Annotated in this window: 91 protein-coding genes, 1 tRNA gene and 5 pseudogenes (1 of these 97 running past the window's edge); 34 read left to right on the top strand and 63 right to left on the bottom strand. The window is 70.8% G+C overall.

Annotated features, from left to right (window positions below; genetic code table 11):
- The 4 genes from IE97_RS0112860 to IE97_RS0112845 form a co-directional block, all read right to left on the bottom strand.
- A protein-coding gene (locus tag IE97_RS0112860; RefSeq protein ID WP_030237104.1) for a cation acetate symporter crosses the window boundary here: on the bottom strand, positions 1 to 788 show its start. 1054 nt of this gene lie to the left of the window's left edge; the window shows 788 of its 1842 coding nt (coding positions 1–788); it begins with the start codon at positions 786 to 788; its stop codon lies beyond the left edge, outside the window.
- Between the two features lie 13 nt (positions 789 to 801).
- On the bottom strand, positions 802 to 1233 hold the full coding sequence (locus IE97_RS38435; RefSeq protein WP_051704939.1) for a hypothetical protein: 432 nt from the start codon (positions 1231 to 1233) through the stop codon (positions 802 to 804).
- Positions 1230 to 2177, bottom strand: a complete 948-nt coding sequence (locus IE97_RS0112850; protein ID WP_078603205.1) for a LytR/AlgR family response regulator transcription factor — start codon at positions 2175 to 2177, stop codon at positions 1230 to 1232. Before IE97_RS0112850 ends, IE97_RS38435 begins: the two co-directional genes overlap by 4 nt.
- Positions 2178 to 2257: 80 nt before the next feature.
- Positions 2258 to 3526: a sensor histidine kinase gene (locus IE97_RS0112845; protein ID WP_030237090.1), complete on the bottom strand. Its 1269-nt coding sequence runs from the start codon at positions 3524 to 3526 to the stop codon at positions 2258 to 2260.
- A gap of 384 nt (positions 3527 to 3910) precedes the next feature.
- Here IE97_RS0112845 and ettA point away from each other — a divergent pair, with 384 nt between their 5' ends.
- From ettA to IE97_RS0112830, 3 genes are read left to right on the top strand one after another with little or no spacing between them, the layout of a single operon-like run.
- Entirely contained in the window at positions 3911 to 5575 is a 1665-nt protein-coding gene (gene ettA / locus IE97_RS0112840) for an energy-dependent translational throttle protein EttA (RefSeq protein ID WP_030237088.1), read from the top strand.
- A gap of 2 nt (positions 5576 to 5577) precedes the next feature.
- Entirely contained in the window at positions 5578 to 5991 is a 414-nt protein-coding gene (locus tag IE97_RS0112835; protein WP_030237079.1) for an acyl-CoA thioesterase, read from the top strand.
- Positions 5988 to 6656 carry a hypothetical protein gene (locus IE97_RS0112830; protein ID WP_030237076.1) on the top strand — a complete coding sequence of 223 codons (669 nt, stop codon included), beginning with the start codon at positions 5988 to 5990 and terminating at the stop codon, positions 6654 to 6656. Before IE97_RS0112835 ends, IE97_RS0112830 begins: the two co-directional genes overlap by 4 nt.
- Positions 6657 to 6677: 21 nt before the next feature.
- Here IE97_RS0112830 and IE97_RS0112825 read toward each other — a convergent pair whose 3' ends face one another.
- Complete coding sequence (locus IE97_RS0112825) at positions 6678 to 7091, bottom strand: globin (RefSeq protein WP_030237074.1); 414 nt, start codon at positions 7089 to 7091, stop codon at positions 6678 to 6680.
- A gap of 67 nt (positions 7092 to 7158) precedes the next feature.
- Here IE97_RS0112825 and IE97_RS0112820 point away from each other — a divergent pair, with 67 nt between their 5' ends.
- Positions 7159 to 8142 carry a methyltransferase domain-containing protein gene (locus tag IE97_RS0112820; protein ID WP_030237071.1) on the top strand — a complete coding sequence of 328 codons (984 nt, stop codon included), beginning with the start codon at positions 7159 to 7161 and terminating at the stop codon, positions 8140 to 8142.
- A gap of 35 nt (positions 8143 to 8177) precedes the next feature.
- Here IE97_RS0112820 and IE97_RS40180 read toward each other — a convergent pair whose 3' ends face one another.
- From IE97_RS40180 to IE97_RS0112755, 12 genes are all read right to left on the bottom strand, one after another.
- Positions 8178 to 9824, bottom strand: coding sequence for an FHA domain-containing protein (locus tag IE97_RS40180; RefSeq protein WP_078603204.1), 1647 nt, complete (start codon positions 9822 to 9824; stop codon positions 8178 to 8180).
- A gap of 32 nt (positions 9825 to 9856) precedes the next feature.
- Positions 9857 to 11203, bottom strand: coding sequence for a vWA domain-containing protein (locus IE97_RS0112805; RefSeq protein ID WP_030237063.1), 1347 nt, complete (start codon positions 11201 to 11203; stop codon positions 9857 to 9859).
- A gap of 99 nt (positions 11204 to 11302) precedes the next feature.
- On the bottom strand, positions 11303 to 12634 hold the full coding sequence (locus IE97_RS0112800) for a PP2C family serine/threonine-protein phosphatase (RefSeq protein ID WP_234331807.1): 1332 nt from the start codon (positions 12632 to 12634) through the stop codon (positions 11303 to 11305).
- Positions 12635 to 12637: 3 nt separating this feature from the next.
- Positions 12638 to 15178, bottom strand: coding sequence for a serine/threonine-protein kinase (locus IE97_RS0112795; protein ID WP_051704946.1), 2541 nt, complete (start codon positions 15176 to 15178; stop codon positions 12638 to 12640).
- A gap of 17 nt (positions 15179 to 15195) precedes the next feature.
- Entirely contained in the window at positions 15196 to 16530 is a 1335-nt protein-coding gene (locus IE97_RS0112790; protein WP_030237050.1) for a hypothetical protein, read from the bottom strand.
- An 81-nt stretch (positions 16531 to 16611) separates the two neighbouring features.
- A complete protein-coding gene (locus tag IE97_RS0112785) occupies positions 16612 to 17649 on the bottom strand; it encodes a glutamate ABC transporter substrate-binding protein (RefSeq protein ID WP_030237047.1) in 1038 nt (345 codons plus the stop codon).
- A 29-nt stretch (positions 17650 to 17678) separates the two neighbouring features.
- Entirely contained in the window at positions 17679 to 19130 is a 1452-nt protein-coding gene (locus IE97_RS0112780) for a hypothetical protein (protein WP_051704945.1), read from the bottom strand.
- Between the two features lie 148 nt (positions 19131 to 19278).
- The gene (locus IE97_RS38430; RefSeq protein WP_234331806.1) at positions 19279 to 19566 is read right to left on the bottom strand and encodes a GNAT family N-acetyltransferase; all 288 of its coding nucleotides are present in this window, start codon (positions 19564 to 19566) and stop codon (positions 19279 to 19281) included.
- Positions 19567 to 19765: 199 nt separating this feature from the next.
- Positions 19766 to 21175 carry a Cys-Gln thioester bond-forming surface protein gene (locus IE97_RS0112770; RefSeq protein WP_199809809.1) on the bottom strand — a complete coding sequence of 470 codons (1410 nt, stop codon included), beginning with the start codon at positions 21173 to 21175 and terminating at the stop codon, positions 19766 to 19768.
- A 276-nt stretch (positions 21176 to 21451) separates the two neighbouring features.
- On the bottom strand, positions 21452 to 21928 hold the full coding sequence (locus tag IE97_RS0112765) for a single-stranded DNA-binding protein (RefSeq protein ID WP_030237036.1): 477 nt from the start codon (positions 21926 to 21928) through the stop codon (positions 21452 to 21454).
- A 395-nt stretch (positions 21929 to 22323) separates the two neighbouring features.
- Entirely contained in the window at positions 22324 to 24366 is a 2043-nt protein-coding gene (locus tag IE97_RS0112760; protein ID WP_030237031.1) for a YfjP family GTPase, read from the bottom strand.
- A gap of 3 nt (positions 24367 to 24369) precedes the next feature.
- Complete coding sequence (locus IE97_RS0112755; protein WP_030237028.1) at positions 24370 to 25977, bottom strand: dynamin family protein; 1608 nt, start codon at positions 25975 to 25977, stop codon at positions 24370 to 24372.
- Between the two features lie 329 nt (positions 25978 to 26306).
- Between IE97_RS0112755 and IE97_RS0112750 the strand changes: the two genes are divergently transcribed.
- Positions 26307 to 26382, top strand: a tRNA-Arg gene (locus tag IE97_RS0112750).
- Between the two features lie 87 nt (positions 26383 to 26469).
- Here the strand turns inward: IE97_RS0112750 and IE97_RS40175 are convergent.
- The 3 genes and pseudogenes from IE97_RS40175 to IE97_RS40170 all read right to left on the bottom strand — a co-directional run.
- Complete coding sequence (locus IE97_RS40175; RefSeq protein ID WP_420706080.1) at positions 26470 to 26664, bottom strand: tyrosine-type recombinase/integrase; 195 nt, start codon at positions 26662 to 26664, stop codon at positions 26470 to 26472.
- 36 nt (positions 26665 to 26700) lie between these two features.
- Positions 26701 to 27024, bottom strand: a complete 324-nt coding sequence (locus IE97_RS43740) for a hypothetical protein (protein ID WP_420706082.1) — start codon at positions 27022 to 27024, stop codon at positions 26701 to 26703.
- 32 nt (positions 27025 to 27056) lie between these two features.
- Positions 27057 to 27836 (bottom strand): annotated as a pseudogene (locus tag IE97_RS40170) (IS701 family transposase); the annotation flags it as partial.
- 501 nt (positions 27837 to 28337) lie between these two features.
- Here IE97_RS40170 and IE97_RS0112735 point away from each other — a divergent pair.
- Entirely contained in the window at positions 28338 to 29213 is an 876-nt protein-coding gene (locus IE97_RS0112735) for a hypothetical protein (protein WP_030237020.1), read from the top strand.
- Positions 29214 to 29525: 312 nt separating this feature from the next.
- On the opposite strand, the gene IE97_RS0112725 is transcribed toward IE97_RS0112735, so the two are convergent.
- From IE97_RS0112725 to IE97_RS0112700, 6 genes and pseudogenes are all read right to left on the bottom strand, one after another.
- Positions 29526 to 32006 (bottom strand): SpoIIE family protein phosphatase, encoded by a 2481-nt coding sequence (locus IE97_RS0112725; protein ID WP_234331805.1) that lies wholly within the window; start codon positions 32004 to 32006, stop codon positions 29526 to 29528.
- Between the two features lie 54 nt (positions 32007 to 32060).
- Entirely contained in the window at positions 32061 to 32660 is a 600-nt protein-coding gene (locus IE97_RS0112720; protein WP_051704936.1) for an HD domain-containing protein, read from the bottom strand.
- Between the two features lie 114 nt (positions 32661 to 32774).
- Positions 32775 to 34589 (bottom strand): PEP-utilizing enzyme, encoded by a 1815-nt coding sequence (locus tag IE97_RS0112715; RefSeq protein ID WP_030237007.1) that lies wholly within the window; start codon positions 34587 to 34589, stop codon positions 32775 to 32777.
- Between the two features lie 93 nt (positions 34590 to 34682).
- The gene (locus IE97_RS0112710; RefSeq protein ID WP_030237003.1) at positions 34683 to 35756 is read right to left on the bottom strand and encodes a PEP/pyruvate-binding domain-containing protein; all 1074 of its coding nucleotides are present in this window, start codon (positions 35754 to 35756) and stop codon (positions 34683 to 34685) included.
- A gap of 143 nt (positions 35757 to 35899) precedes the next feature.
- Positions 35900 to 36482: pseudogene (locus tag IE97_RS38420) on the bottom strand (cation:proton antiporter); the annotation flags it as partial.
- 73 nt (positions 36483 to 36555) lie between these two features.
- Positions 36556 to 37974, bottom strand: a complete 1419-nt coding sequence (locus IE97_RS0112700) for an ATP-binding protein (protein WP_030236995.1) — start codon at positions 37972 to 37974, stop codon at positions 36556 to 36558.
- A 551-nt stretch (positions 37975 to 38525) separates the two neighbouring features.
- Here IE97_RS0112700 and IE97_RS43735 point away from each other — a divergent pair.
- Positions 38526 to 38654, top strand: a pseudogene (locus IE97_RS43735) (IS701 family transposase); the annotation flags it as partial.
- A gap of 78 nt (positions 38655 to 38732) precedes the next feature.
- Here IE97_RS43735 and IE97_RS0112695 read toward each other — a convergent pair.
- On the bottom strand, positions 38733 to 39461 hold the full coding sequence (locus IE97_RS0112695) for an SDR family oxidoreductase (protein ID WP_030236990.1): 729 nt from the start codon (positions 39459 to 39461) through the stop codon (positions 38733 to 38735).
- 75 nt (positions 39462 to 39536) lie between these two features.
- Here IE97_RS0112695 and IE97_RS0112690 point away from each other — a divergent pair, with 75 nt between their 5' ends.
- Both IE97_RS0112690 and IE97_RS42055 read left to right on the top strand, forming a co-directional pair.
- Entirely contained in the window at positions 39537 to 39914 is a 378-nt protein-coding gene (locus IE97_RS0112690; protein WP_030236987.1) for a MerR family transcriptional regulator, read from the top strand.
- A 397-nt stretch (positions 39915 to 40311) separates the two neighbouring features.
- Entirely contained in the window at positions 40312 to 40788 is a 477-nt protein-coding gene (locus IE97_RS42055; protein WP_158708277.1) for a hypothetical protein, read from the top strand.
- Between the two features lie 3 nt (positions 40789 to 40791).
- Here the strand turns inward: IE97_RS42055 and IE97_RS40165 are convergent, their stop codons facing one another.
- Together IE97_RS40165 and IE97_RS43730 are read right to left on the bottom strand one after the other, a co-directional pair.
- Complete coding sequence (locus tag IE97_RS40165; RefSeq protein ID WP_078603200.1) at positions 40792 to 42474, bottom strand: amidohydrolase; 1683 nt, start codon at positions 42472 to 42474, stop codon at positions 40792 to 40794.
- A 663-nt stretch (positions 42475 to 43137) separates the two neighbouring features.
- Positions 43138 to 43274, bottom strand: a pseudogene (locus tag IE97_RS43730) (IS5/IS1182 family transposase); the annotation flags it as partial.
- Between the two features lie 233 nt (positions 43275 to 43507).
- On the opposite strand from IE97_RS43730, the gene IE97_RS0112675 reads away from it, so the two are divergent.
- Together IE97_RS0112675 and IE97_RS0112670 are read left to right on the top strand one after the other, a co-directional pair.
- Positions 43508 to 44944: an FG-GAP and VCBS repeat-containing protein gene (locus IE97_RS0112675; protein WP_030236979.1), complete on the top strand. Its 1437-nt coding sequence runs from the start codon at positions 43508 to 43510 to the stop codon at positions 44942 to 44944.
- Between the two features lie 107 nt (positions 44945 to 45051).
- Positions 45052 to 45606 (top strand): TetR/AcrR family transcriptional regulator, encoded by a 555-nt coding sequence (locus IE97_RS0112670; RefSeq protein ID WP_030236975.1) that lies wholly within the window; start codon positions 45052 to 45054, stop codon positions 45604 to 45606.
- 16 nt (positions 45607 to 45622) lie between these two features.
- On the opposite strand, the gene IE97_RS40160 is transcribed toward IE97_RS0112670, so the two are convergent.
- Positions 45623 to 46129, bottom strand: coding sequence for a cupin-like domain-containing protein (locus tag IE97_RS40160; protein WP_158708276.1), 507 nt, complete (start codon positions 46127 to 46129; stop codon positions 45623 to 45625).
- 189 nt (positions 46130 to 46318) lie between these two features.
- Here IE97_RS40160 and IE97_RS0112660 point away from each other — a divergent pair, with 189 nt between their 5' ends.
- On the top strand, positions 46319 to 47278 hold the full coding sequence (locus IE97_RS0112660) for a D-2-hydroxyacid dehydrogenase family protein (RefSeq protein WP_030236969.1): 960 nt from the start codon (positions 46319 to 46321) through the stop codon (positions 47276 to 47278).
- 28 nt (positions 47279 to 47306) lie between these two features.
- On the opposite strand, the gene IE97_RS0112655 is transcribed toward IE97_RS0112660, so the two are convergent.
- Positions 47307 to 48557 (bottom strand): glycosyltransferase, encoded by a 1251-nt coding sequence (locus tag IE97_RS0112655; protein ID WP_030236966.1) that lies wholly within the window; start codon positions 48555 to 48557, stop codon positions 47307 to 47309.
- Between the two features lie 202 nt (positions 48558 to 48759).
- Here IE97_RS0112655 and IE97_RS0112650 point away from each other — a divergent pair, with 202 nt between their 5' ends.
- Positions 48760 to 50622: a class I SAM-dependent methyltransferase gene (locus IE97_RS0112650; protein WP_051704935.1), complete on the top strand. Its 1863-nt coding sequence runs from the start codon at positions 48760 to 48762 to the stop codon at positions 50620 to 50622.
- Here IE97_RS0112650 and IE97_RS0112645 read toward each other — a convergent pair.
- Complete coding sequence (locus IE97_RS0112645; protein WP_158708275.1) at positions 50593 to 51408, bottom strand: alpha/beta hydrolase; 816 nt, start codon at positions 51406 to 51408, stop codon at positions 50593 to 50595. The genes IE97_RS0112650 and IE97_RS0112645 overlap by 30 nt on opposite strands.
- Positions 51409 to 51759: 351 nt before the next feature.
- On the opposite strand from IE97_RS0112645, the gene ccrA reads away from it, so the two are divergent.
- Positions 51760 to 53082 carry a crotonyl-CoA carboxylase/reductase gene (ccrA, locus tag IE97_RS0112640; protein WP_030236960.1) on the top strand — a complete coding sequence of 441 codons (1323 nt, stop codon included), beginning with the start codon at positions 51760 to 51762 and terminating at the stop codon, positions 53080 to 53082.
- A 21-nt stretch (positions 53083 to 53103) separates the two neighbouring features.
- Here the strand turns inward: ccrA and IE97_RS0112635 are convergent, their stop codons facing one another.
- From IE97_RS0112635 to IE97_RS0112605, 7 genes are all read right to left on the bottom strand, one after another.
- Positions 53104 to 59754, bottom strand: a complete 6651-nt coding sequence (locus IE97_RS0112635; RefSeq protein WP_030236958.1) for a type I polyketide synthase — start codon at positions 59752 to 59754, stop codon at positions 53104 to 53106.
- 29 nt (positions 59755 to 59783) lie between these two features.
- Entirely contained in the window at positions 59784 to 61544 is a 1761-nt protein-coding gene (locus IE97_RS0112630) for a fatty acyl-AMP ligase (protein WP_420706078.1), read from the bottom strand.
- A gap of 172 nt (positions 61545 to 61716) precedes the next feature.
- A complete protein-coding gene (locus IE97_RS0112625) occupies positions 61717 to 61995 on the bottom strand; it encodes a hypothetical protein (protein WP_030236952.1) in 279 nt (92 codons plus the stop codon).
- Between the two features lie 65 nt (positions 61996 to 62060).
- A complete protein-coding gene (locus IE97_RS0112620) occupies positions 62061 to 62333 on the bottom strand; it encodes a hypothetical protein (RefSeq protein ID WP_030236948.1) in 273 nt (90 codons plus the stop codon).
- Between the two features lie 265 nt (positions 62334 to 62598).
- The gene (locus IE97_RS0112615) at positions 62599 to 62865 is read right to left on the bottom strand and encodes a hypothetical protein (protein WP_030236944.1); all 267 of its coding nucleotides are present in this window, start codon (positions 62863 to 62865) and stop codon (positions 62599 to 62601) included.
- A 425-nt stretch (positions 62866 to 63290) separates the two neighbouring features.
- On the bottom strand, positions 63291 to 63563 hold the full coding sequence (locus IE97_RS0112610; protein WP_030236941.1) for a hypothetical protein: 273 nt from the start codon (positions 63561 to 63563) through the stop codon (positions 63291 to 63293).
- 221 nt (positions 63564 to 63784) lie between these two features.
- On the bottom strand, positions 63785 to 64054 hold the full coding sequence (locus IE97_RS0112605; protein ID WP_030236938.1) for a hypothetical protein: 270 nt from the start codon (positions 64052 to 64054) through the stop codon (positions 63785 to 63787).
- A gap of 319 nt (positions 64055 to 64373) precedes the next feature.
- On the opposite strand from IE97_RS0112605, the gene IE97_RS43605 reads away from it, so the two are divergent.
- Positions 64374 to 64880: a chaplin gene (locus tag IE97_RS43605; protein ID WP_063752194.1), complete on the top strand. Its 507-nt coding sequence runs from the start codon at positions 64374 to 64376 to the stop codon at positions 64878 to 64880.
- Positions 64881 to 64950: 70 nt separating this feature from the next.
- On the opposite strand, the gene IE97_RS0112595 is transcribed toward IE97_RS43605, so the two are convergent.
- The 4 genes from IE97_RS0112595 to IE97_RS0112580 form a co-directional block, all read right to left on the bottom strand.
- On the bottom strand, positions 64951 to 65817 hold the full coding sequence (locus tag IE97_RS0112595; RefSeq protein ID WP_030236931.1) for a tyrosinase family protein: 867 nt from the start codon (positions 65815 to 65817) through the stop codon (positions 64951 to 64953).
- A complete protein-coding gene (locus IE97_RS0112590) occupies positions 65801 to 66298 on the bottom strand; it encodes a tyrosinase family oxidase copper chaperone (protein ID WP_030236929.1) in 498 nt (165 codons plus the stop codon). Before IE97_RS0112590 ends, IE97_RS0112595 begins: the two co-directional genes overlap by 17 nt.
- 191 nt (positions 66299 to 66489) lie before the next feature.
- On the bottom strand, positions 66490 to 67059 hold the full coding sequence (locus IE97_RS42475; protein WP_199809812.1) for a hypothetical protein: 570 nt from the start codon (positions 67057 to 67059) through the stop codon (positions 66490 to 66492).
- Positions 67060 to 67308: 249 nt separating this feature from the next.
- Positions 67309 to 68046 carry a hypothetical protein gene (locus IE97_RS0112580; protein WP_030236926.1) on the bottom strand — a complete coding sequence of 246 codons (738 nt, stop codon included), beginning with the start codon at positions 68044 to 68046 and terminating at the stop codon, positions 67309 to 67311.
- Positions 68047 to 68450: 404 nt separating this feature from the next.
- On the opposite strand from IE97_RS0112580, the gene IE97_RS0112575 reads away from it, so the two are divergent.
- The 8 genes from IE97_RS0112575 to IE97_RS0112540 are packed head-to-tail and all read left to right on the top strand — an operon-like array spanning position 68451 to position 77861.
- Positions 68451 to 69542: a hypothetical protein gene (locus tag IE97_RS0112575; RefSeq protein WP_030236923.1), complete on the top strand. Its 1092-nt coding sequence runs from the start codon at positions 68451 to 68453 to the stop codon at positions 69540 to 69542.
- A gap of 50 nt (positions 69543 to 69592) precedes the next feature.
- Complete coding sequence (locus tag IE97_RS0112570) at positions 69593 to 70843, top strand: glycosyltransferase (protein WP_030236918.1); 1251 nt, start codon at positions 69593 to 69595, stop codon at positions 70841 to 70843.
- Positions 70840 to 72267 (top strand): exopolysaccharide biosynthesis polyprenyl glycosylphosphotransferase, encoded by a 1428-nt coding sequence (locus tag IE97_RS0112565; RefSeq protein ID WP_030236905.1) that lies wholly within the window; start codon positions 70840 to 70842, stop codon positions 72265 to 72267. The genes IE97_RS0112570 and IE97_RS0112565 overlap by 4 nt, the downstream gene beginning before the upstream one ends.
- 5 nt (positions 72268 to 72272) lie before the next feature.
- Positions 72273 to 73619 (top strand): O-antigen ligase family protein, encoded by a 1347-nt coding sequence (locus tag IE97_RS0112560; protein ID WP_030236900.1) that lies wholly within the window; start codon positions 72273 to 72275, stop codon positions 73617 to 73619.
- Complete coding sequence (locus IE97_RS0112555; RefSeq protein WP_030236895.1) at positions 73616 to 75310, top strand: lipid II flippase MurJ; 1695 nt, start codon at positions 73616 to 73618, stop codon at positions 75308 to 75310. The genes IE97_RS0112560 and IE97_RS0112555 overlap by 4 nt, the downstream gene beginning before the upstream one ends.
- Entirely contained in the window at positions 75294 to 76058 is a 765-nt protein-coding gene (locus tag IE97_RS0112550) for a polysaccharide deacetylase family protein (RefSeq protein ID WP_030236892.1), read from the top strand. The genes IE97_RS0112555 and IE97_RS0112550 overlap by 17 nt, the downstream gene beginning before the upstream one ends.
- Position 76059: 1 nt before the next feature.
- The gene (locus IE97_RS0112545) at positions 76060 to 77208 is read left to right on the top strand and encodes a glycosyltransferase (protein ID WP_030236887.1); all 1149 of its coding nucleotides are present in this window, start codon (positions 76060 to 76062) and stop codon (positions 77206 to 77208) included.
- Positions 77205 to 77861: a hypothetical protein gene (locus IE97_RS0112540; protein ID WP_030236883.1), complete on the top strand. Its 657-nt coding sequence runs from the start codon at positions 77205 to 77207 to the stop codon at positions 77859 to 77861. The genes IE97_RS0112545 and IE97_RS0112540 overlap by 4 nt, the downstream gene beginning before the upstream one ends.
- A 23-nt stretch (positions 77862 to 77884) precedes the next feature.
- On the opposite strand, the gene IE97_RS0112535 is transcribed toward IE97_RS0112540, so the two are convergent.
- Entirely contained in the window at positions 77885 to 79150 is a 1266-nt protein-coding gene (locus tag IE97_RS0112535) for a glycoside hydrolase family 26 protein (protein ID WP_030236879.1), read from the bottom strand.
- A 169-nt stretch (positions 79151 to 79319) separates the two neighbouring features.
- On the opposite strand from IE97_RS0112535, the gene IE97_RS0112530 reads away from it, so the two are divergent.
- Positions 79320 to 80588, top strand: coding sequence for a hypothetical protein (locus tag IE97_RS0112530; protein ID WP_030236875.1), 1269 nt, complete (start codon positions 79320 to 79322; stop codon positions 80586 to 80588).
- Complete coding sequence (locus IE97_RS0112525; RefSeq protein WP_030236871.1) at positions 80588 to 81856, top strand: NAD(P)-binding domain-containing protein; 1269 nt, start codon at positions 80588 to 80590, stop codon at positions 81854 to 81856. The genes IE97_RS0112530 and IE97_RS0112525 overlap by 1 nt, the downstream gene beginning before the upstream one ends.
- A gap of 387 nt (positions 81857 to 82243) precedes the next feature.
- On the opposite strand, the gene IE97_RS43600 is transcribed toward IE97_RS0112525, so the two are convergent.
- The 9 genes and pseudogenes from IE97_RS43600 to iolC all read right to left on the bottom strand — a co-directional run bounded on the left by IE97_RS43600 (position 82244) and on the right by iolC (position 94095).
- On the bottom strand, positions 82244 to 82972 hold the full coding sequence (locus tag IE97_RS43600) for a chaplin (RefSeq protein ID WP_030236867.1): 729 nt from the start codon (positions 82970 to 82972) through the stop codon (positions 82244 to 82246).
- A gap of 223 nt (positions 82973 to 83195) precedes the next feature.
- Complete coding sequence (locus IE97_RS0112515; RefSeq protein ID WP_030236863.1) at positions 83196 to 84719, bottom strand: vWA domain-containing protein; 1524 nt, start codon at positions 84717 to 84719, stop codon at positions 83196 to 83198.
- Between the two features lie 148 nt (positions 84720 to 84867).
- Complete coding sequence (locus tag IE97_RS0112510; protein ID WP_030236860.1) at positions 84868 to 85734, bottom strand: ABC transporter permease; 867 nt, start codon at positions 85732 to 85734, stop codon at positions 84868 to 84870.
- Positions 85731 to 88388 (bottom strand): CocE/NonD family hydrolase, encoded by a 2658-nt coding sequence (locus IE97_RS0112505; protein ID WP_030236857.1) that lies wholly within the window; start codon positions 88386 to 88388, stop codon positions 85731 to 85733. Before IE97_RS0112505 ends, IE97_RS0112510 begins: the two co-directional genes overlap by 4 nt.
- A 239-nt stretch (positions 88389 to 88627) precedes the next feature.
- Positions 88628 to 90130 carry a CoA-acylating methylmalonate-semialdehyde dehydrogenase gene (gene mmsA / locus IE97_RS0112500; protein ID WP_030236855.1) on the bottom strand — a complete coding sequence of 501 codons (1503 nt, stop codon included), beginning with the start codon at positions 90128 to 90130 and terminating at the stop codon, positions 88628 to 88630.
- 14 nt (positions 90131 to 90144) lie between these two features.
- Entirely contained in the window at positions 90145 to 92028 is a 1884-nt protein-coding gene (gene iolD, locus IE97_RS0112495) for a 3D-(3,5/4)-trihydroxycyclohexane-1,2-dione acylhydrolase (decyclizing) (RefSeq protein ID WP_030236853.1), read from the bottom strand.
- Positions 92029 to 92112: 84 nt separating this feature from the next.
- A pseudogene (locus tag IE97_RS42880) lies at positions 92113 to 92223 on the bottom strand (5-deoxy-glucuronate isomerase); the annotation flags it as partial.
- A 34-nt stretch (positions 92224 to 92257) separates the two neighbouring features.
- The gene (locus IE97_RS0112490; RefSeq protein WP_030236850.1) at positions 92258 to 93148 is read right to left on the bottom strand and encodes a Cgl0159 family (beta/alpha)8-fold protein; all 891 of its coding nucleotides are present in this window, start codon (positions 93146 to 93148) and stop codon (positions 92258 to 92260) included.
- Positions 93145 to 94095 (bottom strand): 5-dehydro-2-deoxygluconokinase, encoded by a 951-nt coding sequence (gene iolC / locus IE97_RS0112485; RefSeq protein ID WP_030236846.1) that lies wholly within the window; start codon positions 94093 to 94095, stop codon positions 93145 to 93147. Before iolC ends, IE97_RS0112490 begins: the two co-directional genes overlap by 4 nt.
- A gap of 497 nt (positions 94096 to 94592) precedes the next feature.
- Here iolC and IE97_RS0112480 point away from each other — a divergent pair, with 497 nt between their 5' ends.
- Complete coding sequence (locus tag IE97_RS0112480; protein ID WP_030236841.1) at positions 94593 to 94793, top strand: helix-turn-helix transcriptional regulator; 201 nt, start codon at positions 94593 to 94595, stop codon at positions 94791 to 94793.
- Positions 94794 to 94818: 25 nt separating this feature from the next.
- Here the strand turns inward: IE97_RS0112480 and IE97_RS0112475 are convergent, their stop codons facing one another.
- Positions 94819 to 95862 (bottom strand): zinc-dependent alcohol dehydrogenase family protein, encoded by a 1044-nt coding sequence (locus IE97_RS0112475; protein WP_030236837.1) that lies wholly within the window; start codon positions 95860 to 95862, stop codon positions 94819 to 94821.
- A gap of 93 nt (positions 95863 to 95955) precedes the next feature.
- Positions 95956 to 98163 carry an MMPL family transporter gene (locus IE97_RS0112470; protein ID WP_037844264.1) on the bottom strand — a complete coding sequence of 736 codons (2208 nt, stop codon included), beginning with the start codon at positions 98161 to 98163 and terminating at the stop codon, positions 95956 to 95958.
- Between the two features lie 161 nt (positions 98164 to 98324).
- Here IE97_RS0112470 and IE97_RS0112465 point away from each other — a divergent pair, with 161 nt between their 5' ends.
- From IE97_RS0112465 to IE97_RS0112455, 3 genes are all read left to right on the top strand, one after another.
- Positions 98325 to 98987, top strand: a complete 663-nt coding sequence (locus IE97_RS0112465; protein WP_030236831.1) for a TetR family transcriptional regulator — start codon at positions 98325 to 98327, stop codon at positions 98985 to 98987.
- 80 nt (positions 98988 to 99067) lie between these two features.
- A complete protein-coding gene (locus IE97_RS0112460; protein WP_030236828.1) occupies positions 99068 to 99307 on the top strand; it encodes a heavy-metal-associated domain-containing protein in 240 nt (79 codons plus the stop codon).
- Positions 99308 to 99450: 143 nt separating this feature from the next.
- The gene (locus tag IE97_RS0112455) at positions 99451 to 101703 is read left to right on the top strand and encodes a heavy metal translocating P-type ATPase (protein WP_030236826.1); all 2253 of its coding nucleotides are present in this window, start codon (positions 99451 to 99453) and stop codon (positions 101701 to 101703) included.
- 677 nt (positions 101704 to 102380) lie between these two features.
- On the opposite strand, the gene IE97_RS0112450 is transcribed toward IE97_RS0112455, so the two are convergent.
- The 4 genes from IE97_RS0112450 to IE97_RS0112435 all read right to left on the bottom strand — a co-directional run bounded on the left by IE97_RS0112450 (position 102381) and on the right by IE97_RS0112435 (position 107177).
- The gene (locus IE97_RS0112450) at positions 102381 to 103670 is read right to left on the bottom strand and encodes a citrate synthase (protein ID WP_030236823.1); all 1290 of its coding nucleotides are present in this window, start codon (positions 103668 to 103670) and stop codon (positions 102381 to 102383) included.
- A 178-nt stretch (positions 103671 to 103848) separates the two neighbouring features.
- On the bottom strand, positions 103849 to 106131 hold the full coding sequence (locus IE97_RS0112445; RefSeq protein ID WP_030236818.1) for an ATP-dependent RecD-like DNA helicase: 2283 nt from the start codon (positions 106129 to 106131) through the stop codon (positions 103849 to 103851).
- 34 nt (positions 106132 to 106165) lie between these two features.
- Positions 106166 to 106366: a DUF397 domain-containing protein gene (locus IE97_RS0112440; protein ID WP_030236814.1), complete on the bottom strand. Its 201-nt coding sequence runs from the start codon at positions 106364 to 106366 to the stop codon at positions 106166 to 106168.
- Positions 106353 to 107177 carry a helix-turn-helix domain-containing protein gene (locus IE97_RS0112435; RefSeq protein ID WP_030236809.1) on the bottom strand — a complete coding sequence of 275 codons (825 nt, stop codon included), beginning with the start codon at positions 107175 to 107177 and terminating at the stop codon, positions 106353 to 106355. Before IE97_RS0112435 ends, IE97_RS0112440 begins: the two co-directional genes overlap by 14 nt.
- 133 nt (positions 107178 to 107310) lie before the next feature.
- Between IE97_RS0112435 and IE97_RS42050 the strand changes: the two genes are divergently transcribed.
- Genes IE97_RS42050 through IE97_RS0112425 form a run of 3 tightly spaced genes read left to right on the top strand, consistent with a single transcriptional unit; the run spans position 107311 to position 108237 of the window.
- Positions 107311 to 107529: a hypothetical protein gene (locus IE97_RS42050; protein ID WP_158708274.1), complete on the top strand. Its 219-nt coding sequence runs from the start codon at positions 107311 to 107313 to the stop codon at positions 107527 to 107529.
- Positions 107526 to 107831, top strand: coding sequence for a hypothetical protein (locus IE97_RS0112430; RefSeq protein WP_030236805.1), 306 nt, complete (start codon positions 107526 to 107528; stop codon positions 107829 to 107831). Before IE97_RS42050 ends, IE97_RS0112430 begins: the two co-directional genes overlap by 4 nt.
- A gap of 37 nt (positions 107832 to 107868) precedes the next feature.
- A complete protein-coding gene (locus IE97_RS0112425) occupies positions 107869 to 108237 on the top strand; it encodes a DUF4345 domain-containing protein (protein ID WP_030236802.1) in 369 nt (122 codons plus the stop codon).
- An 18-nt stretch (positions 108238 to 108255) separates the two neighbouring features.
- Here the strand turns inward: IE97_RS0112425 and IE97_RS0112420 are convergent, their stop codons facing one another.
- Positions 108256 to 109128, bottom strand: coding sequence for an alpha/beta fold hydrolase (locus IE97_RS0112420; RefSeq protein ID WP_030236799.1), 873 nt, complete (start codon positions 109126 to 109128; stop codon positions 108256 to 108258).
- Positions 109129 to 109195: 67 nt separating this feature from the next.
- Between IE97_RS0112420 and IE97_RS0112415 the strand changes: the two genes are divergently transcribed.
- Positions 109196 to 109669: a MarR family winged helix-turn-helix transcriptional regulator gene (locus IE97_RS0112415; RefSeq protein WP_030236796.1), complete on the top strand. Its 474-nt coding sequence runs from the start codon at positions 109196 to 109198 to the stop codon at positions 109667 to 109669.
- A gap of 384 nt (positions 109670 to 110053) precedes the next feature.
- Here the strand turns inward: IE97_RS0112415 and IE97_RS0112410 are convergent, their stop codons facing one another.
- Both IE97_RS0112410 and IE97_RS38410 read right to left on the bottom strand, forming a co-directional pair.
- Positions 110054 to 111388: a glycoside hydrolase family 68 protein gene (locus IE97_RS0112410; RefSeq protein ID WP_051704934.1), complete on the bottom strand. Its 1335-nt coding sequence runs from the start codon at positions 111386 to 111388 to the stop codon at positions 110054 to 110056.
- Between the two features lie 180 nt (positions 111389 to 111568).
- A complete protein-coding gene (locus IE97_RS38410) occupies positions 111569 to 112585 on the bottom strand; it encodes a LacI family DNA-binding transcriptional regulator (protein WP_234331803.1) in 1017 nt (338 codons plus the stop codon).
- A gap of 251 nt (positions 112586 to 112836) precedes the next feature.
- Here IE97_RS38410 and IE97_RS0112400 point away from each other — a divergent pair, with 251 nt between their 5' ends.
- Entirely contained in the window at positions 112837 to 115008 is a 2172-nt protein-coding gene (locus IE97_RS0112400; protein ID WP_030236789.1) for a TerD family protein, read from the top strand.
- Between the two features lie 146 nt (positions 115009 to 115154).
- Here IE97_RS0112400 and IE97_RS38405 read toward each other — a convergent pair.
- Positions 115155 to 115343, bottom strand: a 189-nt coding sequence (locus IE97_RS38405) for a GH32 C-terminal domain-containing protein (protein WP_037844260.1), incomplete at its 5' end; no start/stop codon positions are given.

Genomic DNA, 115343 nt, shown 5'->3' with positions numbered 1-115343 from the left:
CGGTGCTCCCCTTCGGCGAGCCGTACCGTCGTGTCGTCGAGTTGACGCCCTTCGAGGCTGCCGCTCACCGTCACGGTCACGGGTTCGTCCACCTCCACGCGCACGGCCTGCTGCACGGACACGGTCGTCGTCTCCCGGAACCGCGGCGGAGTGTCGGCACTCGGCCACGGGGCTCCGTCGGCACGCCAGGCCAGCAGCAGGAAGATCACGGGGATGGCGAGCGCGGTGAGCTTGAGCCAGTACTGGAAGGCCTGCACGAAGGTGACGCTGCGCATCCCGCCCGACGCGACGGTGATCATCACCACGGTGGTCACGACCACCGGACCCACCCACAGCGGGGCGGAGGTGACGGTACGCAGTGTCAGTCCGGCTCCCTGCAGTTGCGGCAGCATGTAAAGCCACCCGGTGAGCACCACCAGCAGCGCCGTCAGGCGGCGCACCCGAACGGACTCCAGACGCGCCTCGGCGAAGTCGGGGACGGTGTAGGCGCCGGAACGGCGCAGCGGGGCGGCGACGAAGGCCAGGAGCACCAGATATCCGGCGGTGTACCCGACGCCGAACCACAGCATGTCCGCGCCGTAGGCCAGCACCAGCCCGGCGACGCCGAGGAAGGAGGCGGCGGAGAGGTACTCGCCACCGATCGCCGAGGCGTTACGGAAGGGCGAGACGGCCCGCGAGGCGACGTAGAAGTCGGATGTGGCCCGTCCCGGGCGCAGTCCGTACACGCTGAACAGGGCCGTGGCGACGGACACCAGAGCGACGGCCGCGATGGCCTGCACGCTGTTCACGGGGCCGGGCCCCTCATGAGCGGTCGATCAGGTCGACGAAGTCACGCTCGTTCCTGCGGGCCTGGCGGACACAGACCAGGGCGAGCGTGAGGATCACCGGGTACACGGCCACGCCGATGACCAGCCACGTCACGGGGATTCCGGCCAGGCTCCCGTCCCGCAGGACGGGCGTCATGAGGAAGAGGTAGGGAAGGGAACCGAGGACAAGGGCGAGGGTTCCCACGACGGCGAGTCCGAGCCGGAGCTGGCTGCGCATCAGGGAGCGGAGGTAGATGTCGCCCAGCGGGGTCTGGCGGCCGAGATCGTCGTGGACCGGCGCGTGCCCGGTGGCCAGCTCCCCCCTGCCGAGGGCCGCCAGGGTCCTGGGGTGGGCCACCGTGACGCGGCGCGGAGGTGGCTCGCCGGTGCCCGGATCGCCGCGGGAGCGGTCCTGCCCCGCCGTCATGTGACACCGTCGCGGTGGTGGAAGGGACGCTGGATGAGCGGTCTGACGGTGCCGGGCAGCCCGCCGCCGTGCGCCGGCGGACCGGTGGTGGGTGTCGGCGTGCCCGTGGCGGGCGTCGGCGGACCGGTGGCTTTCGCCTCGGGACGGCGGGCCAGCGCCTGGCGCACCAGGGCGTCCCTGACCTGCCGGACGTGACGTCGACTGACCGGCAGCACCTGGTCACCGAGCCGCACACAGGTCTTCCCGGCCTCGATCCGAATCTCGCTCACCGCGTCGACGGCGACCAGGAAGCCTCGGTGAATGCGGATGAATCCCGCGTCGCGCCAGCCTTCCTCCAAGGCGGTGAGCGACGTCCGCACCAGGTGGGTGCCCGATGAGGAGTGCAGGCGCGCGTAGTCGCCCTGGGCCTCGGCGTAGAGCACCTCGCTGCGGCGCAGGAAGCGCGTCACTCCGCCCAGTTCCACGCAGATGACCTCGTCGGCGGGCGGCGCGGCGGCCTGCGCGGCTTCCTGCCGCGCGGTGCCATCGCCCTGCTCGCCCTGCTCGCCCGACTCCCCCGGCTCGCTCGGCTTCTCGTCCGCGACCCGGCGCACCGCCTCGGCCAGGCGTTGCGGGTCGACCGGTTTGAGCACGTAGTCGGCGGCGTGCAAGGAGAACGCGTCCACCGCGTAGTCCTCGTGCGCGGTCACGAACACGACCCGCGGCGGCTCGGCGAAGCGGGAGATCAGGCGGGCGATGGACACGCCGTCCAGGTCGGGCATGCCTATGTCGAGGAAGACGGCGTCGAGCGGCCGTCCCGCACCCAGGGTCCGATCGATGTCGAGGAGCGCCTCGGTGCCGTCGTTGGCCGTTCGCACCTCCGCCACGTGCGGGTCGCGACGGAGCAGATAGGCCAGTTCCTCCAGCGCCGGCTCCTCGTCGTCAACCGCGAGAACATGGAGCACACTGTGAGCGTAACCAGCGCCGCGCGGAGAGCGGAACCCTGATCGGATGCCCGATACACGCCGGATGTGCATGATTGCGGTCAGCTGTCGTCCGGCCCCTCCTGAACGGCGTGCGGATGGAACTTCGGCACCCGCACCCGCACCTTCGTTCCGGCACCCGGTGCGGTCTCCACCACCAGCCCGTAGGCGTCGCCGTAGACATGCCGGAGCCGGACATCGACGTTCCGCAGTCCGATGCCCGGCTCGCGGCGTCTGTCGGAGCCCGAGGGCACGTCGGCGAACGGCTTGGTCTCGCCCCTGAGTGTGTCCGCCAGCCGCTCGGGATCCATGCCCACACCGTCGTCCTCCACGGTGATGCGCGCCTCGTTGCCCACGTCCTGGGCCGTGATCCTCAGATGCCCCGGACCGGCGCGGCACTCCAGGCCGTGCCGCACCGCGTTCTCGACCAGGGGCTGCAGACACAGGTAGGGGACCACCACGGAGAGGACCTCCGGCGCCACTTGCAAGGACAGCTGAAGACGACCGCCGAAGCGGGCGCGCTCCAGGAGCAGATAGCGGTCGACGCAGCGCAGCTCCTCGGCGAGTGACGTGAAGTCACCGTGCCGGCGGAAGGAGTAGCGGGTGAACTCGGCGAACTCCAGCAGCAGCTCCCTGGCCCGCTCCGGGTCGGTGCGGACGAACGAGGCGATGACCGACAGCGAGTTGTAGATGAAGTGAGGCGAGATCTGGGCGCGCAGCGCGCGGGTCTCCGCCTCGGCCACCGCCGTGCGTGAGCGGTCGAGCTCGGCCAGCTCCAGCTGTGTCGACACCCAGCGAGCGACTTCGGTCGTGGCCCGGACCAGACCGGTGGTGGCGGAGGCTCCATAGACCGCCAGGGCGCCCTCCGGGCGGCCCGCGACGACCAGTGGCACCACCACGCCCTGCCGCAGCAGACAGTCCACGTCGTCACACGGTATGTCGTCAGGTCCCACGACCTCCGTACGACCGCTGGCCAAAGCGCTCCGGGCGTGCCCGGACACCGCCTCTTCGTGATCGTGTCCTGCCGCGGGCGCGAAGCCGTCCCAGGCCAGCACGGTGCCGGACGTGTCCGCCAGCATCAGCGCGGGAACACCGAGCAGCGCACGCAGATGCCGTCCGGCCCGCCGCGCCCCGTCCGGGTCCAGACTGGCCCGCAGCGGCGGAGCGGCCAGCGAGGCCGTGTGCAGCGTCTCGTACGTCGCCCGCTCCTGCGTGGTTCCCAGGAACTGCCGCTTGCGCGCCGAACGCAGCAGCAGGATGGTGGCAGCGACGATGAGCACCAGCGCTCCCACCAGGAGCAGTACGGCCGCGACGGCGGAATACCACGGCATGTCTGGACGGTACCGCGCGATGGGCGGTGCGGGCACGGGCAGAGCGGCCGGTGGTGAGCCGGGGAGCCGGAGTTGGCGTGTGCCGTTCACCGTGGGCGGGTGCTCGGCGTCGTCACCCTCTTCGTGCGTCGCTCACTGAGCGAGGGCGCGCAGCGGGCCGCGGGAGAACCGCGTCTCGGCCCTGCGTGTCATCGGGCTCATCGCCAGTCGCCACCGGGTTCTTCTACGCGTGGGTGTCGCCGCACCGGCGACGGCTGACGGTCCACATCCGAGAAAGACCAGGTCAGCCGCACCCGGCCAGACGCGTTTCCACCCAGGGGTGGCGGTACGGCAAGATGGGGTGTATCTGCCCACTGCCAGATTCAAGCTGCCGGACGGTTTCTCTTGGCTGAGTTCATTTACACCATGCGCAAGGCGCGCAAAGCGCACGGCGACAAGGTGATCCTCGACGACGTGACGACCAGCTTCCTGCCGGGGGCGAAGATCGGCGTCGTCGGCCCGAACGGCGCCGGCAAGTCGACGATCCTGAAGATCATGGCCGGCATCGAGCAGCCGTCCAACGGTGACGCCTTCCTCACGCCCGGTTACACGGTCGGCATCCTGCTCCAGGAGCCCCCGCTGACCGAGGACAAGACCGTCCTGGAGAACGTCCAGGAGGGTGTCGCCGGGATCAAGGGCAAGCTCGACCGGTTCAACGAGATCGCCGAGCAGATGGCGACCGACTACTCCGACGAGCTCATGGACGAGATGGGCAAGCTCCAGGAGGACCTCGACCACGCCAACGCGTGGGACCTGGACGCCCAGCTGGAGCAGGCCATGGACGCCCTGGGCTGCCCGCCCGGCGACTGGCCCGTCACCAACCTGTCCGGTGGTGAGCGCCGCCGCGTCGCGCTGTGCAAGCTACTGCTGGAGCAGCCCGACCTGCTGCTGCTCGACGAGCCCACCAACCACCTCGACGCCGAGTCGGTGAACTGGCTGGAGCAGCACCTGGCCAAGTACCCGGGCACCGTCGTCGCGGTCACCCACGACCGGTACTTCCTCGACAACGTCGCCCAGTGGATCTGCGAGGTCGACCGCGGTCGCCTCTACCCCTACGAGGGCAACTACTCGAAGTACCTGGAGACAAAGGCCGCCCGCCTCAAGGTCGAGGGCCAGAAGGACGCCAAGCGGCAGAAGCGGCTCAAGGAAGAGCTGGAGTGGGTGCGGTCCAACGCCAAGGGGCGGCAGGCCAAGTCCAAGGCGCGTCTGGCCCGGTACGAGGAGATGGCCGCCGAGGCCGACAAGATGCGGAAACTGGACTTCGAGGAGATCCAGATCCCGCCGGGCCCGCGTCTGGGCAATGTCGTCGTCGAGGTCAGCAACCTCACCAAGGGCTTCGGCGAGAAGCTGCTCATCGACGACCTCAGCTTCACGCTGCCGCGCAACGGCATCGTCGGCATCATCGGCCCGAACGGTGCCGGCAAGACCACCCTGTTCAAGATGATCCAGGGCATCGAGGAGCCGGACTCCGGCGCCATCAAGGTCGGCGACACCGTCAAGATCTCCTACGTCGACCAGAGCCGCGAGAACATCGACCCGAAGAAGACGCTCTGGGCCGTTGTCTCCGACGAGCTGGACTACATCAACGTGGGCCAGGTCGAGATGCCGAGCCGTGCCTACGTCTCCGCGTTCGGGTTCAAGGGCCCGGACCAGCAGAAGCCGGCCGGCGTGCTCTCCGGTGGTGAGCGCAACCGCCTGAACCTCGCGCTCACCCTCAAGCAGGGCGGCAACCTGCTGCTCCTCGACGAGCCCACCAACGACCTCGACGTCGAGACCCTCTCCAGCCTGGAGAACGCGCTGCTGGAGTTCCCCGGCTGCGCCGTGGTGGTCTCCCACGACCGGTGGTTCCTGGACCGCGTGGCCACGCACATCCTCGCCTACGAGGGCGAGTCCAAGTGGTTCTGGTTCGAGGGCAACTTCGAGTCGTACGAGAAGAACAAGGTCGAGCGGCTCGGCCCGGACGCGGCCCGTCCGCACCGCGCCACCTACAAGAAGCTGACCCGGGGCTGATCTTGCGGCACATCTACCGCTGCCCGCTGCGCTGGGCGGACATGGACGCGTACGGCCACGTCAACAACGTGGTGTTCCTCCGCTATCTGGAGGAGGCCCGTATCGACTTCCTGTTCCGCCCGGAGAAGGACTTCCAGCAGGGGTCCGTGGTGGCACGCCATGAGATCGACTACAAGCGGCAGCTGGTCCACCGGCACACCCCGGTGGACATCGAGCTGTGGGTCACCGAGATCAGGGCGGCGTCCTTCACCCTCACGTACGAGGTGAAGGACGACGACCTGGTCTACGTGCGGGCCTCGACGGTGATAGTCCCGTTCGACTTCGAGGCACAGCGCCCGCGCCGGATCACCGCGGAGGAACGGGAGTTCCTCCAGGAGTACACGGACGACGACGAGGAGGAGGCCGTCGCCGCATGACGGTGCTCCACCTCGCCGACGAGGGGGAGGCGGCGGATCTCGCGGCCTTCCTCTCCCGGCTGCTCCACTACGACCGCGGGGCCGCGGTGCGCCTCCAGGCCGCCGGCACCGCACTGGCCGTCTTCGGGCGGCCGCCGTCCTTCGAGGTGCTGGCCGTGCGCGCGGTGCGGCTGGCGAAGCCGTACGAGAGGGGCCTTGACGTCACACTGGACATGACCGTGTCCGCCGGTGAGTTCCTGGAGTCCGTGGACGAGAAGGCGGGCACGGCCGTCGTTCCGCAGGCCGTGACCGGGCCGCCGTGGGCGGGTGTGCTGCCGCCGCGCGGTGGCTGGCGGCCCGAGCCGGGGCTGCCGGCGCCCGACGCGCTCCGGTCGCTCGTGGCCGCCGCGGTCGCCGAGTTCCGTTCCCGTACGCGGGACTTGCCGGACGAGCGGCGTACCAGGGCGGAGCTGGACCGGATCGGCCGGGACATCTGGTCCCGCACGGTCGGCGACACCCCGCTCCCGGTACGCGCCGTGCACGCGGCGCAGTCCCTGGGCTTCCTGCGGCCCGAGGTGCCGCCGGCGCTGTTCTCCTCGGGCGCGTGGCTCAGGCTGCGCACACCGTACGGGTCGGTCGCCGTACGCCGGGCGGGGCTCGGGGCGCTGGACGTCAGCGTCCGCTGACCGGCGCCCCGTCGGACGACGTCAGCCCGGGGTGTTCACCATCGAGGCCGCCGCGTACGTCAGGTAGTTCCACAGGGTGCGCTCGTGCTCCTCGGACAGCCCGAGCTCCTCGACGGCGACCCGCATGTGCTTCAGCCAGGCGTCGTGCGCCGCCCGGTCGACCGTGAAGGGCGCGTGCCGCATCCGCAGGCGCGGGTGGCCGCGGTTGTCGCTGTACGTCGTGGGCCCGCCCCAGTACTGGATGAGGAACAGCGTGAGGCGCTCCTCGGCCGGGCCCAGGTCCTCCTCCGGGTACATCGGCCGCAGCAGCGGGTCCTCGGCGACTCCCTCGTAGAAACGGTGGACGAGCCGACGGAAGGTCTCCTCCCCGCCGACCTGCTCGTAGAAGGTCTGCTCCTGAAGCGTGCCACGCCGGATCTCATTCACGCCCTCCATGCTCTCAGACGCGGGGACATAGGACTCAAGGCCTAGGACCAGCACCGGTTGCCCTTACTGTGGTGGTATGGGCGGTCATGCTCCCGACAGGGAATCGGACGGTCTCGCCGCCTCCGCGCGGGCGGGACTGGTGCGCCGGATCGACGCGAGCGGGGCCTGGGTCACCGACCCGGTGTGGCGGGAGGCGTTCGCGGCGGTACCGCGCCACCTCTTCGTGCCGTACTACTACGTCGGCGTCGCGGGCGGTTACGAACGCCGGTGGGGCGAGAGCCCCGACCCGCGGGCGCGTGAGCGGTGGATACGGGGCGCATACGAGGACACCCCGTTGGCGACCCGGCTGCGCGACGGCGAGCTGCTGTCGTCCAGCAGCCAGCCCTCCCTGATGGCGGACATGCTGGCCGCGCTGCGCGTCGAGGACGGGAACACGGTCCTGGAGATCGGCGCCGGCACGGGCTACAACGCCGCGTTGCTGGCACACCGGCTGGGCGACGACAAGGTCACCACCGTCGACCTCGATCCGGAGATCACCGAGTCGGCCCGCCGGCACCTGGCCGCCGCCGGGTACCGCCCGGTCGTCGTCACGGGGGACGGCGCCCGGGGCGTGCCCGAGCGCGCGCCGTTCGACCGGATCATCGCCACGTGCGCGCTGAGCACCGTGCCGCGCGCCTGGCTCGCCCAGTGCCGTCCCGGCGGCCGGATCCTCATGCCGCTCGCCACCGGCCTGGTCGCGCTCACGGTGCGCGACGCCGGGCACGCCGAAGGGCGCTTCCTGCACACGCCCGCCTACTTCGTGCCGCTGCGCGGTGTGAGCAGGCCCGGGGGCGAGCCGCTCCAGCTGGGCGGAGTGCCGCGCCGGGCCAGGGAGGACGATCTGTTCCGCTTCCTGCTGGCCCTGACCCGCGGCAGCCTGGATCCGCAGGAGGCGCACGCACTGTGGGAGCAGGAGCGCATGCCGCAGCGGGAGCGCTACGGCATCACGGTCAGCGGCGATCGGGAGTGGGCCTGGCTGGACGACCCGGAGGGGCCGTACGCCTGGCCCCTCCCGTCCTGACACCGGAAGGGCTCAGGGGTCTTGGAAAGGACCCCTCAGCCGCGGCGGATCGTGATCGTCGTCCAGGCGCCCACGTGCACCCGGTCGCCGTCCTGCAGCGGTACGGGGACGAACGGCTGGATCGGCTCGTCCGAGCCGTTGACCGTCGTGCCGTTCGTCGAGTTCTGGTCGACCACCGCCCAGCTGCCGTCCGGCTGCTGGACCAGCACCGCGTGCTGGTGCGAGACACCCGGGTCCTCCGGCGGCACCGACAGGTCGATGTCGGGGGTGTCGCCGGTGGAGTGCCGCCGGCGGCCGATGGTGAGCTGGTTGCCGGTGAGCGTGCGCTGCTGCTCGGGCGAGTACGCGGGCAGGTTCAGGCCCGCGGCCTCGGGTCCGGAGCGCTGCATCATCGCCATGAAGTAGTCGCGGTCCGGGCCGATGGTCGCCGTCCAGGTGGCCGGCCCCTGGGGTGCCTGGGGCTGCTGCGGGAAGCCGCCGGGGCCGGGGGGCGCCTGGGTCGCGCCGGGCTGGGGGTAGCCGTAGCCGCCACCCTGACCGCCGGGGCCACCAGGGCCGCCGGGGCCGCCGGGGCCGCCGGGGCCGGTGGACGAGGGCGGGGAGATCACCCAGTCGTCGTCACCGCCGCCGCCGAAGGGCGCACCGCCCTGGGGCGGCCGCTGGGTCTCCTGCGGGAATCCGGGCGGGGCCGACGGGGCGGACTGCTGGTAGCCCTGCGGAGCGCCACCGGGCGCGCCGGGCGCACCGGGTCCAGGCGGCGGGCCCTGCCGCGAGGGGGCGGCACCGAATCCGGGCGGGCCGCCGGGGCCGCCGGGGCCACCAGGACCGCCTGGCCCGGAAGGACCACCCGGACCACCGGGCCCGGAAGGACCACCGAAACCGCCGGGGCCGCCCGGGCCACCGGGACCGGGAGGACCACCGTGTCCACCGGGACCGCCCGGAGCGGAAGGACCACCAGGCCCCCCGGGACCACCCGGCCCGGAAGGACCACCGAAACTGCCGGGGCCACCGGGCCCACCAGGACCACCGGGCCCGGAAGGACCACCAGGACCACCCGGCCCGGAAGGACCACCGAAACCGCCGGGGCCGCCCGGGCCACCAGGACCGGGAGGACCACTGTGCCCACCGGGACCGCCCGGGCCCGGCCGGCCGGAGGGGTCGCCGAACGGCGGGATCGGCTCGGCCGGGCGGTTCACCTGCGACGGGCGGGAACTCTGGTACTCGAACGCGTCACCGCCGCCGTAGGAGGGACCCGACGGGCCGGAAGGACCGGGCCCGCCCGGTGGCTGGAAGCGCCCGCCCGGGCCGGGCGACGTCGGAGGCGGAGCGGCGGGCGTGTACGAGGTCGCCGTGTTCGTCAGGAAGTTCCACCGGCACTCCTCGCAGAACGGGGCGGCGCCCTCCCGCGGCGTACGGCACTGCGGGCAGAGCTCCGGCTCGGCGTTCGGCACGGCGGACAGGTGCGGAGGGCGCCCACCGGGCTGGCCACCGGGGCCGCCAGGGCCGCCGGGAGGGCCGCCTGGGCCACCGGGACCACCGGGTCCGCCGGGTGGCGGGAAGCCGTAGCCGCCGCCGGGCGGGGGCGGCGGTGGAGGCGGAGGCACGGCACCCGCCATGCGGTGACCGCAGACCTCGCACCAGTCGTCGGAACCCGACTGGTGTCCGTTCGGGCAGGTCGGCATGTCGGCGCGTCCCTCCTTCGATCTCTTCTAGGTCACTTCTTCACGCGGACGGTCTTGGTGGACCGGGTCTCGAGCGTCATCTCGTCGGCCTCCTCGACCTTCGCCTTCAGTCGCACAGTACCGGTCGCGGCATCGACCACGTCCACCACCTTCGCAAGCAGTTTCGCAGTATCGGCGTTCCCGGAGGCACTCGCGAGCTGAACGGCCCGGCCCAGTTTGGCCGTTGCTCCGTCCATATCTCCCGACTTGCGAAGGTCCAGCCCTTGTTGGATGGCTTGTGCCAGTTCGGCCTGCCCGGTGTAGTGGGCGACTTGGGGGTTGATCGACGTCGAGGCGACCATGTCGTCCGTCCACACGGCCCGCACCAGGCCCTGCGCGCCGAGGTTCTGAACGCTGCCGTCGGGCTGCGGAATGACCAGCGAGACGCGGGCCGCCAGCATCTCCTGGCCGATGTTCGCGGCCGGGACTTCCACGCAGAGGTGATAGTCACGGGACTCGTCTCCCCAGGAACCAAGGGGGTAGTCGCCCGCCCGGGGGCCCGCCTCGGTGCGCCGGCCGGTCAGGTCCTCGACCGTCGGCGCGACCCGCTTGACGAACTTCACGGTGGTGTCGACCGGGGTCCACAGCCGCAGGAAGACGTCCGCGACCTCCTTGCCCATCGCCGTTTCCATCATGTGCGTGAAGTCGGCGGCCAGCCCGGCCGGGTCGGCGACGATGTCGGCGGTGCCGAGCAGGGCGGAAGCGATCCCTGTGACTTCTTTCACTTCCCAGTCCGTGCCCACGCCGCGCGCGTCACAGGTGAAGCGCCCCGCGCACGCGTCCAGCGCGGCCTTCAGGTCCTGGGGCGACTCGTGCTCGTTGCGGCCGTCGGTGAGGAGGATGCCGTGCCGGATGGCGACGTCCGCGGACGACAGCAGTCGGTCGGCCAGTTTCAGCCAGGTGCCGATGGCCGTGCCGCCGCCCGCGCTGAGCGAGCGCAGCGCCTGCTTGGCCTGTGCGCGGGTGGTGGCGTCGGCGACCGCGAGGTTCCCGCCGCCCGGGTAGACCTCCTTGGCCACGTGCGTCCCGCCGATCACCGCGAAGTGCACGCCGTCGCGCAGGGTGTCGATGGCGGCGGCCGTCGCGTCCCGGGCGTTGCGCATCTTGGTCGGCGGGTAGTCCATCGACCCGGAGCAGTCGACCATGATCGCTACGGCTGCGGACGGGCCCTGCCCGGGTGAGTAGAGATGGGGCGCCGAGACCGCGCTGCCGACCGTGCCGCCACCGGTCGCCGTCACCGTGACGATGGCGTTGACCTCGCCGGCGCCTTCAGGCAGGTACTCGTTCTGGTACACGTCCACCGAGAACCGGGGCACGTTCGGTTTCGAGAAAATGGCCATGCCTGCTTCGATCCCCCTCCAAAGCCCCCGCCGAGGACGGGGTGATGACGGTAGGCGGAGCGGTCCCCTCCGGTCCGCCGAGGCGTCCGGTACACGGCCTCAGGCCGATCCTGCCCCCTGGAGGACCGCCGGGAACGGCACGAGGGCCACTGTTACGTTGTCGTGGCCCCCGCCGTCCAGGGCGTGGCCGACGAGCACCCGGGCGCTGTGCAGCGGATGGGTGGCGGCGTCGAGCGGGACGACCCGGGCCATCTCCTCGGCCGCCTCCGCGTAGTTCCACAGACCGTCCGTGCAGACCACGACGACGCCCGGCCGGTCCGGCTTGAACGCGGCGGTGTGCGGTTCCAGTTCGTAGGCGTCAGCGCCCAGCCAGCCTGTGATCGCGTGGGCGCGCTCGTCGGCGTAGGCCTCGGACTCGTTCATCAGGCCGGCGGCGACCATCTGCGCGGCCCAGGAGTCGTCCTCGGTGAGCCGGGCGGGAGGTGCGCTCCGGTCGACCGGGACCCAGTAGGCACGGCTGTCGCCGACCCAGCCGACGATCAGCAGGCCCGACGTCACCACGGCGCCGACGATGGTGCACGCCGGGGCGTTCTGGTGCGGGGCGTGCTCACGGGCCGTGGCGGGTTCCCCGGCGAGCGAGTTGACGGCGTGTGAGGCGGCGACGATCGCTTCGTGCATCGCCTGCTGCGGGTGCGTGCCGCGCGGCAGGGCGGCCAGCAGTGTCTCGCTCGCCGCCTTCGACGCCGCCATCGAGGCGGCGTCGGGGCGGGTCGCCGACGAGACGCCGTCGCAGACGATCGCCACGGAGGCGGGCGAGCCGTCGGGGAGCGCGGTCGTGCCGATGGCGAACGCGTCCTCGTTGCGGTGGTGGCGCAGGCCGCGGTCGCTGACCGCGGCCACCGGGCCGGACTCCTGCTCCATGTGGTCCCGTTCGCGCGGCTGGGCGTGGCCGCAGTTCTCGCAGTAGCCGTCGTCGTCCACGCGGCCGGCCCGGCAGGCCACGCAGACCTTGCCGCCGGCGCCCGCGGCCTGCGCCGGCGGGTCGGCGGACACCCGTGGGTCCGGTGCCTGGAGGAGGTACTCGTCGGGCTGCTGTCCCGGGTAGGTCCCGGGCCGGGCGGTGTCGCTCCCGGGTGGCGCGGGCTGCCCGTCCGGCCGCCGGTCGAACCGTACGCCGGTGGCCGGCGGGGCGCTCGGTGGCGGGGGCGCCGGCCAGGCCGTGCCGGCGGGCGGCGCCGACGGTGGCTCGGGATACTCACCGGCCGGAGCGCCCTGGGCGGGCACCGAGCCGTTCATGGTGATGGTCGGGTTGTCCTGAGGCCGTGCCGGCACGGCGGACAGGTCATATCCGCACGCGCCGCAGAAACGGTCACCCGAGTCGAGGGGTTCCTCGCAACTCGGGCAGGCGGACAACTGGGGCATCTGCGACATCAATTACACCCACGTCCGGGGGCGGTAACGGTTGGCACGTTCCACCAGGTCGATCCTCTCCTCGCCGCCCCGCGCCAGCCGGGCCAGCGTGCGGTACGAGCGTTCCAGTCCGAAACGCAGTCCCCGCTCGTCCAGGCCGCTGCCGAGCAGCGTCCGTCCCCCGGCGGCGGGAAGGGCGGAACCCTGGCCCCCGGAGAGTACCCAGTCCAGGGCGCAACCGAGGACTTCGGCCGACAACTGCTCACGCCGCGCCGGATCCAGACCGTACGCCTCCAGCGCCTCGACCTGCGCCGCGGCGGCCGTCAGGTCCTCCAGGAACGGTGCGTCGGAGGCGGTCGCCGTGCGCTGCCGCAGCCGCGCCCGGACGGCCGCCACCCGGGCCGCCGTGTAGTGGATGGAGGACTCCGGGACCGACTCCAGCGTCCGTACGGCGCCGCGCCGGTCGCCGGTCGCCAGCTGCACGCGGGCCAGCCCGAACGCGGCGCTCACATGGCTCGGGTCGGTCGACCACACCAGCCGGTAGTACTCGGCGGCGTTGTCCAGCTGGCCGAGCACCTCCGCGCACAGGCCCAGCGCCAGCTTGGGCGCGATCTCGCCGGGGAAGGCGTCGTAGATCGCGTCGAAGGCGAGCGCGGCGCCCTCGTCGTCGCCCGTGACCAGCGCGGCCACGCCCCGGTACCAGACCACCCGCCAGTCGTCGGGCCGCTCGCCCTCCAGGGTGACCAGCGCCCGCAGTGCGGCGGCCGGGTCGCCGGTCTCCAGCCAGGCCCGGATCTGCCGCAGCCGGGTCTCGGTCGACGGGGCCGGGGCGGCGGCGAGGGCGCCGAGCAGTTCGGCGGGCGCGGAGGTCATCAGGCCCGCGAGGAAACCGGCGTTGGGGTCGGACGGGTCGACCCGCGGGACGGGCAGGGCGAGGGCCGTGGTGGTGGTGTCGACGGCTTTGACGAGGCTGTGCGCGGTGGGCAGCGCGGCCGCGGTCGAGGGCGGGCGACGTGTCCGTACCGCCCGTGCCCCCAGCCGGGACACCTCGCCGGCCGGCTTCGGGAACAGCTCCGTGTCCGTGACCCGGAGTTCGGGCCCGAACAGCGTGGAGAGGGCGGGCCGGGCCCGGCCCGTCTGGAGGGACACCACCTCCCGCAGGACACCCGTGAGCTGCTCGGTCATCTCCTGCGCGGAGGCGAACCGGCGGGCCGGGTCCGGGTCCGTGGCGCGGACCAGGAGGCGGTAGAACGACTCGTACTGCCGGAAGACCTCGATGTTGTCCGGGTCGGGCAGCGAGTCGACGTAGACGTTCGTGTAGCCCTGGAAGTCGAAGGTCAGGACGGCGAGGGTGCGGGCGACGGTGTAGAGGTCGCTCGACACCGACGGGCCGGCCTCGGCGACCTCCGGCGCCTGGTATCCGACCGTGCCGTAGATGGCCGACTCCTCGTCGTCCATCCTGCGCACCGCGCCCATGTCGATCAGCTTGAGCTGGTCCTCGGTCTGGATCGCGTTGTCGACCTTGAAGTCGCAGTACAGGAGGTTGCGGCTGTGCAGGTGGCCGAGTGCCTCCAGGGCCTCGATGCCGTACGCGCAGGCCTGCTCCACGGGCAGCGGATCGCGCCTGCCGTGCGGTGTGCGGCGGTCGTTGGCGATCTCCTTCAGCGACTTGCCGCCGACGTACTCCATGACGATGTAGCCGTCGAGGGAGCCGGTGCGCTGGTCCAGGTGCTCCACGAAGTTGTAGATCCGCACGATGTTGGCGTGCTCGATCTCCGCCAGGAAGCGCCGCTCGGAGATCGCCGCGGCCATCGCGTCCTGGTCGCCCGTGTCCAGCAGGCCCTTGAGGACCACCCAGCGATCGGACACCGCCCGGTCGACCGCCAGGTAGATCCAGCCCAGGCCGCCGTGCGCGAGGCAGCCGACGACCTCGTACTGGCCGTGCACGACGTCCCCGGCCTTCAGCTTCGGTACGAACGAGTACGGGTGCCCGCACTTGGTGCAGAAGCCCTCCGTGCGCCCCGGCCGGTCACCGCGCGCACGGCCCACCGGGGCGCCGCAGTCGGAGCGTGAGCAGAACCGCTTCCGCTCGGGCACCTCCGGGTTGTCCAGGACCATCTCGCGCGGGTCGGGCCGCGGGATCGGCGGGACCTGGACCAGCCCGGCGCCCAGCCGGCCCCGCGTCGAGGAACCGGCGCCGGAACCGGAGCTGCGCACCGACAACGAACGGCTCGTGGGCTTGCCCGACAGGGAGCGCGAGAGCCGTCCCGACACCGAGCGGCGGGACTTCGACGACTGGGACGACGTACGCGAACTGCGGCCGCCGGAGCGGGAGCCGCCGCTGCGCCCCGAGCCGTGGGAGCCGCCCTTGCCGCCCGCGGTGATGCCGGTCGGGGGCGAACCGACCATGCCGTTCGGTGCGACGACCGGGGCGAGGCCGCAGGTGTCGCAGTACAGCTCGCCGCCGCCCACGTCCTCGTAGGTGCCCTCACAGGCGGGGCGCTGGCAGCTGCGCTGGGGCCCGTTCGCCGGCTCGGCTGGTGGTGGGTGCGGTGCCTGAGTCATGGACTCCCCCTTGTCGCTCATGCGCCGGGCCCCCTCCGGTCGTCCTCGGGCACGCCCTGGTCCGGGACCCGCGGGCCGCCGAGCAGTTCCGCGGCCGCCTGCTGGTAGCGCAGCACGGCCTGTTCGGCGGCGCGCAGGTCGCAGGGGGCGCTCCACAGCATGCGGCGCGCCTTCTCGTACCGCTCCACGAGCAGCGAGTCCTCGGCGAAGCCGTGCCGGGCGACCTTCGCCTTGTACGCGTCGAGACGGCCGCGCAGCTCGGCACGGACCGCCAGGGGCGCCGTGACCGCGGTCAGCGACTCGCGGGCGCGCAGCAGTTCGTCCTCCGCCTTCTGCTCCAGCGACTCCAGGAGCGGGGACAGCCGGTGCCACTGTGCCTGCCTGCGGAACTCCGCGGCCGTCGCCAGCTGCTCCTGCAGCACCGTCGGCGGTCCGCTGACCACCGGCACCTCCGTCGCCGCGATCTTCGCGAGGACCTCGCCGCGAGCGGTGCGCGCCTCGGCGAGCGTACGGTCCGCCCGGCTGAGGATGTCCCGGAGCTTGACGATCCGCTTCTCGGCGTCCTGGCGCACCGTCAGGACGGCGTCGATCTCCCGCCGTACGTCCTCCAGGGCGCGTGCCTCACGGTCGTACACCGTGGTGTCCGGCCTGCCGCCGCCCGGAGCCGAACTGCCCTCCGAGGCCTGCCAGAACGCCAGCGGGTCCGAGATCACCTGCTCGCGCAGCTTCGTCAGTATGCGGGTGATGCGCTCCAGGTCGTCGCCCGCGGGGTGCTCGCCGGGGCGCACGCCGACCGAGTGCGCGAGCCGGCGGGTGCGCTGGAGTTCGGCTGCCAGCAGATCGATCCGGGCCGGCAGGGCCGACCAGACCGCGTCGGCGGCGACGACCATGTCCAGGCTCGTCGCGTACAGCTCGTTCATCCGGTCGACGAGGGTGCCCAGTGAGTAGCGTTCGCTGAGTTTGTTCGCGGCGCCGTGCGGCGTCGGGGCGTTGGCCGTGGCGGTGGCGCTGCCCGCGACCGTGACCGACTCGCCGTTCAGCAGCTCCGTCAGCTCCACCAGGTCCTCACGGCTGGACCAGCGGCGGCGGGAGCGGATCTCCCGGGCGGTGCGCAGAGCGTCCGTGTACGCGTCGAAGTAGGTCCACAGCAGCGTGATCGACGCCTCCGTGGAGGTCCAGCGTTCCCGGGTGACGCCGGTGAGTTCGGCACCCTCCAGGAGTCTGCGGCCCGCGTGGTCCTGGAGGGCGAGGAGCGAGGTCTCGATCGCCTCGTGCTCCGCGCCGAGCCGCGCCAGCGCACGGTCCACCTCGTCCCGGTCCATCACCGGCCCGGTGGATCCCGTGACGCCCATCGATCACCTCTCGCTGCGGTTGTGCGGTTGGGGGGTCGGTCGCGTTGTCAGGTGGTGCGGTCTGTCGAGTGGTGCGGTTCGTCAGGTGGTTCGGAGGTACTGGGGTGCCGGTGGTTCCGACTTCTTCGCATCCTTGCCCAGTGTCGCCGACAGCCATTGCTCGTACGACGCCTGCCAGCCGTCGGCAGAGTCCTTGCGGTAGTCCACCAGGATCTGGTTGACCCGGCGTACCAGATCGTCCGCGTCCTTCTTCATCGCCACGCCGTAGTACTCGGCAGTGAACGCGTCGCCCTTGAGCTGGACCGTCGGATCCTGTGCCGCCTGGCTCGCCGCGAGCGCGCCGTCCGTGACGACGGCGTCGGCCTCGCCCAGCTGGAGCCTCACCAGGCAGTCGAGTTGGTTGGGGACGGTTCCGGAGATGTCGGTGCCGGCGGGGAGTTCGCCGTTCTTCCGGTCCTTCTCCAGCGTCGAGTACGCCGTGGAGCCCGCCGCCGTGCAGACCTTGCGGCCCGCGAGTGTGTCGTCGTAGCCCGTGACGGGTGAGGACTTGGGGGCCAGGACCTGCTGTCCCGTCTTGAAGTACGGCGCGGAGAAGGCGACGTCCTTGATGCGTTCACAGTTGATCGTCATCGTCCGGACGACCATGTCCACGCGGCCGTCCTGGATCGCCGGGATGCGCTGGTCGGTGGGGATCGCCTTGAACTGGACCGCGTCCGGGTCGCCCAGGATGTCCTCGGCGATGCGGTGGACCAGATCGATGTCGAAGCCCTCCAGCTCCGCGGTCTGGCCGCTGTTGGGGTCGCGGTAGCCCCAGCGGTAGCTGTTCTGGTCGACTCCGACGATCAGCTTGCGTTTCTCGCCCTCGCGGTTCTTGATCGCCCGGATGGTGTCGCCGTCCGCGGAGGAGGGGGGCAGGGTCTGCTTCTCGGGGGCCTCGCAGTCCTCTTCGGCCTGCACCGTCCTGGTCTGGGCGGCCCGGGTGACGGCCCGGCCGTCCACGATGCCCGGTCCGGCAGCGGGGAGGCAGAGTGCGAAGACGGCCACCAGGGCGCACACGGCCGCCATCGCGGCCACCCCGCCCCAGCCCTTCAGACTGGCCCGCAGACGTCGCGCTCGCATGGCCACGCCCCCTTTCGCCTCCGTCCCGTTCACCGGTACTCCGAGAGCCTGCGGCCGATGCCCAGTACCGCGCCCGCCGCGCCGAGCACGCCGAGTACCGCCGCACCCGCCGACAGGCCCGTCAGGGCGTCCCTGCCGTCACCGGCGGCGTGCTTGAACTCGGTCTCCTCGTGGGCGAGTGCCGTGCGCAGGTTCTCGTCGACGCTGTCGAAGCACTCGCCGGTCGCGTTCTTCGCTCCGATCACCATGTCCAGCGCACGCTGGTAGTTGCCGTTCTCGTCCTGCTCACGGGCCGCGGTGTGGCGCTTCTTCCACTCCGCCATGTTGCCGGTGGCGGCGGTGACGGGCCGCTCACCAGAGCTGTCGTCGGCGAGCTGCTCGGCGTCCGCCAGGTACTCGCCCAGGGCTTTCATCTCCGCCCGGAAGTCGTAGTCGTACGCGTCGTAGGTCTCGTCGCCGACCTTCTTCGTCTCGGCGCCCCGGGCCACCAGGGTGAGGTTCTCGTTGCCTCTCGCCTTGAGGGAGGCGATGCGGGCGTCGTGCAGGACGTTCAGGGAGCGGACGCCGTGGTCGTAGGAGTCGTTCAGGCCCGCGCGGGCGACGCTGTGGCCGACGACCAGCCAGAGGAGGACCACGGTCGCGGTGGCCGTGGCGGCGACCAGGCCGTGGTTCAGGACACGGTTCGTCCGCTGGTAGTTGCGGTGCTGGGCCCAGGCGAGGGCGGCGAGGGCGGCGACGCCGAGGGCGATGGCGGCCCAGGGGTAGGGCGTGGCGTCCGCGTAGTCCGCGCGCAGGCGCTGGTTCTCTTTCTTGTACAGGTCCTCGGCTGCCGGGAGCATCTGCTGTTGCATCTTCTCGTTGGCGTAGCGGAGGTAGGCGCCGCCGACCGGGAAGCCCTGGCGGTTGTAGGTGCGGGCGCGTTCGACCAGGCCCTTGTACTCGGGGAGGAGTCTGTTCAGCCTGGCGATGGTCGCGGCCGACGGGGAGTCGGGTTCCGAGTTGGCGGCGGCGTTGACGAGTTTCTCCGCGGCCGTGCGGATGTTCCTCTCGTACCGGTCGCGGGAGGTGGCCGTCTCCTGGCCGCCGGCGAGGAAGCCGCTGGAAGCGGCGGTGTTGGCGTCCGCGAGGGAGCGGTAGATGTCGGCCGCGTCCGAACTGAGGGGCTGGCTGCTGGTCAGGACGTCGTCGGCGGCGGCCGCGCGGTCGGTCATCTGCCAGGCGGTGACGGCGCCGAAGGCGACGACGAGTAGAGCGAGAACGGCGCCGATGATGCGGAGACGGCCGGGTTCGGTCGTGGCGGCGGCCCGGAGTTGATCGAAGCCCTCGGCGAAAGCCGTGCGGCGGGGCTGGGGCTCCGTACGACCGTGCGGCGCCTGCGGTGATTGTGCCGGTTGGGCCGGGACGGCCGGGAGTGTGGACAGGCCGGGGCTCGGTGGTGGCGGACTGCTCGTCGGCAGTTGTGTCACTGTGACCTCCCCCATGGTCATCCGTCGCCGCAAGTATCCCTTCCGGCACTGACATCCGCACCGGCCTTGCCTGGATCTTGATCTGATCGCAGCGTGAGGCACCACCCCTTGCCCAGGAACACGTCGGAGGGACCGGTTCGGTTCCCGTGGAGCGTGCGGGCGGTCACCCCACGTAGCGGCGGAACCCTTGCGCGAGGGCTTCGAAGCCGCACGCCCGGTAGAAGCTGTGGACGTACTCGTCGTCCGCTGCCAGCAGTTGCACCTTGTAGCAGCCCGCCGTCTCCCCCAGGCGCACGGCCGCCTCCATCAGCCGGCGTCCGACGCCCCGCCGCTGGAAGGAGCCGGCCACCACGACGTTCTCCACGAACAGGATGGCCCGGCCGCCGCGGGTGAGATTCGGCATGACGATGCAGTCCGCCGTGCCCGCCACCGCGCCGTCGGCGTCCGCCACCAGGACGGTCCCCCCCCCGCTGCCCGGATATCGCCGCCCAGACGGCATCCGCAGACGCCCGGGGCAACGGCGCGTCATCCGGGTTCAGTTCCTCGTAGAGGGCCAGCAGCGCCGACAGGTCCGCCTCGACCGCGGCCCGCACAGTGATCTTCATGGGCCGAGCGTAGAAGGAGCGCGACGGCCCGCTCTCACGGCCCGGTCAGTTCCCCGTGGGTGTGTCCCTGCGGCGGAGGACGACCAGGGTGACTCCGCCGATGACGACCAGGCCGATGGCTATGCCGGCGATGAGAGGTGTGACGCCGGATCCGCCGGTTTCCGCGAGGTTCGTGTCCGACGCCGCGCCGCCCACGGTGGCCGGGCTCGGTTCGCTCAGGGTCTGAGCGACCGTGCCCGTCTCGCTGCCCCGGGTCTGGCAGTCCAGCATGCCGGTGAAACGCTGGGTGAAACCGCCGGGCCCGTGGATCGTGAAGTCGTAGGCCTGGTCCTCCTGGAGGGGGACCGTGATGGTCCTGGTCTCGCCCGCGGCGATGGTGTGCTCGAGGCCCGCCAGTTCGAAGGTGAACGGCTCGTCGCCCTTGTTGGACGCGATGATGTCCACACCACCGTCGGCACAGTTCTTCGCCGCCGACAGCGCCGGGATCGCCCCCTTCTTCGCCCAGGTCGCGGCGGCCGTCGCCGACACGGTCGACTCGCTCGACCCGGCCAGGATCTGCGTCTGGCTCCGCGTCTCGGAGGCGAAGGCGCGGCCGACCGGCACCGTCGTCGAAGCGTGCACGGTCAGGTCCGCCGTGCCCGCCGCGGCGTCCTCGGGCACCTCGAAGAACACCTGCCCGCCGTCGGCCGCGGACGTGATCGCCCTGCCCTGCTTGTCGACGATCCGCACTCCGCTCGTGGCGGCGTCCGCCGGCGGCGACACCGTCACGCTGCTCGCGTTGGTGTGCACCGTCACCGGCCCGAGCCGCTCGCCCGGCCGGCCCGAGACCGCGGGCGGGTCGAGGGTGAGCGAGGCACGGGGCTCGGGCAGGTTCCGGGCGTTCTTCTCCAGGTAGTCCGCGAGCTGCTCGGCCTGCGGGTCGAGGGCGTCGACGGCCACGTCGTCCGAGTAGCGCCAGATCGCCACCTGTGTGCCGGACGCCGCGTCCTGCTCGGTCAGCACACCCCGGACACCCGCCTTCCGGGCGAGCGCCGCGAGGTCGTTCACCTGCGGGTAGGAGTTCTGCAGGATCCAGCGGATCCGCCCCGCGTCCCTGTTGGCGCCCAGGGACGTGCCGCTCCACGGCGTCTCGTGGTACCTGGCGTCCCGCTGCGTGGGGTTGTGCAGGTCGACGCAGTACGTCTGGAGCATGCCGCCGCCCTCGACGGACATCTCGAACAGGCCTGCCGACACCTGCTGGTCCCCGGTGTCGCCGTGGACCACGGCGGAGCCGTACGTCTTGAGCCCGGCTATCGTCGCGGTCGCTCCGCCCTGGCTCTGCGTGGTCTCGTCGGCGGCCGCCCGGCCGGCGCCGGCCATCACGCCCGCGGCGACCAGCCCGGACATCAGCGTCGCGGCGCCGAGGCCGGCCGCACCTCGCCTGCGTACGGACACCACAGAGAACGAAGCAAACACCAAATCCCCTTCGAGCAGGACCCGTCGACGTGGGGGGTACGGTCCCACCAGCAGAATCGCAAGCCTCGCAGGCCCCAAGAGCCGCGAAGCTTTCCCGGCATCCTAGGGACGCGACGGACGCCACTTGCCGGAGAGACGGTCGGACGAGTGATCCGACTCGGAATCGTTATCGCCAAGATCCTTTGTGAGCAGGGCTTATCGACAAATCCACCCCTGGCCTTTCGGTGCGCAGTTGCCGATAAGCCGCAGTTCAGGCGAGGGGCGGCGTGACTGACGTCACGTCAGTACTGCTTCGTCCGCACGCTGTTGTGCGGCTCCGTCCGCCTGACTCGCTGAACCATCCGGTGGTGTCTCCCAGTTGGGCTCGGGTTGCGTCGGTGCCACCGCCGTCTCCGGCCTGCCTCCGCGCCGGAACGCCGAGGTGCCCCAGGCGAGATCGTGACCGATGGCCACCGCGTCGATGTCCGCCGAGGTCCAGCTCTGTCCCTCGCGCACATCGGTGCGCACCTTGAGCCTGCCCTGCACGATCACGGGCTCCCCCACCGTCAGCGACGCCGCCGTGTTCGTGGCGAGCTGCCGGTTGGCCCAGACCGTGAAGAAGTTGGTGTGGCCGTCCGTCCACATGTTCTTCTCGCGGTCCCAGTAGCGCGCGGTCACCGCCAGCCGGAACCTCGCCGACGGGCCGGACGCCACCTCCCGGTACACCGGCTGCGTCGCCACCCTGCCGACCGCGCACACCATCGTCTCGTTCATAGCGAACCCCTCCCTCACCCGGGCTCCGGCCACGGGCTACCCGCGTACGGGTCCGTCCCGTACGGCTGCACTGCCAGACTGCCGCCGTCGGCCCGAGCCCGCTGAGCGCTGTGGACCGCTGCTCGCCTGTGGACAACGCAGTCACCCGAGCGGGTGACGCTCCGCGGGGCTCACGGGCGCGCCGAAGGGCGGCGCCCGGCCGGACGCCGCCCTTCGGCCTGCGCGCACGCGGTCCGTCACCACCGCCACGCCTCCGGAACCACGGCCCCGGCCTTGAAGAACCACGGGCCCGGCCCTTACCCACGGGGCCCGGCCCTTGAGGCACCGGGCCTGTCCTTGAGGCACCGGCCGGACACCGCCGTCACCGCCCTGGAAGCACGGCCCCGACGCCGCCGTCAGTGCCCCGCTCCCACCACCCTCCCGTACTGCTCCCGAACCTCCCGATACCGCAGCAGCTCCGCCGCCACCGGATCCAGCACCCGCGCTCTCCCGCACCCGGCCGCCGCCTCCCGCAACCGGCGTTCCGCCTCCAGGCCGTAACGCCGGGCCGGGCCACGGGCCGCCATCCGGCAGCTCCACTCGACGATCGGACCGCCGACGATGCCGATCACCATCAGCAGCACCGGCACGCCCAGGTTCGGCGACATGACTCCGATGATCTGGCCCAGCAGCCACAGGCCGCCCAGGAACTGAACGATCGTCATGGCCGCCTGGAACAGCACGGCCACCGGCCACCACCCGGGCCGCGGCGGCCGCCCCGCCGGCACTCCCGCGCGCACACTCAGCTCGTCCAGCGCCTCGGGCAGCCCCTGGGCACCCCGGATGGCCGCCTCGCGCACCGCCTGGGCCCACGGTGCGGGCAGCCCTGCCGAGGCCCGGTCGGCCACCGTCCGCACCGCCGTTTCGACTCGCTGCCGGGCGGTGGCCTCCTCGTCGGCCTGCGCACGTGAGGGCAGCCGGCCCGTGGCGGGCTCGCAGTGGTCCTGGTACCAACGCCACAGCCGCAGCCAGGGCGTTCCACAGGCCCGGTTGGCGTTGCGCAGCCACGCCCGTTCGGCCGCCTCTCCCGCCGCCGTCGCCCCCACCGCGTCCGCGAGCCGGTCGGAGAACTCCTCGCGGGCCTGTTCGCTGAGCCCGGTGCGCAGCTGGGTGGCGTAGACCGGCCACAGCCGTGCCGCCGCGATGTCCACGTCGGCCGAGATACGTCGGGCGGGCGCCGCGCGCTCCGCGACGAACTGGCCGAGCGCCTCACGCAGCTCGCCGACACCGTCCCCGGTGAGCGCGGACAGCGCGAGGACGGTCGCCCCCGGTTCGCCGTGCTCCCCGAGGGCGATGCCGTCCTCGTCGAGGAGCCTCCGCAGATCGTCGAGGACCTGCTCGGCGGCCTCCCCGGGCAGCCGGTCGATCTGGTTGAGGACGACGAACATCACCTCGGCGTGGGCCGCCATCGGCCGCAGATAACGCTCGTGGAGCACGGCGTCGGCGTACTTCTCCGGGTCGACGACCCAGATGACCGCGTCGACGAGCGCCAGGATGCGGTCGACGTGCTCGCGGTGCTGTACGGCCGCCGAGTCGTGGTCGGGCAAATCGATCAGCACGAGTCCGCGCAGCTGCGACTCCGCGTCCCCGCTCGGCAGCGGACGCCGGCGCAGCCGGGGCGGGATGCCGAGCCGCTCGATGAGGCTCGCCGCCCCGTCGCTCCAGCTGCAGGCGATGGGTGCCGCCGTGGTGGGGCGGCGCAGCCCGGTCTCCGAGATGGTCACCCCGGCGAGCGCGTTGAACAGCTGTGACTTGCCGCTGCCCGTGGCACCCGCGATGGCGACGACGGTGTGCTGCCCGGAGAGCCTGCGCCGCGCGGACGCCTCGTCGAGCACCCGCCCCGCCTGTGCCAGGGTCCGGCTGTCGAGCCGGGTGCGGGAGAGCCCCACCAGTTCGCGCAACGCCTCCAGCCGGGAGCGCAGCGCCGAGTCGTACACCAGGGGGACCATCGCCGAGGCGGCGGCACGGCTGTCCATGACGGCGTACTGGTGGTCGGCCATGGCGGTCTCGTTGACCCGTCGCGCGATGAGCCCGTCGTCCCAGGCGTCAGTGGAGTCCGGGGAGTCCGGGGAGCCCGAGCCCGTGGAGCCCGTGGAGTCCGTACGGCGTGCGGCATCCGCCCGGCCGGCGGCACCCGCACGACCCACGCCACCCGGGCCGCCCCTGGCATCCGAGCCGTCCCTGGCACCCGACCGGTTGGTGGAGTCCGATCTGTTCGTGGCACCCGTACGGGAGGAGGAGTCTCTGTCCCGCACACGCGCGTGGGTGCCGTCGGCGCTTCCGCCCGGAGCGGAGCGCCCAGGGGCCTTCGCCGACGGGTTCCCGGCGGATCCCGCCTTGTCCGCGTCGCCCGGCTGGTCGGCGTGCTCGGTGTGGTCCTGGTCAGTGACGGCGGCCACCGGTCACCTCTCCTTCTGCAGTACGGACAGCGCGGCAATGAGTTCGGCCTGGGGCTCCGGGTGGACGTCGAGCGCGTCGAGCGGGGCGAGCCGGCGCTCGCGTTCGGCGTACAGGACCCGGTCCACGTGCTCGACGAGCAGCCGTCCGGCCCGGTCGCGCAGCCGCAGCGCGCTGTGAGCGCCGATCCGCTCGGCGAGGCTCTCCCCGGCCATCCGCCCCCGGCGGCCGCCCAGCAGGGAGGTGCCGACGAGGGCGGCGACCAGCTCGGGGTCGGGTGCGAGGCTCCGGTCGAGCTCGCGCACCTCGTCCTCGGCGTACTCCTCGAGCTCCCGCCGCCATCGCCGTACGGCGATACCGATCCGCTGCTCGGCGCTCTCCGCGGCCGGTTCCCGGTCGGCGAGCCCGGGTGCGGCCGCCGCGGGTTCGCGCCTCCAGGCGTCGTCGATGCGCTCGTCGGCGGCGGTGACGGCGCACAGCAGCAGCGTGGCCAGGCTCTCCACGAGCGCGTCGAGCAGCTCACCGGCGGTGCAGTCCAGGGGGAAGGCCCGCCACCGCTTGAGGGCGTCCCCGGCGAGCACCGCCCCGGCCTGCAACCGTCCCCGCACGCGCGTGTGCTCGCTGTCGTACGCCCCGTCGACGGCGGTGGTGAGTCGCAGGGCGGCGGCGTGCTGCGCGGCGGCCGCGCCGGCCAGTTCGGGCAGGCGGGACTTGAGGGAGTCGAGGACGCCGCGCGCCGTGCGGACCATGACCTGCTGGCGGGCCGCCGGGTCCTGGGCCTGGTGGACGAGCCAGTTGCGCAGCTGGGCCACGGCGGTGGCGGGCAGCAGTCCGCCACCCCAGGCCGACTCGGGCAGCTCGGGCACCGTGAACCGCGGCACATGCCCGAGGCCGGCCTTGGTGAGCAGAGCCGCGTACTGTCGCGACACCTCGCCGATCACCTGGTGGGGAACCCGGTCGAGGACGGTGACGAGGCTCACGTCGTACTCCTTGGCGGTGCGCAGCATGTGCCAGGGCACGGCATCGGCGTAGCGGGCGGCCGTGGTGACCATGACCCAGATGTCGGCCGCGCAGATGAGCTCGGCGGCGAGGACGCGGTTGTCGGAGACCAGGGAGTCGATGTCGGGGGCGTCGAGGAGGGCGAGGCCGGGCGGCAGTGTCTCGGCGCTCTCGACGCGCAGCACGCGCGCGGGGTTCTCCCCCGGGAGCAGCAGGTCGTCCGTGAGCTCCCGCTGTGGCGCCCACACCCGCGTGAGGTCGGGCAGCACCCTCATGCCGCTGAACCAGTGCTGGTCCTCCGGATGGCAGACCAGTACAGGGGTCCGGGTCGTCGGCCGCAGCACGCCCGCCTCGCTGACGCGCCGCCCCACGAGCGAGTTCACCAGGGTGGACTTGCCGGCTCCGGTGGAGCCCCCGATGACGGCCAGAAGTGGCGCTTCGGGCTCTCTCAGCCGGGGCACCAAGTAGTCGTCGAGCTGTGCGAGCAGCTCGTCGCGGTTGGCACGCGCGCGTGGAGCCCCCGCCAGGGGCAGCGGGAAGCGTGCGGCGGCGACACGGTCGCGCAGGGCGGAGAGTGCGTCGAGCAGCTGAGGCCGTACGTCCAAGGTCACCACATGCGAAGAATGCCCAATTTTAGGGGATTTCTGAAGCATATGGGCATGTCTGCGCGCCGATAGAACACAAGGGACGGAAGGGATGACTGGGACACGGGCACACTCCAGGCATAACGAGTGCACAACACCCGATGCGTCAGGCGCCAAAAACGGTGCACGATTCGTACCCGCCTGCGATTATCAGGACCGCTTCACCGAACCTCCACATCGAGCCACATCGATCCCCGGAGGCGAAGCAACAGGGACAAGGACGCGGGAGCCCTATCCTTGTCCCCGGCACGTCACGGATCGGCCCACACCAGGGCACCACGACAGAGGCCACCACACCGGCCCCCGTAGCTCAGTGGATAGAGCAGGCGCCTTCTAAGCGCTTGGCCGCAGGTTCGAGTCCTGCCGGGGGCGCCACCTCCTACCAGCCAAAACGCCCCAGAGGGGATCTCCCCTCCAGGGCGTTTCATGTCTCTGACCGCAACGCTGACGGCAACAACCCCGTCACTCGTCGGACAGCAGGTCTCCCAGCTTGTCCAGAGCGGCCCGCTTCTCCGTCATGTCGGCGTGCGCGTAGATGTTCATCGTAACGTCCAGGGCGCTGTGCCCGACGATGTCGCGGACGATGTGCGGCGGGATCCCAAGACCCAGCAGCAGGGTCACGCAGGTGTGGCGGAGGTCATGGAAGCGGACGTCCAGGCCAAGCCGCTCACGGATCGGGTACGGTCAGTCGGATCAGGTCGCCTCGGTGTCCCCCTTTTCCCCGGTGGCAGCCCGGAGGGCGGTCAGATGGGCGGCGGCCGCCATGGCCAGGGTGATGTGCCGGTACCAGGCCGGATAGTGACGGACCTGGTAGTGGTCCAGGCCGGCCTCGTTCTTCGCCGCCTGAAAGGCTTCCTCGATCGCCCAGCGGGCCCCGGCGGCGCGGACGAGCTCCGCGAGCGGGGTGTCGGCGGGGGCGTGGGTGAGGTAGTAGGCGCGTTCGCCGTCGGCCAGGGACCGGCGGATGAGCAGACCGTCTTCGAAGCCATCTGTGCCCTGACCAGGCAACGAAACCATCGCCCAGGCGTATTCGCGCGGGCCGTGGGCGCCGTCGCCGGCGGAGCGGATCTCCCAGGCGTCCTCGGGCAGGATGGCCGAGACGGTGCGGGCGTTCTGCCCCCGGGGCCCGCACGGTGCTTGCAGCCGATCGCCAGCACGTAGCCGAGCCGCTGCTGGGCGAGCCAACTGCGCAGCACAGGGTCCTGGCCGTAGACCTCGTCCCCGGTCACCCACCGAAACGGCACACCGGCGTCCACCGCCCTCGCCAGCATCGCCCGGGCCAGGGCCGGCTTGGTGGCAAAGCCGACCTCGTCGCCGATCCGCGCGTCCACCCGGCGGACCGGATCCTCAATCCAGCAGGTCGGCAGGTACAGCTCCCGGTCGATCAGCGCCCGCCCCCGGTCGGAAGCGTAGGCGAGGAACACCCCCAGCTGACAGTTGTCGATCTTTCCGGAGGTTCCGGTGTACTGCCGCTGCACCCCGGCCGAGCGGACCCCTTTCTTGATGAACCCGGTCTCATCCACGATCAACACGCCGTCCTCGGCGCCGAGATGCTCCAGCACAAAGCCACGGACCTCGTCCCGCACCGCGTCGGCGTCCCAGTCAGCCTGGTTCAGCAGGCGCTGCATCCCGTCCGGGCACACCTCGCCAGCCTGCTCGGCCAGCGTCCAGCCGTTCTTCCGCTCCAACGGAGCGAGCAACCCGCGCAGATACTGCCTTGCCCGCTCGCGCGGCTCCGACCTGCGAAAATACCGGCCGATCCGGCCATGCAGCACATCCAGCCCAGCCGCCCAGCTATGCACCTCATCAACCGTGACACCCCCACCCATGACCAAGCACAACGAGCAACCGGATCACCGGTCACAACAACTGCGGCTGCAGTACTGAGCTGAGAGCCGGTCCCGCGCACCGGGTGAGTCAAACTGCGTGACAACGCCAGCGAACAACAGGGGACGCCCGCGAACGCCGGCGGACCGCCGCCGCAGGTGAGAGGCGCCGCGTCCAAAGGTCGAGTGCCCAGCCAAGTTGCTTCGGGACGAAGCGGTCTCGTCGCCAAGGTGGTGGGAGGGGACGGTGCGCCGACACGACTCGAATCCCGAGGCGAACCCGGGGGCCCCTCAATTCCCGCTGCCCTTGGCCGCCGTGCCCGTCAGTTGAGCAGTGTGCGGGCCTTCCGTAGGGGCGGCAGCTCCCGCAAAGAAGCCTGGGTCTCGGCGAGGCAGACGGCGTCCGCCGGCCGGTTCACGGTGACGGCCGCTTCCTGGGGGCGGATGCGTGGAATGCTTTGAGTGTTCGTGCCACCCCCTCCGGATTCAACGAGAGAGGTCCTGATGTCCCGTCGGTCCGAGCCGTCACCGCCTTTGTCGCCGCTGCCGTCGGTCACGCTGCGTGGGTATGGCGACGCCATGTGGCTGGAGGGCCAGGCCGTCGTGCTGGAGCAGAAGGGGCTGCGGCGGCGGATACCTATCGAGGCCGTGGAGGAGGCGCGGGTCGTGGGCCGGGGGCGGCGCTCGGTCGAGATCGCGCTGTGGGGTGTGGACGGCGCTCCGGGGCCTGTGTTCACCCTGGACGGCCGCGACGCCGCCCAAGCAGGCCGGCTCGTCGAGGTGGCCCACGGGGCACGGTCCAGGAGCGGTCCGCCGCAGGGCGGGGCGGCCCTGGTCGAGGAGCGGCCGGCGAGCGCCTCCGGCCGGAAGAAAGGGCTGGGGCTGACACGCCGTGAACGCGCCGTGGGGATCGTTCTCCTTCTCGTATACGTCGGCGGGTTCGCCCTGCTGGCGTGGGCCGGCGAAACGCAGCAGGCGGCGTTGTGGCTGCTCGGGGTGGCGCCCGCCCTCTTCGGTCTGTTGATCGTGGTGCCCTCGCTCCGGTGGGCGTGGAAGCTGTGGACCGTGCGCAGGCGGGGTGTCACGGTCGTCGCGGTGTTCGCCCGGCGAGAGCGTAAGCGGACGTTCTTCCGGTACACCGACCTGGAGGGCGGGACGCACGAGATCGAGTCCGACTACGCGGCCAGGGGCATCGGCGGCGACCCGACACGCATCGAAGTCGTCTACGACCGTCAGCAGCCCGGCAAGGCCGTCTGCTCACTGGCGGCCTCGACCCTGCTGTGGCGCACAGCGGGCGTGACGCTGGCCGGCGGACTGCTGCTGTCACTCGCGTTCCTCATGATGCCCCTGCAACTGATCCTCCTGGTGCTCTCCGGATGATCTGAATGACATCCAACGCTGACATCAACTGCTACGAACCGCCGCGGATGTCGGTGGTTGTTCGTGGCCCCAGTGCACGCAGGAAGGTCCCACCGTGCCGGGGATGGATCGAACTCCTAAAGCGGGTGTCGCAGGTTCGAATCCTGCCGGGGGCACAACGCGTCAAGCCGCCGGCCTGGGGCTTCTCCCCCAGGGAGGTGTTTTAGTCGGCCTCGGACTCCTCGTCCGGGGCCGTCTGCGTGAGCGGTGCGTCAGCGGATGGGGTGCCATGCCCCGACATCTACGTGTCGTCGCGCGCCGCGTACGGCGCGGTCATATGGCGGCAGTTCCCTCCAGGGAGAGGAGCGGGCCGCCGGCCGCGGCCAGGGTTTGCTCACACCAGATCGTCTTGCCGGCCGCCGTCTGCCGGGTGCCCCAGCGCTCCGTGAGCTGCGCGACCAGCAACAGCCCCCGACCGCCCTCGTCGAACACCCGGGCCCGCCGCAGATGCGGTGCGGTGCTGCTGGAGTCGGAGACCTCGCAGATCAGCCCGCGGTCGTGGATGAGCCGCAACTGGATCGGCGTGTCGCCGTACCTGATGGCGTTGGTGACCAGTTCACTGACCACCAGTTCGGTGACGAACGCGGCATCTTCCAGCCCCCACTCGGCCAGGGCACGGCCTGCGTTCGACCGTATCCGCGCCACCTCGGCGGGGTCGGCCTCCACGTCCCACACGGCGACCCTGCGCGCGTCCAGGGCCCGGGGCCGCACCAGGAGCAGGGCCGCATCGTCGGCGGGGCCCTCGGGCAGCAGCTTGTGTACGACGTGGTCGCACAGGGAGTCCAGCGTGCCCGTCGGCACGGCCAGCGCCTCCCGCAGGGCCTCAAGCCCGTCCCCGAGGTCGCGGTGGCCGGAATGGATCAAGCCGTCGGTGTAAAGGGCGAGCAGGCTGCCTTCCTGGAGGGTGACGTCCATCGATTCGAACGGCAGCCCGCCCAGTCCGAGTGGCGGTCCCACGGGGACGTCCAGGAACTCAGCGGTGCCGTCCGGACCGACGACGGCGGGCGGCGGGTGGCCGGCCAGCGCCATGGAGCAGCGCCTGGAGACCGGGTCGTACACCGCGTACAGGCAGGTGGCCCCGATGTCCCCGGCGGCCTCCGCCCCCGACGGCTCCGTGTCCGCCCCGGACTCCGCCGACAGCCGGAGAACCAGGTCGTCGAGGCGAGTGAGCAGTTCGTCGGGAGCGAGGTCGACATCGGCGAGGGTTTGCACGGCGGCGCGCAGCCGGCCCATCGTGGCGGCCGCGTGGATGCCGTGCCCGACCACGTCGCCGACCACCAGCGCGACCCTGGCTCCGGAGAGCGGGATCACGTCGAACCAGTCGCCGCCCACCCCGGAACGCTGTTCGGCGGGGAGGTAGCGGAAGGCGGCTTCCACCGCCGACTGCTCCGGCATCCGCTGCGGCAGCAAGCTCCGCTGCAGAGTGAGAGCCGCAGCGCGTTCGCGGGTGAAGCGCCGGGCGTTGTCCAGGCAGACCGCCGCCCTTGCCACCAGGTCCTCGGCGAGGGGAAGGTCGTCCTCGTCGAAGCTCTCCGGAGTCTCCCGCATGCGGGTGAACCACACCACGCCGAGGGTCGTGCCCCTGGCCTTCACCGGCACGATGATCCATGAGTGCGGGCCCATCCGCCGGACCCTCGCCCGCCGCTCGGGGGTCGCGTCGATCGCGTAGTAGGAGCGGATCGGCGGGGCGGTGTTGTCCCGGTACAGCGTCGGCCGGCCGCTGGCCAGGCACAGGGCGGCCGGCGAGTTCGCGAGGTAGACGTCCGCCTCGCCGACGGTGCGCTGTTCCGTGGTGACCCCCTCGCACAGGAACAGTTCCGCGATGCGCCGCAGCCGCACGGGGCCGGCCAGCGGCCCAGGAGCGGGTTCGTCGCCCTGGAGGATGACGTCCAGCAGGTCCACGCGGGCGAAGTCGGTGAACCTGGGTACGGCCACCTCGGTGAGCTCCCGTGCGGTCTGCACCATGTCGAGGGTGCTGCCGATGTGCAGGCTCGCGTCGTTCAGCAGAGAGAGCCGCTCGCGGGCACGGCGCCTCTCGGTCACATCACTCACGAGAGCGCAGACTCCGAGCGTACGGGCCTCCGCGTCCCGCAGCGGCGTCGCCGTGACACTGAAGACACGGGATCCGAGGCCGGTCAGGCCGGTGCCCTTGAGCTCGCTGACCTGCTCTTCGCCCGTGGCCATGGCCAGCCGCATCCGCTCCTCCCACTCCACCGCGTCGGGGCCGGCGAAGACCTCCGTCAGCCGGCGTTCGCATCGCTCCTCGTCCGGCAGGCCGCTGAGGCGGTGCATCGCGGCGCTCTGCCACACGCTGCGCAGCTCGGTGTCGTACACCGTCAGGGCCAGGGGCGAGTCCTGCAGAACCCAGCCGGACAGCGACTGCCGCAGGCGCTCCGCCGCCGACCCGGACTGCGGGGCGACAAGCAGGACGGTGCCGGGTCCTCCTCCGGTGCTGTCCACCCCCGGGGCGAAGCGGTAGCGGGAGACGGCCACGGCCAGCCGGCGCCCGTCCTTGTGGCGTACGCTCACGTCCGGATGCCGCTCACCGAGCCCGGCAGCCCCTTCACCTCGAGCAGGTTCCCCGCCCGCCAGCACGGGGGCGTCCAGCAGCTCCGCCACGGACCGGCCGCGGGCCTCGGCGCTCGTGTGACCGAGCAGGCGTTCCGCTCCGGGCGTCCACCCGACTACGAGGCCCTGCCGGTCGATCACGACCACTCCGAGTGGCGGATAGGCGTCCATGCAGTCAAGACTCACGCCGGAAATATCCATAAGCAACCGAAATAGGCCATTCATCGAGTGATGGCGGTTTCAGGCCGCTTCGCTGCACGCTGACATCGGTACGGGCCAGCACGCTGAGTGCGGCCGCGACGGCGCGGGCGGGGTCGGTAAGCAGCCGGTCGTAGGTACGTGCCGCCACGAACCGCAGTATCCGGTCGGATCGAGGGCGGAACACGCACCGACGGTGCGCAGGCCGTGCGGGGTCAACCGCCACAGCTTGTCGGCGCCCTTCACCACGGCGTCGTCCAGGTCGAGGGCATCCCTGCGGGTGTCGTGCCCGTCGATAATGGTGACGATCCGCTCGGTGTCCCGCGCCGGGTAGCCGACGTCGGCGAGGATGCGGGCGGCGCTGGCGGCGCCCTCGGACTCGTGCCTGCGTATCGTCTCCTGCCCGGCAGGTCCGGCCCGCCCGGCGATGGCGGGCAGGATGTCCGCAGGGTCGACCGGCTTCCAGCCGGTGTCGTGCAGGAGGACGGCGGGCAGCACGACGTCCGCCCGTGCCCCTGGCAGGACGTGCAGCAGCGCGGCCGCCAGCGCGAAGGCGTACAGCGAATGGGCGTCGTTGTCGCGCACGTCGAGGCAGGGAAGGGCGCGGTCCCATATCTCCCGCCGGACGCCGGTCAACGGCACGGGCGGAAGGGGGTCGCTCAGGGGAATCTCCGAGGCTGCCAGGGGGGGAGGGTCGACAGCGGCTCGCGGGCCGCCCGGTCGGACGTCATGACGTCTCCTGTCGTACGGGGCCGGTCAGTCGAGAAGGGTGACCGTGCCGGCCGTGCCGTCCACACGGATCCGACGGCCGGACTTGATGCGGGTGGACGCCGAGCCCGTCCCGGTGACGGCAGGCAGGGAATACTCACGGCAGACGATGGCGGCGTGGGACATGACTCCCCCGATGTCGGTGACGGTCGCGCGGACCTTCCCGAAGGCCGGCGTCCAGCTGGGCGCGGTGACCGGGGCGACCAGGATGTCGCCCTCCTGGAGGAGGTCCAGCTCGTCGGGGCTGCGGATCACCCGGGCCGTGCCTTCGGCGACGCCCGGCGAGGCGGCCATGCCGGTCAGGTCGCCCAGGTCGCCGGGGGCTGCCAGCCACGACCGGATCCGCTCGCCGGTGATGCCCCACAGCATGACGCTGAACGGCTCGGTGATGGCCCGCGGCGGCTCGTTCAGCGCCGGTTCCGGGTGCTGCCGTTCGAGCGCGGCCACGATCCGGCGCCGCCGTTCCACCTCCGCCGGCCAGTGACCGGGGCCGACCGGCTCGACGCCGATCGCCCAGCTGGACGCGTGGTCGAACAGCGCTGCGCGGACTTCGTCACGCGTGAGGTAGAACATGTCGTTCGCGCCGGGCCAGAACCCGGCCCGGTGCAGCAGGGCGGACAGCTCCCTGGCCTTGCGCCAGAAGACGCCCATCGTCCAGTGCTCGATGTAGAAGTTGTGGTTCTCCACATACGGGTAGACCTGGCGGGCGAGGCCCAGTTTCACCTCGAGGTCGGCCCGTGCCGGGGAGTCGAGCAGTGCGGCGTACTCGCCGGTGATCCGCTCGCGCTCGGCGGCGAGTTCGGCGAGGCGCCGGTCGATGGCCTCGCCCCGCCGCAGGCGCAGGATGTAGTCGCGGATGTACCCCAGGGGAAGCGAGGGGGTGTCCCTCCAGTACCGGTCGCTGCTGTAGAGGCCGTTGCCCGACGTGAAGTTGAACCAGGGATCACGGGCGGCGTTCCAGGCGTCGAGCCAGTCGCGGCCGCCCGGCTCGCGGCTGAGGGCAGTCAGAGTGTGCTCCCCGGGGTCGGGCACGGTCAGTGCCCTGTCGACGCCCAGTTCGACAGCGAGCCTTGCCAGTTTCCTGAGCTCGTCGTCCGGACGGAACAGCTCCATCTCCACTCCCGTGACCATCGCCGCGATGCCCTGGTCCGGGATGCCCGGGAACCGTTGCTTGCAGAACTGGAAGAAGTCCAGGTAGGCCGCGTAGCCGAGGTTCAGGAACTCGAAGTGGTACTGCAAGGCGCGCTGGCACAGGGCGAGGAGCCGGTCGTACCCGCCGATCAGGGCATCGGCGGCGCCCAGGCCGACCCCCGCTTCGATGTCCTCGTACGGCTGGACCTCCGGTAGCTCGCCGAAGCTGATGGACTCCAGTTCACGGATGATGCCGAGGACCTTGCCCTTCCAGTTCTCCAGCAGCCTGTCCCAGTTCGCGTAGTAGTACCCGGCGCGTTCCAGGAACTGCTGTGCTCGGGCAGGGATCCGGCTCTCCGGCGCGGCCACCGGACTCAGGTAGACGTAGCCCTGGTGGATGCGGAACGTGACGCCGTACGCGGGCGGTACGACGAAGTGCCGGGTGTTGAACTGGCCCTGGCCCTTGAACGCGAGCTCGGTGACGACCGTCTCGAACGGCTTCACCACAGTGGGCCAGTGCTGGCTGTCGCGGAACCAGAAGCGTTCCTCCTCGACCGAGCGCCGCCAGGGCTGGAAGAGCATGTAGTACGGGTACAACCCTTCCCACCCCTCCGCGGCCGCGGGGGAGGCCATCTCGTAGGGGCTCGGGAAGGCTGTGCGCGAGACTGTCATCTTGACGTGCTCCTTACAAGGCTCGCAGGCGGGCGATGCCGACTCGGCGTGGACGAGTCTTTCGACGGCGGCCGAGCCGAAGGGGCATATCGGCTACCTTCCAGGGCGAAGGAGGGTGTCGAGGATGCTGGAGACGCCCGCGCCGCGGCCGACCCGGGCAGGTGTCCTCGGCCGACGGCTCCAGACCGCCTCGGGCCGCGTCTGGAGCAGCATCGCGGTGGCGCCCGCGGAGGCGTGCCGCCGGCGGTCGATGGCCCACTCGATGTTCTGAGGGACGCCGTAGTACCGCTCGGCGGTCTTGGCCAGGCGGGCGATCTCGACGACCTCCGGCGGAGCCAGGCAGGGGACCCGCCGACGGCGCTCCTCGACCTCTCGCCGTATGAGCCCGTGCCCGTCGGGGGCGGGGACCAGTTCCTGGTGCTTCGGCGACACGGTCGTCCGTACCGTCGTGAGCAGTACCTTGTCCACCAGGTGGGCGTCCGGGGTCACCTCGCCGGACACCATGAGTTGCCCCATTCCCCAGATCGCCTCCACCACGATCTTCGAAGGGTCACCGTCGGCGGGGTTGACGGTCACGGCGGCGCCGGACGTACGGGCATCGACCATCTGCTGCACCCCGACCGCCATGCGCAGCCCTCTCTGCCGCAGCCCATGGGTCGCGCGGTAGATGATCGCGCGGTCGGTCCACAGGCTCGCCCAGCAGCGCCGAACGGCGTCGAGGACCGCATCCGCGCCCCGGATCCACAAGAACGTGTCGTGCTGCCCGGCGTAACTCGCGTCGGGCGAGTCCTCCCCCTCGGCGCTCGACCGGACGGCCACCGCGACATCCGGACAGCCGATGGCCCGGCAGAATTCCTTGTACGCCGCCGTCACCGCCGACGCGACCGGTGAGGGCATGAGCTGGTCAATCACCATGCAGCGGATCTCGGCGCCGCGCGCCGCCACAGCACCCGGATCGGCGACGAGCCCGGCAAGGGCGGCGTCGACGGCCCGGCACAACCCGCCGCGGTCGAGCAGCGCCTCGAAGGCATCCATGGTCACCACGAACCCGGGCGGCACCGGAGCACCGGCCCGGGTCATCGCGATGAGCGCGGCGCACTTGCCGCCGAGCCTGCTCGTCCCGGCCTCGGCGGAGCTGTCGAACGCGAGAGTGTACGGAGAGTGCACGGGCCCCTCACTCCACTGCCACGGACTTCACCGCATGGCCGCCAGGCCATTCCGGCCGTGCCTCGTTCCATGAAGGCACAAACAGCCCCCTGAGGGTCAGCGTATGACGCCCAGTGCCCTTCCGCACCTGGCGACCGCGCGGGTCATGGCGCCCGACGTATGCGGCGGGTGCTGCCGGTCCCGGGGAAGTCCCGACGACTGGTCCTGTGCTCTCCCGAACGGTGTCCTGCATCGCGGTGCGCCGTCCACGACGCGGTCTCGGAAGGCGCCTTCTCCGCACCACCGCTGTGTGCCACGGCCGGAGACACGGCGGTGGAGTTGTGACGCCGGCCGGTCAACCAGGTGGCGACCGGCTCGGTGTACCGGGCGGTGAGCGGACCCAGCACAACCAGGATCAGGACGTAAGCGGTGGCCAGGGGACCGAGGGAGTACTCGATGCCGACGGAGACGGCCAGACCGGCGATCACGATGGAGAACTCCCCGCGGGCGACCAGCGTGCCGCCGACCCGCCAGCGGCCTTTGCTGGAGATCCTGGCGCGCCGGGCGGCCCAGAGCCGGTGGCGATCTTCGTGGTGGTGACGGCGGCGAGGGCGAGCGCCGGGAGCAGGACCGGGGGATGCTGGCGGGGTCGGTGTTCAGGCCGAAGAAGATGAAGACGATCGCGGCGAACAGGTCCCTCAGTGGAGAGAACAGGGTGTGGGCGCCCTCCGCGACCTTACCCGCAGCGCCGCCCGCAGTTCCGACGCCGGCCGCCGCAGCAGGCCATGGACACCTGGCGCCCACACGGATTCCAGCATGCTCAGGAGGACCACGCCGCGAGGAGTTCCGCCGGGCCGTACGCAGCGTCGAGCCCCGCGCAGTCGGTCCCGCTGCGCGAGATGGCGATCACAGGCACGGGAGCAGGTGTGAGCGCGGCGCGGTGCCGGTGCAGCGCCGCCAGATCGTGCCGGTCGAAGGGGGAGTTCTCCAGCCACTTCACCGAGCCGACGAACAACAGCTCCTTGGCGATCGGCGCGCGATCCGCTCCCACGACGTCGATCTCCACATCGTTGGTACGGGTCCAGTAACCGCCGATGGCGGGGGCAGCCGGGAGGCTCGCATCGGGAAGCAGCCGTGCCAGAGCCTCGCGCACCAGAGGCTCAATGGCCCTGCCACGCCAGCTGGTCCAGTTTTCACGGATGCGCTGCAGTGTCAGGTCACCCCGGCCCCGCTCGATCTCCTCCATCGCCGGGCCCAGGAGCTTCAGCCAGAAGCGGAGGTAGGGATCCGCGACCCGGTAGCGACGATCCTTCGAAGGCCGCGTGGACACGGGAAGCTCCGCCGCGATCACCCGCTTGTCCGCGAGGATCCCCAGTGACCGCTGTAGCGGGGTCGCCCCGATGCCGCCGGCGGCGCGGGCGATATTGGAGAAAGTCCGCTCACCGCTGCCGATCGCCGAGAGGACGGTGCGGGCCTGGACCTGCTGAGGGAACTCCGCAGCAAGCGAGCGCTCCGCCGACACCAGCAAGGCCGAGACCGGATCGCTGAGCGCCACCTGCAGGAAATCCCACATCCCGGCGCCGTGCGTCCACTCCGCACAGATCAGAGGCAGTCCACCGGTGATCAAGGCCGCATCGAAGGCCGAGGCAGGATCGAGGCCGAGCATCTCGCCCACCTCCGCCGGGTTGAGCGGACCCAGCACCATCTCCCGTCCGCGCTGATGGAACGGGCGTCCATAGCTGTTCAGCGCCTCCATCATCGACAGGTCGGAACCGATGAGAACCAGCAGAACCGGCTTCTTCTCCAGCACTCGGTCCCAGGCCCGCTGGAGCATGCCCTCGAAGGCGCCCTCCGCATCCATCAAGTAGGGCACCTCGTCCATGACCACCACGCTCGCCCGGTCGTGCGGCAGTGCCGCCGCCAGTACGTCGAAGGCCGCGTCCCAACTCGCCGGGCGGGCCGCGGACAGCAGATTCGCCAGCGGAAGGCTGGACGACTGCGCATCCTGGCTGAGCCGCTCCAGGTCCGCCCCCGGCGACGCCCCTGTGGCGGCATAGAAGAGGAACGGCACACCGGACCTCTCGGCGAACCGCTCCACCAACCGCGACTTACCCACCCGGCGGCGCCCTCGAAGCATCACGCACCGCCCGGGCCGCTCCCCACCGGCCCCGGCCGTCACCTTGCCCAGCTCGCGATCCAGCGTCTCGAGCTCGTGCCGCCTGCCCACGAAATCTGCCATGCCGCCGCCTCCCCAGTGCCACGTACCCCGCAGATACTAACATCACAGTTAGCAACATTGGAGTTAGTTAAAGGCTTGGGGAGGTGCTTCCCCCAGTGCACCCACGGGAGACGATCAGCCTTCCGCGCCCCAGCATGGTTCGCCATTGGACACCCCCACGGTTGCCGTATGCGTGAGCGGCGCGTGAGCGGACTGCGCAACAGGAGCCGTCCTGACCTGGATGGGCCGGCCGTACCACGCGGCGCTGATCAGGCCGAATGGCACCACGCGGCACAACCGAGCACCACCCATCAGAGATTCGACCCCACTCCTAATGCGGTGGTCACAGGGCAGTGCCGCTGACGGCAGTGACGGCAGCGCTGACGGCAACGACGGCGGACGACAGCGACACTCAGCAGCTCCGCATGGTGCCGACATAGGCCGATCGGGTTGACCCACCAAGCCTTGCCCGCATCTTCTAAGCGCTTGGCCGCAGGTTCGAGTCCTGCCGGGGGCGCCACCTCCTACCAGCCAAAACGCCCCAGAGGGGATCTCCCCTCCAGGGCGTTTTGTTATTCGCTCCGCCCGCCGCATCCCCGAACGACCAACGCGACCATCGCCTGCACTGGTCCCTATGGCGTCGTCGACACCAGGCCCGCGTCCGCGACTGCCACTACCGCCGACGCGAGGCCACAGCATGAAGATCCACAACTGCGGATGGAGTATTAACTGACTGAGCTCGGAAGCAACCGACCGAAGTCAGTGCGTCCCGAGGGGCCTCATGCCGCCGTTAGCGCCGCCAGGGCGCGGTCCATCGCGGCGTTGAATTCTTCCGGCCTCAGCGGCAGCCGGGACTTGACGTCCCGACTCCACTGGTCGGCGAGGACCTCGGCGGAGCCCGCCTCGACACCGTCGAGCGCCGCGTCGGCCAGGTCCGACGGCGCGATCTTGGCCACGGGCCAGCCCGCGGCCATGTCGGTGTCGGCCAGGCCGAGGTGCACCGCTGTCACGAGTGTGCCCTGCTCGGCGAGTTCCAGGCGGACGCCGTTGGTCATGGCCCAGGCGGCTGCCTTGGTCAGGTGGTAGGCATTGGCGCCCTTGCCCCCGAACCACGACATGGCGGAGAGGACGTCGACGATCGCGCCCCCGCCGTTCCTGGCGAGCGCCGGCGCGAACTCCCTGATCATTCCCAAGTGGCCGAACATGTTGGTCTCCAGCTCGTGCCGTACCGCGTCCAGTGAACCGGTCACCAGGTCGGTCCCCGTCTGGATCCCCGCGTTGTTGATGAGCAGCGAGACATCCGGGGCGGCCTCGGCTGCGGCCCTCACGGATGCGGGATCGGCGATGTCGAGGGGCAGCACGTCGACCCCGGGCAGGTCCACGGTCTCGGGCCGGCGAGCCGTCGCGTAGACCTTGCGGGCGCCCCTTTCGAGCAGGCGCTGGGCGAAAGCGCGGCCCAGGCCGCGGTTGGCTCCGGTGACAAGGGCAACTGAGTTGGTGATGTCCATGCCCGGTACGCTAAAACCTGACGCTGACGTCAGAGGCAAGCGCTGGTCACCAAGGCCGGGGTGAGAGGAATCACCATGACCGTCACAGAGGCCGCGGGCGAGCGGCTGATCCGCATCGGCGAGGTGGCGCGGGGTGCCGGCGTCTCGGTACGCGCCGTGCGCTACTACGAGCAGCAGGGGCTGCTTATCGCGGAGCGCAGCCCATCCGGCCAGCGCCTCTACCGGCAGGACGCCGTAGCCCTGGTCCGTTTCTTCCAGCAGATGTTCGCCGCTGGCCTGACCAGCCGAAGGATCACGGAACTCCTTCCGTGCTGGGACTCCGGGCACACCGACGCCGAGCAACGAGCCATGCTGCGCGCCGAGCGGGACCGCATCCAGGCCAAGGTCGACGACTTGCAGGCTGCCCTGGACCGCCTCGACGAGGTCATCGCGATCACGGACACGCACCCGTAGGCGCGGTCGGTCGGAATCTTGACGACCCAGATCCAGCGGGGAACAACGGGGAGTCACGGTGAAAACTGGCGCGTTCAGCTCTGCGGTTAGCACCTCTTGCAGCCACCGACAGATGCCTGCCCGTGTCAGCGCCGCAGTCAGAGTTCCGGCGTGCGGGGCACCAGTGTGCAATACGTATACGACTGCGGACTCGGGTACCGAAACCTGTGTTCACGCTTGCGGCAGGAAGAGATTCAGGCAGCGTCACATCCAACGAGATGACTCAGTGGCCTCCGATTCTTCTGCATCGTTTGATGTAGCTGTGCATTCACCAACCCACGTCGATGGCCCAGGCGGGATTTGAAGTCAGCCGATCAGGGAAGGCTCATACGTGCATTTCGCGTCATGAGGGGGGATCTTGAGCACTCTGATCTTCGGCATTATAGCTTCCGCAGCCGCAGTGTTCTCGATTTTGTTTTCTGCCTGGCAAATTCGCCAACTAACGCAGCAAACAGCCATAACCAACGGAATCGCAGCCGCATCAGCCATCAACAATAGCGTTGAAAGACTCCACAACATCGGTACGCTCATCTTCCAGCATCCACAGCTCAATCAGTACTTCTTTCACGGTGCTGCCATGCCGGGCCCTGGGGAGGAGAGGGAACAGGTTTTGACTTTGGCACACATGTTTGCCGATGCTCTCGACTATGGCCTCATGATAAAATCACTGGCTCCGGGAACGAGTGAGTACGACTGCTGGGATCATTACGTAGCCGGAATGATCGCAACGTCTCCCGCTATTCGACAGGTTGTGCTCGATCACCCATCCTGGTGGCCAACACTGACACCGCATCTTCCGGAACCGTCGCCGCCAGCGACTGTGCCGCAGCGTTGATTATTAGCAGCTTTCGGCGTCGTAGACGACTGACCCGCCGGCCACTGTGAGTCGCACACGAGCATCTGCAATGGGTGCCGCATGGTCCGTGACGAACCCTGGGGCGAAAATGTCGGTGTCCAGCAGAACAAGATCGGCACGGCTCCCCACCGCAATACGGCCACCCTGATCGTCGTGGTTAACATACGCAGAACCAGCGGTGAATGCGTCCAGGGCATCATCCAGGCTAATGCGTTGTTCGGGGAGAAATGGGGGGTGGTCCCGGTCCTGGGGCGATGTTCTCGTGACAGCAACCTCAAGTTGCTCCAAGGGGTCCGCTGTGGTCACTGCCCAGTCGCTCCCCATGGCGAGGCGAGTTCCTGAGGCGAGCAACGCCGCGAACGGAAACTGCAGCCTAGCCCGATCCGCCCCAAGGAAGGGGATTGTTAGATCGTCTCTTTCGCTTGCACTCTGCGCCCAAAACGCCTGACAATTGGCGACAACACTCAATTCGCCGAATCGAACGACGTCGTCTGGCTGAACGACCTGCACGTGGGCTATATGGTGGCGTCGATCACTATCGCCGTTCAAGGAGCGGGCGCGGGAAACGGCATCGAGACTTTCTCGTACTGCCCGATCCCCAATCGCATGAAAGTGCACCTGGAATCCTTGAGCATCGAGTTCCGTGACGGCGGCAGCCAATAGATCTCGATCTAGATAAGTGACGCCGCGCTGGTCACTATGGCCACCACACCCGTCACAGTACGGCTCCAGCAGAGCTCCAGTAAAGTTCTCCAGCACACCGTCCGTCATGATTTTTACTGAGGTGGGCAGAAATCCCGAGCCCAAGTGTGCCGTGGGTGAGACAACAGCGAGCCCACGTTCCCTGCGCTCCAGTAATTCAGGGAGCTGTTCCATTCCCCGGTTCCTGTCCCACCAGAGTGCGCCAACAACTCGGGCTGTCAATCGACCTTGACGGGCGAGTGACTCATAGGCGGTTTGGGTGGCGGAGGTTACCCAGGCGTCCTGCCAGCCAGTAACACCAAGAGAATGCAGGTAATGCTGAGCCTCAAGAATTGCTGCTTCCCACTCCTCTTGCGCTGGCTGCGGAACAAAGTGGTCGTTGACCCAGTATGCCGCTCCTTCCTGCAAAGTCCCCGATGGGTCTCCGGTAATCGGATCACGTTCGATACGGCCGTCGACAGGGTCCGGGGTGTGCTTCGTGATACCAACTATCTCTAGTGCCCGGGAGTTGAGCCATGCTCCGTGCAGATCACCATTGAACAGGAACACCGGCCGGTCCGGTACGACACTGTCCAAGTCCTCCTTCCGTGGACAGCCATTGGTAAAGTACTCTGCCGCCCAACCACCACCAACAATCCACGCATTGGAACTATGTTGATGGGCGTAGGTGGCGATCGCCTCAAGGTAGGCTGATCGCCCCTTCACGTCATGAAGAGACAGGCGTCGTCTATCAAGGCCCGCGAAGGGCGCGTGTACGTGACTGTCTTGAAATCCTGGGACAACCAACGCTCCGGGTGACTCGATTACCCGTGTATGAGGTCCGATCAGATCGCGAACGCTGTAAAGGTCGTTCCCGACTGCGGAAATTCTTCCTCCGCTGACAGCTACAGTCCTGGCCCAGTGATCCCGACCGAGGCGGACCCGAGCTCCAGTCAGAACAAGATCTGCAGCCGACCTGCGCATGCATCCTCCAAGAGCGGCGGGTCTCATATCGTGGCGTGCACGAGACCAATCGGCACGCACGGCGAAGGCATGGCTCTCAACTTTGGTCGCAAGAAGCCTCTCACTCGCAGCAGATGTACGTCGATCGGCTGGCAACGTCAAATCAATTAACGAGATGGAGGGGCCGAAGGTACCAGTCGACTACGCCGGCCAGCAGGTACGGCTGCAGTTCAGAAGTCCAGCGGCAGCAGCTACACCACTGTCAAAACGCGGCTGGCAATCCGGACTGACCGCGGGGTGCGGCGCGTGCCCTGGAGCCGCTTCACACGCCACCTGCTAACCCGGCTCCCAGCGAAGCCCGGAGCTACGGACTCACATGCGCCCTCGCGGAGCGGACACATCCCCGGCGTGACTGACTGTCGCCGACTGAGTGCGTGCCACAGTCGTGCCGAACGCAGGAGCCAGCGACGGTCACTGGGGTGTCCCGCGGCGAGCTTCCAGCGGCCGTACCGGGTATCGAAGCCGCAGGTCGACGCGCAGCACGTCCCGCAATGCGCTCGTCAACTGGGCGGCGAGAAGGTTCAGCTCCTCCAGGTCTTCGGTGTCACCGCGTAAGCCGTGCCCACCGGCAGGCCCTTCATCGCCAGCGACAGCAGGTAGACGGCGGCGGCGAGGAGGAAGCAGGTCAGGAACTCCGCGTGAACCCAGCTCGCCGAGGATGAGGCGGTGCAGCTTCGCCCAGAGCCGGGCGGCGGTCCACTCGGTGAAGCGTCGGTGCGCGGGGAAGACCGGCGGCAACTCCGCCAGGTGCAGCCCGCCGAGCAGGTCAGAGGCGTGGTGGGTGCTCATGTAGTCACTCGGCTTTGGCGGCACGGACGAAGAGTGCTTCTGCCGCACCGCATCGGTGAACGGCATCGCGCGAGGGTCTGCGGCGACGGGGTGGCGAGGGCAAGGGTGCCGGGCGCGAAGCGGCGCGGAAATACGTACAACCGTTCCAGTACGGCAGGGGTCTCAGGGGCGTATTTCCGACCGAATTCCTAGGGGAAAAACGCACGTGCGACGCCACATCCGTCACGCCATCGCGATCGCCGCGGCCACTACGCTTGCCGGAGGCCTGCTGGCCTCCACCGGCACCCAGGCCGAGGCCGCCACCGCGGGTCCCGCGCCCAGCCGGTACTCCGACGACTTCAACGGCGACGGCTACCACGACCTGGCCATCGGCTCCCCGGACGCCAGCGTGATCGTCACCGGCACGGAGGGGGCCACCACGACGCTGGGGAGCGCGGGCTACGTCACCGTCTCGTACGGCGGCAAGTACGGCGCCCAGAAGAACGGCCTGAAGGCCGTCACCCAGAATCGCCCCGGAGTGCCGGGCGACCCGACACAGGGCGGGCGGTTCGGGCAGGTCCTCACCAGCGGCGACTTCAACGCCGACGGTTATGCGGACCTCGCCGTGGGCGCGCGGGGCGACCAGGTCAGTCTGCTCTGGGGGAGCCCCACCGGCCTCAAGGGCGGCACCCTGATGGCCGACCCCGCGAACAGGCCCGGCTTCGGTTCGGTCCTGAAGGCCGGTGACTTCACCGGCGACGGGAAGACCGACCTGGTCGTCGGCTACTCCACCTCGCTCCGCCTCTTCCGGGGCCCCTTCAAGGCGGACGGCTCGCCCTCCTCGACGCTGAAGGTGGACACCGGCCGCAACTACCCCGTCTACACGGGGGCGCAGGACCGGATCGCCGTGGGCCGCATCAACAAGGGGTCCGTCGACGACCTCGTCGTCCTCGGCGAGGACCGCATGCGGGGCCGGGTACTCCTCGGCGGGGCCTCCGGACTGCGCCTCACCCCGGTCACCGTTCGTGGCGGCAACAGCGTTGCCGTCGCGGACTTCGACAAGGACGGCTACGGCGACATAGCGGTCGGCGACGCGGAGTCCGTGCTCGACACCGAAGTCGCCGCGGGCGTGGTCCGGGTCAACTACGGCGCATCGGGCGGCGTGGACGAGAACCGCGCCATGCGGATGTTCACCGAGGACAGCGCCGGCGTCCCGGGCAGTGTGCAGCGGGGCGACCGCTTCGGCTCTTCCGTCGCCGCGGCCGACCTCAACCTGGACGGCTACGCCGAGCTGATCGCCGGCGCCCCCGGCGAGGGCAGGCCCTCCTGCGAGCACTGCTACACCAGTGGCGGCGGCTTCTACGTGCTGAAGGGCTCGTCCAGGGGTGTCACCGGCACCGGCTCCGCGTTCTACGCCTACAACGCGCCCGGCCTTCCCCGCCCCGCCGGCACGTACCGCATCCCCTCGCAGCTCAAGACCACAGACCTGAACGATGACAAGCAGCCCGAGATCACCATCCCGGTCCCGGCGACCACGCCGGAGGTCTGGTCGGTCGGCACGAAGGGCGGCAAGGTCGCCGGGGCCTCGCCCACCCACGTCGTGAAGCCCCCGGTCGACGCCCAGGTCGGCACCGGCAGCGAGTTCGGCGTGCTCGCCCGCTGACGGGTTCCCGACACTGAACGAACCCCCGGGGCCGCGCGCCGCCGCGGTGGGCCGCGGGCCCCGAGGGGCACCCCTTCTGCATGAGATGACCTCTTAGGCTGACCCCCGTGACCAAGGAACGCGCCGATGCCGCCCGCAACCGGGAAAAAGTGCTCTCAGCCGCGTCCGAGTTGTTCGCTGCGAAGGACCCGCGCACCGTCACGATGGAGGACATCGCCCGGGCCGCCGGCGTGGGCCGGGGGACGCTGTACCGTCGGTACCCGGACGTCGCCTCCATCGCCACCGCGTTGCTGGATGAACACGAGAAGGCCCTGCAACACGAGTTGCTCCAGGGGCCGCCGCCGCTGGGCCCGGGAGCGCCGCCGCACGAACGACTGGCCGCCTTCTACACGGCGATGGCCGAGCTGCTCGACCAGCATGTCCACCTGGCACTCGGCGCCGAGACCGGTGCCAGGCGGTATGCCATCGGCGCGTACGGCTTCCGGCGCGCCCACGTCCTGGCTCTCCTTCGCGAGGCCGACGTGAGCGACCCTGACGCACTGGCCGACACCCTGCTGGCCCCGCTGGCGCCCGACGTCTTCGCGTACCAACGCGAGCGCGGAGTCTCGACGGCCCGCCTGACGAGTGCGCTCACCGAACTCGCCCGCGTCCTCGACCGCTAGTTCGGCGGTCGTGACGTCAGCTCATCTCGGCGCGTCCGGCATGGCAGGTGCAGTGGCCGCGGCCAAGAAGCCCTGCCCGGTGGAGGCCTTCCCGCGCCTGGACCCACGCCCAGCGTGACAGGACGCGGGTTCGGGGGCCGAAGAAGCCGCTGAGAAGCACGCCCGGGGTCAGGTTGACGACTTCGTGCCACCCGTCCCCCGGTACGTAGAGGACATCGCCCGGTGCGAGATCGGCCACGACGAAGGCGCCGTCTTCCTGACCGGCCGCCAGCTTCTCGGCGCTGGTCAGGGACAAGCGGGCCCAGGCATCGTATTTCCGGGATTCCATTCCAGCTTGTTTCACCGCCCCGGGGTGTGCGAGGTAGAAGCGCTTTGTCCCCATGATCTGAACGGCCAGATTGTCCAGGAGATCGCAGTGCTGAAAATTCCCTTGGCTGCGGGTGGATTGGATCTGGGAACGTGCGGAATGGTGGCACGCCGAGTGGACGCCGACGGGGACATCTCCTCTTTGTTGCGGTTGCATCACTCGGAGTTGGAGTGTCGGGATGTTGTTTCGAGTCGTGAGATTCTTGCAGGTGAGCGGTCAGAGGTCGTGAAGAATCGAGGGGGAGCTGACCGGCCGTACGAGAGGGAGGACGGGAGGGTTCCCCCTGCCGGGCTCAGGCCCGATCATGGTCCTGGAATTGATCGTGGGCCGTGGAAGGGGCGTGCCGTGCGGCTGCGCTGTGCTGTGCTGGACGACTTCCAGAAGGTGGCGACCGAGGTCGCCGACTGGTCGCCGCTCACGGACGACGTGGAGGTCGTCTCCTTCGGCACCCACCTGGACGGCGAGGACTCCCTGGCCGGGGCCCTGGCCGACTTCGACATCGTGGTGACCCTGCGCGAGCGGGTGCCCTTCCCCGGGTCGCTGATCGCCCGCCTGCCCCGGCTGAAACTGATCGTCGCCTCGGGCATGCGCAACTCGGTCATCGACTACGCGGCCGCCGAGGAGCACGGCGTCACCGTCTGCGGCACCGCCAGTTCCTCCACGCCGCCCGTGGAACTGACCTGGGCTCTGCTGCTCGGTCTCGCCCGCGGCCTCGTGGCGGAGAGCAACGCCCTGCGCTCCGGCGGCCCCTGGCAGTCCACCGTCGGCGCCGACCTGCACGGCCGCCGCCTCGGACTCCTGGGCCTCGGGAAGATCGGCAGCCGCGTGGCCCGGGTCGGCCTCGCCTTCGGCATGCACGTCAGCGCGTGGAGCCAGAACCTCACCGAGGAGCGTGCCGACGAGGTCGGCGTCGAACTGGCCCCCTCTCGTGAGGACCTCCTGGCGAGCAGCGACTTCGTCTCGGTCCACCTCGCGCTGAGCGACCGCACCCGCGGACTGCTCGGCCCCGCCGAGATCGCCCTCCTCAAGCCGACCGCGTATCTGGTCAACACCTCGCGCGCGGCCATCGTCGACCAGGCGGCGCTCCTCGCCGCCCTGCGCGAGGGCCGGATCGCCGGCGCCGGTGTCGACGTCTTCGACATCGAGCCCCTGCCCGCCGACCACCCGATGCGCACCGCCCCCCGCCTCCTCGCCACCCCGCACCTGGGCTATGTCTCCCGGGCCAACTACGCGACGTACTACGGCCAGGCGGTCGAGAACATCCGTGCCTTCCTCGCGGGCGCACCCGTACGGAAGCTGCCCTGAGGCCCCGGGACTGGAGACACCTCGGCCGTCACCGGGGAACGACCGGATGTTCGTCGAGGACCTGGCAGGCTCGGGCGGTGCCGTTCTCGGCTGCCAGAGCCCGGCCGAGCCGGCGCGCGGTCTCGGCGAAGGGAGGGTGCCGGGTGAGTTCGCGCAGGCGTCGGGTGAGGGCGGGAACGGTGAGATCACGGGCGAGCAGCGGTGCGGGTCCCGCGCCGAGTTCGCGCACGCGCGCGGCCCAGTAGGGCTGGTCGCCGAAGAACGGACAGACCAGTGAGGGTCTTCCGGCCCGCAGTGCCGAGGCGGTCGTGCCCGCTCCTCCGTGGTGGACGACGGCGGCCACCCTGGGGAACAGCCAGTCGTGGGGGGTGTCGCCCACCACGAGCATGTCGTCCTCGCTGGTGGCGGGATCGCCGGTCAGCACTCCGCGGAGTTCCGCGCGTCGCAGCGCCCTCCGCACGAGGGTGTCGGTCGCTTCCGGATCGCGGGTCCTCATGCTGCCGAATCCGACGTAGACGGGCGGCGGCCCGTCGGCCAGGAAGTCGAGCAGGCGCCGCGGGGGTTCCCACATCGGCCGGTCGTGGTGCCAGAAGCCGGTCACATGGACGTTCGGTCCCCAGTCGGACGGCCGCGGCACCACCGTGGGGCTGAACGCGCACAGCACGGGCGCGTGGCGGACGTGCCGGAAGGGAGCCGACAGCGACAGCTCCGGGAGGCCCAGGCTCCGCCGGCGCCAGGTGTTGACGAACCTCCGGCACAGCATCCAGGACCCGAGGTCGACCGCGCCGAAGCTGAACCGGTTTCCCAGGGGTCCCAGCCTCCCGGCGGCCGGCGCGAGGGGGTGCGGAAAGGCCTTGGTGGGCTGGCTCGGCTGGAAGTGGATGACGGCGTGCGGGACGCGGAGGTACTCGGCGAGATGGACGCCGAGAAACCCGAAGGTGGGCGCCAGGACCAGGTCGGCGCCCTCCGCTCCGGCCCGGGTCTCCTCCAGCATCGGCATGATGTGGGGGCGCAGGACTCGGTCCATCCGGCGGACGAACGCCACCGGGTTGCGTGGTCCGGCGAGGAGTTCCTGCCCCTCGACGGACTCGACGATCTCCACGGGGTCGGCCGGAAGGGGGTGGAAGTCCAGCCTCTCCTCGGCGATCAGATGCTCGTAACGCCGACTGGCCAGGACTCTCACCGTGTCGCCCCGCCGGGCCAGGGCCCGGCCCAGTGCCAGGCAGGGCTGGACGTCGCCCCGGGACCCCGCGGCGAAGATCACCACTGTTCGCCCCACGCCGTTCCTCTCTCCAGGTGTGCCGGTAATCCAGGTGTGCCGGTAATCCAGGTGTGCCGGTTCTCCCGGTGTGCCGACGCCCTGCCGGGCCGTTACCCGATTGGCAGACCATAGACATATCGGGCGGCACGTTCCTGGACTCATCGGGCGAAGATGAGGAAAAGACCCCTTCTGGCGGGACGGGAAACTGATGCCAAGGAACATGGCCCGGCTCACCGCGGCAGCGCTCGGCGCGGGATTCACCCTCAACGCGGTGCGGCTCAACCGCCGACTGGCCGGGCTGCGCCTCCTCGAGCCCTCCGCGGATCCGTCCTCCCCCGACTTCCGGTTCGTGCTGGCCTCCGGGGTGCGGCTGGACGACGCGACCCGCCGCGCCGCCTGCGCCTTCGCTTCCCGGGAGGGGCTGCAGGTACTCGATCTGCTGCCGGGTGATCTGCCGACGGCGGAGCTGCTCGAATTCGCCCGCTTGGTGAACACCCGTTCCTTCCGGCGCGACAGGCTGGCCTTCGGACGGAGTGCCCAGCATGCCGTCGTCGTGGAGGCGGCCGTCCTGGAACGGCTCGGCACCGCCCTGCCCGCAGGCACGGATCTCGCGGGGCTCTCGGCCGCGGAACTGACCGGTCTGCTCGGGCAGCTGAAGAAGTGTGCGCCGGATACGACCGGGTTCGCGGTCGCGCCCGGGCTTCGCAGTGTCCGCCGTACCGCCCGGGAACGCGTCGCCGCCCGGCCGGGCGACACCTTCGTCCCGCTGTCGGCCGCCCTGGCGGCACGCCTGGCCGCCGGTGCGCTCACCTTCGCCTGCCTCGCGACGGCCCCGGCCTGGGGAGCGGCTGCCCTGGCCGGCTACGCACTGCAGCCGGCGCTGGTGCGCGGTCGCCGGTTCGCTCCCGCCGACCGCTACCGCGCCACCTGGCTCAGGCCCGTCCTGGGCCCTGGCGACTGGCTGCGTACCGCACGGGCAGCGCACGCCCTGCGCGGTCCGGCCGACCCGCACGCCGGGCTCCGCGCGGAATACCAGGCCGAGATCGCCCGGGGTGTCGAGCGGTTCTTCGAGCCACGCCGCGGCTCCTGCCCGTGGTGCGGGTCGTCCGACCTGAGACACCGCGTGACGGCACGGGACATGTACCAGGGAAAACCGGGCCGGTTCACTCTGGAGGAGTGCGGGGACTGCGGCCACACCTTCCAGAATCCCCGGCTGAGCCCGGCCGGCCTCGACTTCTACTACCGCGACTGCTACGACGGCATCGGCGAACGGCAGATGGAGAAGGTGTTCGCCCTCCAGGGTTCCGCCTACCGCGATCGCGCCCGCCTCCCCCACCCGCACACCACGCCACGGACCTGGCTGGACGTGGGGGCCGGGCACGGTCACTTCTGCCTCGTCGCCCAGGACGTCTGGCCGCAGACCGTCTTTCACGGCCTGGACCGCAGCGACGCCGTGGAGCGGGCCGAGCAGTACGGCTGGGTGCACCGCGGTCACCGGGGGGACTTTCCCGAACTGGCCGCATCCCTGGAGGCCGCCTACGACGTGGTCAGCATGTTCCACTACCTGGAGCACACCCTGGATCCACGAGCCGAACTGGATGCGGCCCGGGACGTCCTCAAGCCGGGCGGTCATCTGCTGATCGAGGTCCCCGACCCGCAGAGCTCGCTCAGCCGGCTGCTGGGCCGGCACTGGATTCCCTGGATGCAGCCGCAGCACGTGCACCTGATGCCCTTCGCCAACCTCAGACAGGCACTGCTGGAGCGGGGCTTCACCATGGTGAGGGAGCAGCGCGTCACCGGACGGCCGGGCGGGGACTTCTGCGGCGCCGTCGTGGAGCGCTTCCGCTCCTGGACGCCGAGCCCCCGGCATCCCTGGTCCCGGACGCCCCCGACCCGCACCCGGGCCCTGGCCCATGCGGCCATCTGGACGTGCTCGGTCCCACTGATCGCCGCGGCGGCCGCCGCCGACATCGCGATCGCTCCGTTCCTGGGGGCGCTGCGCGGTGGGCAGGCCTACCGGATTCTCGCCCGCAAGGAAGGCTGGCGTCCGTCCCTAGTAGCGGGGAGCCCGCAGCCCGAGTGAGTCCATCACCGTGGGCCAGATGCGGTGGAGTTCCTGCCGCCAGTACGGCCAGGAATGCGTTCCTGGCTCATACACGTGGGTCGTGACACGGACTCCTTCCGCGCGCAGTGCGGAGGCGAACCTCCTGATCTGCTCCGGAAGCGCCGCCTCGCCCAGCATGCTCACCAGAATGACGTCGGTGGAACGCCCCATGTCCAGCGGTCCGGGCATGCTGGTGCCGACTGACAGGTGGACGTGCGTTCCGCGGAAGGACCGCGCCATGGCGGCGGGGTTGTGGGACTGCCAGACATCCGCGTTCTTCACCGGGTCGCCCCACACCTGCTTGATGTCGACGCCGACCGCGAAGGAGCCGAGTCCGATGACCAGGCGCACAAACGGATCGTTGAGGTCCACGTAGGAACTCATCGCAGCCGCGTACCGGAACAGTCCCGGATGGTGTGCCGCGTACTTGAGTGCGCCGAAGCCGCCCATGGACAGTCCCACGACGGCGCGCGACGGGCCGGCCCGGTACTCCTTCTCCATGAGCCGCACGAGTTCGGTGGTGTGGAAGGTTTCCCAGCGGGGCGATCCGGCGAACCAGTCGCTGTAGTAGCCGTCCAATCCCGCGTCGGGCATGACGATGAGCACATCGAAGCTGCGCGACAGCTCCTCCACGTCCGTCTCACGGGTCCAGGCCGTGTAGTCGTCGGCGCCGCCGTGGAGCATGTAGAGGACGGGGAACGTCGCTTCCGGCCGCTCGCTCCAGCTCGCCGGAAGAATGACACGGACCGGGATGGACCTTCCCATGGCCGGCGAACTCACCGTGAGATCGCGCGTCCGGTCGTCGATCGTTCTCACGGCGGTGACACGGGCCTCCGCACCGGGAGGCCCGGGCGTGCCTTCCGGGCTCCGTTCAGCCGCATGCGCCCCGGTCGAGACGAGAGCGGCGACGAGCCCGAGACACACCAGCTGCGTTCTCAGATACTTCAGAAAATAGGACCACACGGCTGGGAGCATGACGGCGCACACCGTCCGCCACCGGCAGACACTCCGTTCGACAGCGGGCAGTCGCCCGTACAGCAGAGCAGCGGTTGCGGGGCATCGGATCAGCGGTTCTCTTGGGAACAGTCGTCAGACGTGATCAAGATTGGAGCCGACATGACATCGCCCCTGTCCGAAGCGGTCATCGCGGGTGCGGACGCAGCGGACCTCGAGTCCCTCCCCCTCCCGGACCACTTCCCGGCGGCCTGTGTGCGCGCCGACGATGTCGGCATGTTCGAGGGCGTCGAGGACAAGGACGTGCGCAAGTCCCTCAGCGTAGCGGACGTTCCCATGCCGGAACTCGCCCCCGACGAGGCTCTGATCGCCGTGATGGCCAGTGCCATCAACTACAACACGGTCTGGACGGCCATGTTCGAGCCGTTGCCCACCTTCCAGTTCCTCAAGGAGATGGGGAAGGCCGGAGGATGGCAGGCGCGGCACGATCTGCCGTACCACATCGTGGGTTCCGACGCTTCGGGCGTCATCGTCCGTACCGGATCGTCCGTGCGCAGGTGGAAGGTCGGTGATCATGTCTCGATCTCGCCGGCCTATGTCGACGAGCAGGACCCCGACACGCACCACGACGGCATGCTCGGGCTCGGGCAGAAGGCGTGGGGGTTCGAGACGAACTTCGGCGGTCTGGCGCACTACGCCGTCGTCCGGGCCAGCCAGTTGATGCCGAAGCCTCCCGCTCTGACCTGGGAGGAAGCGGCCGTCAACCCGCTGTGTGCGAGTACGGCGTACCGCATGCTGGTCAGCGACCGCGGCGCGCGGATGAAGCAGGGCGACATCGTGCTGGTCTGGGGCGCGACCGGCGGGCTGGGCTCCTACGCGGTCCAACTGGTGCGGGGCGGAGGCGGTATCCCGGTCGGCGTGGTGAATTCCGACGAGAAGGCACGTCTGCTCCGGTCGCTGGGATGCGACGCGGTCATCAACCGCCAGGAGGTCCTGGGCGGGGACGACACACTCCTGCAGCGTCCCGAGGGCTGGAAGAAGATGGGACGGGCGATCCGCGACGCGGTCGGAGAGGACCCGCACATCGTGTTCGAGCACGTCGGCAGGGCCACCTTCGCGGCCTCCGTGTTCCTGGCCAGGCGCGGCGGAACGGTCGTCACCTGCGGATCCAGTACCGGCTACGAGCACACCTACGACAACCGGTACCTGTGGATGCGGCTGAAGCGGATCATCGGCAGTCACGGCGCGAACCTTCACGAGCAGTGCGAGGTCAACCGGCTCATCAGCATGGGCAGCGTGGTTCCCGCCCTGTCGCGGACGTACCCGCTGGCGGAGGTGGGCGCGGCCACCCGGACTGTCCAGACCAACCAGCACATCGGCAAGGTCGGTGTGCTGTGTCTGGCCCCCCGTCCCGACCTCGGTGTCACCGACCCGGAGGCACGTGCCCGGATGGGTGAGGAGCGGTTGCGCCTGTTCCGCGGGTGATCCCCACGGAACAGGCGTGGCTCAGCGGTCGTCGGTCAGCGACCCGATGGCCCGGACGAGGTGCCGCGCGATGGTCTCGACATGGGGTGGGTCGATGAGGGACAGGTGGTCGCCCTCGACGGGGACGATCTCCAGGGACCGGCACAGGGGCGCCCACCCCAGGTCCGCCTCCTGCCGGAGGTAGCGCGGGTCCAGAGCGGTGGTGAGCTCCTGCGGTCGCTGGGCGCGGTAGAGCACCACGGGGCCGTCGTGCGGACGGGGGACGTACCGTTCGCCGACGCGGGCGTCGACGTACGAGGTCCGCTGGTGCTCCATGACCCCGGGGCTCATGTCGAGGCCGGCGTCGGCCACGAGTCGCATGATCACGTCGATCTGCCGCTCGTCCGGCGTGGCCGCCAGCTCTTCGTAGGGCAGGTCCAGGCGGTGGCCGTACGTCTTCTCGATGTACTCGGCGAAACGGCCGAAGCGCTCCAGCAGCAGCTCCGGTGAATCCTGCTGCGGCAGAGCCGCGGGCAGGATGGTGTCGATCAGCCCGAGGAACCCGACCTCCTGTCCCTCTTCGCCCAGTTGACGAGCCACCTCGTACGCCAGGCATCCTCCGAAGGACCAGCCGAGCAGGTGGTAGGGCCCTTCCGGCTGGATGTCACGCATGAGCGCGCGGTAGTGGGCCGCCTTGTCCTCCACGGTGTTCAGCTCTTCGACGCGTTCCAGCCCGTACACCGGCTGGTGGGCCGGCAGCAGCCCCGTCAACGGCAGGTAGACCGAGGTCGGTCCGCCGGCCGGGTGGAAGGTGAACAGCGGGGGCCGCGGTGCGCCGGGGACGGCGGGGCGCAGGGTGGTGAGTGCCGACGGGCCGGTTCGGTTGACCACCGGCCGGATCAGTTCGGCGACGGCCGCGACGGTCCGGTGGGCGAGAACGGCCTCGCCGGTCAGGCTCAGCTCCGTGTCGTCGCCCAGCCGCCGGCGGATGACGTCCACCATGGCCTCGGCGGCGCGTCGGTCTCCGCCGGCGGCGGTGAAGTCCTCGTGCACGTCCCTGGGTCCGCGCCGCAGAACCTCGGACCAGGCGCTCGCGACCAGCCGCTCGGCCGGGTCCCGGGCGCTGAGGGAACCGGGCAGCGGGGGTGCGGACGGCGGTGCCTGCCGGACGTTGTCGGGCCCTGCCGGTGAGGAGGCGGCCGTGGGTACCTCGGAGCCGAGGCCGAGTTGTTCCAGCACCGCGCCACCAAGTTCACGCAGGCAGGCGCCTCGCAGCAGGCGGGGGCCGGGCAGGTCGACGCCGAAGTCCTGGCGCAGGGCGTTGCGGATCCGCACCGCCATCAGGGAGTCCAGTCCGAGTTCGGTCAGCGCGGTCGTCTCGTCGAGTTCGTGGGCGCTGAACCCCATGATGGCCGCCGTCCTCTTGACCAGGCGGGCGTACACCATCTCCGGGGCGCAGCCGCCGAGAGCCGCGATGCCGGCCGGGCCCACCCAGTCGTCGGCGCCGACCGCGCTGTCCTCGAGAACGTCGTTGAAGAAGGGGATGGCTGACAGACCGGGGAACGCCGCCAGGACACGACCCGCGTCGAGGTGCACGACGCCGACATGCGTACGGTCGAGGGTGACGAGCGCCTGCAGGGCGTCCATTCCCTCGGCCAGGTGGATGGGCTCCAGGGCCGACGCCGGGTTCGCGGCCGCCGCGCCGACGTTCTCCCAGGGGCCCCAGGCGATGGAGGTCGCCGGCCGGCCGGAGGATCTGCGGTGGTGAGCCATGGCGTCGAGCCAGGCGTTGGCGGCCGCGTACGCGGACTGTCCCGGTGAGCCGATCAGTGCCGCGGCGGAGCTGTAGATCACCCACCAGTCCAGGTCATGGCCGTCGACGGCCGCCTCCAGGTTCCGGGCCCCGACGGTCTTCGGCCGCAGCACGTGGTCGAGGTCCGCGGGCTCGAGGTCCGTGATCAGGCGGTCGTGCAGAACACCGGCACAGTGCGCGATGCCTCGCAGGGTGTGCCCTTCTCCGACAGCGGCGGCCACCAGGCCGGCGGCGACATCCGGTTCCGCGATGTCGCCCCGGACCACGGCGACGGAGACTCCCCGGTCCCGCAGCTCGGCCAGGACGGACTGGGTTTCGGGCCCGGGGGCACGACGTCCGTTCAGGACGATACGCCCGGCCCCTTGCTCGGCGAGCCGCCCCGCGGTCGCCAGGCCCAGGCCGGTCAGCCCGCCGGTGACGATGTAGGCGCCGTCAGGACGGGTGAACGCCACGCCGCCGTTGCCCTGGGGGGCGAGGTCGGCACGGGCGAGACGGGCGGTGAGGCGGGTGCCGGCCCGCCAGGCGATCTCATCGGCGTCGCCGTCGGCGAGAAGCTCCTGGACGAGGTCACCGACCGCACCGGGCTGTTTGTCGATGTCCACCAGCGAGGTGCGCAACTGGGGGTGTTCGAGTGCCATGACGCGGACGAGCCCACGCAGACAGGCGAGATGCGGCACCCCGGGCTCCCCCGGGCCCGTCGCCTGTGCCAGCACGGTGGCCATCCACAGGCGCGGCGGTTGCCGGTCGGCGCCCCCGGCCAGGCGGCGGGCCACCCGTGCCGCCGTGCGCAGGGGCCGCATGTCGTCGTCGCGTTCGTGCTGGGGGAAGAGCAGGACGACGGCGCTCGGGCCGTCGTCCCGCGGGTTCTCCAGCCAGGTGTCGAGTACGGCGTCGCAGGCGTCGCCGCGGGCCTGCGTGACGTCGACGCCCCCGGCTTCCAGGGCCGAGGCGAGCGAGGCCGTGATGCCACCGCCCGCGGCGTCCCCTTCGTCGCTCAGGAGAAGGGCACGGTGCAGGTCCAGCGGCAGGGGGACGGTGGACTTCTGCCACTGGATGTCGTAGGCACACGTCTCCAGGGGCCGGGGTACCTCGTGATGCTCGATGGGACGGAGCTGGACGAACCGGGCGACCAGCTCGCTCTCGGCGCCCTGGGCGGTGACGTGCCAGAGGCTGCCGTCGGGGTCGGCGGGCGTGCGGCGGATGTCGTATCCGCTGTCGAGGAGACCCGGCCCCTTGATGTCCAAGGTCCGTACCGCGACCGGGACGGCGTGCGCGGTGGCTCCCGCGGCACCCAGCGCTTCCAGCATGGCCGTCAGCAGATACCCGTAGAACGGCCCGCGCGGGTGCGGCAGGTCCTCAGGGGTGAAGGGCTGAACCAAGTCCGTGGCCTGTTCCGCGGGGTGGAGCTCGCGCCGGGGCTCCGGATCCTCGCGCGGGGGTTCCGGATCGCGGGTGATACGGGCCGAGGCGTAGCAGCGCCAGGCCGTGCCGGTGCCGCGGGCGTGCAGGGTGACGGTCCCGTGTGTACCGGAGGCCGGTTCCCACACCACGGTCAGCGGAGTGCTGCTGGAGAGGGCGAGCCACTGGTGGATCTTCAGGTCCTCGACGCCGAGGTGAGTGAGGCCCTCTCGGCCCCACAGCTCCAGGCCGGCCTCGATCACCAGCTCCGCGGCCTCGGCGAGGGTCAGCACCGCTCGGTCGTGGACCGTACTCCCGGGGCGGTGCCGACGGGTACCGACGTCTCCTTGCCACAGCACGACGCCGGTCCGCGGGTCGTCGGTACGCACACCCAGCAAGGGATGCCCGCCGACCGCGGTCGAGGCGGCGGTGCGCGAGAACCAGAACCGTCTGTGCCGCCAGGCCGGGGTGGGCAGCTCGGTGCGGCCTCCTGTGGGCCACAGACCGGTACTCATCGTGACGCCCGCGAAGTGCAGCCTCGCCAGTGCGGCGCGCAGGGCGACGGTGTCGTCCGCGTTCTTGTGCAGGGTCGGGACGACCAGGGCCTGGTCCCCCACCGTTGTGGCGTCGAGCGTCTCGGTGAGGGGGACGACGGCGATGGGATGGGGCGAGATCTCCAGGAACAGGGTGTGGCCGTCTTCGGTTGCCGCGGTCACCGCCTGGTGCAGACGCACCGGGCGGCGGACGTTGGCGCACCAGTAATCCGCATCGGCGGCCGGGACCGCGCGGGGATCCTCGAGGACCGTGCTGTACCAGGGCGTCGTGGCTGCGCTCGGGCGCAGAGCGCCGAGGTCCTCGCGCAGGGGCGGCAGGATGGGATCGACCGCGGCCGAGTGTCCGGCTCCGCCGACCTCCAGCAGCCGGGCGAGGTGACCCTGCTCGGACAACTCGTCCACCAGGTCGCGCACCGCACCGGCCGGCCCGGCCACCGTGCAGCGTTCCGGCGAGGAGTGGACGGCGACCTCCACACCGGGAAAGCGGCCGAGAACGTCCGTCCGGGACGGTGCGGGCAGCTCGATCGCGGCCATCGCGCCGGCCTGTTCGGCGTCGATGCCGGCGAGGCGCGCCGATCGGCGGGCGATGACGCGCAGTCCGTCGGCGGCGTCGAGAGCGCCCGCCACCACGGCGGCTGTGACTTCGCCCATCGAATGGCCGATGACGGCAGCGGGTTCCACGCCGTAGGCCCGCATGGTCTGCGCCAGGGCCAGCTGGATGCCGAAGAGCAGTGGCTGGGTACGGTCCACCGTGCGGCCGGAATCGACCGTGATCAGGTCGGTCAGTGAGGAGCCGGTCTCCGCGTGGAAGGCCGGATCGAGCGCGGCCACCTGGGCGGCGAAGCGGGAGTCACCGGTCAGCAACCGCCGCCCCATGCCCTTCCACTGTGAGCCGTAGCCGGAGAAGACGAAGACCGGTCGGCGCGCTGTGCCCGACTGGGCCGCTCCCGCGTCGGTGCACGCGGCGACCACGCCGGGGACCGTCTCGTCCCGGGCCAGCGCGGCGAGCTTGGCGGCCGCCTCGGGGCGGGTCCGCGCGACGACGGCGGCGCAGGACGGGCCACGGCGGTGCGCGGCGAGGGTGTGGGCGATATCGGTGAGCGAGGGCGCGTCACCGGCGGCCACCCAGCGCGACAGACTCGCGGCCACGTCGGCGATCCGCTCCGCGGAACGGGCGGACACCACCAGAACGTGCGGCCGACCCCCCTCTTGGTCGTCTCCTTGGCCGGCTTCTTGTCCGGCTTCTCGGCCGCCTTCTCGGCCGTGGGTCGCCGATGGCCGCGCGGGACCCGCGACGGTGGACGGCGCCTGCTCGAGGACGGCGTGGGCGTTCGTGCCACCAAAGCCGAACGCGGACACGCCGGCGCGCCCCGTACGGCTCCCCCGTGCGGGCCAGGCGGTCGGTTCGCTGACCACGCGCAGGCCCAGTTCGCTGAAGTCGATGTGGGGGTTGGGGCTGCGGAAATGGAGCGTGGCCGGGATGCGGCCGTGATGCAGGGCCAGCGCGGTCTTGATCAGTCCGATGATGCCGGCCGCGCCTTCGAGGTGGCCCAGGTTGCTCTTGACCGATCCGATGAGCAAGGGCTGGTCGGGCCGTCTGCCGCGGCCGACGACCGCTCCGAGAGCGGCTGCTTCGATGGGGTCTCCCAGCAGGGTCCCCGTCCCGTGCGCTTCGACGTAGTCGATGTCGGCGGCGTCGAGCCGCGCGTCCCGCAGGGCGTCGCGCAGCAGTTCCTCCTGCGCCGCCGGGTTGGGTGCCATGAGGCCCGCCGACCGGCCGTCCTGGTTCACGGCGGTACCCCTGACGACGGCGAGCACCCGGTCGCCGTCGCGCCGGGCGTCGGCGAGACGCTTGAGCACGACGACGCCGCAGCCCTCACCACGGGTGATGCCGTCCGCCGCGGCGTCGAAGGGCTTGCACCTGCCGTCCGCGGCCAGCGCACCGGCCTGTTCGAACGATGCCGTGACCGCCGGCGACAGGAGCACGTTGACCCCCGCGGCCAGTGCCGTGTCGCACTCCCCGCCGCGCAGACTGCGACAGGCCAGATGCACGGCTACGAGCGACGACGAACAGGCCGAGTCGACGGTGATGCTGGGGCCGCGGAAATCGAGCAGGTAGGACACGCGGTTGGCGACGATGCTGCCGGCGGCTCCGGTACTGGTCCACGGTGTCAGGCGCGCGGGGTCGGAGGTGGTCAGCTGCCCGTACTCGAGGGCGCTCAGGCCGACGAAGACGCCGGTGCGGGTGGACCGGAGGGCGTGCGCGGGAACGCCGGCGTGGTCCAGCGCCTCGCAGGCGACTTCGAGCACCAGCCGTTGCTGGGGGTCCATGACTTCGGCCTCGCGGGGCGTGATGCCGAAGAAGTCCGCGTCGAAGCCCTCGATGTCGTCGAGGAAGGCGCCCCGCTGTGTGGTGGATTCCATCAAGGTGGTGGCGTCGGGCGCGGTGCCGGTGAAGTTCCGCCAGCGTCCCGAGGGCACCTGGCCGATCGCGTCCGTTCCTGCCAGAAGGTGCTCCCAGAGCGCGTCCGGTCCCTGCACGTTCGGGGGCAGACGGCAGCCGATGCCGATGATCGCGACGGCGTGGTCGTCAGTGCCGGCCGTGCCGGCCGTGGCCGCTTCGCCGGACGTGTCCGACTGCTCGTCGGTCTCCGCGGTGTCGGCGGTGTCAGCGGTGTCAGGGGTCGACAGAGCGCTGACCAGTTGTCCGATCGTGGGGTGTTCCCACAGCAACGTGGCGGGCAGCGACCGGTCCAGTAACTTCTCCAACTCGCCGGTCAGTCCGACGGCGTCGCGCGAGGTGAGGCCGTACTCCGCCAGGGGGCGGGCGTCGTCGAGCTGTTCCGGGGAGAGGCCGCTGATGTCCGAGACCATCCGGACCAGCGCGTTCCGCAGTGCGGTGACGTCCGGTCGGGAGCGACCGGCCATCGTGGGCTCCCGGTGTCCGCCTGGTTGCTTCATGCGGTGACTCCCGCTCTCTGTCCTCGCGTGTCCGAGCTCCAGGCCCCCTGGAGGTAGCGCTCGCGGCATGCTCCGCGGGCGACCTTGCCGCTCGTGGTGTGGGGTACGGTGCCGGGCTCGGCCAGGACGAAGTCATGGACGGCGACGGCGTGACCGGCGGACACCGCCGCACGGACGGCACGAGTCACCTCGTCCAGGACCCCCTCGGACACCGCGAGGTCACGGGCGTGCTCGGCGACGACGACGAGACGTTCTCCGTCGTCGGTGAGAACGGAGAACGCCGCGGTGTGGTGACGGCGTACGGCCGGGTGGGCGCCCTCGACGGTCTGCTCGATGTCCTGCGGATAGTGATTGGTGCCGTCGATGATCACCAGGTCCTTGATGCGGCCGGTGATGTAGAGCTGCTGGTCGTGCCGCAGTGCGAGATCGCCGGTCCGCAGCCAGTGCTGCTGGGCGCGGTCGCCGTGGAGGGTGGCGCGGAAGGTGGCTTCGCTCTCTTCCGCGCGCCCCCAGTAGCCCCGTCCCACGTTGGGTCCGCGCAGCCAGACCTCGCCGACGTGCCCGTCCTCCAGACGGACCCGGGTGACCGGGTCGACGATGGCGGCTTCCTGACCGTTCGGCTGTCCGCATCCGACCAGGCGGGTCACGGCCCGCGTTTCGGTGGCCTCGACCACCCGGGCGGTGCCGTCCGCCAGCGCGTCACGGTCGAAGCAGGTGACGGTCGGCTCCTGCCCGGCCGGTGAGGCGGCGACGAACACGGTCGCCTCGGCCAGTCCGTAGGACGGGCGCATGGCGGTGCGGACCATGCCGACGGGTGCGAAGGCCTCCTGGAACCGTCGCAGCGTCTGCTCGGCGACGGGTTCACTGCCGTTCACCATGGCGGCGACCGAACCCAGTGACAGCTCGCCGCGCTCCTCGTCGGTGACGCGGCGCACGCAGTAGTCGAAGGCGAAGTTGGGAGCGGCGGTGAGGGCTCCCGGGTACTGGGTGAGCAGACGCAGCCATCTGACGGGCTGTTGCACGAAGGCCAACGGCTCCATGAGAACGGAGGGAACGTGGCCGACGATGGGCATCGCGATCGCCAGTACCAGCCCCATGTCGTGATACAGCGGAAGCCAGCCGACGGTGCGGTTGCGCCCGGTGCGGATGTCGTACGCCTCCAGGGCCTGGCGTGCGTTGGCACAGACGTTGGCATGGGTGATCTCCACCCCGGACGGCACGCGGGTGGAGCCGGAGGTGTACTGCAGATAGGCACAGTCCTCGGGGCGCGGGTGAAACGTCTCTCCACCCTCCGGTACGCCCCCTGACACCGACTCTGAGAGCAGGTCCTGCTCGGTGACCACGCGCACGCGCAGACCGTCCTGGTCGGCGCAGAACTTCTCCGCGGCCTGGAGCGAGTCGGGGCTGGTGAGGGCCAGCACCGGGTCGGCGTCCGCGAGCGCTGCGGCGAGCTTCTCCGCATGACCCGGCAGGGCCGGGGGGAACAGGGGAACGGCGATCGCGCCGGCGCACGTGGCCGCGATGAAGCCGACCACGTAGTCGAGGTTCTGCGGCGCCACGATGGCCACGCGCTCACCGGCCGCCCCGGCGTGGCGCAGGGCCGTCGCGAGGGTGCGTACCCGCCGCTCCAGTTGGCGCCACGTCAGAGTGGAAGGGACTCCGTCGCGGTCGGTGCTGAAGTCCACGAAAGTGAACGCTGTCTCGTCGGGTGTTCGTGCTGCGGCCCGAGCGAGATGGTGGCTGATGGTGTCACTCACGATTTCCAGCACTGAGTCACCGAACCTTCGTTCCGAAGCGGCTACACCGCCTGGTGCAACACATTCGGGGATGGCCGGGGCGCGATTCCGCTCCCGGCCACCCCCGTATGTACGAGTGGGCTTGCGCGACTGGTGCCGACGGCGAAGGCGCCTCGGCCGTCTCGGTCTGACGTCAGAACTTCTTGTCGGGGACGGAGAAGCTGCTGACGCAGTCGATCTGGCCGCCCGAGGCAGGACAGCTCTGCGTCGAGTCATTGACGACGGTGATGTTTCCGCGCTTGTCGGTGGTGACCTGGTACTCCCTCACCTGCGAACAGTGCGTTTCGCCCTTGCCGTTGTCGACGCACCCACTCGAACCGTCTTCAGCGAAGGCTTGGACGGCACCGGCACCGATCAGAGCAAAGCTCCCCAGGACGCCCACTGCCGCTGCGATCTTCCTTGAATTGAACATCTGCCTTTTCCTTTTACCGTCGGCCCCGTGACTGGACTGCGGTGGCTGCCTGACCCGATGAACTACTACTTGCCGGCGGGGACAACCTGAGCGCACTTCACCGACTTGTGCTCGCTCTGGTCGACGTACTGGACGCCGAGGAGGTTGACCACGAGATTCACGTCACCGACGTTGACCAGTCCCCAATAGGCCTCATCCGAGGAGCACTTCTGGTTCTGCTGGGTGTTGTCGGCCTTGGTCTTCGAGTCCCCGCCCGCAGCGTGGCTGACGCCAGCGCCCAGGAAGCTGACGCTGCCGAGCATGGCAACGGCGACTGCCGCCTTCTGGAACTTGCGCATTACTTCTCCGTTCTCGTTTCGTCACAGTCAGCAACAGACCGACCGCGCACAGTTGTCAACTGTAAGGGATAGTGGGGGCATCAGTGAGCGAGACACCCAAGATGGAAGCTTCCCTGAAAAGACCCATAATCTAGCTTTTATGCCTGCACATGAGTGACCGTCTGAGCGACTCAAGCGACCTGCGCCGGGAACCCAAACAGCAGGCCCCGGGGCTCGAACGCCTGGTTCGAGCCCCGGGGCCTGCCTGGGATCACCCGGCCAGTACTTACCGGCCGATGGTGAAGAGCTGAGTGCACTCCACCGACTTGTGCTTGCTCTGGTCGACGAACTGGAGACCGGCAGCGTTGGTGAATGCGGTGGTGTCAACCGCCTCGGTGCCCGTGATGTTGAGTTCGTCCGCCGAGCACTCCTGGCTCTGCTTGTTGTCGAGCTTGACCTTCGGGTCCCCGTCAGCGTGACCGACACCGGCACCCATGAAGCTGACACTGCCGAGCATGGCCGCGACGACTGCGACCTTCTGGTACTTGCGCATTACGTCTCCGTTTCTTACGTCGACACAGTCCGTTACGGGCTGGTCACCGACAGTCCTCACCTTAAGGGGCCTTTCTGGTTTTTTGCCACGCGAAACGCCCATTGCGCACTTATCTCGAGAGGTTTCCGTCACGGGAGGCACTTGCTGCGGCGTCCGCAAGCAGGCAAGCGAGCCGACCATCCAGGCCATGCCGGACAGGCTCGCCGCGCAGTACGTCACGCCGGCTGCGCATGATCGCGGGATCCGACGACGACCTGGCGGACATGGTCACCCGCGTTGCAAACATCCCGGGGTGAACCGACTGCCGCCCCGGCAGGACGCCGCCGCGATCGCGCCCAAGGCCGCGGGGACCCGACCTCGCCCCAAGCAGAAAAGCAGGCCCCGGGGCTCGAACACGAACCCCGGGGCCTGCCTGGATCAGCTGATCAGTGCTTACCGCCGATGGTGAAGAGCTGAGCACACTCCACCGACGTGCGCTCACTCTGGTCGACGACCTGGATGCCCGCGGCGTTGGTCGGAGCGAAGGTGTCGGCCAGGTCGCTGCCCGTGATGTTGACCTCGTCCGCCGAGCACTTCTGGCTCTGCTTGTTGTCGAGCTTGACCTTCGGGTCCCCGTCAGCGTGACCGACACCGGCGCCCAGGAAGCTGACACTGCCGAGCATGGCCACGACGACCGCGGCCTTCTGGTACTTGCGCATTACGTCTCCGTTTCTCGCGTCGACACAGTCCGTAATGGGCTGGTCACCGACAGTTCTCACTGTAAGCGATGTTTGCGGCTTTTGAACGCGTGAAACGCCCAGACGCGAAAAGATAGCAATCCATCACGAATCAGACATAACGGCGTCGCCATCAGGCGGTAGCCCCGGGGCTCGGACGCCTGGCTCGAGCCCCAGGCCTACCTGGACCACCTGATCAGTGATTACCTGCCGAGCCCGAAGATCTGGGCACAGTTCACCGTGTTGCGGTCGCTCGCGTCGAGGAACTGGTTGCCCGCGGCGTTGGTCGGAGCGAAGGTGTCCGCCGCTTCGGTGCCAACGATGTTCACCTCGTCCGCGGAGCACAGCTGGGTCTGGTCGCTGTCGAGCTTGAGCTTGTGGCCGTCGTCGCCCGCGTGGCTGACGCCGGCACCCAGGAAGCTGACGCTGCCGAGCATGGCCGCGACGACCGCGGCCTTCTGGTACTTGCGCATTACCTCTCCGTTTCATGAGTAGGCGCAGCCCGTGATGAGCTGAGCACTGACAGTCATGAACATACGGTGCTGTTTGTGATTTTTGATGATGAAACGCTCGGATGTGTAATTTTTCCGAGAGACCGCAGGTCAGAGCACTGTCGCCCGTCCCTCGGATGGTCGAACCGGGTGGCCGCGTCCGACGGCGCGCGCATCCCGGGCAAAGAGGGTGATCCGGAGGAACTTGCCGTGACCGGTGCGAAGGCGACGCGTTGAAGGGGAAGTGCGATCGCTCATTCCGCTACCGCACTCACCGAGCCAGTAGAAGGAGAACGTCTTTATGTCTCGCATCGCGAAGGTTGGCACTCTCGCTCTCGGCGCGGGCGCCGTTGTGCTCAGCTTGCCCGGTGTCGCCGCGGCGGACGCCGACGCCAAGGCCGCTGCGTACAAGTCGTCCGGCTACCTGTCCGGCAATGTGATCCAGGTCCCGATCCACGTGCCGATCAACGTGTGCGGGAACACCGTCACCGTGTTGGGCGGTCTCAACCGGGCCGCCGGCAGCGTCTGCGAGAACAACGAGGGCGAGAAGAAGCACCACAAGAAGCACGAGGCGCGCGACAAGCACGACAAGCACGACAAGAAGCAGCACAAGGCGCACGACAAGAAGGACGTCAAGAAGGACGTCAAGAAGCACGACGAGAAGCAGCACAAGGCGCACGCCGACAAGCACGACAAGAAGGACCTCAAGAAGAACGCCGACAAGCAGCACAAGGCGCACGCCGACAAGCACGACAAGAAGGACCTCAAGAAGAACGCCGAGAAGGTTCTCCAGGGTTACGGCCTCTGACGTTCTTCGTCCTCAGCGGAGAGCCCCGGCGTCCTGGAACGCCGGGGCTCTCCTCTTGGACGCGCCTCGCTCACCCGTACCGGTAGATCCGGCCGACGTCCTCGAGTTCGTCCGGCGACACGTCCCACGGCGGCAGCTTCTGGTGCCGGGCCACGATCCGGCCGTGCTGCTCGTCGTCAGGGCCCGGCGGTGTGGCGGGGAGATAGCGGGCTCCGCGATGACGGCGTTGCCAGCGGTACCACTGCAGGTCGATGAAGGCGTGGTGCAGCCAGAAGACGGGATCGTTGACGGAGGCGGCGCCGAGCATGGCCCCGCCGACCCAGCGGTGCACTCGGTTGTGATTGCGCCAGGAGGCCTTGCCCCGGCCGCTGCCCCAGCCCTCCAGTCTGCCGCGGAAGCCTCGTGTGACCGTCGAGTCCCAGGGCGCCACATCGTAGGTGGGCTCCTTCAGCGCCCACTCCAGTTCCCTCTTCGTGGGCAGGCCGGCCGGGGCCCGCGGGCTGCCGAGGTCGCGGGTGAGGAACTTCTCGTCGGTGACGCCCACCTTGATGGTCCAGTCGCCCTCCCGGTAGGCGAACGGACCTGTCATCACCTGGCGGTCGGAGCGGCGCCCGTTGCCGCCGAGAAGGTCCGCCGTCCAGGGGGCGGAGGTGGTCGTGCGGTCGCGTGTCCAGTCCCAGTACGGCAGGGTCACCGACGAGTCCACTCGGCGTAGGGCGCGCTCCAGTTCGAGCAGGAACTGGCGGTGCCAGGGCAGGAAGGAAGGCGCCATGTGCGCGGTGCGCAGTCCGTGCTCACCGTCGGAGGCGAAGTGCGCGATGTGCAGGCGCACGAACTCGTCGTATTCGCCTCGCCGTTTGAGCTCCAGCAGCGCCTTGACGAACCGGCGCTTCTCCGCCCTGGTGAGCGTGGCGGCGTCCTTACGCACGTACGCCATGCTGGTGACCCGTGTTCAGGTGCCCACCGTCCGCCGGTTGCGGAACCAGGGCGCGCAGCCGCTGACCGGGACCGAGTTCGTCGACGGCGGCGCGGGCCGCCTCGATCGGTGTCGGGTACGAACAGTAGTGGTCCACCATGCTCAGCCAGGTGCCGTCGGCGCGGCGCATCAGATGCAGGGGGCGGCCGTCCACGGTGACATGCCACCGGCCGTCCTCGGCTGTGCCGCACCCGGGGAACCACCGGCCGCGGATGCGGCGGCCGCGGTACGCGACGTCGAAGGCCGTGTCACCCGCGGCGGTCCCGGGTCGGGGGAGCCGGGGCCGGGAAGCGGCGGACGCTGAGGTCAGGGCGGCGATGAGCGCGCAGGAGTACAGTCCGCGCGCCAGGTCCCGCCGTGTTCTGCCCACCGCTGCCGGCCGCGCCGGGGCAGGTGCTCCGTCCTCGGCACCCAGCGGCACTCCGCCGACGCTGACGACCATGGCTCACTCCTCGTCCGGTTCGGTTGATCCGTAGCGCTAACCGCCGAGCACCCCGCGCGGTCACCGCCGGGCGGCCAGGACAGTGATCACCGGCGGCCATTCCGGTGACTCGGGGACAGGCGAGAGGGCCTCGCACAAAGAAGTCGGCCCTCGGACTCACCGAGGGCCGACTCCGTACGGGAAGCGTGGACCTACATCCACAGGTTGCCGCGCAGCGGCTTGGCCTCGTTCAGTGCCTCTGCGGTCTCCTTCACCGTGGGGAGCACCGACTTGCTGCCCGTGGCGCTCGCCTCGAGGGGGAGCTTGGTCTTCACGCCGCCGTTGAGGTCGGTGGCCGCCAGGTCAGTGCTCTGCGGGGCGGGAGCCGGGGCCGGGGCGCTCTGCGGGGCAAGAGCCGGGGCCGGAGCGCTCTGCGGGGCAGGCGCCGAAACCGGAGCCGGAGCGGCCTGCGTGGCGGGAGCCGGAGCACTCTGCGGAGCGGGAGCCGGAGCCGGAGCACTCTGCGGGGCAGGCGCCGAAACCGGAGCCGGAGCGGCCTGCGTGGCGGGAGCCGGAGCACTCTGCGGGGCAGGCGCCGAAACCGGGGCACTCTGCGGGGCAGGCGCCGAAACCGGAGCACCCTGCGCGGCGGGCGCCGCGTCGGGGGCGCTCTGTCCCGGGGCGGCCAGGGTGGGGGCCGTGTTGTGGGCGAACGCCGGCGTGGCGGCAGTGGCGGCGATCAGGGACCCGGCAAGGACGGCGGCAGCCTTCAGGGACTTCATCGTGTTCCTTTCTTCGGCAACGCGTGTCACCGGAGGGGGAGTCTTTCGCCGTGCCTAACGAGCCGTGGGCGACGCGGAAACCGGAGGCGGCGAAGATCGCGAGTCCTCATATGAAATCCCTGAACGTCGGGCTTCGGGACGCGATAAAGCCGGAAGGTTGTCGGGAAAACACAGGAACGAGAACAGTCGTGGTGCCGCCCTGTTGGGCGGCACCACGACTGAACGGGCAGGAGCCGTGTCGTACGGCGGTCACGAGTCCAGCAGCGCCGACGTGATCGCGGGAAGCGTGACGGGCGACAGCGACGGCACGGACGTCAGTGGCCACAGGCTGGGCAGCGTCGTCGGTTCGGGCAGGGTCTGCTCTGTCGCATCGCTGTCGGTCAGCGCGTCGACGAGGTCGTCCAGTTCGGTCAGCAGGTTGTCGACCGAGGCCAGCCCGACGGTGTCGTCATCGGATGTCACGTCATCGGTGCCGAGTGCCGCCAGGAGGTCGTCCACTGCCTGATCGATCTCGTCCAGCGCGCTGTCCAGCGTGTCCTGTGCGCTGTCCGTGGAGTCGGCGGCGTCTCCGACGGGAGCGGGGGGCAGTACGTCCGTCACAAGGACCGGGGCCGACGGGGTGACCGACGGGGCCGGTGTGGCCGTCACGGCCGGTGTGGTCGCATCCGTTCGGACCTTGTCGGCCATCTTGGCCAGGGCCTGCTTCGCGGCAGTTGCCAGTTTCCTGGCCTCGGCGGCGGTCAGTTGGCCGTTGTTCGCCTTGAGCACGGCCTGCAGGAGGTCGGCGAGCGGGGCGAATTCGCCCCCGTCGAGCTTCCTGAGCTGCGCGAGTCGCGCGTCCGTGTCAGAGAGCCGCGCACCGGGCGACGCCGCATGGCGGTGCTCGGGGGCCGAGTCGGCCGCCATGGCGGCAGGGCCGGCGATCCCGACCAGGAGGGTGGCGCACAGTGCGCCGGAAGCGATGCGCCATGCGGGCAGAGCGCACATGGGGGGATTCCTTTCGACGGCGTTGGATCTTGAGCCCACCGTGAAAGCAACCGTGGCCTCCCGCAACCGCTCACGTACTCTCCGAAATTGCGCACTTACCTCTTTCGCCCGGTAAGGCCTGATCAGACGGTATGTCAGACCGACTATGTCCGTTCCCCCGTCGGTGGAATCCCGGGCGGCGCTCCCGTGACCCCTGCGACGCCACCTCCGGGACACCGGCCGCCCGTCAAGCGCGTTGCGGGTTTCACGATTCCGACACACGTGCCAGATATCTTCGAATTTCATCGCCTATGTCTGATTGATGACTAGAGTTGCGAACCGCCCGACGCACTCCTCAGGGCGGATACCTCGCACTCGTGGCGCTGCTGCCACGGCCACCTGTTCCGAAAGGGCAATGACCGGTCATGCGCCATAGCCTGGGCCCGCTGTTCCGCCGCGCGACCGTGGGCGTCCTCAGCCTTGCCGCCGTGTGGGCGGCCGCCAGCTCCCCGACCGCCGCGCCGGCCGCGCCGCCCGCGCCGGAGTCGGACAGCATCGCCTTCGCCGAGCGGTACCGCGCGCTGCAGCACGGCGGCATCGCACGCGCGGCCAACTCGTCGATCACCTGCCGCACCGCCGAGACACCTTCCTGCTCGGACGTGCGGGGAGGCAGCCAGGGGGTGAACGGCGACTTCGACATGTTCTACGTCGATGTCGACCGTGACCCCAACACCTACAACGCCTCCCGCGGGGAGGTCCGCCTGCCCTCCGGCTCCCGGGTGACGTACGCGCGTCTGTACTGGGGCGGCAATCTACGTGTGGGCGAACAGAAGCCGCCGGAGGACAACGGGCGAGTGCTGATCGCCGAACCCGGCGGAGAGTACAAGGAGATCCTCGCGGACACGGTGGTCGGGCACCGCGTGACGGACGCCGTGGACGCCTTCCAGGCCTCGGCGGACGTGACGCGGCTGGTGCGCGAGAGCGGGCCGGGCCTGTACACGGTGGCTCAGGTCAACGTGGCCATGGGCAAGTCGCCGGCCGGGGCGTGGGGCGGCTGGACGCTGGTGGTGGCGTACGAGAACCCGTCGGAGCCGCTGCGGCACCTCGCGCTCTGGGACGGCTTCGCAGACCTGTCCGGCCCGGCGCCGGAGGTCCGTCTGCGCGACCTCGGTTTCGCCGCCGACGCGTGGGGCCGTGCGGGTCTGGTCGCGTACGACGGCGACCGCGGCCTGACCGGCGACTCGCTCACCCTGACGGCCGGCGAGTCCGGGTCCCCCATCGCCCTCGGCAACGGCGCCAACCCCCAGGACGACGTCCTGAACTCCACCATCAGCGAGCCCGGGGAGGACGCGGCACGTGTGCCGGCGTACACCAACACCCTCGGCTACGACTCCGACGTGTTCGACCTCGGAAGAGGTCTGCGGCACGCCGGTGACCAGGTGACCTTCCGGCTCCGTTCGCAGCGGGACGCCGGGTGGGCCGGCGTGCTCTTCGCCGCCGTCGACGCACGGCGGTGAGTTTGTTGCCGGCTTCTCCGACCATCTCCGCGAGCGAGGAATCCGCGCACATGCACCCGTCATTCACCGCCCCTCCCCCGAGAGTCCTGCACCTCACCCAGCCGGTGGACGGCGGCGTCGCACGCGTCGTGACGGACCTGGTCCGGGCACAGTTGTCGGACGGCCTGGACGTCACCGTGGCCTGCCCCGACAGCGTTCTCACCACGAGACTGCGGACGCTGGGCGCGCGGGTACGGCACTGGCACGCGACCCGGTCGCCGGGCGCGTCGCTCGTCCGGGAGGTACGGCACCTGGCGCGGGTGATCGACGAGGTGCGCCCCGATCTGGTGCACGCGCACAGCGCGAAGGCCGGGCTCGCCGGACGGCTCGCGGTACGCGGGCGGATCCCGACGGTCTTCCAGCCGCACGCCTGGTCGTTCGAGGCGGTCGGCGGGAGTACCGCCGCCCTGGCGCTCAGGTGGGAACGCTGGGGGGCGCGTTGGGCCTCACGCGTGCTGTGTGTGAGTGAGGCCGAGCGCGCGACCGGCGTGGACGCCAGGATCACCGGCCGGTGGACCGTCGTCCCCAACGGCATCGACCCGGAGCGATTCCACCCGGCCGCCGCCGGGACCGTGCGGGCCCGGCTCGCACCGCTCGCCGGCATCCATCCGGCGGCACCGCTCGCCGTGTGCGTGGGGCGGCTGTGCCGGCAGAAGGGGCAGGACGTCCTGCTGCGGGCCTGGGAAACCGTCGTGCGGGGGGTACCCGACGCCCGTCTCGTCCTGGTCGGCGACGGCCCGGACCGTGACCGGCTTCGCGAGGCCGCCCCGGAATCCGTGGTGTTCGTGGGAGCGGTCCCCGACGCCTCCCCCTGGTACCAGGCCGCCGATCTCGTCGTCCTGCCGTCCCGCTGGGAGGGCATGGCCCTGGCGCCGCTGGAGGCGATGGCCTGCGGGCGGCCCGTGGTGGTCACGGACGTCGACGGCGCCCGCGAGAGCCTGCCGCCCTCCTTCGCCGCCCGGTGCCTGGTCCCGCCGGAGGACCCGGCGGCGCTGGCCGGGGCCGTCACCGAGCTGCTGGCCGCCCCGCTGCTGCGCGAGACGCTCGGCAACCAGGGCCGCCTGCACGTGCTGTCCACCCACGACGTGCGGCACACCGCCGAGGCCGTCTCGGACGTCTATCGCGACCTGCTCGGCCCGTGGACCGCCACCGCCCCCAGTGCCGAGCACGGTCTGCCGCTCGACACGGGACGTGGCGCCGAGGCGAACCGGGCAACGCAGCGCGTCGAGCCCATCGAGTACAGGGAGTCCATCCACTCGTGACCGCCGAACGTACCGTGCCCTCCCCCGGTGTACCGCCGCGGGACCACGGATCCTCACCAGTCTCGGTCATGCCGCCGCGCGGCACCCCCGACGGCTTCCGGCTGCCCGCCCCACGGCGCCCGGCACGGCCGCCCTCGCCCGTCCCGCTGCTCGTCGCGGACGGCGTCGCAGCCCTGGCGGGCGCGCCGGCGCTCACCGAGGCGCAGCGCACGCCCCTGCTCGTCGTGTCGCTGGTCGTCTTCACACTGCTGCTGCGCCGGCGCGACGGGCGGCCGCCGGTACCGGGGCTGCTGGAGGAACTGCCCGCCGTGTGCGGCCGTGTCGCGGTGGCCTGGCTGGCGCTCGGGGCGCTCCTGGCGGCGTACCGGCCGGAGCTCGCGTTCTCCCTCCGTACCGTGCTGACGGGCCTCGCTCTGCAGGTGACGGCCGCCTGTGTGCTGCGCGGAGCCGTGCACGCGCGGCGGCGCGCCGCACTGGCGCGTCACCCGCACGCCGCACTCGTCCTCGGCCCGGCGGCGACCGCGCAGCGCGTGGCCGCCGCCGTACTGCGTCACCCGCGGTGCGGCGTGCGGCCGGTGGGGATCGTCGCCGAGCGGCCGGACGGGAGCGAGAGCCTCCCGGTGCTGACGACCTCCGAGGAGGTCGAGCGTGCGGTCATCCAGAACGGGGTGCGGGCGGTGCTGGCCGTTCACCCCTCCGTACGCGCCGAACAGGAGCCGCTGCTGCGGGCGCTGGCCGAGTCCGGCTGCGTGGTCTGGGAGGTCGAACCCGGCTCCCCGTCGTACGCCGCGCGAGAGCGGCTGGCCGGTTTCCCCTGCCGGCGTCTGGACATGTCACCCGCCCGGCGCGGCAGCGCGGGCAAGCGGGCGCTGGACATTCTCGTGTCGGGGTCGCTGCTGCTGCTGGTCAGCCCTGTGCTGCTGGCCTTCGCCGTGACGCTGCGGATCAGCGACGGGCCGGGCGTGGTGTTCCGGCAGGAGCGCATCGGCAAGAACGGCAAGGCGTTCACGCTGCTGAAGTTCCGTACCCACCGCCCGGTCGACGAGCACGAGTCGGCGACCCGGTGGAGCGTGGCGAACGAGAACGAGATGCGCTGGTTCTGCCGGATGCTGCGGCGCACGTCGCTCGACGAACTGCTCCAGCTGTGGAACGTGCTCCGGGGCGACATGAGCCTGGTCGGGCCGCGTCCCGAACGGCCCTACTTCGTCGCGCAGTTCGGCCAGACCTACCCCGGTTACGCGCTCCGTCACCGGATGCGGACCGGCATCACCGGCCTCGCCCAGATCCACGGGCTGCGCGGCGACACCTCGATCGAGGACCGCTGCCGGTTCGACAACGCCTACATCGACGACTGGTCCCTGTGGCAGGACGTCTGCATCCTGCTGCGCACCGCGGCCACGGTGGTACGGCCGACGGGGAGCTGAGCCTGTTGAGCCTCGCCGTGACACCTCTCCCCCACCGGGTCGCCGCGCTGACACCGGCCCTGCCCGTGATGGCCGTACCCGCCCTGCTGGCCCTGCCGCTGACCCCGGACGGCGCGGGGCCCGCCGACGTGCTCTCCGGGCTGGTCGTCGTGTACTGCGTGATCCGTCTGCTGCGGGAACGGCGGCGCCCGCTGACGCCCACCGCGGCCCTGGTCCTGGGCCTGCCGGTGGTGGGGCTCGCGCTCGCCGCCATGGGGGCGTTCTCGCCCCAGGCCGGACTCGTCGGCCTGGGGCGCTATCTGCAGACCTTCGTGCTCGTTCCGGCGGCCGTGCTGCTGCTGCTCCGCGACCGGGCCGGCTTCCGGATGGTGGCCTGGTCCTTCGTGGGGCTCGGTCTGTGTCAGGGGGCCGTCGGTGTGCACCAGTTCGTCACCCGGACCGGTGCGTCCTACCAGGGCGAGAACATCCGGGCGGTGGGCACCTTCGGGCCGCACGACGTGATGGGCATGGCGACGACGGTCTCGCTCGGCCTGGTGTGCGCGGTCGGGATCGCGCTGGGCCGGGTGCCGGTACGGCAGCGGATCATCGCCGCCGGGTGCGCCTCGGTCCTGCTGCTGCCGCTGGCGCTCTCCTTCAGCCGGGGCGCCTGGATCGCGACCGTCCTGACGTGCACCGTGCAGCTGGTGCTGGCCGGGTGGCGGCGTGCGCTCAAGGTGGCCGGGGCCGCGGTCGCCGCGGGGGTGATCCTGGTGGGCGGGTTCGGCGTGGGCTCGGCGCTGCTGCAGCAGCGGATCGACAGCATCGCCCAGGTCACCGAGGCCCCCGACCAGTCGGTCGTCGACCGGTACACCCTGTGGGCGTCCGCCACGGAGATCTGGCGTCTGCACCCGCTGACCGGCGTCGGGTTGAAGGGCTTCCCCGAGTACCGGGACGGGCACGCGACGCTGGCGCTGTCGTCGGGCAGCGAGACCGACGGGGCGGGTGTGGCGTACCAGAGGCAGCCGCTGCTGTCCCCGCACAACATGTACCTGCTGGTGCTGAGCGAGCAGGGCCTGATCGGGCTGCTCGCGCTCGCCGGGAGCTGGCTGGCGCTGCTGGTGTGCGGGACGCGGCGGCTGCTGCGCGTCCGCGCCGACGGACCGGGACTCGACTGCGGGCTCATCGCCTGCGGACTGCTGCTCTGGCTGCTGACCGACTTCGTCTACGGAGACATCGGCGGTCCCGCGACCGTACTGATCGCCGTGGCCATGGGGCTGGTGGCGTGGTGGGCACTGGCCGGCCACGGCGAGGCGCCCGCGGAGGTGTCCCCGGATGGGGTGCGGGAGCCCGCCGAGGAGGCCCTGGCGCGATGACCGTGGTGCCGTCGAAGTCCCCCCGGTCCGAAACGGACGGCGCGGTGACCGTGCCCCCGGCGCGTGCCGCCACCGAGGCCGGGGAGGGTTCCGACCCGGTCTCTGCGCCGGCCTCCGGAAGCTTCCTGGCCAGGGCCGCGCTCGTCACGGCGTCGCTGTCCATCGCCGGCTCGCTGCTCGGTCTGGTGCGCGACCAGTCGCTGGCGCGGCTGTTCGGCGCCGGAAGCGACACGGACGCCTTCCTGGTCGCCTGGACGGTTCCGGAGTTCGCCGCCACGCTGCTCATCGAGGACGGGCTGGCGATCGCGCTGATCCCGGCCTTCAGCATGGCGCTGGCCCGCCGTGCCCGGGGCGTCCCGGGTGACCCGGTCCGCGCCCTGGTCGGGGCCACCCTGCCCCGGTTGTGCCTCGCCCTCGTCGCGGTCGCCGCGCTGGTCGCGTGCACCGCTCCCTACCTCGTCCGGGCCCTCGCACCCGGTCTGCCCGACCCGCGGCTCGCCGCCGACTGCACCCGGATCACGGCCACCTGCGTGCTGGCCTTCGGGCTCGCCGGGTACTGCAGTGCCGCCCTGCGCGCCCACCGCTGTTTCCTCGCGCCGGCGGCCATCTACGTCGTCTACAACGCCGGCATCATCGCCGCGATGTTCCTGCTCGGCGAAGGCTGGGGGGTGCGCTCCGCCGCGGTCGGGGTCGCGGCGGGCGGCTGCCTGATGGTGGTGGTGCAACTGCCGTCGCTGTGGCGGCGGCTGGCGGCGCGTACGTCGCCTCCGGCCGGAGGCGGGGCCGACGTCGAGGAGCGGCCGATGCAGCTCGCCCTGGTCGCCGCCGTTCTTCTGTTCGCCCTGTGCCGCCAGTCGCAGGTCCTCGCCGAACGCTTCCTCGCCTCCGGTCTGCCCTCCGGCGCCATCTCGCACCTGAACTACGCGCAGAAGGTCGCCCAGATCCCGATGACGCTGTCGCTGATGGTCTGCACCGTCACCTTCCCGGTGGTGGCGCGGGCGCTCGCGGACGGTGACACGGCACGGGCGCGCAGCCGCGTGGAACGGGATCTTGCGCTCGCCGCCTGTGTGGTGCTGCTGGGCGGGTGCGCGGTCATCGCCTGCGCCCCTCAGATCATCGAACTGCTCTTCGAGCGGGGGGCGTTCACCGCGAGCGACACCGAGGCGACGGCGGACGTGATGCGCGTGTACGCCCTCGGACTGCTGAGCCAGACCCTGGTGGGCGCCCTCGTGCGCTCCTACTTCTCGGCGGGCCGGGCGAGCTGGTACCCCCTCGGGGCGATGACGGCGGGCATCGCCATGACGTCCTTGACCGGCGCCGCGACCGTGCACTCCTGGGGCGTGGCGGGGATCGCCGCCGCCAACGCCCTCGGCATCACCGTCACCGCCGCCCTGCTGCTCGCCGGGCTGCGCGCGGGCCGGCCGAACAGCCCGCACAGCATCTCGGTCCGTGTCCGGCAGGTGCTGGCCGAGTTGGGCAGGCTGGTGGGCGCCGCGGTCGCCGCCACCGCCGCGGGGGCGTTCGCCGCGAGCCTGCTGCCGTCGCCGGCGGTGGGCCTCGCGGCCGGCCTTCTGACCGTGACCCTCGTCTTCGTTCCGCTCGCCTGGGCTCTCGGTGCCCAGGGCTCCGCGTCCGCTCTGCGCTCCCTACGCGCCGTCACACGAAGGCTCCCACATGGCCGCTTCCGTTGATTCCCTCGACGCCGTCAGACCACCGGCCCCGTCCAAGGGCCAGGCCCCCTGGGTCGCGATGTACCACTCGGTGGGCAACTGCTCGGACGACCCGTACCGCATCACGGTCACACCCGAGCGGTTCGGCCGGCAGCTGGCCTGGCTGCGCCGGCGCGGGCTGCGGGGCGTGTCCGTGACCGAGCTGCTCACCGCCCGCGCCCGGGGCGAGGGAGGGAACCTGGTCGGGCTGACCTTCGACGACGGGTACGCCGACTTCGTCACCGATGCCCTGCCGCTGCTGCGCCGCTGGGACTGCGGCGCCACCCTCTTCGTACTGCCCGGGCAGCTCGGCGGCGACAACGCCTGGGACCCGCTCGGCCCCCGCAAGCCGCTGCTGACCGCGGACGGCATCCGGCGGGTGGCCGCCGAGGGCGTGGAGATCGGCTCGCACGGGCTGACGCACCTCGACCTCACCAAGGCGGACGACGTCACCCTCAGGGCCGAGGTCTCGGACAGCCGCGCCCGGCTGGAGGAGCTGACCGGCACCCGGGCCGCCGGCTTCTGCTACCCCTACGGCGCGATCGACGCCCGCGCCGTCGCCGCCGTACGGGAAGCGGGGTACACCTACGCCTGCGCCATCGACCCCGGCCCGCTGACCGGTCCGCACGCCCTGCCGCGTGTGTACGTCGGCCAGAACGACACGGCCTGGCGGCTGCGCCTCAAGCACGGGCTGCACCGGCTGCGCCGCCGCCCGGTGGAGGGCTTGTGAGATGAGGGCCCTGCACATCATCACCGGCCTCGGTGTCGGCGGGGCCGAGCAGCAGCTGCGCCTGCTGCTGCGGCACCTCCCGGTCGACTGCGACGTGGTGACGCTCACCAACCCCGGCGCGGTGGCCGAGGGCCTGGCCGCGGACGGCGTCCGCGTCACGCATCTCGGCATGGGCGGCAACCGTGACCTGGCCGCGCTGCCGCGCCTGGTCCGGCTGATCCGCGCCGGCCGCTACGACCTGGTGCACACCCATCTGTACCGGGCCTGCGTCTACGGCCGGCTCGCCGCACGCGTCGCCGGGGTGCGGGCGATCGTCGCCACCGAGCACTCCCTGGGCGACTCACAGATGGAGGGCCGCAGGCTGACGGCAGGGGTGCGCGGGCTGTATCTCGCCAGTGAGCGGCTCGGTTCGGCGACGGTCGCCGTCTCCTCGACGGTGGCCGACCGTCTGAAGCGCTGGGGAGTGCCCGCGCCCCGTATCGAGGTCGTCCCGAACGGAATCGACCTGGACCGCTTCCGCTTCGATCCGGAGCGGCGCGAGCACACCCGCCGGCAGCTCGGCCTGCCCGAGGACGCGTGGGTCGTCGGCGGCGTCGGCCGGCTCACGCGGGGGAAACGGTTCGACGTCCTCGTCCAGGCGCTCAGCCGGCTCCCCGACGACCACCGGCTGCTGCTGGTGGGCGCCGGCCCCGAGGAGCAGGCTTTGCGCCGCACGGCCCACGAGGCCGGCGTGTCCGACCGTGTCGTGTTCACCGGCGAACGCCCCTACCTGCCCGACGGTTCGCCCGGCCCCGACCTGCCCTCGCTCATCTCGGCGATGGACCTGTTCGCGTCCCCGTCCGCGGAGGAGGCCTTCGGCCTGGCGGCCGTGGAGGCGCTGGCGTCCGGCCTGCCCGTGCTCTACGCCTCCTGCCCGGCGATCGAGGACGTGCGGCCATCCTCAGCCGGTGTCCGGCGGGTGCGCGGCGGGCCCGGGGAATACGCCCGCGCGATCGCCGAGGCCCGCGCGGCCGGCGCCGGGCCGCGCACGGCCTCGGACGTCGCGCGCCACTACAGCATCACCCACTGCGCGGCCCGTCTGACGGACGTGTACGCGGCAGCGGTCTCCAGTTCGCCGTCCCCCTCACCTCTGGGAGCCACCTCCTCATGACCGACACCCCGACCCGTCAGCGCCTCCTGTCCCCGGCTCGTCTCAAGGGACTTCCCCTGTGGTCCGTGCTCGCGGCCGGCACCCTCGTCGGGGGCCTCCTCGGCGGTTCGTACGGCGTGCTCACCCCTTCGACGTACACGGCCACCAGCTACGTCATCGCCGTGCCGAACGACAAGTCCTCGCCGGACGCCGCCCTCGGTTTCGCGCAGGCCTACGGCCGGGTCGCCACACAGCTCGCGGTGCTCGGCGACGCGCAGGTGTGGGCGGGTGTGCCGGTGCGCACCCTGCAGCGCAGTGTGCGCACCGCGACGTCACCGGACGCGCCGATGGTCGCCGTCTCGGCCACCTCCTCGAGCCCCGGCCTCGCCGTCGACATGGCCAACGCGGTCACCCGGGCACTGACCCGGCACGCGGACGCCAGCAGGGGCAACACCCGCGTGAAGCTCGTGCAGTTCTCGCGCGCCGTGGAGCCCAGCGAGCCCACGTCCGCGTCACCGGCCGTCACCGGCCTGGTGGGTGCGAGCGCGGGCGGTCTGCTGTGCGGCCTGGCCCTGCTGGCGCGGCCGAGGAGGTCCGGCCAGGACGACGACGCCGCCCCGGCCCCGTCGGTGCCCGGCCCGGCCGCCGCCGCCGATGTGCGTGGACAACGGTGACGACGGCGGGCCCGGCCGGACTTCTACCACCATTCGAAGCGGAGGCAGAGTCTTCCTCCGAGCCACTCCTCCACCCAGCCGCCCAGGTCCAGCGGCGTGCAGTCCGCCGGGGGCGGCGGCGTGCCGGGGGCGGTCGGTTGCGGCGTGGGCGTCAGGGGCGGGGTCGCCTCGTCCGTGCGGCCGAAGAGGGTGGAACGGTAGACATGGGCCGACTTCGGGTTGGTCCTGCACTGCCAGACACCGTGCGGGCAGTAGTCGGTGAGCGTGTTGTAGAGCGGCTTGTGCTCCTCGATCCAGTCGAGCATCCTCCGCATGTACTCGGGATTGTCACCGTTACGGAAGAGCCCCCATTCCGGGTAGGAAATGGGTTTTCCGTGGGCCTTCGCGAAATCCAGGTGGGCCTGCAACCCGTAGGGCTCTCTCACCTGTTGGTCGAACGACATCCCGGCCGGCTGGTCATAGGAATCCATGCCGATGATGTCGACCGTGTCGTCCCCCGGATAGCATTTCGTCCAGGGGATGGCGTCGTGGCCACGGCTCGGCGTGAAATCGAACCGGAACTTCTGGCCCGGCACGGAACGCATGGTGGTGACGATCCTGTTCCAGTACTTCTTCCAGGACTCCGGGTCCGGCCCGCAGCGATGGGTGTACGTGGTGCCGTTCATCTCCCAGCCGAGCACCACGATGGTGTCCGGCACCTTCAGCGCCACCAGGCGCTCGGCGAGGACACGGAAGTGGTGATCGAACTCGCCGGCCGCGCCCTGCCGGAGCAGCCGGCGGACCTCGCTGTCCGGGACGCCCTCCTCGTTGCGCTCCTGCATGGGGACGTTGAGGACGAGCATCCGGTTGGGCTTCCGGTTGCGCCAGTCCGCCCACACGGGCAGGAAGTCGGCGGAGCCCTCGATGTCGCGCCAGCGGTGGCCCGGCAGATAGGTGTGCCCGGCGCGGAGCTCAGCGCCGCCCAGCCAGTGGCTGAACAGCGGCATCCGGGCCACGCCACGGGCGTCGGACTTGAGGAAGACACCATAGGCCGGGGCTTCCCCGCCCGGCACCGGTGTGGCGGCCGGCGCCGCCGGTGTCGAAGGGACGGGGACGACCGGAGGTGTGAGGGCCGAGGGCGAGGCCACGGGCGCCGGCGGGGTGGGCGCCGGGGCCCGGGGATCGGCGGCTCGCGCCACCCCCACCCCCACCCCCGTCGCGAGGCCGGCCGCCAGGGCGGCCGACGTGGCGACCGCTGCCACGCCCAGGGCCAGCCGGCGGATCCCGGCCCGCTTCTGCTGTGGGGCCATGCCTGCTCCTTTCTTCGCTCTCGTCCGGAGTGCTGCCGCGTTTTTCGCTATTGACGGGCAATCATATGAAAGCCAGTCACAGAAAAGCCCACGGCGCCACTGCCGTTGCGGCTTTCGAGTGCTGGTCTCGCCCGTGCGGGTGAGCCGATCGAAGAGAAAGAGAGAATTCGTGTCGCTGCTCGACACCCGTGTCCCCGCTGTTGTGCTGCGGATCGACCGGAACCCCTTTCACCACGGAACGCTGGGGGCCGTGCGTTCCCTCGGCAGGGCGGGAGTGGAGGTACACGTCGTCGCGGATTCCATGGGAAGTCCCGTCGGGGCGTCGCGTTATGTACGCCAGATGCATTCCCCACCACCCCCCGGAGCATCCCCCGAGGAAATTCTGGCCGTGCTGCGCCAGGTGGCCGAGCGGATCGCCCGCCCCGCCGTCCTGGTGCCGATGGACGACGCGAGCGCGATCGCGGTGAGCGGGATGCGGGAGGAGCTCGCGCCCTCCTACCTGCTGCCGGCGATGCCGGGCGGGCTGGCCGAACGGGTCGCCGACAAGGCGGAACTGGCCGCCGTGTGCGCGTCCACCGGCATCCCGCACCCGACGACGCTGATCCCGGACAGTCCGGCGGAGGTCGCCGACGCCATGCGGCAGCTCGGGCTGCCGGTGGTGGCGAAATGGAGCCGGCCCTGGCTGCTGCCCGCCGGCAGCGGGCTGCGCAGCACGACGCTGGTGCGGTCCGTGCGGCAGGCCCGGGAGCTGCTCCTGCGCACCGAGGAAGCGGGCAGCCGGCTGCTGCTCCAGCAGTACCTGCCACCAGGGCCGGACCGGGACTGGTTCTTCCACGGCTACGCCGACCACGCGGGCACCGTGCGCGCGGGCGGGCCGGGCCGCAAGCAGCTGGCCTGGCCGCGCGGGGCGGGCCTGACCGCGGTCGGCTGCTGGACGCCCAACGCGGAAGTCCAGGCGCCGGCCGAGCGGCTCGCCGGTGAACTGGGCTACCGGGGCATCTTCGACCTCGACTTCCGCCGCTGCGGCACGACGGGCCGCTACCACCTGCTCGACTTCAACCCGCGCGCCGGCGCCCAGTTCCGGCTCTTCGCGGACGGCGCCGGGCTGGACGTCGTACGGGCCCTGCACCTGGACCTGACGGGCCGTCCGCTGCCGGACGGCGTCCCGGTGAACGGGCGGACGTTCGTGGTGGAGAACTACGCGCCGCTGGCCGCGCTGCGCGCGGCGCCAGGCGGGCGCGAACTGGCCTGGTACGCCGCGGACGACCGCTCCCCCGGACGGGCCATGTGGGCCCTGTGGTGCCGGCATGTGTCCCGCCGACTGCGTGAGCGGCTGGGCACGCCGGCGGCGACGGTGACGGCGCAGGCGCAGGCGCCACGGCTGATCCCCCGGGCGGCCTCGCCCTCCCTGACCGACAACGAGAAAGCGAGCAGTTGATGGTGTACGACCTTCTGGTGGTGGGCGCGGGCCCGTACGGCCTGTCGATCGCCTCCCACGCCGCGGCCGCGGGGCTGAACCTGCGTGTGTTCGGCCGGCCCATGGCGTCCTGGCGGGACAACATGCCCCGCGGCATGTTCCTCAAGTCGGAACCCTGGGCGTCCAACCTCTCCGATCCGGACGGGCGGTGGCGTCTGGACGTCTACTGCGCCGAACACGGACTGACGGCACGTCATGCCAAGCCGATCCCCGTCGAGGCGTTCGCGCAGTACGGCCTGTGGTTCGCGCGCCATGCCGTGCCGGAGGTCGACGAGCGCACGGTGACCCGGGTGGCGGCCGGGCCCGGCGGTTTCACGGCGGTCACCGAGGACGGGGAGGAGGTGCACGCGCGGACGGTGGCCCTGGCGGTCGGTGTGATGCCGTTCGTCGAGGTGCCGCAGACGCTGCGCGGACTGCACCCCGCGCTGGTGACGCACAGCAGCCACCACAGCGACCTCGACCGCTTCCGCGACAAGGACGTCACGGTGATCGGTGGCGGCCAGGCCGCCCTGGAGACGGCGGCGCTGCTCGCCGAGCAGGGCACTCGCGTACGGGTGCTCGCGCGGGCGGACCGGCTGGTGTGGAACGATGTGCCGCCGCCGTGGGAGCGCCCCTGGTGGCAGTCGGTCCGTTCCCCGCACAGCGGCCTCGGCCCCGGGTGGAAGAACTGGTTCTACTCGGAGCGCCCCAACCTGTTCCGGCGTCTGCCGGAACAGACCCGGGCACGCGTCGCGACCACGGCGCTGGGGCCGGCGGGCGCCTGGTGGGTCCGGGACCGGGTGGAGGGTGTCGTGGAGCTGCTGCCGGGCCATGAGGTCACGGCCGCCTGCGCGGTACCGGGCGGGGTTCGGCTGGACACCGTGAGCCGCGCGGGTGCCCCGCGCAGCCTGGAGACCGAACACGTCATCGCCGCGACGGGGTTCCGGGCTCGCTGCGACCGGCTCGGGCTGCTCTCCCCCGAGCTGCGCGGAGCCCTGGCGGCACTGCCCGACGGCTCCCCGGCGGTCGGGCACGGCTTCGAGTCCTCCCACCCCGGCCTGTTCCTCGCCGGCCTGCTGACGGCGTCGGGCTTCGGCCCGGCCATGCGTTTCGTCCAGGGCGCGTCCTTCACGGCGTCGACGCTCGTCCGGGGCGTGCGCCGTCGGCTCGGGGCGATGCCGGCGAGCGGCATCGTCCCCGCGCCGGTGAGCGGCAGCCGGAGCGAGTCCCCGTCGCCGGCCCGCCCCTGACGGGACACGCGCGGCGGATCAGGGGCCGCTGACGGCGCCAGCGTCGTCGGCGGCCCGCCCTGGTGACGGGGACGGGGACGGGGACGGGGCTCGAGGGAGGTGAGGTGCCGGGACGGCCTGCACCCCCCGGAGCGTGGTCGACGGGGGGTGCGGGAGATGTCGTCCCGGGAGGCCGGGGGCCTCGCACCGGGACGATGGAGAAGTGCCGGACGGCGCCGCTGTGTACACGCCCCGGGACGGCGGGCGGCGCCGGTTGAGGTACAGCTGCCGTCCCGGCCCGTGCGGCGTGTGGTCCCCGGACCGGCTGGGACTGCCTCGGGTGGCGGCAGGCGCCGGTCCGGGGCGGGGCGCGGTGCCGGACGGGTCGCGTCCGGCACCCGGGAACAGTTACCGGGACCAGGTGGTGCGGCCGCGGCGGTACAGCAGCACCCCGCCGGCCAGCAGGGCGGCGCTTGCGGCCGACGCGGCCACCAGTGCCTCACTGCCTGTCTCGGCCAGCTGGGGCGGCGTGACGGTCTTCTCCCCCGGGGTGGACGACGGCTTCTCGCCCTCCTTCTCGGGCGAACGCGGGGAGTCCGGGGAGTCCGGCGTCTTGTCGTGCGGGGTGGGACGGTCCTTGGCCGGGGGCTTCTCCCGGTCCTTCTCCTCATCCGGCTTCGAGGTGTCGTCGTCCTCGTGGCCGTGGCCGCCGCCGTACGAGCCGTTGTGACAGGAGGTCTTGGTGGCCTCGTCGAACACCGCGAGTCCGTCGACGCTGTTGCCGCACGCGTTCAGCGGCACATCGATCGGCACCTGCACGATGTTCCCGGACCCCACGCCGTAGGAACCCTTCGAGACCGCGGACGCCTCCGCGCCGTAACCCTTCGACTTGTGCGAGGTGTTGCGGCAGGCGTTGCCGAACGACTCGTTGAGCGCCGCGAACACCCCGACGGTGTTGCCGCACAGGTTGACCGGCACGTCGACCGGTACCTGCACGGTGTTCCCGGACAGCGCGCCACCGGAATCCTTCGTCACTCCCGACGCCTCGGAGTCAGCGAGGGCGGGGCTGCCGTACAGGGACAGAATCCCCGTGGCGGCGGCCGCCGCGAACGCTCCCTTGCTCAGGGTCTGTCGCATTGCAGTTGTCCTCCTGCTTGAAGAATCGGGGCAGCCGGTATCGGAGCGGAGACCCGCGTCCGAGCCCGGCGGTGAGGCGGCATGAACATCCGGCGCCGCACAGGAACAGGACGTACGAACACAGGCCCGCGCCCCTCTACTGCCTCATCAACCCGAAGCAGAAGAATTGGTTCCGCAGGTTCACCCGGTTGGCCCGCGCCGCGTGGCGAAGGCACCGCCGTGTTCAGCCCCGGCGGCGGTCCGCCTGTTCGATGGCGTCGGCGAGGTCGCCCACCGCCCTGTCCTCCGTGGTGCGGGCCAGCGCCCGGGCACGGTCGGCGAGTTCCGCGAAGCCGGCCGGGGCGCCCGGGAGCCGGTCGTAACGGTCGTCTCCCGAGCGGAGGGTATCGGCGAAGTAGGCGGCCACGGCGGTGACCTGGAAACGGCTCGGGGCGGCCCGAAGGGAGTCGTGGAGGGCGTCGGTCTCGAGGTCGCCGGACTCCTCGTGGGGGTCGCGCGTGTCGGGGTCCAGCCAGCGGACGGTGGCGGTTGCGAGGTGGCCTTCGGCGCCCGGCTCGGTGCGGACGGCGTACAGGGCGGTGACGGTGTGGCCCGGGCCGGCCTCGCCGCCGTCGACGCGGTCGTCGCGGAAGTCCTCGTCGGCGACCCGGCGGTTGTCGTAGCCGACCAGGCGGAACTCCTCGACCGTCTCGGGGTCGAAGGCGACCTGGGCCTTGGCGTCGCGGGCGGTGAGGTCGATGTTGCGCGGGAGTTCCTCGCAGAACACCTCGCGGGCCTCGCCCTCGTCGGACACGTACACGGTGTGGCCGTCGCCCCGGTCGGCGAGGCGTTCCATCAGGGCGTCGCCGTAGTCGCTGCCCACGCCGACGCCGAAGAGGGTGATGCCGTGCTCGCGGCGTTCGCCCGCGATGCGTTCCAGGATCGTGTCGGCGTCGGTGTCGCCGGTGTTGGCGAGGGCGTCGGAGACGAGGACGACCCGGTTGGTGGCGCCCTCGCGCAGGCCTTCGACGGCGGTCTCGTAGCCGGTCTCGACGCCGGCGCCGAGGTTGGTCGAGGACTCGGTGTCCAGTTCGGCGATGACGTCCTGGATCTCGTCGCGGTTGCCGTCGAGGCGGGTCATGGGCAGGACGGTCTCGGCCTCGTCGCTGAAGGTGACGACGGCGACGGAGTCGTCGTCGCGCAGCCGGTCCGTCATCACGGCGAGGGACTTCCGCGCGAGGTCCAGGCGGCCCGGTTCGGCCATGGAGCCGGAGATGTCGATGACGAAGGTGAGGGCGGCGGGCGGGCGTTCGCCGGTGCGTTCCGCGGAGCGGGTGGCGAGGCCGACGCGGACCAGGGACCAGTCCTCGTCCTCGGTGCGGGCGCCGTCGACGGTGACCGAGAAGCCGTCGCCGTCGGGGCGTTCGTAGTCCTGGCGGAAGCTGTTGACGAACTCCTCGGGGCGGACCGTCGACGGGTCGGGCAGCCGGCCGTCGGCGAGGGAGCGGCGGGCGTAGTCGTAGGAGGCGGTGTCGACGTCGAGGGCGAAGGTGGAGAGGTGGTCGGGGGCGGCTTCGCGATCCTCCTGCTCGCTCGCGCGGTCCTCGTCTTCGTGAGCGGGCGCGGGCAGACCCGAGATGTCGCGGTCGGCGGCTTTGCTGCCCTCGCTGCCGCCGCCTCCCCCGCTGCACGCGGTGAGCAGCAGTCCGCCCGCCGCTGTGAGCGCCAGCAGCAGCCTGCGTGTCCGGTACCGCTCGTACGGCTTCATCGTCCGTGCCCCCTCGGTCCGTTGGCGTCGCCTTCTTGCGACTGTGACGGCGCGGGGGGCCGGAACGTGCGGTACGGGGCGTTGCGGAAGCGTCTCGAAGCGGCCACGGAGGCGGCCCGTCGAGACCGGGGGGTGATCCTCCGTTGACCTAGGAGACGACGTCCTTGCGGGCGAAACCGCGGAAGGCCAGGGCGAACAGCACGAGCGCGTACGTTACGGAAATCGACGTGCCCTGGATCATGTCCGACCACTCCAGCTGGGGCCGGACGGCGTCGAGCCAGGCGTACTGCCAGTGCGCGGGCAGGAAGTGGCGCCAGTCGCCGAGGGCCGTCACCTCGTCGAGGACGCTGCCGATGATGGTGAGGAACACCGCGCCGCCGACCGCGCCGAGCGGGGCGTCGGTCCGGGTCGACAGCCAGAACGCGAGTGCGGCGGTGACCAGTTGGGACACCATGATGTACGCGACGACGATCAGCAGGCGCTGGGCCGCCGTGCCGGTGGGCAGGGTGCCACCGGTGGGCAGCTGGAGCGGGCCCCAGCCGTAGGCGGCCGTGCCGACGATCAGGGCGACGACGGGCAGCAGGACCAGGGCGGCCAGGCTCAGCGTGAGCCCGACGGCGAGCTTGGACCACAGCAGCCGGGCCCGGGGCACGGGGGCCGCGAGCAGGTAGCGCAGGGAGGACCAGCTCGCCTCGGAGGCGACCGTGTCGCCGCAGAACAGGGCGACGGGGATGACGAGGAGGAAGCCGGCGCCGGAGAAGAGGTTGACGGCGGCGAAGTTGGCTCCGGACGCGGTCGCCGTGTCCATGAGGTTGACGCGGTTGTTGTTGCCACCCGGGTCGCCGCCGACCTGGAAGGCGATGAGCAGGATGATCGGCAGGGCGAACAGGACGCCGCCCATGACCATCGTGCGGCGCCGCTTGAGCTGGCGGACCAGCTCCACGCGGAAGGGCAGGGTGCGGCCCGCGCGGTAGCCGTCGGCGACCTCGACGGGCGGCTCGGCGAGCTTGCTCATGCTTCGGCTCCGATCAGGGTGAGGAAGGCGTCCTCCAGGCGGCGGTGCGGGCCGACCGACGTGACCGCCACGTCCAGTCGGACGAGGTCGGCGACCAGGCGCTGCGGGGTGCCGTCGGCGTCGAGCTGGACGAGGAGGCCCTCGTCGGCGCGCACGGCCGAGGCGACGCCCGGCAGGGCGGTGACCTTCTCCAGCACCGGTTCGTCCACGGGCGCGGCCGTGCCGACCAGGAGGGTGTCGCCCGAGCCGACGATGTCCTCGACCGGACCCGCCTGGACGAGCTGCCCGTGGTCCATGACGACCAGGTGGGTGCAGGTCTGCTCGACCTCCGCGAGGAGGTGGCTGGAGACGATGACCGTGCGGCCGGCGGCGGCGTAGCGGATCATCACCTCGCGCATCTCGCGGATCTGGGGCGGGTCGAGGCCGTTGGTCGGTTCGTCGAGGATGAGCAGGTCCGGCAGGCCGAGCATGGCCTGCGCGATGGCGAGGCGCTGGCGCATGCCCTGGGAGTAGGTGCGGACCGCGCGGGCGAGGGCGTCGCCCAGGCCGGCGATCTCCAGTGCCTCGTCCAGGTGGGCGTCCTCGGCGGGGCGGCCGGTGGCCCGCCAGTACAGCTCCAGGTTCTCGCGGCCGGACAGGTGGGGCAGGAAGCCCGCGCCCTCGACGAAGGCGCCGACCCGGGAGAGGACCGGGGCGCCGGGGCTGATGGCGTGGCCGAAGACGCGGATCTCGCCGTCGTCGGGCTTGATGAGGCCCATCAGCATGCGCAGGGTGGTGGTCTTGCCTGCTCCGTTGGGGCCGAGGAGGCCGAGCACCTGGCCCTTCTCCACCCGGAAGGAGAGGTCCTTGACGGCGTACCGGTCGGACGCCTTGGCGTAGCGCTTGGTCAGGTCGGTGATCTGGAGGGGGACTTCGGCGAGCTCGGGGGCCGGCGGGGCGGGGGCGGCCGTGCGGCGGCGGCCCGTGAGGATCAGCGCGAGTGCGATGCCCGCGCCGGCCAGCGGCAGCCACCACACCCAGGCGGGCAGCCCGGCCTGGGTGTCGCGCTGGCCGAGAGCGGAGGGGACCTTCAGGTCGCCCTTGAGGGAGACGGTGTACGTCGCCGGGGCCGTCGGGGAGGCGTAGCCCAGGTCCGTCGAGGCGAGGACCAGGCGGAGCCGGTGGCCGTCGTCGATCTCGTGGTCGATCGCCGGGAGGGTGAGGGTGACGTCCTTGCCGGCCTTGGCGCCTTCGACCCGGATGGGTGTGACGAGCTGGGAGGGCAGCACCTGCTGGGCGCCGCCGCCGGGGCCGACGTCGTAGAGCTTCGCGAAGAGTACGGCGTCGTCGCTGGTGGACTTCACGTGCACGGTGGCGGTGGGCGAGCCGGTGATCTGCAGGTCCTCGCGCTGCGGCGCGGACTCGAACGCGGCGAACTGGCCGGGGAAGTCGAGGGAGACGCCGATGCCGAGGGTGGAGAGCTGGCTGAGGCCGCCGGCGCCGCCGAGTCCGGGCAGGGCGGAGACGCCGGGCGGGCTGGCACCGGGCGGGTTGTCGAAGGTCTGCTCGCGGCCGGCCAGGGCGAGGGAGCGCTGCTCGCTCTCCAGGCCGGGGTAGCGGTCCGAGGTGACGCCGGTCAGGCGGGGTTCGCCGTCGCCGGAGCCCGTGCCGAGGGTGCGGGTGACGCGGAAGGCGGGGCCGGTGTCGACGCCCTTGTCCTGCTTCAGGTAGCGGTCGAACCAGGACGTCACGCGGCCCTGGACGCGGCCCGTCTCCATGTCGCCGCCGTCGTGGCCGCCCGCGATCCAGTCGACGCCGACCGGGGCGCCGTTGGCGCGGATGGCCTTCGCGGCCTGGTCGGCCTGGCCGAGCGGGAAGAGGGAGTCGGACTGGCCCTGCATCAGCAGCGTGGGCACCTTGATGTCCTTGCCGACCGCGGACGGCGAACGCTCCTGGAGCAGCTCGCGGGCCTCGGCGTCGGGGGTGCCCGACTCGGCGACCCGCTCGTACATCCGGCACAGCGCGGGCTCGAACTTCTCGCAGCCGCCACCGGAGTTGACGAAGATGCCGGCCCACAGCTTCTTGAACACGCCGTTCGGGAACAGCGCGTCGGCGAGGTTCCAGTAGGTGATCGCCGGGGCGATGGCGTCGACGCGCGGGTCGTGCCCCGCCGTGAGCAGGGCGATGGCGCCGCCGTAGGAGCCGCCGGCCATGCCGACACGGGGGTCGCCGGGCTTGTCGAGCTCGACCTCGGGCTGCTTCGCCAGCCAGTCGAGGAGCTTCGAGACGTCGGCGACCTCGCCCTTCGGGTCGTTCAGCCCGATCTTCCCGGTCGACTTGCCGAAGCTGCGGGCCGACCAGGTCAGGACCGCGTAGCCGTCCCGGGCGAGGTTCTCGGCCTGCTGCCGCTCGTCGTTCTTGCTGCCGCCGAAACCGTGCCCGAGCAGGACGGCGGGGCGGCGGCCGGCTCCACCGGAGGTGAAGTACGAGGTGTCGATGCGCACGCCGTCCGCTGTGTCGAGGAGCCGGTCGGTGCGGTGGACCGGGGCGGTCTCGTCGTCGGCTACGGCCGTCCACGTGCCTGCGCCGGCGAGGACGACGACGGCGGCCCCGGCGGCGAGGAGCCTCCGGGGCCTCCGCAGCAGCCCGTTCAGTCCGGGCAGTCGAAGATCCATGCGTCAACGGTACGGGGTGAACCTGTCGAACAGTTGTCGACCGGAGACCGAGGTGGGAGACCTTCCACGGGACTACGAGGGTCTTCGGCGTACTGCGGGTGGTGTACGGCGGCGAGCTCGGGCGGTGGCGTGGTCGGCCGTGTGCGGGCTCGTGGGGGCTTGTCGCGCAGTTCCCCGCGCCCCTAGGGGCGCGGGGCTCAGGGCGCCTGCGAGAAACTGCGGGCGCCCCTCAGGAAACCTCAGTGGTTGCGCGGGAAGCCCAGGTCCACGCCCGCCGGGGCGTCGGCCGGGTCCGGCCAGCGGGTGGTGACGACCTTGCCGCGGGTGTAGAAGTGCGTGCCGTCGTTGCCGTAGATGTGGTGGTCGCCGAAGAGCGAGTCCTTCCAGCCGCCGAAGGAGTGGTAGCCGACGGGGACCGGGATCGGGACGTTCACGCCGACCATGCCGGCCTCGACCTCCAGCTGGAAGCGACGGGCCGCTCCGCCGTCCCGGGTGAAGATCGCGGTGCCGTTGCCGAACGGTGAGGCGTTGATCAGGTCCAGGGCCTCCTCGTAGGTCTCGGTGCGCAGCACGCACAGGACCGGGCCGAAGATCTCGTCCCGGTAGGCCTTGGCGGAGGTGGGCACCTTGTCGAGGAGCGAGATGCCGATCCAGTGGCCGTCCTCGAAGCCGTCGACGGTGTAGCCGGTGCCGTCCAGGACGACCTCGCAGCCCTCGGCCGCCGCGCCCTCGACGTAGGAGGCGACCTTGTCGCGATGGACCTTGGTGATGAGCGGGCCCATCTCGGAGGCCGGGTCGTTGCCGGGGCCGATCTTGATCTTCTCGGCGCGCTCGCGGATCTTCTGCACGAGTTCGTCGCCGATCGCGCCGACCGCGACGACCGCGGAGATGGCCATGCAGCGCTCGCCCGCGGAGCCGTAGGCGGCGGACACGGCGGCGTCGGCGGCCGCGTCGAGGTCGGCGTCGGGGAGGACCAGCATGTGGTTCTTGGCGCCGCCGAGCGCCTGGACGCGCTTGCCGTTGGCGGAGGCGGTGGTGTGGATGTAGCGGGCGATGGGGGTCGAGCCGACGAAGGAGACGGCCTTGACGTCCGGGTGCTCCAGGAGGCGGTCGACGGCCACCTTGTCGCCGTGGACGACGTTGAAGACGCCGTCGGGCAGGCCGGCCTCGGCGAGGAGTTCGGCGATCCTGATGGACGCCGACGGGTCCTTCTCGGACGGCTTCAGCACGAAGGTGTTGCCGCAGGCGATGGCGATGGGGAACATCCACATCGGCACCATCGCCGGGAAGTTGAACGGCGTGATGCCGGCCACGACGCCGAGCGGCTGGCGGATGGACGAGACGTCGACGCGGCTCGCGACCTGCGTGGACAGCTCGCCCTTCAGCTGGACGCTGATGCCGCAGGCCAGGTCGACGATCTCCAGGCCGCGGGCCACCTCGCCGAGGGCGTCGGAGTGGACCTTGCCGTGCTCGGCGGTGATCAGCTCGGCGATCTCGTCGCGGTGCGCGTCGAGCAGGGCACGGAACTTGAAGAGGATCGAGGTGCGCTGGGCCAGGGAGGACTGACCCCAGGTGGCGAAGGCCTCCTTGGCCGCCGCGACGGCGGCGTCCACCTCGTCGACCGAGGCGAACGCGACCTTCGTCGTCACCGCGCCGGTCGCCGGATCGGTCACCGGTCCGTGCGTGCCCGAGGCGCCTTCGACGGTCTTGCCGCCGATCCAGTGGTTGACGATCTTCGTCATGGCCGGGAACTCCTTCACAGATGGCGGCGTCGGGTGGAGACGTGCCGTTCGTACAGCTCACGTGCCTTGACCGCGGACGGCCGTGTCGCGGTCTCGGCCACGGGTACATCCCACCAGGCCTGCGCGGGAGGCACGCCCGACACTGTGTCTGCCGTTTGGGTCTCCACGTAGACACATGTGGGAGTGTCGGCGGCCCGGGCCTCGGCGAGGGCCTCGCGCAGGTCCCGTACGGTCTTCGCGCGCAGCACGCGCATGCCGAGGCTGGCCGCGTTGGCGGCGAGGTCCACGGGCAGCGGCGGGCCGGTGTGGGTGCCGTCCTCGGCCGGGTAGCGGTAGGCGGTGCCGAACCGCTCGCCGCCCACCGACTCGGACAGGCCGCCGATGGACGCGTAGCCGTGGTTCTGGATGATCAGGAGCTTGATCGCGACGCCCTCCTGTACGGCCGTCACGATCTCCGTGGGCATCATCAGGTACGTGCCGTCGCCGACCAGGGCCCACACCGGCCGGTCCGGGGCGGCCATCTTCACGCCGATGGCGGCCGGGATCTCGTAGCCCATGCAGGAGTAGCCGTACTCCAGGTGGTACTGGTCGCGGGACCGGGTCCGCCAGAGTTTGTGCAGGTCGCCGGGGAGGGAGCCGGCCGCGTTGATGAGGATGTCCGACTCGTCGACGAGGGCGTCCAGGACGCCGAGGACCTGCGGCTGGGTGGGGCGGATATCCGGTTCGTCCACCTCGTAGCAGGCGTCGACGCGCTGCTCCCAGCGCTCCTTGTCCTCGGTGTACTCGGTGGCGTAGGACGGCGCGACCCGGTGGCCGTGCATCCGCAGCCTCTCGGTCAGCTCCTCCAGGCCGCTGCGGGCGTCCGCGATGAGCGGCCGGCCGGCGAGCTTGTGGCCGTCGAAGGGGGCGACGTTGAGGTTCAGGAACCGGACGTCCGGGTTGGAGAAGAGCGTGCCCGAGGCGGTGGTGAAGTCGGTGTAGCGGGTGCCGACGCCGATCACCAGGTCGGCTGTGCGGGCCAGTTCGTCCGCCGTGGCCGTGCCGGTGTGGCCGATGCCGCCGACGTCCTGGGGGTGGTCGTGGCGCAGGGAGCCCTTGCCGGCCTGGGTGGAGGCGACCGGGATGCCGGTGGTCCCGGCGAACTCGGCGAGCGCCTCCTCGGCTCGGCTGTGGTGGACGCCGCCGCCCGCGATGACCAGGGGCCGCTTCGCCGCCCGGATCATGTTGACCGCGTCCACGAGTTCCGCCGGGTCGGCGCCGGGGCGCCGTACGGTCCAGGTGCGCTCGGCGAAGAAGTCCTCGGGCCAGTCGTACGCCTCGGCCTGCACGTCCTGCGGCAGGGCCAGGGTGACGGCGCCGGTCTCGACGGGGTCGGTGAGCACGCGCATGGCGTTCAGCGCGGAGGGGATCAGGGCCTCGGGGCGGGTGATCCGGTCGAAGTACTTGGAGACCGGGCGCAGGCAGTCGTTGACCGACACGTCACCGGCATACGGGACTTCGAGCTGCTGCAGGACCGGGTCGGCGGGGCGGGTGGCGAAGATGTCGCCGGGCAGGAGCAGCACCGGCAGGTGGTTGATGGTGGCGAGGGCGGCGCCGGTGACGAGGTTGGTGGCGCCCGGGCCGATGGAGGTCGTCACCGCGTGTGTGGACAGGCGGCCCGACTGGCGGGCGTAGCCGACCGCCGCGTGCACCATGGCCTGCTCGTTGCGGCCCTGGTGGTACGGCATCTCCTCGGTGTACTCCAGGAGCGCCTGGCCGAGGCCGGCGACGTTGCCGTGGCCGAATATGCCCCACGTGGCTCCGATGAGCCGCTGCCGTGCGCCGTCGCGCTCGGTGTACTGGGCCGACAGGAAGCGCACGAGCGCCTGTGCGACCGTCAGCCTCGTCGTCGAGGTCATCGGTTATCCCTCCCTCTGGGTGGTCACGGGTACGGGGCGGCCACGACGAACGTTCATACGGAGAGGCCGCGTGCGCCTCGCGTGGGGGACCTCCGGCGCGGGGCCGTAGCGGGCGGGGAGTTGTCGCTCGCACTTCGCTCCTGCCAAAGCAAAGCGGCCTTCCGCGCCGGAGGCGATCTGGGGACGGAACTCCTGGTCTTCGGTGCGCACACTGGTCATGAGGCGGCCCTCACAGCAGTCCTACGGCGGTGTCCACGGCGGCGGCCACGTCTCCGTCCGCCGGGTACAGCAGCGAACGGCCGACCACCAGCCCGCGCACGGTGGGCAGTTGCAGGGCGCCGCGCCACTTCTCGTACGCCCCGGCCTGTTCCTCGGCGGAGCCTCCGACCTCCCCGCCGAGGAGCACGGCGGGCAGCGTGGAGGTCGCCATGACCTCGGCCATGTCGTCGGGGTTGTCGGTGACCGGGACCTTCAGCCAGGTGTACGCGGAACTGCCGCCGAGGCCGGAGGCGATGGCGATGGACTTGGTGACGGCCTCGGCGGAGAGGTCGTTGCGGAGCCGGCCCTGCTCGTCGCGGCGGCTGATGAACGGCTCGACGAAGACGGGGAGCCGGCGCGCGGCCATGTCGTCGATGGCTCGGGCGGTGGACTCCATCGTGGTGAGGGAGCCCGGGTCGTCGTAGTCGATGCGCAGGAGCAGTTTGCCCGCGTCGAAGCCGAGGCGCTCGATGTCCTCGGGGCGGTGCCCGGTGAAGCGGTCGTCCAGTTCGAAGCTGGCGCCCTGGAGGCCGCCGCGGTTCATCGAGCCCAGGACCACCTTGCCGTCGAGGGCGCCGAGCAGCAGCAGGTCGTCGAGGATGTCGGCGGTGGCGAGGACGCCGTCCACGCCGGGCCGGGACAGGGCCAGGCAGAGGCGTTCGAGGAGGTCGGCGCGGTTGGCCATGGCCATGCTGCGGCCGCCGGCACCGAGGGCGCCGCGGGCCGGGTGGTCGGCGGCGACGATCATCAGACGGCCGCTCGTATTGAGCAGCGGCCGCCTGGTCCGGCGGGCGGCGGCCTCGGCGATCGCCTCCGGGCGGTGGCTGCGCAGGCGGACGAGTTCGCAGACGTCGACGGTCACTTGACGGCCCCCGCGGTGACGGCCGCCTCGATCTCGTCCGGGGTGGGCATCGCGGACGAGCACTCCAGGCGGGAGGCGACGATCGCCCCGGCGGCATTGGCGTGCCGCATGGTCTTCTCCAGGTCCCAGCCGGCCAGCAGCCCGTGGACGAGGGAGCCGCCGAAGGCGTCACCGGCGCCGAGTCCGTTGTGGACGTTCACGGGCAGCGGCGGGACCTCGGCGGCCTCGCCCTCCCGGTTCACGGCCAGGACTCCCTTGGGGCCCTGCTTGACGACGGCGAGTTCGACACCGGCGTCCAGGAGGGCGCGGGCGGCGGCGTGCGGTTCGCGGACACCGGTGGCGACCTCCACCTCGTCGAGGTTGCCGACGGCCACGGTGGTGTGGCGCAGGGCCTCCTCGTAGAAGGGGCGGGCCGCGTCCGGGTCGGTCCAGAACATGGGGCGCCAGTCGAGGTCGAAGACGGTCGTGCCGGACTTGGCGCGGTGCGCGAGGGCCGCGAGGGTCGCCGTACGGCTCGGCTCCTCGCTCAGGCCGGTGCCCGTGACCCAGAAGACGCGGGCGTCGCGGACGGCGTCGAGGTCGAGCTCGTGGGCGTCGATCTCCAGGTCGGGGGCCTTGGGCTGCCGGTAGAAGTACAGCGGGAAGTCGTCCGGCGGGAAGACCTCGCAGAAGGTGACCGGCGTGGGCAGGCCGGGGACCGGGGTGACCCAGCGGTCGTCCACGCCGAAGTCCCGCAGGGCCTCGTGCAGGTACGTGCCGAAGGGGTCGTCGCCGGTCCGTGTGATCACCGCGGTCCGGCGCCCCAGGCGGGCCGCCGCGACCGCGACGTTCGTCGCCGAGCCGCCGAGGAACTTGCCGAAGGATGTGACCTGCGGCAGTGGGACGCCGGTCTGGAGCGGATACAGATCCACCCCGATCCGCCCCATGGTGATCAGGTCGTACGCCATCGGCTTCCCCTCGGTGTCGGCTGTCCCCGGCTTTGTAGCCCCCTTCACGAAGCCCTGTCAATGTTTTGTCCGGACATTCGGACCAGATTATGACAGCGCTTTCGGTGCGACCTGGTCCGTGTCCCCTTCTTCGGGGGTCTTCCCCTTCCCTTGCGGGTCTTCCTCTTCCCTTGCGGGCCTTCCTCTTCCGAGTCTTCGGCGCTACTCCGCGTTCCGCCTCTCCAGCCGGCTGCCGCGCGGCAGTCCGGGCACCGCGTCAAGCCGCCGCGCCGACGCCCCTGCGCACGCCTCTGCGGCGGCTGTGTCACAAACGCCCTCTTCTTGTCACAGGTGTCCTGGGCGAGCAGAGCTTTCGTCACACCTGGCGCACAGGCCCTGCCCTGTATGACCGAGCCTCGTTGACCGGACACAGGCTTGTTGATCGCCAGCGCAGCGCCCGGACCCCCCGGGTGGCCATCCCCGGCCGCCGCCGTGGTGCGCGCGGGGAGGTGCACGTCATGACCGACCGAAGGCTGTGGTCCTACAAGGACATCGCCGCACACATCCGGGTGCAGCCGGACACCGTGCGGTCCTACCGCAAGCACGGGCTGCTGCCCCCGCCCGACCACGTCGAGGGCGGCAAGCCCTACTGGTACGCCGACACGGTCCGGGCGTGGGTGGCCTCCAGGCCCGGCAACCGCAACCGAAGAAGCGACTGACCGCCGTCTCCGTCCTCTTCCGGTGTCAGCTCCAAGGCTCGATGACCGTCACGCCCGCCCCCGGCGCTTCCCCCATCGCCGCCAGTGCGGCCGGGGCCGCGTCGAGCGGGATCGTGGACGTCACCAGCAGGTCGGGGCGCAGTACGCCGCTGCGGGCGAGCTCCAGCATCGGCGGGTAGCTGTGCGCCGCCATGCCGTGACTGCCGAGGAGTTCGAGCTCCAGGGCGATCGCGCGGGCCATCGGTACGGGGGTCGTGCCGGACGGCGAGGGCAGCAGGCCCACCTGGACGTGCCGACCGCGGCGGCGCAGGCCGTTCACGGAGGCGGCGCACGTGGCGGCAGAGCCGAGGGCGTCGAGGGAGAGGTGGGCGCCACCACCGGTGAGGTCACGGACCGCGGCCGCGGTGTCGGGCACGGACGTCGCGTCCAGGCAGTGGGCTGCCCCGAACGTCCGCGCCAGGTCCAGGGCCTGGGCCGAGACGTCGACGGCCACGACCCGCGTGCCCGACGCCGCCGCGATCATCACCGCCGAGAGCCCGACGCCACCGCACCCGTGCACCGCCACCCACTCCCCCGCCGCGACCCGGCCCTGCTGCACCACCGCCCGGTACGCCGTGGCGAACCGGCAGCCGAGCGAGGCCGCCGTCGCGAAGGACAGCTCCCTGGGAAGCGCCACGAGGTTCACGTCGGCGTGGTCCAGTGCCACGTACTGGGCGAAGGACCCGCAGTGGGTGAAGCCGGGCTGGGTCTGGCGCTCGCACACCTGGTGGTCGCCCGCCGCGCAGGACGGGCAGGTGCCGCAGGCGCAGATGAACGGCACGGTGACCCGGTCGCCGGCCCGCCAGCCCGTCACCCGTGAGCCCACCGCCTCAACGACACCGGCGAGTTCATGCCCGGGCACGTGCGGCAGCGTGATGTCAGGGTCGTGACCCTGCCAGCCGTGCCAGTCGCTCCGGCACAGTCCCGTGGCCTCCACCCGCACGACCACGCCGTGCTCGACGGGTTCGGGCACCGGGACCTCCCGGACCTCGGCCGGCTCCCCGTACCGCTCGATCACCACGGCCCGCATGCCGTACCCGCCTTCCGTTCGTGTCCCGGTCGCCGGGCGTCCTGGCGACCCGGCAGGGCGCCTCGGGGAACGCTAGCCCCTGCCGTCGGCGCTTCAGCGTGAGGCTCCCACCTTGTCCCGGGCCGGTTCCGCCTCACCCGCCGTTTCCCGGTCGGCCTCGCTCAGGCCGAACCGCTCGTGGAAGCGGCGCAGGGGGACTGGGGCCCACCAGGTGGCGCGGCCCGTGAGGCGCATGACGGCGGGGACCAGGAGGCTGCGGACGATCATCGCGTCCATCAGGACCGCGAGGGCGATGCCGAGGCCCAGCATCTTGGTGTTGGTGACGCGGGAGGTGCCTATCGCGGCCATGACCACGGCCAGGATGACCGCCGCCGCCGTGATCAGCCCGCCGGTGCGCGCCAGGCCGTGACGGACGGCCTGGTCGTGGTCTCCGGTGTGGTCGTACTCCTCCTTGATGCGGGAGAGGAGGAACACGCCGTAGTCCATGGACAGGCCGAAGGCCACGCAGAACATCAGGACCGGGAGGGTCGTCTCGATGGAGCCGGGGCTGGTGAATCCGAGGAGGCCGGAGAGGTGGCCGTCCTGGAAGACCCAGACGACCGCGCCGAACATGGCCGTCAGACTGAGCGCGTTGAGCACGACCGCCTGGATCGGGATCAGCACGCTGCCCGTGAGGAGGAAGACCAGGAGCAGTGTGACGATCGTGATGAAGACGGCGGCGAGCGGCAGGCGTTCCCCTATGGCGTCCTTGGAGTCGACCAGGACGGCCGCCGTGCCGGTCACCTTGGTGTCGAAGGGAGCTTCGGCCCGGCGCAGTTCGCCGACGAGGCGCTGGGCCGGGTCGTCGACCGCCTCGCCCTCCGGCAGCACCGTGAAGTACGCCGAGTCGCCCTTGACCAGCGGCCCGTCGACCCGCCGCACATCGGGCAGCGCGGCGATGCGCTCCTTGTAGGCGCCGTACTGCGCCTGGGTGGCTCGGCCCTCGGCGAGCACCTCGAGGCCGTCACCGGGGCTGCCCGGGAAGCCCTCCCGGATGTGCTGCTGCACGACATGGGACTCGGCGGTGGAGGGCAGCTGGCGGTCGTCTGCGGTGCCGAACTTCACGCCCAGGAAGGGCAGTCCGAGCAGGACGAGCACGGCTGTGGTGCCGAGGGCGAAGAACGGGGCCCGGCGCATGACGAGCCTCGCCGTGCGCGCCCAGGCCTTGCCCTCCTCCTCGGCGGGTTCGGGCCGCCGCCCGCGCCGGAACAGGCGGCGCAGGTCCAGGGAATTGACCCGGTGTCCCAGCAGCGTCAGTGCCGCCGGGAGCAGGATCAGCGCCGCCGCCGCGGCCAGCAGCACGACGGCGATCCCGGCGTAGGCGAAGGACCGCAGGAAGTACTGCGGGAAGAGCAGCATCGCCGCCAGGGACACCGCGACCGTGAGCGCGGAGAACAGCACGGTGCGGCCGGCTGTGCGCAGGGTCGTGCCGATCGCCGTCAAGGTCTCGGCGCCGGTGGAGAGTTCCTCGCGGAAGCGGCGGACGATGAACAGCGCGTAGTCGATGGCGAGGCCGAGGCCGAGGGCCGTGGTGAGGTTGATGGCGAACACGGACACGTCGGTCAGTTCGGTCAGGCCGCGCAGGATCGCGTTCGTCCCGAGGATCGCGACGATGCCGATGCCGAGCGGCAGCAGGGCCGCGACGGCGCTGCCGAAGACCATGACCAGCAGCACGAGCGTCACGGGCAGGGCGATGAGTTCCGCCCGGGTCAGGTCCTCCTGGATGACCGTCTGCATCTCGTGCCGCACGGCGACCGGGCCGCCGACACCGACCTCGACCGGGCCGTGCGTGCCGCGGTAGTGGGGCGCGATGCGTTGCAGGGTCTCCCCCGCGGTCTTCTCCTCGCCCGTGACGCGGGCTGCTATCAGCGCCTCCCGGCCGTCCTCGGCGCGCAGGGCCGGGGTGCCGGACTGCCAGTAGGAGCCGACGCCGGTGACGCCCCGCTCGCTCGCCAGCCGCTCCGCGAGCCGCCTGGCCTCGGCGGCGACGGCCGGATCGTCGACCGAGGCGTCGCCGGCGTCGACCAGGAGCAGCAGGTTGGGCTGGGAGTCAGGGAACTCGCGCTCCAGGGCCTTCGTCGCGTAGGTGGACTCGGCTGCCGGGTCCTCCCAGCCGCCGGCGCCGAGCCGGTCGGCGACGCCGCCGCCGGCCAGCACCGCGAGGGCGGTGAGCACCAGCGCCACCAGCAGCGACAGCCTGGGCCGGGCGGTGACGAAACGGGTCCAGCCTCCGACGCGCGGAGCTGTGTTGACTTCGGTCATCGTGCGGTGTCCCCTTCACCGTGACCCGTGTCCAGGCGCAGCCTGACAGCACGGGGCTGCCATAAACTGGCAAACACGAGAGATCGCTCGCATTCTTGCGACTCCAGAATGCGAGCGGGCACTCGTGTTTGTCAATCGCGTTCGAGACCTGGGGATGACGGGTGTCCGAGAAGTCCGACAAGTCAACTGAGGCGGCCACCGCGGAGGAGGAGCGACCGCGCCGCCGCCAGGCGCGCGGCGAACGCCGCATCGCCCAGCTGCTCGAAGCGGCCGCCACGGTCTTCTCCACGAGCGGCTACACCGCCGCCAGCACCAACGCCATCGCCCGCGAGGCAGGAGTGTCACCGGGGACGCTGTACCAGTTCTTCCCGAACAAGGAAGCGATCGCGATCGAACTGGGCACGCGGCTGATGCACGAGATGCGGCAGTCGCACGACGAGGTCCTGACCCCGATCGACCCCACGGTGACGCCGCTCGAGGAGGTGATCGCCAGGACCGTGGACCGCTTCATCGAGTTCAGCTGCCACCACCCGGCCTTCTTCGCGTTGATGCACGGCCCCGACATCCCCGGGCGGATCGCCGAGGAACACGACGCGCTGCACGCCAACCTGGCCGCCCGGGTCGAGAGGTCCCTCGCGCCGTTCGCGCCCGACGCCCCCGCGGAGACGATCACCCGCACCGCCCAGATGTGCGTCGGCATCTACAAGGCGGGCCTTGAGCTGATCCTGGCCCATGAGGGTGCCGAGCGGGAGGCGTACGTCGAGGAGCTGAAGGTCGCCCTGTCGCGGTACCTGAGACCACTGGCCGGGGGCGTCGTGGATTAATACCCCCTGGGGGTACAGTAGGAGTGTGTGGACTCCCAGAGGTCCCCACCGCCCCACACGCCTCCACGAGGAGTAACGACATGACCGCCCAGACCGACACCACGGGCCCCGTCACCACCGTCTACAAGGTGACCGGTATGAGCTGCGGACACTGCGAGGGTGCCGTCTCCGGCGAGATCTCCCAGATCTCGGGCGTCAGTTCGGTGACGGCCGTCGCCTCCACCGGCGAGGTCACCGTCGTCTCCGCCGGCCCGCTCGCCGACGAGGCCGTCCGCGCCGCCGTCGACGAGGCCGGATTCGAACTGGCCGGCAAGGCCTGAGCGCAGTCCAGGAACACGACCCGCCAGGCCGGAGACGCCTCGGACCTGGCACTCGTCACCCCGTACGGGCCGTACGCCGCCGCCCCCGGCCCGTACGGCCCGTTCCGCTCATCCGGGCGCCCCGCATCTCCTGGAGTCACGGCATGACCAGCACCACCGCCAAGGTGCCGACCGACCGCGAGCCGGCCCTCGCCGAGGTCGAGCTGCTCATCGGCGGGATGACCTGCGCGTCCTGCGCGGCCCGCGTCGAGAAGAAGCTCAACCGCATGGACGGCGTCACCGCCACGGTGAACTACGCGACGGAGAAGGCACGGATCGCCTACCCCGCGGGCACCGAGGTCGCCGACCTGATCGCGACCGTGGTGAAGACCGGGTACACCGCCGAGGAGCCCGAGCCGCCGCGCGAGGAAGTGCCCACCGCCGAAAACGACAACGAGGACGAGGATCCCGAGCTGTCGGCCCTCCGCCGCCGTCTCGTCGTCTCGGCCGTCCTCGCCCTGCCCGTCGTCCTGCTGGCGATGGTCCCGGCCCTGCAGTTCGACAACTGGCAGTGGCTCTCGCTCACGCTCGCCGCACCCGTCGTCGTCTGGGGCGGGCTGCCGTTCCACCGGGCGGCCTGGACGAACGCGCGGCACGGCGCCGCCACCATGGACACCCTGGTCTGCGTCGGCACGCTGGCGGCGTTCGGCTGGTCCCTGTGGGCGCTGTTCCTCGGCGACGCCGGCATGCCGGGCATGCGGCACCCCTTCGAGTTCACGGTCTCGCGCGGCGACGGCGCCTCGTCGATCTACCTGGAGGTCGCCTCCGGCGTCACCGCCTTCATCCTGCTGGGCCGCTACCTGGAGGCCCGTTCCAAGCGCCGCGCCGGAGCGGCCCTCAGGGCGCTGATGGAGCTGGGCGCCAAGGACGTGGCCGTGCTGCGGGACGGCCGCGAGGTGCGGATCCCGGCGCAGCGGCTGGCGGTCGGCGACCGCTTCGTCGTACGGCCCGGCGAGAAGATCGCCACCGACGGCACGGTCGTCGAGGGGCTCTCCGCGGTGGACGCCTCGATGCTGACCGGTGAGTCGGTGCCGGTGGACGTGACGACGGGGGACGCGGTCACGGGCGCCACGGTCAACGTCGGCGGCCGGATCGTCGTCGAGGCCACCCGGGTCGGTGCCGACACACAGCTCGCGCGGATGGCGAGGCTGGTGGAGGAGGCGCAGAACGGCAAGGCCGAGGTGCAGCGGCTGGCCGACCGGATCTCGGGGGTCTTCGTGCCGGTGGTCCTGCTGATCGCCGCCGCCACGGCCGGGGTGTGGCTCGGGCTGACCGGCGACGGCGTCGCCGCGTTCACCGCCGGTGTCGCGGTGCTGATCATCGCCTGCCCCTGCGCGCTGGGCCTGGCCACCCCGACCGCCCTGATGGTCGGCACGGGCCGCGGCGCCCAGCTCGGCATCCTCATCAAGGGCCCCGAGGTGCTCGAGTCGACGCGCAGGATCGACACGATCGTCCTGGACAAGACGGGCACGGTCACCACGGGCCGGATGGCCCTCCAGGAGGTGTACGTCGCCGAGGGCACCGACGAGAAGCAGGTGCTGCGGCTGGCGGGAGCCGTCGAGCACGCCTCCGAGCACCCCGTGGCCCGTGCGATCGCGCTGGGCGCCGAGGAGAGGGCCGGACGACTCCCGGAGGTCGAGGAGTTCGAGAACGTCCCCGGGCGGGGCGTGCGCGGACGGGTGGAGGGCCGTGCGGTCACCGTCGGGCGGCTCTTCGACGACGTGCCGCCGGAGCTATCCCGGAAGCGGGACGAGGCCGAGCGGGCCGGACGGACGGCCGTCCTGGCCGGCTGGGACGGGACCGCGCGGGCCGTCCTGGCCGTGGCCGACGCGGTCAAGGAGACCAGTGCCGAGGCGGTGCGCGAGCTGCGCGCGCTGGGCCTCACGCCGGTGCTGCTGACCGGGGACAACCGGGCGGTGGCCGAGGCGGTGGCGAAGACCGTGGGGATCGACCAGGTGGTGGCGGAGGTCCTGCCCGAGGACAAGGTCGACGCCGTACGGCGGTTGCAGGCCGAGGGACGGGTCGTCGCCATGGTGGGTGACGGTGTCAACGACGCGGCCGCGCTCGCCACCGCCGACCTGGGCCTGGCCATGGGCACCGGAACGGACGCGGCGATCGAGGCGGGCGATCTGACGCTGGTCCGCGGCGACCTGCGGGTGGCGGCGGACGCGATCCGGCTGTCCCGGCGGACGCTGGCCACGATCAAGGGCAACCTCGGGTGGGCCTTCGGCTACAACGTGGCCGCGCTGCCGCTCGCCGCCGCCGGTCTGCTGAACCCGATGATCGCCGGAGCCGCCATGGCCTTCTCGTCGGTCTTCGTGGTCACGAACAGTCTCCGACTGCGGACATTCCGGTGAAGTCTCCTGAATTCGCCCTAAGTTCATGGCGCACGCCATATGAGCCCCTCTGGAGTCCAGAGCCCGGCTCACATAAGCTCTTCACAAGGCTCGCGCATCATCCTTACGCTTGAGCCCCGGGTGGCATATCCGGGCTCTTGTGTACCTAACGGATATAAGCACGAGACGCAGATCACAGTGATGTGAACGTAACCATCGAAGGGGTTCGAGGGTCTAAGTTGACGATGTCGGGCAGCGTCTTGGGGGGCGCCACCTGGCATCTGGGGATGTCTTGGGGGACTTCTCCAGTTGGGGATACCTCCCTGCTCGAACGGAGTTGAGAGCTTGGGGGAGCGTTGCCGGGGCACGTACACCGGGAAGCTTTGAGCGGCCCTCCCGATCGTGCGCTGTCCCGGCAGACCGCACACACCGAAGTACGGCGAGTTTTGCTCGTTGTGCGCACAGCGATTCAGGCGCTGTCCTCACAGACGCCCGGCCGGATCCCGTGGGGGGAATCCGTACCGGGACTGGGAAGGCGCCCTGGTCGTCGGCCCGTGGGGGGACCGGCGCCGGGGCGCCTTCCGCATGTAACGGCCCAACGCGAGGCCCCTCAGGGCGAGAACGCATGAGCCCCCGTATCCGGTGAGCCGGATACGGGGGCTTGAGCACTACCGCGTCTGAGCGGTCCCGGTCGGGACTCAGCGCTCCTCGACGGGGACGAAGTCGCGCTCGACGACGCCCGTGTAGATCTGGCGCGGGCGGCCGATGCGGGAGCCCGGCTCCTTGATCATCTCGTGCCACTGGGCGATCCAGCCCGGCAGCCGGCCGAGGGCGAACAGGACCGTGAACATCTCGGTCGGGAAGCCCATGGCCCGGTAGATCAGGCCGGTGTAGAAGTCCACGTTCGGGTAGAGGCTGCGCGAGACGAAGTAGTCGTCGGAGAGCGCGTGCTCCTCCAGCTTCAGCGCGATGTCCAGCAGCTCGTCGGACTTGCCGAGGGCGGACAGCACGTCGTGCGCGGCGGCCTTGATGATCTTGGCGCGCGGGTCGAAGTTCTTGTAGACCCGGTGGCCGAAGCCCATCAGGCGGACGCCGTCCTCCTTGTTCTTCACCTTGCGGATGAAGGTGTCGACGTCGCCGCCGGAGTCGCGGATGCCCTCCAGCATCTCCAGCACGGACTGGTTGGCGCCGCCGTGCAGCGGGCCCCACAGCGCGTTGATACCGGCGGAGATGGAGGCGAACATGTTCGCCTGCGAGGAACCGACCAGGCGGACCGTGGAGGTGGAGCAGTTCTGCTCGTGGTCCGCGTGCAGGATCAGCAGCTTGTCGAGCGCCGAGACCACGACCGGGTCGAGCTCGTACTCCTGCGCGGGGACCGAGAAGGTCATGCGGAGGAAGTTCTCGACGTAGCCGAGGTCGTTGCGCGGGTAGACGAACGGGTGGCCGATCGACTTCTTGTACGCGTACGCCGCGATCGTCGGGAGCTTGGCGAGCAGACGGATCGTGGAGAGGTTGCGCTGGCGCTCGTCGAACGGGTTGTGGCTGTCCTGGTAGAAGGTGGACAGCGCCGAGACGACCGAGGACAGCATGGCCATCGGGTGGGCGTCGCGCGGGAAGCCCTTGTAGAAGTTCTTGACGTCCTCGTGCAGCAGGGTGTGCTGCGTGATGTCGTTCTTGAACGTCGAGAGCTCGTCGACGGTCGGCAGCTCGCCGTTGATCAGCAGGTAGGCGACCTCCAGGAAGGTGGAGCGCTCGGCCAGCTGCTCGATCGGGTAGCCGCGGTACCGCAGGATGCCCGCTTCGCCGTCCAGATAAGTGACGCCGGATTTATAGGCGGCGGTGTTGCCGTACCCGCTGTCCAGCGTCACCAGACCGGTCTGGGCGCGGAGCTTGCCGATGTCGAAGCCCTTGTCACCGACGGTGCTGTCGATCACCGGGTAGGTGTACTCGTTGCCGTCGTACCGCAGTACTACAGAGTTGTCGCTCACGTCTTCCCTCACCGACGTTGTGCCTCATCTTCGAGGTGCCCTGACTGTCTCTACCATCCCCCACTCGGCTCAGGAGAGTGCACTCGGGGTCGACCATCGGGCCCATCGGCGGCACTGAGTGCCGTCAACTTGCTCATCCTGCCCCCTGTGTCCTCCTTCTGGAAGAGCCTTGTGACCTTCACGACCAATTTGATCGATCATTTTTTGTTGAACCGAGCCGGAAGTCGAGTGCCGTGCAGCGCCGACCCGCCGAAACCGTGCGCACCGCCTGGCCGATCGCCTTGCGCGAACCGACGAGGACGACCAGCTGCTTGGCCCGGGTGACCGCCGTGTACAGCAGGTTCCGCTGGAGCATCATCCAGGCGCCCGTGGTGACCGGGATGACGACCGCCGGGTACTCGCTGCCCTGGGAGCGGTGGATCGTCACCGCGTACGCGTGAGCAAGCTCGTCGAGCTCGTCGAACTCGTACGGAACCTCCTCGTCCTCGTCCGTCAGCACCGTCAGGCGCTGGTCGACCGAGTCGAGCGCGGTGACCACGCCGACGGTGCCGTTGAAGACACCGTTCTTGCCCTTCTCGTAATTGTTGCGAATCTGGGTGACCTTGTCGCCGACACGGAACACCCGTCCGCCGAATCTCTTCTCGGGCAGATCCGGGCGGCCGGGTGTGACGGCCTGCTGGAGCAGGCCGTTGAGCGTGCCCGCGCCCGCCGGCCCCCGGTGCATGGGGGCGAGGACCTGCACGTCGCGGCGCGGATCGAGTCCGAACTTGGCCGGGATGCGACGGGCCGCCACGTCCACGGTGAGCCGCCCGGCGGCCTCCGTGTCGTCCTCGACGAACAGGAAGAAGTCCTTCATGCCGTCGGTGACCGGGTGCTGACCGGCGTTGATCCGGTGCGCGTTCGTCACCACGCCCGACTGCTGGGCCTGCCGGAAGACCCGGGTGAGGCGGACCGCGGGGATCGGGCTCCCGTCGGCCAGGAGATCTCTGAGGACCTCTCCGGCGCCCACGCTGGGCAGCTGGTCCACGTCCCCGACGAAGAGCAGGTGGGCACCAGGTGGCACCGCCTTGACCAGCTTGTTGGCCAGCAGCAGGTCCAGCATGGACGCCTCGTCGACCACCACCAGGTCGGCGTCCAGCGGGTGGTCACGGTCGTAGGCCGCGTCGCCGCCGGGCTTGAGCTCCAGCAGGCGGTGCACGGTGGAGGCCTCGGCGCCGGTGAGCTCGGACAGCCTCTTGGCGGCCCGGCCGGTCGGGGCCGCGAGCACGACCTTCGCCTTCTTGGCGCGGGCCAGCTCCACGATCGAGCGGACGGTGAAGGACTTGCCGCAGCCGGGCCCGCCGGTCAGGACGGCGACCTTCTCGGTCAGCGCGAGCTTGACCGCGGCCTGCTGCTCGGGGGCGAGATCGGCACCCGTACGTCCTTTCAGCCAGCTCAGGGCCTTGTCCCAGTCGACCGACCGGAAGCCGGGCATCCGGTCCTCCTCCGTACCCAGGAGGCGCAGCAGCTGCGCGGAGAGGGAGAGTTCGGCGCGGTGGAAGGGGACGAGGTAGATCGCGGTGACGGGCTCCCCGCCGTCCGGCCCCGGGACCTTCTCCCGTACGACGCCGGGGTCCCCGCCGTCCTCCGGGGGCTCGGCCAGCTCGGCGAGGCACTCGATGACAAGCCCCGTGTCGACCTGGAGGAGCTTCACCGCGTCCTTGATCAGTTGCTCCTCGGGCAGGAAGCAGTGCCCCTGGTCGGTGGACTGCGACAGCGCGTACTGCAGGCCCGCCTTGACGCGCTCCGGGCTGTCGTGCGGGATGCCCACGGACTGGGCGATCTTGTCGGCCGTGAGGAAGCCGATGCCCCAGACGTCGGCGGCGAGCCGGTAGGGCTGGTTCTTCACGACCGAGATCGACGCGTCGCCGTACTTCTTGTAGATGCGGACCGCGATGGATGTGGACACCTCGACCGTCTGGAGGAAGAGCATGACCTCCTTGATGGCCTTCTGCTCCTCCCACGCGTCGGCGATCTTCTTCGTCCGCTTGGGGCCGAGGCCGGGGACCTCGATGAGCCGCTTGGGCTCCTCCTCGATGATCTGCAGCGTGTCCAGGCCGAAGTGCTGCGTGATGCGGTCCGCGAAGACCGGGCCGATCCCCTTGACCAGGCCGGAGCCGAGGTAGCGGCGGATGCCCTGGACGGTGGCCGGCAGCACGGTCGTGTAGTTCTCCACGTGGAACTGCTTGCCGTACTGCGGGTGCGACCCCCAGCGGCCCTCCATGCGCAGGGACTCCCCCACCTGGGCGCCGAGCAGCGCACCGACGACCGTGAGCAGATCACCGGCGCCTCTGCCGGTGTCGACCCGGGCGACCGTGTAGCCGTTCTCCTCGTTGGCGTACGTGATCCGCTCGAGAACGCCCTCGAGCACGGCGAGCCGCCGCGGCTCCTCGGCGGTGGGATTCCCCGTCTGGTTGGGCATGATCCGACGGTACCGGGCGGGTACGACAGCGGGCTCAGCCCTTGATGTGGCCTTCCTTCACGGCGGACACGAACGCGGTCCAGCCGTGTGTGGAGAAGAGCAGGGCGGGGCCGGTGGCGGTCTTGCTGTCGCGGACGGGGACGGTGGTGGGGCCGGGGGCGACTTCGAGGCACTCAGCTTGACTGCCGCCGCTGTAGCTGGATTTGTACCACCCAGTGGGCTCACTGCTGATCATGTGTGTGATCCTCTGCTGCCGACCTGACGAGGGCCAGTGACTCCTGCTGCGACAACGCGTCGCTCAGGGCCAGAGCGTAGGCCGTCTGGCAGGCCCTCACCAGCGCCGGATCGTCCATCAGACGTCCGGTCTCGAACGCGTCGACGTATGCCACCGGGGCGGAGTCCTCGAAGCTCATCAGGGTGAGCAGGCTCTCCATGAGGGGGTGCGCACCGACGCGGTACGGAAGAACGTGCAGCCGGATCCGGCGTGCCTCGGCCAAGTCCGCGACCTTGTGCAGCTGTTCAGCCATGACCGGCGGGCCGCCCACAGCGCGTCGCAGCACGGCTTCGTCGAGAAGCGTCCAGATGACCGGAGCCGACGGCCCGTCGAGGATTCGGGCACGCCCTGTTCGAATGACAACTTGCCTGTCAAGTTCCTGGTCTGTGGTGTTGGGGCGGTAAGCCGCGAACACGGCCCGGGCGTAATCAGGTGTCTGGAGCAGCCCGGGGACCAGCGCGAGCGCGAACTGCTGGATCAGCGTTGCCTGTTGTTCCAGTTCAGCGGCGGCAGCGAAGCGGGGGTCATACGTGTTCTCCAGATCCTCCAGCCACCGTGCGAAGAACCCGTCCGTCCCCAGCGCCCGGTCGATCCGCTGCGCGTCATCCGGCTTCGGAAGGCGCCTCCCGGCCTCGAAATGGCTGATCAGCGTGGAGGAGCACACGACCTGATCGCCCAGTTCCTCCTGGGTGAGACGCGCCGCGTTCCGCCGGAGCCTCAGCTCCTCCCCGTACTTCTCCCGCAGCGTTCGAGGCGTACGACGTTCGTCCATGCGGCCAACTCCCTTTCTTGACAAACGCGATGTCAAGCTCCACCCCCTGGCAGCGTAGCCACCGCCGACCCCACTCTGTGAGTGATCCACCACAGAACGCAGTCACCCCAGGTGGGAAGGCAGACAGATCGGCATGACAGACCTCATCGCCCGGGCCCTCGAACCGCTCCTCCGCGTCCTGTTCCCTCCACGGGGACGGCGACGGCGATCCCCGGCACCACCCCCGTGCCCGTACTGCCGCGACGGCGTGACCGGCACGGTGGCCCGCCACTACCGCCCGGATGAACGTCCGCTGCGCGGCGAGGACAACCGGCTGGTCCGCCCGTACCTGTCGGCGAGGGTGAGCGCATGACCGACGGACGGGCCGGGCGTCTCCTGCCGTGGACCAGCCTGGACGGCAAGCCCTGTTACCTCGTCGGCGACGGGACGGGGTACGTCTCGCGGCTCGCCGACGAGATCGAGGACGTCCACCTCGGCATGGCGGACGACCTGCTCGCCCACGCCGCCGAACTCCTCGCGGAGCGCCGGGTGACAAGCGCGGAAGTGCGTTACCTGGCCCTGCGGCTCACCGAGTGCCTGAGGGACGTCAAACGGGTCGCGGAGAGCAGAGGGGCGCGCCTCTCTCCCTGCGAAGGACCATTACCAGGGAGGTAATTGAGGGCTTGCGCGCACCGGCGGCAGGCTCGCGGGCATGTCCTCCATCTGTGTCGGCGCTGTCGCGCTGTTCTTCCTGGGCATGGGCCTCTTCGGGCTTGTCGCCCCGAGGGCGCTCATACGGCCCTTCGGGATAGAGCTGTCCGTCCCCGAGGCGCGTGCCGAAGTCCGGGCCGTCTACGGCGGTTTTGGTGTCGCTGTCGGTGCCCTCCTCGCGTGGACGGCCGTCGACGGCTCCGGCGATCTGCGGTCCGGGGTGCTGCTCACGGTCGCGGTGTCGCTGGCGGGGATGGCGTTCGGGCGGTTGGTGGCGCGTGGGGTGGAGCGGCCGTCGGCGTTCTATCCGTCGTGGTTCTACTTCTGGGTCGAGGTTGCGGGGGCCGTGGTGCTGGTCAGTTGTGCGTAGTCCGCGTCGGGGCGGGGCTCAGCCGACGGGGCTGCTCAGGAAGTCGGTGATGCCGCGGCTCGCTTCGGGCGGGGCGGCGTGCGGTAGGGCGTGGTGCGACACGTGCGGCAGCGTCGTGGTCGTGACCTGCGGCAGGAGTGCCGCGGCGCCGGCGGCCACCTTGGCGGGATCGTGGGTCCTACTGTCTCCGGCGAGGAGCACCAGGACGGGCGGCTGCAGGCGGCGCAGAGCGATCGGCTGCGGGCGCGGTCCGGTCACCGGGCGCGGGGCCGGGAAACCGGCGGCCGTCTCCTGGAGGGCGAGCCAGTCGGGGTCGAGGGAGGCGCCCCCGGTCTCCCACTCCAGGAAGGTCCGGACCCGGCGGGGCGTGGGCCGCAGCAGCATCGGCAGCGCGTGCAGCACGTAGGCCGGTTTGAACCCGGCGAAGCACTGGGTCGGGTCCAGGAGGACCAGGCGGCGTACCCGGTGGGGTGCGCGCAGGGCGTAGTGCAGCGCGATCCAGGCCCCGTACGAGTGCCCGCCCAGGTCGGCCTCCGCGAGGCCCAGGCCCTTGAGGAGGGCGTCCAGCCAGGTCACCAGGTCGGCGATCGTCCGGGGGCGGCGACCGGCGGCGGGTGTGCTGCGCCCCGGGGCGCCGATCAGGTCGACGGCGTAGAGCCGGTGGACGTGGGAGAGTTCGGCGGCCTGCCGGTACCAGGACGCGGAGGTCGCGCTTCCGCCGCCCGGCAGCAGGAGGAGCGGTGGGCCGTCGGCCGGGCCGCACATGTTCACGTGCGTCGCGCCGAACGGCGTGGGCACGGTCGCGGCCTCACGCGAGGCCGGCCACTTGGCCATGACCTTGTCGTAGGCGGCGAGGAAGCCGTCCATGTCGTACGTACCGCGAGCGTTCATGCTCCAGACCCCTTATTATCTCGGCGAACGAGATACTTGTTCAGCGAGATGATAGGGGAGGCGGTCCATGCCCGACCAGGAGCACGAGGGGGCCGGGCAGGGACCCGAGATGGAGATCGTCCATCTGCTGCGCGCGGTGGTCGTCGACCTGGGACGGCACAGCGCCCGGTTCGCCCAGCGCAACGGCATGCACCCCACCGACGTGCGTGCGCTGATCGCCCTGATGGACGCTTCACGCGCGGGCGAGGAGACCACGGCGGGGCAACTCGGTGCCGGGCTCGGACTGAACTCGGCGGGCACCACGGCGCTGGTCGACCGGCTGGAGCGGGCCGGGCACGTGCGGCGGGTGCGTGGCGAGCGGGACCGCCGCAAGGTCACGATCGAGGTGGAGGAGCGCGCGGTCGCGCTCGGCTGGTCCCACTTCGGACCGCTGATCGACCGGGCGGTGGGCTTGTTGCAGGGGTACGACGAGCGGGAGCTGGCCGCGATCAGGGGCTTCCTGACCGGGGTGCGGGAGGTGGCGGCCCGGGAGGGCGACTAGCGCGGCGGGGAGAGGCTTGAAACGGTGAGTGGAGCGATCAGGCGCTCCTCGCCCGCAACAGCCCGGGCAAGCAGAGTCCGCAGTGGCCCGAACGCTCCACATACAGCCGGAGTGGGGCTTCGCCCGATTGACCGGCCTACCGATCTTCGCCGACGGCGAGGGCCCCGACGGGCAAACCCGCCATCCTCCCGTCCAGGAGCCGGGCCCCGCCCGCGGCTCACCGGCCCAGGGCCGGCCGTTTCTTCTGGATCGTCTCGCTGACCGGATGAGGATGGCGACGAGGCGAAGCCGGCGAGGCGTTGCGTTGCGTTGCGTTGCCGGCAGTGCCACGACGGACGGGGGCGGCCGACTGAATCAGCCGCCCCCTGCCCTCCTCAGGCTGGTTTACGGGATGAAGCCGTAGCCCAACTGGCCGGTCAGCCTCGTCCTGTCGTCCTTCAGAGACACCACGAGCGTGCGAGCGAGGGTGCCGCCGAAGCGGGTCCCGCCGTCGGCGGTCGGGACCGTGTCGATGAAGCTTTCCACGAGTCCGTTGGGCATCACGTAGTGCGAGTACTGCTGCGTCGGGGCGTCCTCGGGGTTGCCCAGGACCAGCGCGCTGCCGTTGAGCGGACGGTAGTCGCTGCGCAGCGCCGGGCCGACGAATCCGTAGAGGCCGTCCCAGCCGCTCAGCCCCGGCGCGAACGTGAACTTGTGGCTGATCGTGAACAGGTAGTACTTGCCGCCGCGGATGACCAGGTGCGGCCGTTCGGTCTGCTGGTTCACGCAGTTGGCCGAGAGCAACGGGGGCTGGAGCTTCCAGTTCTCCATGCTTTCGCCGTCGGCCGTGGCCAGCCCGATGTTGCCCGTGTAGTACTTCGCGTCCTCCGGCACCTCGTGGCCGGCCGGGACGTCACCTATGTCACGCTCGGTGCACCGGTACGCGCCTGCGGTACCGCCCGTGTTGCCCTCGAACAGCAGGTGGATCTTGCGGTCCCGCGGATCGCGGAAGACGAACGGATCGCGGAAGGCGTAGATGATCGGGCCTTGCTGCGACTGTTCGAGGGTCTGGTACATCTTGCCGTCGGCCTCGGCGATGATGCGGTGGTCCTCGAATCCGGTGAACCACACCCGGTTCTTGTCCGCGTGGATCTTGCCGGTCGCCTGCGCCAGGCGCTGCAGCGCGTCATTGGGGTCGACCCCGCCGTTGTCGCGCCCGGAGGCGGTGTAGAAGGAGTGCACCTTGTCGCCGATGAGCGCCGCCGAGCCGGCCCACTCACGTGAGCCGAACGAGGTGCCGGGCTGGAACAGGTCGCCGCCGTACTTCCAGCTCTTGGCGTCACGCGAGTAGAAGTAGCCGATCTTCGCGTACCAGTGCCGGTCGCCGAACGGCACCGAGCGGGGAGCCGTCAGCGAGAAGATGACGTGCCAGCCCTTGTAGGTGGCGGTCTGGGTGTTGAGCTTGGTGAGCGGCCAGGTGTCCCACACCCACACCTTGTCGGTCATCACCGGGAAGTCGGGCGACACGCGAGGGGCGGTGTTGGTCCTGTCCTGCCGGAGTTTCAGGGCGTCCGCGCGGGACCAGACGGCTGTGTAGTCGTCGTCAGCGGTGTACTGCCGTGTCCCCGTCCGGGACGGGTCGTGGGGGGAGGCGGAAGCGGGAGTGATGATGCCGCTCAGCGTCGCGAGGGCCGCCAAACCCGTCGCCAGCCGGAGCACCACTCGTCTTGCTCTGTACATACGTCACCCTTGGGGGGAGAGGGAACGAATGGAAGATGTGGAGCCGGTTCCATCGCTGACAGTACCTCAATTTTGGTGAAAAGCAGTCAACTTGTGAGGAAAGATTTACGTATGAGCCGCGGTTGGAGTTGCACCATGGAAGATCATGGAAACTCATCCAACGTCGGGGTCCAGCGCGGATCAGGCTCCCGCGACGGCCGTCGTCGTACGCCGAGGCACGAGCTCCAGTTCCAGCATCTTCTCGACGGGGTCGCCAAGGGGGCCGCCGATGCGTTCCAGCAGCAGGCGCGCGGCGATGTCGCCGCTGGTGCGCAGGGGCTGGCGTACCGTGGTCAGCCCCACGTAGGCCGCCACCTCCAGGTCGTCGAAGCCGACCACGGACAGTTCCTGAGGGATCCTCATGCCCGCCGAGCTCGCCGCTTCGATCACCCCCAGCGCCTGGGTGTCGGAACTGGTGACGATCGCACTCGGGGGCTCCGGAAGGGCCAGCAACTCGTCGGTGAGGCGGTGCGCCACCGCGCGGCCGTGGGGTCCGGTCCGGACGTACGGCTCCTTGAGCGCGAGGCCGTACGCCTGCAGCGCCAGCTCGCAGCCCTCGCGCCGACGGGCGCTGGCGCTGAAACGGAAACGGTCGTCGGCGACCTCACCCATGAACGCGATCCGGCGATGGCCGAGTTGCAGCAGATGACGCGTCGCCAGCATGCCGCCGCGCACGTCGTCGATCACCACACGCGGCAGGTCCGGGTGCTCACAGTCCAGCAGCACCGTGGGCAGACCGGACCGTACCAGCTGGTTCGCGTCGTCATCGGTGGGAGCGAGTGAGATCGCCAGCAGCCCGTCGAAGCGGTCCCCGGCCGCCACCGCCCGGTACTGATGATCACGCTGGTCCGGTGTGGCCACGTCGAGCAGAGTGAGGTCGTGGTCGCTGCCGTGCAATACGTGTGCGATGCCGCGCAGCCGCTCCACGACCGACGGCTCGGTGGCGAAGGGCGCGATGACGGCGATGCTCTGCGTGCGTCCCGTGGACAGGGCGCGAGCGCGCCGGTTGGGCCGGTAGTCCAGATCCCGGATCACCCGCAGTACCCGCTCGCGGGTGTCCGCGCTGACATTCCGGCTGTCGTTCAGGACGCGCGAAACCGTGCCGACCCCCACCCCGGCCCGGGCCGCGACATCGCCGATGGTCGCCCGTTCTCCCACGGCCGGTACAGTACCCGAACTCGCAGCTCGACCTGCTCGGATCAGGTGCGGGAAGCCGACGCCACCCGTGCGGCCGTTGCAGGTCAGAACGTTGTCCGGCGGTGGCCCGGCTCGGGCGGCGGCGCGATGCCGAGCACGGCCACGCGTCCCTGACGGGCGTCGGCCGGTGCCCGCTCACCGGAAGCCCGGGGCACGACGTCGTGCGGAAAACTCCTGTGCGTCGCCTCGCGCACCTCTGCGATCATCCCCGAATGGCGCACACTTTCGAATCGCTGGTCATCCGGCACACCCGTCGCCTGCCCTCCCCCAAGGGATCCGCGGGAGAAGGAGCCACCGCCGCCCGGCAGTTCGACGCGGCGCTGGCCACGGTGGGCTTCAAGCTCTCCGCCGAGCTGCTGGAGCGGCTGTCAGGGCTGTCCGAGGCCGCAGTCGTGCACACCGCCCGGCGAACGCTGGCCACCGTGAGCGAGATGGTGGGCGACCACGTCAAGCACAACTCCTACTTCATCGACTTCCCGGCGAACGTGCCGGACACCGAAGAGTTCTGGATGCGGTGCGTGACGAAGGCGCTCGCTGACGACACGTCGCGCGAGAACGTGCCGGCGCAGCTGACGCACGGGGTCCTGAACCTGCTCAGCCTCCCCACGTACGGCCGCTACCAGCACACCTATGAGGAGATGCTCGCGGCACAGGACGAGCTGATCGCCTCGGCGGGCGACCGGGTGACCGTCCTGCACCTCGGTCGGGACCTGGACGCCGAACTCACGGACCTCTACCTGGCCTTGGCGGGCAGCACGACACCCCTGAGCGAGGACCACCTGCGCGACCTCGGGACCCTCGCCGGGCGATGCGCCGCCGGCCCCCAGCCGGAGTCGATCCCCGTCCGGGAGAACCGGGCGGTCGTCAACGAGGCCCGCCTCGGCGTCGGCGCCGACCTCCTGCTGGACACCGTCACCGACGTGCTGCGTCTGGCCTGCGCCCTGTCGGGCGGCGACGTGACGCTCCAGGAGCCGACCCGGTTCCGGACGCTGCCCCGGCCGGTCCGCCGGGGGCTGCTCGCGGGCCTCGACGCGGTCGTCGCGGCGAACCCGGCGAAACTCGCCGATGTGCACGCGCACCGGGAGCCCTTCAAGCGCCTCGGCGAACGTCTCCATCCGCATGAGTACCCCCGCTGGCCGCACGCCGCCGACGTGTTCGCCGTGGCGCGGGGGGAGAAGGAGGCGCGCTCCTTCGACAGCCGCGTCGAGCAGCTGCTCGACGCGTACGACGTCACCGGTGCGGTGAAGCTGCTGAAGTCCGCTCCCGGCAAGCTGTTCCGCGCCCTGGACCTCCTGCTGCGCGTCGCCGCCGGCCAGGAGGAGCGGGACGCGGTCGTGGCCGCGGCGGTCGATGTCGCTCCCGCGGTCTCCGGCCGGGTCGTCCTCTCGGTCCGTGAGCACTTCCACAACCGGGACCGGGAGACCGACGAACCCCGCATCTTCGTCAACCGCCGGGGCCGCGCCTGGGTGACCCCCGACGACCGGCCCCCGGTACCGGCCGCCGACCGCGATCGTCTGATCGCCGCCCTCGACGCGGAGATCCGCCGCCGGCTTCCGGAGCCGGGCCGGCTGCTGCTCGACCCCGAGATCCTCGACGTCGCGCTCCCGCTCAGCGGCCGGGCGACCGCGGCCGGGTTCGGCGTTCTGCCACGGGGTTCGGTCTCGCGGGTCGACGGCGAGCTGCTGCGTTTCTTCGTGTACTGGAAGCAGACCGAGGTACGCACCGACTACGACCTGTCGGCCCTGCTTCTGCACAGCGACTACAGCACCGACTCGTGGCTCTCCTACACGGCCCTCACAGCCGTCGGGGGCAAGCACTCGGGCGATGTCACCGAGGCACCCGACGGAGCCTCGGAGTTCATCGACCTGTCCCTGGACCGGGTGCGCAGCACGTACATCGCCCCGCAGGTCAACATCTACGCGGGCGAGGGCTTCGAGGAGGTCGAGGAGTCGTTCTTCGGGTTCATGCTGCGCGACGGTGAGCAGAAGGGCCGTCCGTTCGAGCCGCGCACGGTGCGGATGAAGTCGGAGCTGCGCGGGGTCGGCCGGGTGGCACTGCCTCTGGTCTTCCAGCGCGGGGACGACGGCAGGTGGCGCGCGAAGTGGCTGCACCTGCATCTGAAGGGCATCTCGGAGGCGAACCGGGTCGAGGAGAACCAGGTGTCGGTGTCCAAGGTGGTGCGTGCCCTCGTGGAGCGGGAGCAGCTGACGGTGAGGTACCTGATCGACCTGATGTCCCGCGACATGACGGCCGTGGACCTGTGGGACGGCGAGACGGTTCCGGAGGAGCCCGTGACGTACATCGGTCTCGAACGTCCCGAGGGGCTGCACCCGCACTCCCGGATCATCACCCTCGAAAATCTGCGCGACCTGATCCCGGCCTGAGTGCTAGCGTTGCCGACGGCGAGGCCATGAAGGGGCTTCCTTCTCATTCACTCCAAATGACTCAAGTCCTTTCGCTCTCCTCGCCCTCTGCTTCGACCGGGAGGCGCCCGCGCGGCGCCTCCCGGTTTTCGTGCACGAACACCTCGTCACCTCCAGATGGACTTCAGCTGCCACGCGTGGAGGTCGTCGAGGGTGGCGGTGCCTCCTTCGGCGAAGACCTGGACGCCGGTGCTGGCGGGGTCGGGGAAGATCTGGTCGGTGATCACGGCTTCGCCGTTGCCGCCGAAGACCTCGACGGACGACCAGTCGACGAGGACGCGCAGCTTGAGCTTGCC

It is taken from the genome of Streptomyces sp. NRRL S-455 (assembly GCF_000717875.1).
GTDB lineage: Bacteria > Actinomycetota > Actinomycetes > Streptomycetales > Streptomycetaceae > Streptomyces.
Note: the sequence above shows the minus strand (reverse complement) of the source record. Positions and strands in the feature narration are given on the sequence as shown.

Coding starts and splice junctions, on each gene's coding strand:
- IE97_RS0112700 (WP_030236995.1), bottom strand. CDS start 37,974: ATGGCAGATTTCGTGGGCAGGCGGCACGAGCTCGAGACGCTGGATCGC.
- IE97_RS0112545 (WP_030236887.1), top strand. CDS start 76,060: ATGAGGGCCCTGCACATCATCACCGGCCTCGGTGTCGGCGGGGCCGAG.
- IE97_RS0112595 (WP_030236931.1), bottom strand. CDS start 65,817: ATGGCGTACGTGCGTAAGGACGCCGCCACGCTCACCAGGGCGGAGAAG.
- IE97_RS0112645 (WP_158708275.1), bottom strand. CDS start 51,408: ATGGGAAGGTCCATCCCGGTCCGTGTCATTCTTCCGGCGAGCTGGAGC.
- IE97_RS42050 (WP_158708274.1), top strand. CDS start 107,311: ATGACAGACCTCATCGCCCGGGCCCTCGAACCGCTCCTCCGCGTCCTG.
- IE97_RS0112540 (WP_030236883.1), top strand. CDS start 77,205: ATGACCGACACCCCGACCCGTCAGCGCCTCCTGTCCCCGGCTCGTCTC.
- IE97_RS0112400 (WP_030236789.1), top strand. CDS start 112,837: ATGGCGCACACTTTCGAATCGCTGGTCATCCGGCACACCCGTCGCCTG.
- IE97_RS0112505 (WP_030236857.1), bottom strand. CDS start 88,388: ATGGATCTTCGACTGCCCGGACTGAACGGGCTGCTGCGGAGGCCCCGG.
- IE97_RS0112765 (WP_030237036.1), bottom strand. CDS start 21,928: ATGAACGAGACGATGGTGTGCGCGGTCGGCAGGGTGGCGACGCAGCCG.
- IE97_RS0112735 (WP_030237020.1), top strand. CDS start 28,338: ATGTCCCGTCGGTCCGAGCCGTCACCGCCTTTGTCGCCGCTGCCGTCG.
- ccrA (WP_030236960.1), top strand. CDS start 51,760: ATGACATCGCCCCTGTCCGAAGCGGTCATCGCGGGTGCGGACGCAGCG.
- IE97_RS0112570 (WP_030236918.1), top strand. CDS start 69,593: ATGCACCCGTCATTCACCGCCCCTCCCCCGAGAGTCCTGCACCTCACC.
- IE97_RS0112410 (WP_051704934.1), bottom strand. CDS start 111,388: ATGTACAGAGCAAGACGAGTGGTGCTCCGGCTGGCGACGGGTTTGGCG.
- mmsA (WP_030236855.1), bottom strand. CDS start 90,130: ATGACGAAGATCGTCAACCACTGGATCGGCGGCAAGACCGTCGAAGGC.
- IE97_RS0112430 (WP_030236805.1), top strand. CDS start 107,526: ATGACCGACGGACGGGCCGGGCGTCTCCTGCCGTGGACCAGCCTGGAC.
- IE97_RS0112845 (WP_030237090.1), bottom strand. CDS start 3,526: ATGCCGTGGTATTCCGCCGTCGCGGCCGTACTGCTCCTGGTGGGAGCG.
- IE97_RS43605 (WP_063752194.1), top strand. CDS start 64,374: ATGTCTCGCATCGCGAAGGTTGGCACTCTCGCTCTCGGCGCGGGCGCC.
- IE97_RS0112615 (WP_030236944.1), bottom strand. CDS start 62,865: ATGCGCAAGTACCAGAAGGTCGCAGTCGTCGCGGCCATGCTCGGCAGT.
- IE97_RS0112420 (WP_030236799.1), bottom strand. CDS start 109,128: ATGAACGCTCGCGGTACGTACGACATGGACGGCTTCCTCGCCGCCTAC.
- IE97_RS0112825 (WP_030237074.1), bottom strand. CDS start 7,091: ATGGAGGGCGTGAATGAGATCCGGCGTGGCACGCTTCAGGAGCAGACC.
- IE97_RS38435 (WP_051704939.1), bottom strand. CDS start 1,233: ATGACGGCGGGGCAGGACCGCTCCCGCGGCGATCCGGGCACCGGCGAG.
- iolC (WP_030236846.1), bottom strand. CDS start 94,095: ATGGCGTACGACCTGATCACCATGGGGCGGATCGGGGTGGATCTGTAT.
- IE97_RS0112790 (WP_030237050.1), bottom strand. CDS start 16,530: ATGGGCGTCACGGGATCCACCGGGCCGGTGATGGACCGGGACGAGGTG.
- IE97_RS0112715 (WP_030237007.1), bottom strand. CDS start 34,589: ATGACAGTCTCGCGCACAGCCTTCCCGAGCCCCTACGAGATGGCCTCC.
- IE97_RS0112785 (WP_030237047.1), bottom strand. CDS start 17,649: ATGCGAGCGCGACGTCTGCGGGCCAGTCTGAAGGGCTGGGGCGGGGTG.
- IE97_RS0112440 (WP_030236814.1), bottom strand. CDS start 106,366: ATGATCAGCAGTGAGCCCACTGGGTGGTACAAATCCAGCTACAGCGGC.
- IE97_RS40180 (WP_078603204.1), bottom strand. CDS start 9,824: ATGCCGACCTGCCCGAACGGACACCAGTCGGGTTCCGACGACTGGTGC.
- IE97_RS0112695 (WP_030236990.1), bottom strand. CDS start 39,461: ATGGACATCACCAACTCAGTTGCCCTTGTCACCGGAGCCAACCGCGGC.
- IE97_RS0112460 (WP_030236828.1), top strand. CDS start 99,068: ATGACCGCCCAGACCGACACCACGGGCCCCGTCACCACCGTCTACAAG.
- IE97_RS0112415 (WP_030236796.1), top strand. CDS start 109,196: ATGCCCGACCAGGAGCACGAGGGGGCCGGGCAGGGACCCGAGATGGAG.
- IE97_RS0112515 (WP_030236863.1), bottom strand. CDS start 84,719: ATGAAGCCGTACGAGCGGTACCGGACACGCAGGCTGCTGCTGGCGCTC.
- IE97_RS0112830 (WP_030237076.1), top strand. CDS start 5,988: ATGACGGTGCTCCACCTCGCCGACGAGGGGGAGGCGGCGGATCTCGCG.
- IE97_RS0112455 (WP_030236826.1), top strand. CDS start 99,451: ATGACCAGCACCACCGCCAAGGTGCCGACCGACCGCGAGCCGGCCCTC.
- IE97_RS0112820 (WP_030237071.1), top strand. CDS start 7,159: ATGGGCGGTCATGCTCCCGACAGGGAATCGGACGGTCTCGCCGCCTCC.
- IE97_RS40160 (WP_158708276.1), bottom strand. CDS start 46,129: ATGCAACCGCAACAAAGAGGAGATGTCCCCGTCGGCGTCCACTCGGCG.
- IE97_RS0112590 (WP_030236929.1), bottom strand. CDS start 66,298: ATGGTCGTCAGCGTCGGCGGAGTGCCGCTGGGTGCCGAGGACGGAGCA.
- IE97_RS0112425 (WP_030236802.1), top strand. CDS start 107,869: ATGTCCTCCATCTGTGTCGGCGCTGTCGCGCTGTTCTTCCTGGGCATG.
- IE97_RS0112800 (WP_234331807.1), bottom strand. CDS start 12,634: ATGTCGCAGATGCCCCAGTTGTCCGCCTGCCCGAGTTGCGAGGAACCC.
- IE97_RS0112635 (WP_030236958.1), bottom strand. CDS start 59,754: ATGGCCGGTCGCTCCCGACCGGACGTCACCGCACTGCGGAACGCGCTG.
- IE97_RS0112625 (WP_030236952.1), bottom strand. CDS start 61,995: ATGTTCAATTCAAGGAAGATCGCAGCGGCAGTGGGCGTCCTGGGGAGC.
- iolD (WP_030236853.1), bottom strand. CDS start 92,028: ATGACCTCGACGACGAGGCTGACGGTCGCACAGGCGCTCGTGCGCTTC.
- IE97_RS0112795 (WP_051704946.1), bottom strand. CDS start 15,178: ATGACTCAGGCACCGCACCCACCACCAGCCGAGCCGGCGAACGGGCCC.
- IE97_RS0112480 (WP_030236841.1), top strand. CDS start 94,593: ATGACCGACCGAAGGCTGTGGTCCTACAAGGACATCGCCGCACACATC.
- IE97_RS0112580 (WP_030236926.1), bottom strand. CDS start 68,046: ATGTGCGCTCTGCCCGCATGGCGCATCGCTTCCGGCGCACTGTGCGCC.
- IE97_RS43740 (WP_420706082.1), bottom strand. CDS start 27,024: ATGGTTTCGTTGCCTGGTCAGGGCACAGATGGCTTCGAAGACGGTCTG.
- IE97_RS43600 (WP_030236867.1), bottom strand. CDS start 82,972: ATGCGACAGACCCTGAGCAAGGGAGCGTTCGCGGCGGCCGCCGCCACG.
- IE97_RS0112470 (WP_037844264.1), bottom strand. CDS start 98,163: ATGACCGAAGTCAACACAGCTCCGCGCGTCGGAGGCTGGACCCGTTTC.
- IE97_RS0112555 (WP_030236895.1), top strand. CDS start 73,616: ATGACCGTGGTGCCGTCGAAGTCCCCCCGGTCCGAAACGGACGGCGCG.
- IE97_RS0112535 (WP_030236879.1), bottom strand. CDS start 79,150: ATGGCCCCACAGCAGAAGCGGGCCGGGATCCGCCGGCTGGCCCTGGGC.
- IE97_RS0112445 (WP_030236818.1), bottom strand. CDS start 106,131: ATGCCCAACCAGACGGGGAATCCCACCGCCGAGGAGCCGCGGCGGCTC.
- IE97_RS0112475 (WP_030236837.1), bottom strand. CDS start 95,862: ATGCGGGCCGTGGTGATCGAGCGGTACGGGGAGCCGGCCGAGGTCCGG.
- IE97_RS0112620 (WP_030236948.1), bottom strand. CDS start 62,333: ATGCGCAAGTTCCAGAAGGCGGCAGTCGCCGTTGCCATGCTCGGCAGC.
- IE97_RS0112510 (WP_030236860.1), bottom strand. CDS start 85,734: ATGAGCAAGCTCGCCGAGCCGCCCGTCGAGGTCGCCGACGGCTACCGC.
- IE97_RS0112550 (WP_030236892.1), top strand. CDS start 75,294: ATGGCCGCTTCCGTTGATTCCCTCGACGCCGTCAGACCACCGGCCCCG.
- IE97_RS0112610 (WP_030236941.1), bottom strand. CDS start 63,563: ATGCGCAAGTACCAGAAGGCCGCGGTCGTCGTGGCCATGCTCGGCAGT.
- IE97_RS42475 (WP_199809812.1), bottom strand. CDS start 67,059: ATGAAGTCCCTGAAGGCTGCCGCCGTCCTTGCCGGGTCCCTGATCGCC.
- IE97_RS0112805 (WP_030237063.1), bottom strand. CDS start 11,203: ATGGCCATTTTCTCGAAACCGAACGTGCCCCGGTTCTCGGTGGACGTG.
- IE97_RS0112605 (WP_030236938.1), bottom strand. CDS start 64,054: ATGCGCAAGTACCAGAAGGCCGCGGTCGTCGCGGCCATGCTCGGCAGC.
- IE97_RS0112780 (WP_051704945.1), bottom strand. CDS start 19,130: ATGGGGGAGGTCACAGTGACACAACTGCCGACGAGCAGTCCGCCACCA.
- IE97_RS0112690 (WP_030236987.1), top strand. CDS start 39,537: ATGACCGTCACAGAGGCCGCGGGCGAGCGGCTGATCCGCATCGGCGAG.
- IE97_RS0112650 (WP_051704935.1), top strand. CDS start 48,760: ATGGCCCGGCTCACCGCGGCAGCGCTCGGCGCGGGATTCACCCTCAAC.
- IE97_RS0112435 (WP_030236809.1), bottom strand. CDS start 107,177: ATGGACGAACGTCGTACGCCTCGAACGCTGCGGGAGAAGTACGGGGAG.
- IE97_RS0112575 (WP_030236923.1), top strand. CDS start 68,451: ATGCGCCATAGCCTGGGCCCGCTGTTCCGCCGCGCGACCGTGGGCGTC.
- IE97_RS0112525 (WP_030236871.1), top strand. CDS start 80,588: ATGGTGTACGACCTTCTGGTGGTGGGCGCGGGCCCGTACGGCCTGTCG.
- IE97_RS40165 (WP_078603200.1), bottom strand. CDS start 42,474: ATGCGCAGGTCGGCTGCAGATCTTGTTCTGACTGGAGCTCGGGTCCGC.